At 64.2% G+C, this 110,250-nt stretch carries 122 protein-coding genes, 1 tRNA gene and 1 pseudogene (2 of these 124 running past the window's edge); 64 read left to right on the top strand and 60 right to left on the bottom strand.

Features of this window, described 5'->3' with window-relative positions; translation table 11 throughout:
* From ASE85_RS16575 to ASE85_RS16555, 5 genes are all read right to left on the bottom strand, one after another.
* Positions 1–2,013, bottom strand: the 5' portion of a protein-coding gene (locus ASE85_RS16575; RefSeq protein WP_056690818.1) for a beta-glucosidase. It extends 180 nt beyond the left edge of the window; only the first 2,013 of its 2,193 coding nucleotides appear in the window; it begins with the start codon at positions 2,011–2,013; its stop codon lies beyond the left edge, outside the window.
* A 1-nt stretch (position 2,014) separates the two neighbouring features.
* Entirely contained in the window at positions 2,015–2,962 is a 948-nt protein-coding gene (locus tag ASE85_RS16570) for a sugar phosphate isomerase/epimerase family protein (protein WP_056690816.1), read from the bottom strand.
* Positions 2,962–3,897, bottom strand: coding sequence for an alpha/beta hydrolase (locus tag ASE85_RS16565; RefSeq protein WP_056690814.1), 936 nt, complete (start codon positions 3,895–3,897; stop codon positions 2,962–2,964). Before ASE85_RS16565 ends, ASE85_RS16570 begins: the two co-directional genes overlap by 1 nt.
* A 123-nt stretch (positions 3,898–4,020) precedes the next feature.
* Complete coding sequence (locus ASE85_RS16560; RefSeq protein WP_056690808.1) at positions 4,021–5,169, bottom strand: alpha/beta hydrolase; 1,149 nt, start codon at positions 5,167–5,169, stop codon at positions 4,021–4,023.
* Between the two features lie 80 nt (positions 5,170–5,249).
* Entirely contained in the window at positions 5,250–7,475 is a 2,226-nt protein-coding gene (locus ASE85_RS16555; protein WP_056690806.1) for a TonB-dependent receptor, read from the bottom strand.
* A 205-nt stretch (positions 7,476–7,680) separates the two neighbouring features.
* Between ASE85_RS16555 and ASE85_RS16550 the strand changes: the two genes are divergently transcribed.
* Positions 7,681–8,307 carry a TetR/AcrR family transcriptional regulator gene (locus tag ASE85_RS16550; RefSeq protein ID WP_056690805.1) on the top strand — a complete coding sequence of 209 codons (627 nt, stop codon included), beginning with the start codon at positions 7,681–7,683 and terminating at the stop codon, positions 8,305–8,307.
* A gap of 5 nt (positions 8,308–8,312) precedes the next feature.
* Here the strand turns inward: ASE85_RS16550 and ASE85_RS16545 are convergent, their stop codons facing one another.
* A complete protein-coding gene (locus tag ASE85_RS16545) occupies positions 8,313–9,530 on the bottom strand; it encodes an MFS transporter (RefSeq protein ID WP_056690804.1) in 1,218 nt (405 codons plus the stop codon).
* 506 nt (positions 9,531–10,036) lie between these two features.
* Between ASE85_RS16545 and ASE85_RS16540 the strand changes: the two genes are divergently transcribed.
* Positions 10,037–11,149 (top strand): hypothetical protein, encoded by a 1,113-nt coding sequence (locus ASE85_RS16540; protein WP_156358391.1) that lies wholly within the window; start codon positions 10,037–10,039, stop codon positions 11,147–11,149.
* 877 nt (positions 11,150–12,026) lie between these two features.
* On the opposite strand, the gene ASE85_RS16530 is transcribed toward ASE85_RS16540, so the two are convergent.
* From ASE85_RS16530 to ASE85_RS16520, 3 genes are all read right to left on the bottom strand, one after another.
* Complete coding sequence (locus ASE85_RS16530; RefSeq protein WP_056690791.1) at positions 12,027–12,614, bottom strand: tyrosine phosphatase family protein; 588 nt, start codon at positions 12,612–12,614, stop codon at positions 12,027–12,029.
* 76 nt (positions 12,615–12,690) lie between these two features.
* The gene (locus ASE85_RS16525) at positions 12,691–13,920 is read right to left on the bottom strand and encodes a tyrosine-type recombinase/integrase (protein ID WP_056691287.1); all 1,230 of its coding nucleotides are present in this window, start codon (positions 13,918–13,920) and stop codon (positions 12,691–12,693) included.
* Between the two features lie 176 nt (positions 13,921–14,096).
* Positions 14,097–14,183, bottom strand: a tRNA-Leu gene (locus tag ASE85_RS16520).
* Between the two features lie 182 nt (positions 14,184–14,365).
* Here ASE85_RS16520 and ASE85_RS16515 point away from each other — a divergent pair.
* The 3 genes from ASE85_RS16515 (at position 14,366) to ASE85_RS16505 (ending at position 16,353) form a co-directional block, all read left to right on the top strand.
* Positions 14,366–15,130: an alpha/beta fold hydrolase gene (locus ASE85_RS16515; RefSeq protein WP_056690787.1), complete on the top strand. Its 765-nt coding sequence runs from the start codon at positions 14,366–14,368 to the stop codon at positions 15,128–15,130.
* Positions 15,130–16,008, top strand: a complete 879-nt coding sequence (locus ASE85_RS16510) for a tetratricopeptide repeat protein (RefSeq protein ID WP_056690784.1) — start codon at positions 15,130–15,132, stop codon at positions 16,006–16,008. Before ASE85_RS16515 ends, ASE85_RS16510 begins: the two co-directional genes overlap by 1 nt.
* Positions 16,009–16,110: 102 nt before the next feature.
* A complete protein-coding gene (locus tag ASE85_RS16505; protein ID WP_056690779.1) occupies positions 16,111–16,353 on the top strand; it encodes a hypothetical protein in 243 nt (80 codons plus the stop codon).
* Positions 16,354–16,362: 9 nt separating this feature from the next.
* Here ASE85_RS16505 and ASE85_RS16500 read toward each other — a convergent pair whose 3' ends face one another.
* Positions 16,363–17,070 (bottom strand): SIMPL domain-containing protein, encoded by a 708-nt coding sequence (locus tag ASE85_RS16500; RefSeq protein ID WP_056690777.1) that lies wholly within the window; start codon positions 17,068–17,070, stop codon positions 16,363–16,365.
* Positions 17,071–17,174: 104 nt separating this feature from the next.
* Between ASE85_RS16500 and ASE85_RS16495 the strand changes: the two genes are divergently transcribed.
* The 4 genes from ASE85_RS16495 (at position 17,175) to ASE85_RS16480 (ending at position 19,289) form a co-directional block, all read left to right on the top strand.
* Entirely contained in the window at positions 17,175–17,609 is a 435-nt protein-coding gene (locus ASE85_RS16495) for a VOC family protein (protein WP_056690776.1), read from the top strand.
* A 5-nt stretch (positions 17,610–17,614) separates the two neighbouring features.
* Complete coding sequence (gloB, locus tag ASE85_RS16490; protein ID WP_056690775.1) at positions 17,615–18,349, top strand: hydroxyacylglutathione hydrolase; 735 nt, start codon at positions 17,615–17,617, stop codon at positions 18,347–18,349.
* Between the two features lie 27 nt (positions 18,350–18,376).
* Positions 18,377–18,790, top strand: a complete 414-nt coding sequence (locus tag ASE85_RS16485) for a hypothetical protein (RefSeq protein WP_156358390.1) — start codon at positions 18,377–18,379, stop codon at positions 18,788–18,790.
* Positions 18,791–18,869: 79 nt separating this feature from the next.
* Complete coding sequence (locus ASE85_RS16480; RefSeq protein ID WP_056690772.1) at positions 18,870–19,289, top strand: hypothetical protein; 420 nt, start codon at positions 18,870–18,872, stop codon at positions 19,287–19,289.
* Between the two features lie 6 nt (positions 19,290–19,295).
* On the opposite strand, the gene ASE85_RS16475 is transcribed toward ASE85_RS16480, so the two are convergent.
* The 5 genes from ASE85_RS16475 to rpmF all read right to left on the bottom strand — a co-directional run bounded on the left by ASE85_RS16475 (position 19,296) and on the right by rpmF (position 22,458).
* Positions 19,296–19,664: a MerR family transcriptional regulator gene (locus ASE85_RS16475; protein ID WP_056690769.1), complete on the bottom strand. Its 369-nt coding sequence runs from the start codon at positions 19,662–19,664 to the stop codon at positions 19,296–19,298.
* A gap of 151 nt (positions 19,665–19,815) precedes the next feature.
* A complete protein-coding gene (gene ihfA / locus ASE85_RS16470) occupies positions 19,816–20,112 on the bottom strand; it encodes an integration host factor subunit alpha (protein ID WP_056691284.1) in 297 nt (98 codons plus the stop codon).
* Between the two features lie 95 nt (positions 20,113–20,207).
* Positions 20,208–21,188: a beta-ketoacyl-ACP synthase III gene (locus ASE85_RS16465; RefSeq protein WP_056690766.1), complete on the bottom strand. Its 981-nt coding sequence runs from the start codon at positions 21,186–21,188 to the stop codon at positions 20,208–20,210.
* Positions 21,185–22,210 carry a phosphate acyltransferase PlsX gene (gene plsX, locus ASE85_RS16460; RefSeq protein WP_056690763.1) on the bottom strand — a complete coding sequence of 342 codons (1,026 nt, stop codon included), beginning with the start codon at positions 22,208–22,210 and terminating at the stop codon, positions 21,185–21,187. The genes ASE85_RS16465 and plsX overlap by 4 nt, the downstream gene beginning before the upstream one ends.
* Before the next feature lie 68 nt (positions 22,211–22,278).
* Positions 22,279–22,458, bottom strand: coding sequence for a 50S ribosomal protein L32 (gene rpmF, locus ASE85_RS16455; protein ID WP_056690759.1), 180 nt, complete (start codon positions 22,456–22,458; stop codon positions 22,279–22,281).
* 219 nt (positions 22,459–22,677) lie between these two features.
* On the opposite strand from rpmF, the gene ASE85_RS16450 reads away from it, so the two are divergent.
* Complete coding sequence (locus tag ASE85_RS16450) at positions 22,678–23,109, top strand: MAPEG family protein (RefSeq protein WP_056690756.1); 432 nt, start codon at positions 22,678–22,680, stop codon at positions 23,107–23,109.
* Between the two features lie 198 nt (positions 23,110–23,307).
* Here ASE85_RS16450 and ASE85_RS16445 read toward each other — a convergent pair whose 3' ends face one another.
* From ASE85_RS16445 to ASE85_RS16425, 5 genes are all read right to left on the bottom strand, one after another.
* Positions 23,308–23,967 (bottom strand): MBL fold metallo-hydrolase, encoded by a 660-nt coding sequence (locus tag ASE85_RS16445; protein ID WP_056691281.1) that lies wholly within the window; start codon positions 23,965–23,967, stop codon positions 23,308–23,310.
* A 151-nt stretch (positions 23,968–24,118) separates the two neighbouring features.
* Positions 24,119–24,544 (bottom strand): RrF2 family transcriptional regulator, encoded by a 426-nt coding sequence (locus tag ASE85_RS16440; protein WP_056690753.1) that lies wholly within the window; start codon positions 24,542–24,544, stop codon positions 24,119–24,121.
* Positions 24,545–24,636: 92 nt separating this feature from the next.
* The gene (locus ASE85_RS16435) at positions 24,637–25,680 is read right to left on the bottom strand and encodes a glycerophosphodiester phosphodiesterase (protein WP_056690750.1); all 1,044 of its coding nucleotides are present in this window, start codon (positions 25,678–25,680) and stop codon (positions 24,637–24,639) included.
* A complete protein-coding gene (locus ASE85_RS16430; RefSeq protein WP_056690747.1) occupies positions 25,677–26,033 on the bottom strand; it encodes an ArsC family reductase in 357 nt (118 codons plus the stop codon). Before ASE85_RS16430 ends, ASE85_RS16435 begins: the two co-directional genes overlap by 4 nt.
* 15 nt (positions 26,034–26,048) lie before the next feature.
* Positions 26,049–26,429, bottom strand: coding sequence for a RidA family protein (locus ASE85_RS16425; RefSeq protein ID WP_056690745.1), 381 nt, complete (start codon positions 26,427–26,429; stop codon positions 26,049–26,051).
* Between the two features lie 127 nt (positions 26,430–26,556).
* On the opposite strand from ASE85_RS16425, the gene ASE85_RS16420 reads away from it, so the two are divergent.
* Complete coding sequence (locus ASE85_RS16420) at positions 26,557–26,856, top strand: hypothetical protein (protein ID WP_056690743.1); 300 nt, start codon at positions 26,557–26,559, stop codon at positions 26,854–26,856.
* Here ASE85_RS16420 and ASE85_RS16415 read toward each other — a convergent pair.
* Positions 26,853–27,223, bottom strand: a pseudogene (locus ASE85_RS16415) (globin domain-containing protein). The gene ASE85_RS16420 and the pseudogene ASE85_RS16415 sit on opposite strands and share 4 nt — an antisense overlap.
* Between ASE85_RS16415 and ASE85_RS23405 the strand changes: the two are divergent.
* Together ASE85_RS23405 and ASE85_RS23155 are read left to right on the top strand one after the other, a co-directional pair.
* Positions 27,104–27,397, top strand: a complete 294-nt coding sequence (locus tag ASE85_RS23405; RefSeq protein WP_162237469.1) for a hypothetical protein — start codon at positions 27,104–27,106, stop codon at positions 27,395–27,397. The pseudogene ASE85_RS16415 and the gene ASE85_RS23405 sit on opposite strands and share 120 nt — an antisense overlap.
* A gap of 35 nt (positions 27,398–27,432) precedes the next feature.
* Complete coding sequence (locus ASE85_RS23155) at positions 27,433–28,041, top strand: thermonuclease family protein (RefSeq protein WP_082462865.1); 609 nt, start codon at positions 27,433–27,435, stop codon at positions 28,039–28,041.
* Here ASE85_RS23155 and ASE85_RS16405 read toward each other — a convergent pair whose 3' ends face one another.
* From ASE85_RS16405 to ASE85_RS16380, 6 genes are all read right to left on the bottom strand, one after another.
* On the bottom strand, positions 28,042–28,668 hold the full coding sequence (locus tag ASE85_RS16405) for a glycine zipper 2TM domain-containing protein (protein ID WP_056690738.1): 627 nt from the start codon (positions 28,666–28,668) through the stop codon (positions 28,042–28,044).
* Positions 28,669–29,131: 463 nt separating this feature from the next.
* Positions 29,132–29,350: a hypothetical protein gene (locus ASE85_RS16400; protein ID WP_235523583.1), complete on the bottom strand. Its 219-nt coding sequence runs from the start codon at positions 29,348–29,350 to the stop codon at positions 29,132–29,134.
* 139 nt (positions 29,351–29,489) lie between these two features.
* Complete coding sequence (locus tag ASE85_RS16395) at positions 29,490–29,723, bottom strand: DUF2442 domain-containing protein (protein ID WP_056690733.1); 234 nt, start codon at positions 29,721–29,723, stop codon at positions 29,490–29,492.
* A 107-nt stretch (positions 29,724–29,830) separates the two neighbouring features.
* Positions 29,831–30,055: a DUF4160 domain-containing protein gene (locus tag ASE85_RS16390; protein WP_268795139.1), complete on the bottom strand. Its 225-nt coding sequence runs from the start codon at positions 30,053–30,055 to the stop codon at positions 29,831–29,833.
* Positions 30,056–30,351: 296 nt separating this feature from the next.
* Entirely contained in the window at positions 30,352–31,401 is a 1,050-nt protein-coding gene (locus ASE85_RS16385) for a ribonucleotide-diphosphate reductase subunit beta (RefSeq protein ID WP_056690725.1), read from the bottom strand.
* A 12-nt stretch (positions 31,402–31,413) separates the two neighbouring features.
* Positions 31,414–31,689: a hypothetical protein gene (locus tag ASE85_RS16380; protein WP_056690723.1), complete on the bottom strand. Its 276-nt coding sequence runs from the start codon at positions 31,687–31,689 to the stop codon at positions 31,414–31,416.
* 59 nt (positions 31,690–31,748) lie between these two features.
* On the opposite strand from ASE85_RS16380, the gene ASE85_RS16375 reads away from it, so the two are divergent.
* Positions 31,749–32,006 (top strand): DUF2171 domain-containing protein, encoded by a 258-nt coding sequence (locus tag ASE85_RS16375; protein ID WP_056690721.1) that lies wholly within the window; start codon positions 31,749–31,751, stop codon positions 32,004–32,006.
* Between the two features lie 46 nt (positions 32,007–32,052).
* On the opposite strand, the gene ASE85_RS16370 is transcribed toward ASE85_RS16375, so the two are convergent.
* The gene (locus ASE85_RS16370) at positions 32,053–33,954 is read right to left on the bottom strand and encodes a ribonucleoside-diphosphate reductase subunit alpha (protein ID WP_056690718.1); all 1,902 of its coding nucleotides are present in this window, start codon (positions 33,952–33,954) and stop codon (positions 32,053–32,055) included.
* A gap of 511 nt (positions 33,955–34,465) precedes the next feature.
* On the opposite strand from ASE85_RS16370, the gene ASE85_RS16365 reads away from it, so the two are divergent.
* Both ASE85_RS16365 and ASE85_RS16360 read left to right on the top strand, forming a co-directional pair.
* On the top strand, positions 34,466–35,986 hold the full coding sequence (locus ASE85_RS16365) for a fumarate hydratase (protein WP_056690716.1): 1,521 nt from the start codon (positions 34,466–34,468) through the stop codon (positions 35,984–35,986).
* A 260-nt stretch (positions 35,987–36,246) separates the two neighbouring features.
* Positions 36,247–36,492 carry a hypothetical protein gene (locus ASE85_RS16360; RefSeq protein ID WP_056691278.1) on the top strand — a complete coding sequence of 82 codons (246 nt, stop codon included), beginning with the start codon at positions 36,247–36,249 and terminating at the stop codon, positions 36,490–36,492.
* Positions 36,493–36,576: 84 nt separating this feature from the next.
* On the opposite strand, the gene ASE85_RS16355 is transcribed toward ASE85_RS16360, so the two are convergent.
* Positions 36,577–37,056, bottom strand: a complete 480-nt coding sequence (locus tag ASE85_RS16355; RefSeq protein WP_056690713.1) for a GAF domain-containing protein — start codon at positions 37,054–37,056, stop codon at positions 36,577–36,579.
* Between the two features lie 94 nt (positions 37,057–37,150).
* On the opposite strand from ASE85_RS16355, the gene ASE85_RS16350 reads away from it, so the two are divergent.
* Complete coding sequence (locus tag ASE85_RS16350) at positions 37,151–38,224, top strand: DUF3667 domain-containing protein (RefSeq protein WP_056691276.1); 1,074 nt, start codon at positions 37,151–37,153, stop codon at positions 38,222–38,224.
* Positions 38,225–38,254: 30 nt separating this feature from the next.
* Positions 38,255–39,172: a DMT family transporter gene (locus ASE85_RS16345; RefSeq protein ID WP_056690710.1), complete on the top strand. Its 918-nt coding sequence runs from the start codon at positions 38,255–38,257 to the stop codon at positions 39,170–39,172.
* A gap of 48 nt (positions 39,173–39,220) precedes the next feature.
* Here ASE85_RS16345 and ASE85_RS16340 read toward each other — a convergent pair whose 3' ends face one another.
* Positions 39,221–39,796 (bottom strand): hypothetical protein, encoded by a 576-nt coding sequence (locus ASE85_RS16340; RefSeq protein WP_056690708.1) that lies wholly within the window; start codon positions 39,794–39,796, stop codon positions 39,221–39,223.
* A 124-nt stretch (positions 39,797–39,920) separates the two neighbouring features.
* Here ASE85_RS16340 and ruvA point away from each other — a divergent pair, with 124 nt between their 5' ends.
* From ruvA to ASE85_RS16315, 5 genes are all read left to right on the top strand, one after another.
* On the top strand, positions 39,921–40,529 hold the full coding sequence (ruvA, locus tag ASE85_RS16335; RefSeq protein WP_056690705.1) for a Holliday junction branch migration protein RuvA: 609 nt from the start codon (positions 39,921–39,923) through the stop codon (positions 40,527–40,529).
* On the top strand, positions 40,526–40,798 hold the full coding sequence (locus ASE85_RS16330; protein WP_156358388.1) for a hypothetical protein: 273 nt from the start codon (positions 40,526–40,528) through the stop codon (positions 40,796–40,798). Before ruvA ends, ASE85_RS16330 begins: the two co-directional genes overlap by 4 nt.
* Positions 40,791–41,810: a Holliday junction branch migration DNA helicase RuvB gene (ruvB, locus tag ASE85_RS16325; protein WP_056690697.1), complete on the top strand. Its 1,020-nt coding sequence runs from the start codon at positions 40,791–40,793 to the stop codon at positions 41,808–41,810. The genes ASE85_RS16330 and ruvB overlap by 8 nt, the downstream gene beginning before the upstream one ends.
* Before the next feature lie 241 nt (positions 41,811–42,051).
* Positions 42,052–43,797: an AMP-dependent synthetase/ligase gene (locus ASE85_RS16320; RefSeq protein ID WP_056690695.1), complete on the top strand. Its 1,746-nt coding sequence runs from the start codon at positions 42,052–42,054 to the stop codon at positions 43,795–43,797.
* An 82-nt stretch (positions 43,798–43,879) separates the two neighbouring features.
* A complete protein-coding gene (locus tag ASE85_RS16315; RefSeq protein ID WP_056690692.1) occupies positions 43,880–44,647 on the top strand; it encodes a 3-keto-disaccharide hydrolase in 768 nt (255 codons plus the stop codon).
* A gap of 16 nt (positions 44,648–44,663) precedes the next feature.
* Here ASE85_RS16315 and ASE85_RS16310 read toward each other — a convergent pair whose 3' ends face one another.
* The 4 genes from ASE85_RS16310 to ASE85_RS23150 form a co-directional block, all read right to left on the bottom strand.
* Positions 44,664–44,984, bottom strand: coding sequence for a HigA family addiction module antitoxin (locus ASE85_RS16310; protein WP_056690689.1), 321 nt, complete (start codon positions 44,982–44,984; stop codon positions 44,664–44,666).
* Complete coding sequence (locus tag ASE85_RS16305; RefSeq protein ID WP_056691272.1) at positions 44,956–45,237, bottom strand: type II toxin-antitoxin system RelE/ParE family toxin; 282 nt, start codon at positions 45,235–45,237, stop codon at positions 44,956–44,958. The genes ASE85_RS16310 and ASE85_RS16305 overlap by 29 nt, the downstream gene beginning before the upstream one ends.
* A 109-nt stretch (positions 45,238–45,346) precedes the next feature.
* Positions 45,347–47,530, bottom strand: a complete 2,184-nt coding sequence (uvrB, locus tag ASE85_RS16300) for an excinuclease ABC subunit UvrB (RefSeq protein WP_056690684.1) — start codon at positions 47,528–47,530, stop codon at positions 45,347–45,349.
* A gap of 493 nt (positions 47,531–48,023) precedes the next feature.
* On the bottom strand, positions 48,024–48,338 hold the full coding sequence (locus tag ASE85_RS23150; protein WP_156358387.1) for a hypothetical protein: 315 nt from the start codon (positions 48,336–48,338) through the stop codon (positions 48,024–48,026).
* Between the two features lie 572 nt (positions 48,339–48,910).
* Here ASE85_RS23150 and ASE85_RS16290 point away from each other — a divergent pair.
* From ASE85_RS16290 to ASE85_RS24060, 4 genes are all read left to right on the top strand, one after another.
* Positions 48,911–49,471, top strand: a complete 561-nt coding sequence (locus tag ASE85_RS16290) for a DUF3617 domain-containing protein (protein WP_082462903.1) — start codon at positions 48,911–48,913, stop codon at positions 49,469–49,471.
* Complete coding sequence (locus ASE85_RS16285) at positions 49,471–50,379, top strand: hypothetical protein (RefSeq protein WP_235523600.1); 909 nt, start codon at positions 49,471–49,473, stop codon at positions 50,377–50,379. The genes ASE85_RS16290 and ASE85_RS16285 overlap by 1 nt, the downstream gene beginning before the upstream one ends.
* Before the next feature lie 267 nt (positions 50,380–50,646).
* Positions 50,647–51,165 (top strand): DUF3617 domain-containing protein, encoded by a 519-nt coding sequence (locus ASE85_RS16280; protein ID WP_056690676.1) that lies wholly within the window; start codon positions 50,647–50,649, stop codon positions 51,163–51,165.
* 352 nt (positions 51,166–51,517) lie between these two features.
* Positions 51,518–51,718, top strand: coding sequence for a hypothetical protein (locus ASE85_RS24060; protein ID WP_235523580.1), 201 nt, complete (start codon positions 51,518–51,520; stop codon positions 51,716–51,718).
* A 156-nt stretch (positions 51,719–51,874) separates the two neighbouring features.
* On the opposite strand, the gene ASE85_RS16270 is transcribed toward ASE85_RS24060, so the two are convergent.
* Positions 51,875–53,128 carry an MBL fold metallo-hydrolase gene (locus tag ASE85_RS16270; RefSeq protein ID WP_443018538.1) on the bottom strand — a complete coding sequence of 418 codons (1,254 nt, stop codon included), beginning with the start codon at positions 53,126–53,128 and terminating at the stop codon, positions 51,875–51,877.
* A 291-nt stretch (positions 53,129–53,419) separates the two neighbouring features.
* Between ASE85_RS16270 and ASE85_RS16265 the strand changes: the two genes are divergently transcribed.
* A complete protein-coding gene (locus ASE85_RS16265) occupies positions 53,420–54,418 on the top strand; it encodes an aromatic ring-hydroxylating dioxygenase subunit alpha (protein ID WP_056691265.1) in 999 nt (332 codons plus the stop codon).
* Positions 54,419–54,488: 70 nt separating this feature from the next.
* Here ASE85_RS16265 and ASE85_RS16260 read toward each other — a convergent pair whose 3' ends face one another.
* Positions 54,489–55,850 (bottom strand): methyl-accepting chemotaxis protein, encoded by a 1,362-nt coding sequence (locus ASE85_RS16260; RefSeq protein ID WP_056690669.1) that lies wholly within the window; start codon positions 55,848–55,850, stop codon positions 54,489–54,491.
* Positions 55,851–55,987: 137 nt separating this feature from the next.
* Between ASE85_RS16260 and ASE85_RS16255 the strand changes: the two genes are divergently transcribed.
* Positions 55,988–56,614, top strand: coding sequence for a DUF1345 domain-containing protein (locus ASE85_RS16255; RefSeq protein WP_056691260.1), 627 nt, complete (start codon positions 55,988–55,990; stop codon positions 56,612–56,614).
* Positions 56,615–56,622: 8 nt separating this feature from the next.
* Here ASE85_RS16255 and thiL read toward each other — a convergent pair whose 3' ends face one another.
* From thiL to mnmA, 6 genes are read right to left on the bottom strand one after another with little or no spacing between them, the layout of a single operon-like run.
* Complete coding sequence (gene thiL, locus ASE85_RS16250) at positions 56,623–57,537, bottom strand: thiamine-phosphate kinase (RefSeq protein WP_056690666.1); 915 nt, start codon at positions 57,535–57,537, stop codon at positions 56,623–56,625.
* A gap of 34 nt (positions 57,538–57,571) precedes the next feature.
* Entirely contained in the window at positions 57,572–58,018 is a 447-nt protein-coding gene (nusB, locus tag ASE85_RS16245; RefSeq protein ID WP_056690662.1) for a transcription antitermination factor NusB, read from the bottom strand.
* Positions 58,019–58,039: 21 nt separating this feature from the next.
* On the bottom strand, positions 58,040–59,329 hold the full coding sequence (hisD, locus tag ASE85_RS16240; protein WP_056690657.1) for a histidinol dehydrogenase: 1,290 nt from the start codon (positions 59,327–59,329) through the stop codon (positions 58,040–58,042).
* Positions 59,319–59,981: an ATP phosphoribosyltransferase gene (gene hisG, locus ASE85_RS16235; protein ID WP_056690654.1), complete on the bottom strand. Its 663-nt coding sequence runs from the start codon at positions 59,979–59,981 to the stop codon at positions 59,319–59,321. Before hisG ends, hisD begins: the two co-directional genes overlap by 11 nt.
* Before the next feature lie 55 nt (positions 59,982–60,036).
* On the bottom strand, positions 60,037–60,204 hold the full coding sequence (locus ASE85_RS23585; RefSeq protein WP_200928385.1) for a hypothetical protein: 168 nt from the start codon (positions 60,202–60,204) through the stop codon (positions 60,037–60,039).
* 34 nt (positions 60,205–60,238) lie between these two features.
* Positions 60,239–61,345 carry a tRNA 2-thiouridine(34) synthase MnmA gene (gene mnmA, locus ASE85_RS16230; RefSeq protein ID WP_056690649.1) on the bottom strand — a complete coding sequence of 369 codons (1,107 nt, stop codon included), beginning with the start codon at positions 61,343–61,345 and terminating at the stop codon, positions 60,239–60,241.
* 163 nt (positions 61,346–61,508) lie between these two features.
* Between mnmA and ASE85_RS16225 the strand changes: the two genes are divergently transcribed.
* The 3 genes from ASE85_RS16225 (at position 61,509) to ASE85_RS16215 (ending at position 62,677) form a co-directional block, all read left to right on the top strand.
* On the top strand, positions 61,509–61,805 hold the full coding sequence (locus tag ASE85_RS16225) for a hypothetical protein (RefSeq protein ID WP_056690647.1): 297 nt from the start codon (positions 61,509–61,511) through the stop codon (positions 61,803–61,805).
* Positions 61,806–61,915: 110 nt separating this feature from the next.
* Positions 61,916–62,215 (top strand): CtrA inhibitor SciP, encoded by a 300-nt coding sequence (gene sciP, locus ASE85_RS16220; RefSeq protein WP_056690643.1) that lies wholly within the window; start codon positions 61,916–61,918, stop codon positions 62,213–62,215.
* A gap of 207 nt (positions 62,216–62,422) precedes the next feature.
* Positions 62,423–62,677, top strand: coding sequence for a GlsB/YeaQ/YmgE family stress response membrane protein (locus ASE85_RS16215; RefSeq protein ID WP_056691257.1), 255 nt, complete (start codon positions 62,423–62,425; stop codon positions 62,675–62,677).
* A gap of 59 nt (positions 62,678–62,736) precedes the next feature.
* On the opposite strand, the gene ASE85_RS16210 is transcribed toward ASE85_RS16215, so the two are convergent.
* Entirely contained in the window at positions 62,737–62,985 is a 249-nt protein-coding gene (locus ASE85_RS16210; protein WP_056690641.1) for a GlsB/YeaQ/YmgE family stress response membrane protein, read from the bottom strand.
* 247 nt (positions 62,986–63,232) lie between these two features.
* On the opposite strand from ASE85_RS16210, the gene ASE85_RS16205 reads away from it, so the two are divergent.
* From ASE85_RS16205 to ASE85_RS16195, 3 genes are all read left to right on the top strand, one after another.
* Complete coding sequence (locus ASE85_RS16205; RefSeq protein WP_056690639.1) at positions 63,233–64,405, top strand: efflux RND transporter periplasmic adaptor subunit; 1,173 nt, start codon at positions 63,233–63,235, stop codon at positions 64,403–64,405.
* Positions 64,406–64,486: 81 nt separating this feature from the next.
* Entirely contained in the window at positions 64,487–67,657 is a 3,171-nt protein-coding gene (locus ASE85_RS16200) for an efflux RND transporter permease subunit (RefSeq protein WP_056690636.1), read from the top strand.
* A gap of 83 nt (positions 67,658–67,740) precedes the next feature.
* Positions 67,741–69,006 (top strand): DUF445 domain-containing protein, encoded by a 1,266-nt coding sequence (locus tag ASE85_RS16195; RefSeq protein WP_056690633.1) that lies wholly within the window; start codon positions 67,741–67,743, stop codon positions 69,004–69,006.
* A gap of 203 nt (positions 69,007–69,209) precedes the next feature.
* Here ASE85_RS16195 and ASE85_RS16190 read toward each other — a convergent pair whose 3' ends face one another.
* On the bottom strand, positions 69,210–69,794 hold the full coding sequence (locus ASE85_RS16190; protein WP_056690628.1) for an EF-hand domain-containing protein: 585 nt from the start codon (positions 69,792–69,794) through the stop codon (positions 69,210–69,212).
* Between the two features lie 202 nt (positions 69,795–69,996).
* Here ASE85_RS16190 and ASE85_RS16185 point away from each other — a divergent pair, with 202 nt between their 5' ends.
* The 6 genes from ASE85_RS16185 (at position 69,997) to ribH (ending at position 74,876) form a co-directional block, all read left to right on the top strand.
* Positions 69,997–70,719 (top strand): energy transducer TonB, encoded by a 723-nt coding sequence (locus tag ASE85_RS16185; protein ID WP_235523579.1) that lies wholly within the window; start codon positions 69,997–69,999, stop codon positions 70,717–70,719.
* An 87-nt stretch (positions 70,720–70,806) separates the two neighbouring features.
* A complete protein-coding gene (locus ASE85_RS16180; RefSeq protein ID WP_056691249.1) occupies positions 70,807–71,328 on the top strand; it encodes a hypothetical protein in 522 nt (173 codons plus the stop codon).
* Between the two features lie 13 nt (positions 71,329–71,341).
* On the top strand, positions 71,342–72,343 hold the full coding sequence (gene ribD / locus ASE85_RS16175) for a bifunctional diaminohydroxyphosphoribosylaminopyrimidine deaminase/5-amino-6-(5-phosphoribosylamino)uracil reductase RibD (RefSeq protein ID WP_268795138.1): 1,002 nt from the start codon (positions 71,342–71,344) through the stop codon (positions 72,341–72,343).
* A gap of 104 nt (positions 72,344–72,447) precedes the next feature.
* The gene (locus ASE85_RS16170) at positions 72,448–73,056 is read left to right on the top strand and encodes a riboflavin synthase (RefSeq protein WP_056690623.1); all 609 of its coding nucleotides are present in this window, start codon (positions 72,448–72,450) and stop codon (positions 73,054–73,056) included.
* Between the two features lie 101 nt (positions 73,057–73,157).
* The gene (ribB, locus tag ASE85_RS16165; RefSeq protein WP_056690620.1) at positions 73,158–74,441 is read left to right on the top strand and encodes a 3,4-dihydroxy-2-butanone-4-phosphate synthase; all 1,284 of its coding nucleotides are present in this window, start codon (positions 73,158–73,160) and stop codon (positions 74,439–74,441) included.
* Positions 74,442–74,453: 12 nt separating this feature from the next.
* On the top strand, positions 74,454–74,876 hold the full coding sequence (gene ribH / locus ASE85_RS16160) for a 6,7-dimethyl-8-ribityllumazine synthase (protein WP_056690617.1): 423 nt from the start codon (positions 74,454–74,456) through the stop codon (positions 74,874–74,876).
* Between the two features lie 116 nt (positions 74,877–74,992).
* On the opposite strand, the gene ASE85_RS16155 is transcribed toward ribH, so the two are convergent.
* Positions 74,993–76,087 carry an alkene reductase gene (locus ASE85_RS16155; RefSeq protein ID WP_056690614.1) on the bottom strand — a complete coding sequence of 365 codons (1,095 nt, stop codon included), beginning with the start codon at positions 76,085–76,087 and terminating at the stop codon, positions 74,993–74,995.
* Positions 76,088–76,160: 73 nt separating this feature from the next.
* On the opposite strand from ASE85_RS16155, the gene ASE85_RS16150 reads away from it, so the two are divergent.
* From ASE85_RS16150 to ASE85_RS24230, 6 genes are all read left to right on the top strand, one after another.
* Positions 76,161–77,042 (top strand): DMT family transporter, encoded by an 882-nt coding sequence (locus ASE85_RS16150; protein WP_056690611.1) that lies wholly within the window; start codon positions 76,161–76,163, stop codon positions 77,040–77,042.
* Positions 77,043–77,052: 10 nt separating this feature from the next.
* Positions 77,053–77,718, top strand: coding sequence for a COQ9 family protein (locus ASE85_RS16145; RefSeq protein ID WP_056690608.1), 666 nt, complete (start codon positions 77,053–77,055; stop codon positions 77,716–77,718).
* Between the two features lie 94 nt (positions 77,719–77,812).
* Complete coding sequence (locus tag ASE85_RS16140; RefSeq protein ID WP_056691246.1) at positions 77,813–78,082, top strand: FeoA family protein; 270 nt, start codon at positions 77,813–77,815, stop codon at positions 78,080–78,082.
* Complete coding sequence (gene feoB, locus ASE85_RS16135) at positions 78,079–79,932, top strand: ferrous iron transporter B (RefSeq protein ID WP_056690605.1); 1,854 nt, start codon at positions 78,079–78,081, stop codon at positions 79,930–79,932. Before ASE85_RS16140 ends, feoB begins: the two co-directional genes overlap by 4 nt.
* A gap of 80 nt (positions 79,933–80,012) precedes the next feature.
* Positions 80,013–80,636: a single-stranded DNA-binding protein gene (gene ssb, locus ASE85_RS16130; RefSeq protein WP_056690600.1), complete on the top strand. Its 624-nt coding sequence runs from the start codon at positions 80,013–80,015 to the stop codon at positions 80,634–80,636.
* 236 nt (positions 80,637–80,872) lie between these two features.
* A complete protein-coding gene (locus ASE85_RS24230) occupies positions 80,873–81,001 on the top strand; it encodes a hypothetical protein (protein ID WP_268795136.1) in 129 nt (42 codons plus the stop codon).
* Between the two features lie 13 nt (positions 81,002–81,014).
* Here ASE85_RS24230 and ASE85_RS16125 read toward each other — a convergent pair whose 3' ends face one another.
* The 3 genes from ASE85_RS16125 to ASE85_RS22600 all read right to left on the bottom strand — a co-directional run bounded on the left by ASE85_RS16125 (position 81,015) and on the right by ASE85_RS22600 (position 82,864).
* Positions 81,015–81,890: a UTP--glucose-1-phosphate uridylyltransferase gene (locus ASE85_RS16125; RefSeq protein ID WP_056691243.1), complete on the bottom strand. Its 876-nt coding sequence runs from the start codon at positions 81,888–81,890 to the stop codon at positions 81,015–81,017.
* A 177-nt stretch (positions 81,891–82,067) separates the two neighbouring features.
* Entirely contained in the window at positions 82,068–82,544 is a 477-nt protein-coding gene (locus ASE85_RS16120; protein WP_056690596.1) for a hypothetical protein, read from the bottom strand.
* Positions 82,545–82,690: 146 nt separating this feature from the next.
* Positions 82,691–82,864: a DUF1674 domain-containing protein gene (locus tag ASE85_RS22600; protein WP_082462864.1), complete on the bottom strand. Its 174-nt coding sequence runs from the start codon at positions 82,862–82,864 to the stop codon at positions 82,691–82,693.
* Positions 82,865–82,954: 90 nt separating this feature from the next.
* Here ASE85_RS22600 and htpX point away from each other — a divergent pair, with 90 nt between their 5' ends.
* The 6 genes from htpX to ASE85_RS16090 all read left to right on the top strand — a co-directional run bounded on the left by htpX (position 82,955) and on the right by ASE85_RS16090 (position 88,622).
* Positions 82,955–83,911: a zinc metalloprotease HtpX gene (gene htpX / locus ASE85_RS16115; protein ID WP_056690593.1), complete on the top strand. Its 957-nt coding sequence runs from the start codon at positions 82,955–82,957 to the stop codon at positions 83,909–83,911.
* A complete protein-coding gene (locus tag ASE85_RS16110) occupies positions 83,911–84,216 on the top strand; it encodes a hypothetical protein (protein ID WP_056690590.1) in 306 nt (101 codons plus the stop codon). Before htpX ends, ASE85_RS16110 begins: the two co-directional genes overlap by 1 nt.
* Positions 84,217–84,241: 25 nt before the next feature.
* Positions 84,242–85,552, top strand: coding sequence for an RsmB/NOP family class I SAM-dependent RNA methyltransferase (locus ASE85_RS16105; protein WP_056690585.1), 1,311 nt, complete (start codon positions 84,242–84,244; stop codon positions 85,550–85,552).
* Positions 85,553–85,602: 50 nt separating this feature from the next.
* Positions 85,603–86,094 (top strand): hypothetical protein, encoded by a 492-nt coding sequence (locus ASE85_RS16100; protein ID WP_056690582.1) that lies wholly within the window; start codon positions 85,603–85,605, stop codon positions 86,092–86,094.
* 102 nt (positions 86,095–86,196) lie between these two features.
* Positions 86,197–86,859, top strand: a complete 663-nt coding sequence (rpe, locus tag ASE85_RS16095; RefSeq protein ID WP_056690579.1) for a ribulose-phosphate 3-epimerase — start codon at positions 86,197–86,199, stop codon at positions 86,857–86,859.
* Positions 86,856–88,622: a heparinase II/III family protein gene (locus ASE85_RS16090; protein ID WP_056690576.1), complete on the top strand. Its 1,767-nt coding sequence runs from the start codon at positions 86,856–86,858 to the stop codon at positions 88,620–88,622. Before rpe ends, ASE85_RS16090 begins: the two co-directional genes overlap by 4 nt.
* 8 nt (positions 88,623–88,630) lie before the next feature.
* On the opposite strand, the gene ASE85_RS16085 is transcribed toward ASE85_RS16090, so the two are convergent.
* Positions 88,631–89,005 (bottom strand): hypothetical protein, encoded by a 375-nt coding sequence (locus tag ASE85_RS16085; protein ID WP_056690571.1) that lies wholly within the window; start codon positions 89,003–89,005, stop codon positions 88,631–88,633.
* Positions 89,006–89,140: 135 nt separating this feature from the next.
* On the opposite strand from ASE85_RS16085, the gene purH reads away from it, so the two are divergent.
* Entirely contained in the window at positions 89,141–90,730 is a 1,590-nt protein-coding gene (gene purH, locus ASE85_RS16080) for a bifunctional phosphoribosylaminoimidazolecarboxamide formyltransferase/IMP cyclohydrolase (RefSeq protein ID WP_056690567.1), read from the top strand.
* A 10-nt stretch (positions 90,731–90,740) separates the two neighbouring features.
* Here purH and ASE85_RS16075 read toward each other — a convergent pair whose 3' ends face one another.
* Complete coding sequence (locus ASE85_RS16075) at positions 90,741–91,613, bottom strand: hypothetical protein (RefSeq protein WP_156358385.1); 873 nt, start codon at positions 91,611–91,613, stop codon at positions 90,741–90,743.
* Positions 91,614–91,718: 105 nt separating this feature from the next.
* On the opposite strand from ASE85_RS16075, the gene ASE85_RS16070 reads away from it, so the two are divergent.
* From ASE85_RS16070 to ASE85_RS16055, 4 genes are all read left to right on the top strand, one after another.
* A complete protein-coding gene (locus ASE85_RS16070; RefSeq protein WP_056690561.1) occupies positions 91,719–92,051 on the top strand; it encodes a UrcA family protein in 333 nt (110 codons plus the stop codon).
* Positions 92,052–92,220: 169 nt separating this feature from the next.
* Positions 92,221–93,744 carry an NAD(P)/FAD-dependent oxidoreductase gene (locus ASE85_RS16065; RefSeq protein WP_056690558.1) on the top strand — a complete coding sequence of 508 codons (1,524 nt, stop codon included), beginning with the start codon at positions 92,221–92,223 and terminating at the stop codon, positions 93,742–93,744.
* A 5-nt stretch (positions 93,745–93,749) separates the two neighbouring features.
* Positions 93,750–94,148: a GtrA family protein gene (locus tag ASE85_RS16060; RefSeq protein ID WP_056690555.1), complete on the top strand. Its 399-nt coding sequence runs from the start codon at positions 93,750–93,752 to the stop codon at positions 94,146–94,148.
* Positions 94,126–95,883 carry a hypothetical protein gene (locus tag ASE85_RS16055; protein ID WP_056690552.1) on the top strand — a complete coding sequence of 586 codons (1,758 nt, stop codon included), beginning with the start codon at positions 94,126–94,128 and terminating at the stop codon, positions 95,881–95,883. The genes ASE85_RS16060 and ASE85_RS16055 overlap by 23 nt, the downstream gene beginning before the upstream one ends.
* Here ASE85_RS16055 and msrB read toward each other — a convergent pair.
* The 3 genes from msrB to ASE85_RS16040 are packed head-to-tail and all read right to left on the bottom strand — an operon-like array spanning position 95,870 to position 98,529.
* A complete protein-coding gene (gene msrB, locus ASE85_RS16050) occupies positions 95,870–96,346 on the bottom strand; it encodes a peptide-methionine (R)-S-oxide reductase MsrB (RefSeq protein WP_056690547.1) in 477 nt (158 codons plus the stop codon). The two genes, ASE85_RS16055 and msrB, sit on opposite strands and share 14 nt — an antisense overlap.
* An 18-nt stretch (positions 96,347–96,364) precedes the next feature.
* Entirely contained in the window at positions 96,365–97,555 is a 1,191-nt protein-coding gene (locus ASE85_RS16045) for an ABC transporter permease (RefSeq protein WP_056690544.1), read from the bottom strand.
* Positions 97,552–98,529, bottom strand: a complete 978-nt coding sequence (locus tag ASE85_RS16040) for an ABC transporter ATP-binding protein (protein ID WP_056691239.1) — start codon at positions 98,527–98,529, stop codon at positions 97,552–97,554. The genes ASE85_RS16045 and ASE85_RS16040 overlap by 4 nt, the downstream gene beginning before the upstream one ends.
* Positions 98,530–98,551: 22 nt before the next feature.
* On the opposite strand from ASE85_RS16040, the gene queG reads away from it, so the two are divergent.
* Complete coding sequence (queG, locus tag ASE85_RS16035) at positions 98,552–99,598, top strand: tRNA epoxyqueuosine(34) reductase QueG (protein ID WP_056690541.1); 1,047 nt, start codon at positions 98,552–98,554, stop codon at positions 99,596–99,598.
* Between the two features lie 208 nt (positions 99,599–99,806).
* On the opposite strand, the gene ASE85_RS16030 is transcribed toward queG, so the two are convergent.
* Both ASE85_RS16030 and ASE85_RS16025 read right to left on the bottom strand, forming a co-directional pair.
* Positions 99,807–100,181: a hypothetical protein gene (locus ASE85_RS16030; RefSeq protein ID WP_056690538.1), complete on the bottom strand. Its 375-nt coding sequence runs from the start codon at positions 100,179–100,181 to the stop codon at positions 99,807–99,809.
* A complete protein-coding gene (locus tag ASE85_RS16025; RefSeq protein WP_056690535.1) occupies positions 100,178–100,849 on the bottom strand; it encodes an EI24 domain-containing protein in 672 nt (223 codons plus the stop codon). Before ASE85_RS16025 ends, ASE85_RS16030 begins: the two co-directional genes overlap by 4 nt.
* A gap of 127 nt (positions 100,850–100,976) precedes the next feature.
* Between ASE85_RS16025 and ASE85_RS16020 the strand changes: the two genes are divergently transcribed.
* Positions 100,977–101,978: an adenosine kinase gene (locus ASE85_RS16020; RefSeq protein WP_056690532.1), complete on the top strand. Its 1,002-nt coding sequence runs from the start codon at positions 100,977–100,979 to the stop codon at positions 101,976–101,978.
* Positions 101,979–102,070: 92 nt separating this feature from the next.
* Here ASE85_RS16020 and ASE85_RS16015 read toward each other — a convergent pair whose 3' ends face one another.
* From ASE85_RS16015 to tsaD, 3 genes are read right to left on the bottom strand one after another with little or no spacing between them, the layout of a single operon-like run.
* Entirely contained in the window at positions 102,071–103,591 is a 1,521-nt protein-coding gene (locus ASE85_RS16015) for a lipopolysaccharide biosynthesis protein (RefSeq protein ID WP_056690529.1), read from the bottom strand.
* Between the two features lie 54 nt (positions 103,592–103,645).
* Positions 103,646–104,617, bottom strand: coding sequence for an NAD(P)H-dependent glycerol-3-phosphate dehydrogenase (locus ASE85_RS16010; protein WP_056690526.1), 972 nt, complete (start codon positions 104,615–104,617; stop codon positions 103,646–103,648).
* 13 nt (positions 104,618–104,630) lie between these two features.
* Positions 104,631–105,665, bottom strand: coding sequence for a tRNA (adenosine(37)-N6)-threonylcarbamoyltransferase complex transferase subunit TsaD (gene tsaD, locus ASE85_RS16005; protein WP_056691237.1), 1,035 nt, complete (start codon positions 105,663–105,665; stop codon positions 104,631–104,633).
* A 44-nt stretch (positions 105,666–105,709) separates the two neighbouring features.
* On the opposite strand from tsaD, the gene hemC reads away from it, so the two are divergent.
* From hemC to ASE85_RS15985, 4 genes are all read left to right on the top strand, one after another.
* Positions 105,710–106,651: a hydroxymethylbilane synthase gene (hemC, locus tag ASE85_RS16000; RefSeq protein ID WP_056690522.1), complete on the top strand. Its 942-nt coding sequence runs from the start codon at positions 105,710–105,712 to the stop codon at positions 106,649–106,651.
* Complete coding sequence (locus ASE85_RS15995) at positions 106,648–107,319, top strand: uroporphyrinogen-III synthase (protein ID WP_056690519.1); 672 nt, start codon at positions 106,648–106,650, stop codon at positions 107,317–107,319. Before hemC ends, ASE85_RS15995 begins: the two co-directional genes overlap by 4 nt.
* 7 nt (positions 107,320–107,326) lie before the next feature.
* On the top strand, positions 107,327–108,229 hold the full coding sequence (locus ASE85_RS15990) for a hypothetical protein (protein WP_235523577.1): 903 nt from the start codon (positions 107,327–107,329) through the stop codon (positions 108,227–108,229).
* Positions 108,230–108,356: 127 nt separating this feature from the next.
* Entirely contained in the window at positions 108,357–109,106 is a 750-nt protein-coding gene (locus ASE85_RS15985; RefSeq protein WP_056690516.1) for an alpha/beta fold hydrolase, read from the top strand.
* A 439-nt stretch (positions 109,107–109,545) separates the two neighbouring features.
* On the opposite strand, the gene ASE85_RS15980 is transcribed toward ASE85_RS15985, so the two are convergent.
* Positions 109,546–110,076, bottom strand: coding sequence for a YcxB family protein (locus ASE85_RS15980; RefSeq protein WP_056690513.1), 531 nt, complete (start codon positions 110,074–110,076; stop codon positions 109,546–109,548).
* Positions 110,077–110,089: 13 nt separating this feature from the next.
* On the bottom strand, positions 110,090–110,250 hold the 3' portion of the coding sequence (gltX, locus tag ASE85_RS15975) for a glutamate--tRNA ligase (protein ID WP_056690511.1). It continues 1,168 nt past the right edge of the window; the window shows 161 of its 1,329 coding nt (coding positions 1,169–1,329); the start codon falls outside the window, past its right edge; the stop codon is at positions 110,090–110,092.

The following is a 110,250-nucleotide window of genomic DNA, read 5'->3' as shown; positions in this document are numbered from 1 at the left end:
CTTGAGCGAAACGCGCGTGAAACCGACCAGCCGCTGTCCGGGATCGTTCGGTCCGGCCACGGCATAGAGCGCCACGACCTCGTCGCCCGCCACCGCGCCGCTGTTGCGAACGGTCACCTGAGCGGAGGGAAGATTTCCGCCCCGCAAGCTGATCTTTTCGTAGGCGAAGCTGGTATAGCTCAGGCCATAGCCGAAGGGGAACAGCGGCTTGATATTCTTACGGGCGTACCAGCGATAGCCAATGTCGGCGCCTTCGATGTCGTAATCGACGGTGACCTTCTTGGCCTCATTCCCGGTCCCCTCGAAGCTTTTGTCCAGCTCGTCCCACCCTGGGATCGCAGGGCGGGGCAGCTGTTCCACCGATGCCGGGAAGCTGATCGGCAGCTTGCCCGAAGGATTGACCTCCCCGAACAGGACACGGGCAATCGCCTCCCCGCCCTGCGCGCCGGGATACCAAGCTTCGATCACGGCCGCGGTCTTGTCCAGCCAGGGCATCAGAACAGGTCCGCCGGTTTCCAGCACGACGACGGTATTGGGGTTGGCGGCGGCGACCGCCGCGATCAGCGCATCCTGATTGTCGGGCAGCGACAGATCGGGCACGTCATACCCCTCCATCATCCACTGGCTGGCGAAAAGGATGACGACATCCGCCTTTGCCGCCGTGCGCGCCGCTTCGGCAATATAATGGCCGTCATCGTACAGGATCTTGGCGCCAGCGGCCCGCTTCCTGATCGCGGCGAGCGGCGGCGAGCGATGGAGATTGATCGAATGCAGGAATGCGAACGGCCCTTCTCCCCCCATCGGGATCGTCGCGGCCGGGCCATCGACGCCATGCACCTGTGACGAACCGCCACCGGACATCACGCCCATGTCCGCATAGCCGCCGATAACGGCGATCGTTTTGGCTTTCGCCGCCAGTGGCAGGGCGTTGCGCTCGTTCCGCAGCAACACGATACCCCGTTCCGCCACGCGCTGCGCCAGTGCATTGTTGGCCGCCTGATCGATCTTCACCGCCGGGGCGGGCTGATCCAGACCCACAGCATAGATCGAACGGAGGATGCGGCGATTGGCGTCGCTGATCCGCGCCTGAAGTGCAGGATCGGCAGACGCCGCATCAATCAGCGGCTTTCCGAACCAGACCTGCTTGTCGGTCTGGGAACCCGATTGCTGATCCAGTCCGGCAGCCATGGCCGACACGCCGGGCACGGCGCCCCAGTCGGACATGACGAAACCGGGGTAGCGCCAGTCGCGCTTCAGCACATCCGACAGCAGATATTCGCTGTCGCACGCATGGCGGCCACGGACCTTGTTATAGGCGCACATGACGGAGCCGGGCTTGCCCTTCTCTATCGCCAGTTCGAACGCCAGCAGGTCGCTCTCACGCGCTGCTGCCTCACCGATCTTGACATCGATCACCTGACGGCCGGTTTCCTGCGCATTCAGGGCGAAATGCTTGACCGTGGCGATGACGCGTTGCGACTGGACGCCTTCGACCGCAGCTGCGCCCAATATGCCCGAAAGCAGCGGATCTTCGGCGAAATATTCGAAAGTGCGGCCATTGCGCGGATCACGCATCAGATTGATGCCGCCCGCCAGAAGAATGTTGAAACCCTTGGCACGCGCCTCGGCGGCGATCATGGCGCTCGCGTCGCGAACCAGCGCGGGGTCGAAGCCCGCACCCATGGCGGTTGCCGAAGGAAGGGCGGTCGCTCCATCTTTGCGCATCCCGCTGACCCAGGCGACGCCCAGGCTCGCGTCGCTCTCCTTGAGGGAAGGAACGCCCAGACGCGACACCCCTTCAACATAGCCCGCGCCAATCACTGCGTCTGGCGGAATGATGGTTCCGGGAATCACCGGCAGCGCCATAATCCCATGCAACAGATTTTCGCGCTCCGCAGCCGTCATCGCTGCTTCGGTATTGCGCGCCCGCGCATCGGCGGACTCCTCCTTGCCCCAGGAAGCGGAAGGAGAAAGGGCAATCGCTGTCGCCAGCAACAAAGCGGTCTTGTTCATATCAGGATATTCCCAGCTTTTGCAGATATTCAAGGTCGATGCGTGCGGCGTCGGCCACATCATGGATCGGTTGTTCGCGTTCGACGAAAGCGGCCCGCACCCCAACATTGCCTGCCGCCGTCAGGATCGCTCGCCAGTCGCCCACGCCCTGACCCAGGCTGATTCGCCCGGCGTCCGATCCAGGCGATGCTGCGACGTCTTTTAAATGGAGCATGACGATGCGGTTGCCATAGCGCCCCAGCATTTCGACAGGATCGACGCCCGCCGCCAGCGCCCATCCGCAATCCAGCTCCAGGCTGACGCCGGCGGACGATGTTCCCTCCAGCAAAATGTCCATGCCCCGCTTCCCGGCAGGTCCAGCGAACTCGGCAGCATGGTTGTGATAGGCGAGCCGCAGCCCTGCGCGCCGGATTGGTCGAGCGATGGCGTTCAGGAAATCGCGATGCGCGACCCAATCCGACATCGTCAATTGCGCCATCACCTCTTCCATTTTGGACAGAGGGACATTCTTAAGCTTGTCGGGCGAGACATAGGGCGCCGAGCAGGTGATGAATTCAACGCCAAGCGCGCGGGCGTTAGCGATGACCCGGTCCAGATCGCCGGACAGGCTGGGACTGCCGGGAATGAAGGGAGCGGGCGGAACATGCATGCTGCGGGCGCGCAAACCGCTTCGCACCAGCGCCCGGCGGATTTCCTCCACACTGCCGATGCCCGCAAGAAGCTCCACTTCGCGGTAGCCGGTCGATGCGATCGTCTGGAATGTCGCCGCCAGATCCCGTCTGGCGGCGTCCAGGAACATGAATAGCTGGATTCCGATCGCAGGCTTTGGTGTGGACAGACGGGCCAAAGCCGTATCGCAAAAGGCGATCGCCATCGCGCCTGCGATCACGCCACGCCTGCTGACCTTACAGCCGCAGGCGGACGCAAGTCTTTCCAGCTCGGCAGGCATTACTGCTTTGCCTTGAGCAGTCCACGCATCGTCATCCAGTCCAGAAACGAGTCGCGCCATTGCGCGCTGGTCGTTCCCGCCTTGCCCATGCCAAAGCCGTGCCCGCCGCGTTCGTAGAAATGCAGCTCCACTGGCTTCCCTGCTTCCTGCCAGGATCGCACCACGGCGAAACCGGATCGTCCGAACAGCCCATCGTCGCTGGCGATGGCCGCGAACATCGGCGGAGCATCGGCCGGAACGGCCTGCGGCTCCATGGGGCCATAGATATAGCCCAGGAAATCGGGCCGAGTGGCCGGATCATTGGCAAGTGTGACCTGCATGGCCGTCATGGCTCCGGCGGAAAAGCCGACGAAACCGACCCTTTTCGGATCGATATGCCATTCAGCCGCCCGTGAACGCACCAGTTCCATCGCTGCCTTGCCATCAGCAACCGCAAGGGGCTGCGTGATATTCGGCGCCCCTGCCCCCGCCCGCGCGGCGGCCCCTCCGAACCTTTCGCCCAGCGCATTCATGAAACCCGCCGTATCCCGCGGCGTAGGATCGAGCCGATATTTCAGAACGAATGCGGCAACGCCATGCGCGGCAAACCAGCGCGCGATGGGCCAGCCCTCATTCTGCATCGAACTCATGAGGTAAGCGCCGCCCGGAGCCACGATGACCGCAGCCCCGGTCGCCTTACCCTTGGGCGGCAGGAAGGGCGTGAGGGTCGGCACGGTGACGTTGCGAACCGCCACTTCGCCCATCATGTCCTGCCACTGTTCGGGCTGCGCCGCTGGATCCGAACCGGGAGCGACGCCATTGTACAGCGGGATTGCGCCAGGCTGCGCGGGCGCCGGAATATCCTTTATGCTGAAGCCGGGAGGAGGGCCTGCCTGCGTATGGGCAGCGGAGGGAAGGATGAGCAGCAAAAGCGCCGCTGCGGCAACAGTTTTCATGCGATCCGCCTTTTTAAGGATGTTGGTGGCGTTGCCTCTCCGATCGCATCGGGTCGGCTGCTCCAACTTTTGCATTTATCGAACTCTGCGCCCCGACAAAGATCGGGTCCGCTTCCTGATGCCCTATTGGAAGAGAAGGGGCGCCAGTTGCGCCAGATAACGCCGCCAGGTTTCCCAATTGTGCGTGCCTTGGGTGACTTCGACATCGGGCTTGAGCTTGTGCCTGCGCATCAGGTCAACCATCGCCTTGGCATTGTCGGGGACAAGCGGATCATCCTTGCCCCATCTCACCCATAGCAGTTTCAGCCTCTCGCCATTCCGGTCGATTTCCCCGCCATAACGTTGCTCGAACGCGGCGCGCATCGGCGGAAACCAGCCTGAGGAGAAGATCGCCACTTGGCTGAAGAGATCGATGCGGCTGAGACCTAGATTGGCGGATTGAACACCGCCCATCGAAAGTCCGGCGATTGCCCGATCCTCGCGTCGTTTCGAGACGCGATAATTTGCTTCGATCGTAGGAATGATCGCCTCGACCATGTCCAGAACAAACGGATCTTTCGCAGGATCGCCGGTCATGCCGGGCAGATTCACGGCGGGCAGACCGTCGGAACCGGGAACATGGCCGGCCGGCATGACGACGATCATCGGCTTTGCCCGACCCGTGGCGATCAGATTGTCGAGAATGAACCCGGCCCGTCCCGCGCTGCTCCAGCTTTCGTCAGAATCGCCACCGCCGTGAAACAGGTAAAGGACCGGAAGCGATTTCAGATCACCCATGGCGTAGCCGGGGGGCGTGTAGACATGCATGCGTCTGGGCGTGGGGAATACAGGCGACCGATACCAGCGCGCGGCTATACTGCCGTGGGGAACGTCCCGAACGTCTTCCACCGCGACGCCATCGATATGAAGCAGGCTGGCGACGGAAGTCTGCGAGCCGCTCACCGAAGGGTTTCTCGGGTCTGCAACCCGCGCGCCATCCACGGCGAAGGTGTAGCGATAGGTGCCGGGTGCTACGGACGGCAGGGTGGCCTTCCAGACACCGTCCGCTCCCCGCTCCAGCGGCTGACGCTTGCCGAAAGGTAGCATTTCGCCATCCAGCATGACCGTAGTCGCCGATGGCGCGTAAATCGAAAATGTCACTTGCCCATTTTCGACGACAGGCGACTCCAGCCGGTCATTGGGTGTGGGCTGAAGATGGGCGGGCAGATCGGCATTGCCCGGTACCTGACCTGCCGCCTGGGTCGTGAGACCCAGAGCGACCAGACCAACCATCAAAACAGAATGGCGAAAGAGCATGATCTATCCTCGTGATATAGCGCTGGGCAAGGCACAGATGCGCATCGACCGGACCGTCAGAATTTCGCATCCAGCTGAAGACCGACCTGTCGGAAAGACTGCGGCCCGTAGATGGCCTGCTGCTCTCCGTCACCCGTCAGATACAGCGACGGCTCATGCACGTTGAAGAGGTTGCGGGCGAAGATGCCGACAGAGAAGCGGTCGTCGGCAGTGCGCACACCGATGCGTCCGCCCGCTATCCAGTGCGGCCTGAACGTCGCGTCCACATTGGAGTTCGCCTCATAACGCAGGCGGGATTTCCAGACCGCGTCGGCGCCCAGAAATGCATCCAACCTTGAACTGAGCGGCGCTTCATATTCACCGGAAAGCGTGAATTTATATTTGGGCGCATAAGCCAGCTGGGAGCCGCCGATATTGCTGCCGTCGGTCCCGACATAATTTTTCGGATAGCTGGCATCGGCATAGATGAAGCCCGTGTTGAGCGTGAGTCCCTTTGAGACATTTCCGAAGAAATTGATTTCTGCGCCCTTGGTGACCACCCCGTCGATGTTGGTGCTGGAACAGGACAGCCCCTGCGTATCAGGATCACTGACGCACTGCTGGGCCTGGAAGTTTCTGACCTTCTGATAGAAGGCGTTCAGGTCCATGACCCATCCGCCGAACAATGTGCTCTTGAAGCCCACTTCATAGCTCAGCGGAATTTCCGGCTGAAGAATGAACGGCTGGGCGGGAAGCGCAGGGATCGAAATCTGTCCGCCTTTGAAACCCCTGACCGCCGTGGCATAGGCCATCGTGTTGCGCGCCAGATCATATTGGAGACCGAAGCGATAGGATATTTTGTCGCTCAGCAGCCGTTCCTGGCGAGTCGTTCCCACTGCCTTGTCGTAATTGTCCAGAGTGAGCTTGTTACTGGAATAGCGCCCCCCTGCGATCAGGCGCAAGGCATCGGTGGCGTGCAGCGTGAACTGACCAAATACGGCCATTGATTCGTCGGTGACGTAGTTGATCGCACCCAACGAGCGCACGATGGGAATCTCGACGCCCGGGACAGGCGTGACCGTGATGTTGAAATAGCCCTGATCCTGCACCGACCGTTGATGCGACAGGAAGGCGCCGACCGTATATTCAAGCGTCTGACCACCCGGCGAACTGACACGGAATTCCTGCGTGAACAGCTTGATCCGCGCATCGTCAGGACCTGCCAAGATCTGGAGGTCGAGCGGATCGACCCGGAAGATATTATTTCCGTTATAGCGATCGTGGCCCTGACGATAGCCGGTGATAGACGTCAGCGTGAACGGACCAGCGTCATATTCCAGTTGCAGCGAGCCCCCATAATTTTCCGACCGGCTATGGAGGTCCTGGGCCGTGCAATAATCCTGGTTACCCTCGCCGACGGTAATACCGCAGCTTGCCAGACGGGCGACCCGGTCATCGGTGGTCTTGGTGAACGTGAAGAAGTCGCTGCGCCCCTCGGTCGTGCCGCGGAAATAATCGGCGATCAGATTGATCGTAAAATCGCTGCTCGGCTCCCACAGGAAGCGTCCGCGCACGCCATAGCGATTGATGTCGTCAAGCTTGCCGGTAACAAGGTTGCGGTTCGTTCCCTGCCGGAAATTTCCTACGCCGGAAATGCGAACGGCTGCATCCGAGCTGACCGGGACATTCAGCATGCCCTGAACGACCTGCTGGCCGAATTTCGACCCTGCGGTCCCGGCATCCGACAATTCGGTACGGAGGCGCGCCTCCATCTTGGACGGATCAGGCGCATTCGTCGTGATGTTGATCACGCCTGCGGAGGTCGTCAGCCCGAACAGCGTACCCTGCGGACCTTTGAGCACCTCGATCCGGGCGACATCGAACAGGTCGGAGATGTTAGCGTTGCCCTGACTCACCTGATCGACCACGACGCCAACAGAAGCCGTCGCGCCGGGCGAGAATGTCTGGGTACCGATCCCGCGGATCGAGCCGCCACCACCAGTGTTCTGACCCGGCGCGGACTGAATTTCGAGAGACGGCGCAATGCGGTTAAGGTCGTTGACGGAGTTTATTTGCTGTCGCTCGAGCTGCGCCTGATTTGCGACCGTGATCGAAATTGGAACATCGATGACACGTTCTTGCCGACGTTGGGCCGTAACCACGATGTCGCTGCGTGCGCCGAGCTCGTCAGAGGCCTGAGACGCGCCCTTTCCATTCGCCGCCCCTTGCGCGGAGGCATAGCCCGGTGCCGCGAGAGCAAAGATGCTGGTGGCAAACAGACTGGTGCGGAAAATCGACGCCATAATTCTCTCCCTCTGTATATCCCGGCTATCCAGCCGGTTCAAAAACCAAATCTACAACTTGCTACCCGGCCTACAAAAATTGATACAGCCGTACAAATAATTATTTTTTCGAGTTCCATAGCGTGAGACTATGGCGGCGGTCGCGCTCGCTTAATGGGCTTATACGGACGTGACGTTGCTGTGTTTGCGGGCTAAGTGGGACCGGATGGTGCGTAGCAAGACCGAGAATCGAACCAGATTGCGGCTTCTGGAGGCGGCCGAACCGCTGTTTGCTTCGCTGGGCTATGATGGCGTCTCGCTGAGGACAGTCGCGGCGAATGCCGGTGCTCAACTGGGGGCGATCCCCTATCATTATGGCACGAAACTGGCGCTCTACCGTGCGATCTGGGAACATTGGATGCCTGCCATCTCTGCAGATGTGCTACTTCGCGACCTAGCGGTGCACCCTGCGATGTCGCTAGAAGAGCAGATCAGGAGGCTGGTGACAGCCTTTCTCAATGGCCCGCGAATTTTGCTGAAAAGCGAGCGGGGAAGCTATTTTGCTGCCATCCTCGTCCGGGAGGCCAATGACCCGGGCCGATCCGACCGCACACTACTGGAAGAGTTTATTTTCCCCAATGGCAACCTCATCCGCAACGAGTTGGTGCGGGCCATGCCGGGACTATCCGCCGATCGCTTCGACGCTGGCTTCAAGATGACGATTGGAGCCATCCAGATCGCGTTTGAGAATGATAAACCAAGGTCCGACGATCACGTCGAAGCCCTGTTCGCGGCGTTGACGGAGTTCATCGTCAGCGGATGGCTTGGCCTCTTACGCAAAAAGGCAGCATAAAGGCATCAGCGATGCCCCCGCGCGAACTGCATGACTATGCCTCCCAATAGGCAGAGAAGCGCCGAAACGCTCCACAGGGTCTTGAAAAACACATCAGATCCCATGATCGTCATGACAAGCAGCGGGCCTGCAAGAGCCGGAAGTGTGTTGGTGAGATTGAAAAGCGCCAGATCACGCGCCCGATGGGATGGCGAGGGAAGAATCTGCGCCGTAAACGCGCAATGCAATGCATTGAATGTCGAAAATCCCAGGATGAAGAGGCCGTAGCCCAGCGACGCAAGCTCCCATCGGGGCTGAAATGCCATGAGCATCAGGCCCGCAGCCATGATGACGCTGGAAGCGCCGATCATAGGCTTCCGGCGCCCCGTCCGGTCAGAGATCCAGCTAGCCAGCAACGTCACGGCCACTGCGGCAACGCTTGCCCAGGCCATCACAGCGGCGATGCTCGACATCCGGTCGCCGACATGATCCGCTCCCAGTTGCAGCCTGTCTGAAAGGAAAAAGTAGAAATAGGTGGTCACAGCAACGGCCGCGAGTTGCACCGACAATCTGGCCGCCCATGCCAGACCCAAAACCCGCCAGGAACCGGGCCAGCCACGAATCTCCTTATCTAGACCGTCTCCAACGCCGGGCCTCTGCCCCCTGAAGAATAGAAACGGGATGATGAGCGTTGCGGCGATGCACCAGAAAATGATCGGCTGGTGCATATGGTGAACGCTTCGGCTGACCATCGCACCAATGATGCTCGCGGACGGTGCTCCCGCGCAAAAAATTCCCGACACAATCCCCTTGCGGCGGTCCGGTACATCATCCGCCAGCACCGCCATCAGCGATGCGAGCATCATGTTGAGCGCAGCCTGGAATAGCAGCACCGCGATGAATAACGGGGCGAATGAGTCCGATGAGGCGATACCGAGCGTAGCAAAGAGCAGCAAAATCAGGCCGAATCCGATCAAAAAACGGCGTGACCCAGTCATCCAATACATACGATCGCTCAGGATGCCGAACAAAATTCCGGCCCCACTCGCCACGATCGCGCCGGCGAATGTCATTTGGGTCAGCAAGACCTCTCTTTGCTCAAATACCATGGCTTCGACCATCGCGGGCAGAACGAGGCTGAACATGGGAATATAGGCAACGCAGCTACCGATGAACGCCAGCCCATAGAGAAAGATAAAGAGTAAGCGATTGCCGGTATCGCGCTCATTCTTCAAAAGCAGCAATCTTGCGATCCTCGGTCGTCAGCCAGCACTATGGCATGCAATAGGCTTGCGCCAGCTAAGGAGCCATAGAAAAGATGCCACCCACTGATCCGCGAGGATGCAAGGGCGCGCTGACTGCCATGGCTTGGCGAACTGCCCAATTACCTTCGGCAAGCGCTTCGTGGCCTCCGTCTCTTCAGTCTGGAAATCGATAGTTGTAAGACCAGTAAATTGCGGGTTCTGGACGAATTGCCATTCAAGCCACTCTCAGTAACGGCAAGTTTGTCTCACGACCTTCCAGATGCTGCCGACCATGTGTTGCCGTTCACCGAGCGCGGTGCGACCGTTTGGATCGGACAGAAGCTGCCGGACGGCAAGCTCCCATAGTTCTGCATAGAGCACGCGGTAGGACAATCCTGTAAGCCGACGTTTCGATGTTAACCCGAGCTCTTTTCCGATCGTCGCGCATTGGTACTCTGCTGCCATTCCAGGTATTACCGTAGCAGATGCTCGGTGGAGAATGGATCGTGTCGTTTCGCTTTGATCGCGCCGCAGAGGAACAGTTCCTCAATAAGCCTGTCATTCTCGAGGTGGCTCGACAGTGCGTCGAATTTGCGAAGAAGGGCTATTCGGATCGCCACTACAAAAATCGTGAGATCAAGTGCCAGGTGAGTTGGGTACCGACCGAGGCATTCCGTGCTGGCGCGTACGTCATCGATGACGGGACACACCAAGTGAGGCTGAGCTACGGCAGCGCTATCGACATCTATCGTGACGCGTTCGTGCTGCCGGAGACGTGTCGACGTGTACTGATACAGCCCGAGTTCGACCCAATCTTCAATCTGCTCTCCTACGGCAATGATCGACAGGATGTACTTCCCGCCGGACTCACGCCCGAGGATGCTAAGATCACGATCATCCGCCTTATGACGACCTGGCTTTTCCTCCACGAGCAAGCGCATCTCCTTCAACGGCATGGCGAGATCGCAAAAGCGGAGGGCATAACTGAGTTGCTTAGCCACGACACTGGCATTGAGGATGCACCAGCCGACGACCACGAATTAAAGGACCGAAGCGCGTCCGTGCGTCACGCATTTGAGTTCGCTGCAGATTATGAGGCGATCACGCACCTCCTTATGGCCGAGAGCATCGGCGGGATAAGCGAGGCGACGCTTTGGTGTCTTGCTACCGGGCTTATGTGCATGTTTCGCCGGTTCTATGGCTCATCTTCTGCGACAATCGGTGAGACGCCTCGCGGATCGCATCCCCATCCGGGCGCCCGGATGCGCATGACAATGAATCGCATCGAGCAAATTTTCGCGCTTCCCGATTTCGCCCCTACCGCCAAATGGGCGGGCGGGACCAAGCAGGCGCGCGCCGTAATGGATCATGCGGTCTATACGGCCGATGTCTTCTGGCACCTGCGGTATCTGGGTCTTGACGCTAGAACGCCATTTCTCGACGTGGTTGTCTCTAACCTCGCTGTTCCGCCATCTTACCAGCGGGACATTTTCGATGCCTGGCGATCCGTCCGGGCTGATATCGTGTCAGGGCATCTCGGGGTTGGCGAGGGGGTGGTCATGTTTCTGCGCGCTCCCAGCGTTGTGGGGGTTCGCGCCGAACCTTTTGCCTCGGTGTGAAACTACGCATTTTGCGAGTTTTCGTCACCGTTTGCGAACGCTGCCGCAGACCCCGGGAGCGTCTGATTTTAGTAGCGAACCGTCTCGGTGGGCAATTCGAACGGAAGGTCCGCTATCAATCTGCGCGTCGCTGAAACCGGTCTGGAAGGAATCCACCACTTCTCCCGATTCCTGGCGCCCTGATACGCGCTTCCAGCCTTATAGCGGCCCGGCTGCTTGGGGACGAGATCGCTGCCCGGCGGGTCGTTCCCCGCTTGACGCTTGAAAGGCTGCTTACACCGAAACCCGTCGATCGGTTACTTTCAAACTGCCACGAAACAGTGCGCCCGATTACCGTCACTGGCATACATTACCATTAATCCTGAATGCGGCGGTTCGCACGAGTGGGATGGCGCGCTGCGTCGATGGCCGCAATGTCGGCCTGATGGCGACTTCACGCCCAAGCATCAAGGCGTAGAACGTCTGTGCCCTGACATAGTCAGACTTCGATGTCGTCACGACCTCTTCAGTAAGGAGCTCCGCCAGATGGGCTTCAGGCACTTCGTGCACGAGGCGGTGCGTCACGACGTTAGTCGCGATTAGCATCGAATACGTGCGGTATAATCAATCGTATGCTGGACAGCGACCAGATTCCGGCGTGAGCATCGAGATCGTTGTGTGTTTCACGTCACATCACCTTCTTCGTTCGCGGCAGCACGTTCGGGGTCTGGAAGGCAACTGTCATTGTGCCCAAAAGACGCGCCTCGGCTTCGCCCGGAAATGACCGTTGCTCGCCAAACCCGCCGTGCAGGATAGATAGTTTGATCGGCAGATTTGTCCCAGAGCCGATCCTTGCCTCTACCCTTTTTGTGGCCCAACCGAGACAGACGCCTTAGCTTCAACTGCGAGCATATAGTTCCGGCCGGGAGCATACGAATTTCATCCTCGCATTGCGCGCCTCCTTGAGCCCCGGAGCCGTGGTCTCCCAGCGGGCCACCGCATCGATCAGATTTCCCGACCGGCCCAGCAGCTGGTCCGCTAGCTTCACGACAACCAGGTTGGGGGTGACCTCAGGCCTGACCGCCAGCAATTGGACGAGCGCGATAGCCTCCTCGCCGGTACCGAGCCGGTCCGCCAGGATGCTCAGCGCGATACCGGCGGAGCGCCCTACGCCGTGGAAGCAGTGCACGAGCAGGGAGCGACCCGTAAATTGACGGGCGAAATCGATCGCCTCACGAACTTGCTCTGCCGTGGCTACCCGAATGCCAAGGCTGTCGGTATCGACGTCCTCAAATTGCAGGACCAAGTGCGACTGCCCTGGGTCTCGGGCAAATCGAAGGCGCATGTTAGGGCGGCAGTTAGGGTCCTCGATCGTGATCACCCCGTCGAACCTGCGCTTGTGCCGTTTGGCTTGCGCAAGGCTTCCTACGGCCACACCGCCGTTCACAGGCTGGGCAAGCGGAGTTGGCTTGACGTACTTGGACATGATGAATTCCTTGGGATAAATTCGGGCTTTCGGAGCACGCTGGCGATCCGAGGACCGCCAGTGTGTCGAACCAAATTCAGACCGCGCGCCGGGCCGACGGGAAACTGGGGCGGAGGATCTTGCCGCCATCCCGCAGTTCGTCGAGATAATCCGACCAACTTTGCATCATCTGCACGCGCTCATCCCAATACTCGCCTCGGGCGTAAGCCCGTCGCACCTGGTTGGTGTCGACATGCGCGAGTTGCCGCTCGATCGCGTCTGGGTTCCATTCGCCCCTCTCGTTGAGAAGAGTGGCAGCCATCGCCCGGAATCCGTGCGCCGTCATCTGGTCGCTCGTGTAGCCGAGATTGCGCAAGCCCTGATTGACGGCGTTTTCCGACATCGGCTTCCGCGGTTTACCCAGGCACGGGAACAGATATTTCCACCAGTGCGTGTGCTCGTGAAGTTCCTGGAGCATGTCGATCACCTGCCGTGACAGCGGCACCCGGTGCGGCCTTCGCATTTTCATGCGTTCCGCCGGAATAAACCAGATCGCCTCCTCGAAGTCGATATCGGCCCACTCCGCCTGCCTTAGCTCGCCAGGGCGGAGCAGAACGTGCGGGGACAACCGCAGCGCCATCACCGTCACCTTGTGACCGCTGTATCCGTCGATGGCCCGTAGCAGCGCACCGACCTCCGACGGCTTGGTGATGGCGGCGAAATGCTTCACCTTTGGCGAGGCGATTGCACCACGCAGGTCCGCGGCGACGTCCTTGTCGCACCGCACCGTCGCGACGCCATAGCGGAAGACGCGGCTAAGGACGCTTCGCATCCGCCGGGCGCTTTCAAAGGCGCCGGTCGATTCCACCTTGCGCAGGACCGCAAGCGCCTCGTGCGGGGTAATCTGCGCAATCGGGATACTGCCGATGACCGGGTAGGCCTTGGCGAGCAGCCAGCGGATTTTGTCTACGGTCACTGGGGCGAGGCCGTCTCGCTCGCATTTGACGAGCCATTCTTCCGCCACCGCCTCGAAAGTGTTCGCTGCGGCATACTTGGCGGCGATCCTCGCGCGCTTTTTCTCAAGCGCCGGATCGATCCCTTCAGCAATCTTCTTCTTGGCTTCGTCGCGTCGGACACGTGCATCGGCAAGGCTTATTGTCGGCCACCCACCGAGATGAAGCTTCTTCTGTCTGTCCAGAAAGCGGTAGTTGAAGCGCCATAGCTTCGACCCGTTGGGCTGAATGACGAGATAGAGACTTTGAGAATCGCTCAGAGTCCAAGCCTTCTCTCTCGGCTTGGCGGCATTGATCTGGATGTATGTCAGCATGGTCGTTTTCCCAGCAAGGCCGGGTCGATCCGAGGGCAACAATAAGAGCAACATTTGTTGCCGCTGCTGTTGCCCTTAGCCGGATTTCGCCGGACGGTGTCTGGCGATTCTCTGTCGGAAAATGCTGTGAAACCAGCCGCTTACTGGACGCCTCTGGACGAATCCAGAGGCGACAGTGGTGCCCAGAAGAGGACTCGAACCTCCACGACCTTGCGATCGCCAGCACCTGAAGCTGGTGCGTCTACCAATTCCGCCATCTGGGCACGGGGTAGGAGTGCGCCTCTAACGGCGGCCTCCAGAGCTGTCAACGCATTGACCGGATTATTTTTATCGGCGCTGAAAAAAGTTCATGCTGGCCCCGTGGCGAGGTGCGCCGTGCCGGTCATCGGCTGTTCCCGACGTCGATGGCAGGCTAAGGCAGGTTACTCTCTGCCGGAATATAAGGATGAAGATCGTGACCGACGCCCCCGCTTTCCCGCCCGCGCTGTTCGCCCGGCCCGACGGGTTGCGCCTTGCCTATCGGCATCAGGCCGGGACCGGGCCGACCATCCTGTTCCTGCCGGGCTATATGTCCGACATGGAAGGTGGAAAGGCCTTGGCGCTGGATCGGTGGGCCGCCAGGCGTGGGAAGGCGATGGTAAGGATGGACTATGCCGGTTGTGGCGCCAGCGAAGGGCGGTTCGCGGACGGCACGCTGGCCAGTTGGCGCGACGATGTGCTGCTGCTGCTCGACCAGGTGATCGAAGGGCCGGTCGTCCTGGTCGGATCGTCGATGGGCGGCTGGCTGGCCTTGCTGGTGGCGCTGGCGCGGCCGGACCGGGTCAGGGGGCTGGTCGGCATCGCTGCTGCGCCCGATTTCACCGAATGGGGCTTTACCGATGCCGACAAGGCGCTGCTGAAGACGGAGGGGCGGATCGAGGAGCCGACGCCCTATGGCGATCAGCCCTACGTCACGACGCTGGGCTTCTGGAACTCTGGACAGGCGTTGCGGTTGCTGGAGGGGGAAATCGGCATCGATTGCCCGGTGCGGCTGCTGCATGGCCAGCAGGACCGGGACGTGCCCTGGTATGTCGCGGTCAAGGTTGCGGACCGGTTGCGTTCATCCGATGTGCAGACACTGCTGATTAAGGATGGCGACCATCGCCTTTCCCGCGACGGCGACATCGCGCTGTTGATCCGCACCGTCGCCACCCTCCTGGATAGTCTCTGATGCCCTTCCTGCTCCTGCCGATCCTGCTCCAGGCCTATGATCCCGAGATCGAGGCGGTGATGAATCGCAGCCGCAAGGAAAAGCAGGAGCAGCGCGCCGCAGCCGCCGCTGTGGCGACTGCGACTGACCCGGCGGCCGCGCTGGCGCGGGAAGACGGCAAGGTGCCCATTCCCGCGAAATTCGCCGCACCCTTCCAGGCCTGTCTGGACCAGGCGATCGAATCACCCGATGCCGGCGTCGCCTTTGCCCAGAAATGGCGCATCGAAGGGGGCAGCTTCTATGCCCGGCATTGTATGGGCTTTGCCTATGCGCGGGCGGAGCGCTGGACGCCGGCGATCGTCGCGTTCGAACAGGCGGCCGAGGAAGCCGAGCGCAGCGGCGAGATGGTCGAAGCGGCGCGGCTATGGGCGCAGGCCGGCAATGCCGCGATGGCGAACGGCGACCTGCCCAAGGCGCGGGGCGATTTCGACGCGGCGCTGGCGCGCGGATTGCCCGACGGGCTGGAAAAAGGTGAGGTCCATCTGGACAGGGCGCGGGCGCTGGTGGCGCTGAACGATATGGAGGCGGCGCGCGATTCGCTGGACATCGCATTGACGCAGGCGCCGAAAGACCCGCTAGGCTGGCTGCTGTCGGCGACGCTGGCGCGGCGCACCGGCGACCTGCGGCTGGCACAGGCGCATATCGCGCGGGCCGTGCAACTATCGCCCGACGATGCCTCGGTCGCGCTGGAGGAAGGCAATATCGCGGTGCTGACCGACCATGAGGATATTGCAAGGGCCGCGTGGGGCCGGGCGATGAAACTGGCGCCGGACGCGCCGGCGGGCAAGGCGGCGGCGGACAATCTGTCGCGGCTTCCTGCTGCCAAATCTGCCGGTTGAGGCAGCCCGTTTGAGATAGCCAGCAAGACTTTGTCACGGAACTGCCGCCTCGCCCGACCCGTTCGCCTGTCCATAGCGATATTGGATGAAGGAGACAGCGAGATGGACAGTCATTGGAAGAAGGTTTTGGGCATCGGCCTGCTGGTCGTCGCGGCGACGGCGACCACCGCCTGTTCGCGCGGGGCGACGCGCGGCGGGCTGATCGGTGGTGCCGGCGGCGCCATCGTGGGCAGTGCCACGGGCCTGGGCACCACCGAAGGCGCGGTGATCGGCGGGGCCGCCGGCGCGATCATCGGCGACAAGAGCGCATGTTCGCGCCGCGATCGCCGCCGGGGCCGTTGCTAAGAAGCGCGCCTATTTAAGGTAGAAGTCGACGGTGGTGACGACGCGAACCTTCTTGTAGGGCGTGTCGCTCGATCCGTCGCCGCCTTCGCCATCGCGCGCGTCGATCGAGAAATAGCCCTGGGTCGCGCTCTTGATGCCGCCCACGCCGGCACCAGAATCCTTGGCGAACTGTTCGGCGGCGGCACGCGCGTCGCGGGTAGCGGCGGCGACCATGTCCGGCTTCACATCATTCAGTTTGGTGAAGCTATATTTCATCCCCGACCCTTCCTGAAGCGTCACGCCGCGACGGACGAGGTCGAACTGCTGCGCGACCGCACGCTGGGCGCGGGCGATGTCGGTGGTGCGCAGCAGCATCCGCTGGGTAATGGTGATGTTGTTCACCCCATTGTTGAGATATTGGTTCACCCCCGCACCGGTCGGGGTGAGGTCGCCCGCCTTGAAGCCCAGGCTGCTGAAATAGGCCTGTAGCGCCTTGGTGTTGCTGTCGATTTCAGCGCGTACCGTGGGCAGGTCGAAACCGGTGGCCGAATAGCTGATCGACCAGGTGGCGAGATCCGCCATCACATCCTTTTCGGCCAGGCCGCGCACCGTGACCGACCGGTCTGCCGCCTTGGCCCGCTTGAGCCCGTCGCCCAGCAGATAGCCGCCCGTCATCACGCCCAGCGCCAGCAGCGCCGCGCTGCCCAGCAAAATCTTGTCCCGCATTTCCAAAACCATTGTCTGCTTTCCTCTTCCGTCCTGTGAAGCGCGACCTTATCTTGAGAGCCTATCTATAATGACCGAGATGAACGGTTGCTTTCCAGCGACGAACGGAGACTATCTTGCCCAAATTCCTGCATAGCATGATCCGCGTGACCGACGTCGACAAGACGATCGCCTTTTTCGACCTGCTGGGCCTGAAAGAGGTCAAGCGCTTCGACAGCGAACAGGGGCGGTTCACGCTGGTCTATCTTGCCGCACCGGGCGATGAGGATGCGCAGGTCGAATTGACCTACAACTGGCCGCCGGCAGATGGCGGCGCGGGTGAAACCTATGATGGCGGGCGCAATTTCGGCCATATCGCCTATCAGGTCGAGAATATCTACGCGACGTGCCAGACGTTGATGGACGCGGGCGTCACCATCAACCGGCCCCCGCGCGACGGGCATATGGCATTCGTGCGGACGCCCGACGATATTTCGATCGAGCTGTTGCAGGACGGGCGGCTGGAACCGGCCGAGCCATGGGTGTCCATGCCCAACGTCGGAGCCTGGTAGACGCCATGCTGGAGGTCGTTCGCATCCCCGTTCTCAACGATAATTATGTCTGGCTGCTGCATGACGCGGCCAGCGGGGAGACGGTGGCGATCGACCCCGCCGTGGCGGACCCGGTGCTGGAGGCCGCCGCTGCGCGAGGCTGGACCATCGGCCAGATCTGGAACACCCACTGGCATGGCGATCATGTCGGCGGCAATGCGTCGATCAAGGCGGCGGCAGAGGCATGGGGGGGCTGCGTGATCACCGGCCCGGCGGCAGAGGCGGAGAAGATCGGCACGCTGGACCGGACGGTGGATGAAGGCGATCAGGTCCGCATCGGCGACCATGTCGCGACGGTGATGGCGGTGCCGGCGCATACGGCGGGCCATGTCGCCTATGATCTGGGCGACGATCATATCCTCTTCGTCGGCGACACATTGTTCGCCATGGGGTGCGGCCGGCTGTTCGAAGGGACGGCGGCGCAGATGTTCACCAACATGGCGCGCTTTTCTGCCCTGCCCGACGACACGATCGTCTATTGCGCGCATGAATATACGCTCTCCAACGGCCGTTTCGCGCTGGGCGTGGAGCCAGACAACGACGCGCTGTCGCAGCGGGTCGCGGCAGTGGAAGCCGCACGGGCGCGGGGCGAGGCGACGGTGCCGACCAGCATCGGGCTGGAACGGGCAACCAACATCTTCATGCGCGCGCGCAGCGTGGCGGAACTGGCGGCACGGCGCGCGGCCAAGGACGCAGCCTGACCTGTCGATCATCCGAGGGGGAATATCATGCGCCATTCCATTATGTTGTTGCCGCTTCTGCTGCTGGCCGGGCAGGCGAGCGCGCAGGGGCCTGCCCTGAAGCCGAAGCAGGAAGCAGCGCTGGACAAAGAGTTGGCCGGCCGGGTCATGACCGGAACGACGCCTTGCATCCGCCAGTCACCGCTGTTGAAGCTGACCGTTATCAGCGACGACATATTGGTCTATCGCGTCGGCGGAAAACGGTTCGTCAACCGCACGATCGGCAGTTGCAATGGCCTGATGAAGGGCGGAAAGCCGATCATCGGCATCGACAAGCCCCGCATCTGCACCGGCGACATGATAGTGGTGGAGGATCTGGCCAGCGGCATTCGCACCGGCACCTGCCAGATCGGCGATTTTACGATCTATGACCGAGCGGAAAAGACCAGGGCGGAAGATTAGGGACGTTTGCTCCGCTGCGACCCCTACGGTTTTTGCGCTATGATACCGTCTTTGGGGCATGACGATGGAGAGAGTCGCGATGATGGCGTGGATCGGACGCGCAGGGATAATGGCTGCGGCGGCGCTGCTGCTGGCGGGCTGTACGGGCAGTTATGAACCCAAGCCGCTGACCGAAAAGCAGGCGGCGAGCCTGGACAAGGCGTTGGCCGGCAAGGTGCCGGGCGAGAAGGTCAGTTGCATCAATCGCGAGCCGCAGACCAACCTGACGGTCATCAGCAACAATGTGCTGCTCTACAGGGTCAGCCGCAAGCTGATATACAAGAATGAACTGATCGGCAGTTGCAGCGGCCTGTCCGCGGGTGACATCATGATCGTGCGCAGCTTTGGATCGCAACTGTGCCGGGGCGACTTCACCACCACCGCCGACCGGATGACCGGCATGATGTCGGGCGCCTGCGCGCTGGGCGACTTCATCCCCTATCGCGCGCCGGCCAAGTAAAGGGTTTCAGTCGCCGATCGCTTTGGCGAGGTCTGTCCGAATCGCCAGCAGGCGGGCCAGCAGGTCGGCCTGCTGCGGCGGTACGGGAGGCACTACAGGGGCCGGCGCGGAGGATGGGGCGACCGGCGCGGCGCCATTGCCGTCCACCAGGGCCTTTTGCGCGCCCTTGACGGTGAAGCCTTCGACATTGAGCAATTGGTGGATACGGCGCGCCAGCGCGACGTCGGCCGGTCGGTAGTAGCGACGGTTGCCCGATCGTTGCAGTGGGCGCAACTGGGGAAAGCGGGTTTCCCAATAGCGCAAGATATGTTGGGGAAGACCAAGCTCGCCGGCCAGCTCGCTGATAGTCAGAAATGCACCCTCTGCCTTTTCCATGACAGGGATGTTGCACCCATAATCGCGCCAAGGTCAACCATGGTAAAGCGATGGTAATATTGGAAAAGCGACCGGTTGCCGATCAGGGCCGGCAAAAGACCGCATCCCGTGCCAGTTCCTCCCGGTTATTGGCGAACGGAGCGCTTTTCTCTCAGGCGGAGGCGACCCTGTCGCGCATCGTCTGGCTGGCGCGGAAAGTCAGTACCCGGCGCGGCTCGATCGGCACTTCCACGCCGGTCTTGGGATTACGGCCCATCCGTTCCGTCTTGTCGCGCAGGACGAAGGTGCCGAAACTGGAAATCTTCACATTTTCCCCACGCTCCAGCGCGGAGGACATATGTTCGAGGATGGATTCGACCAGCGCAGCCGCCTCGGCCCGCGACAGGCCCACATGGCGATTGACGCTCTCTGCCAGATCCGCGCGTGTCAGCGTTCCGTTGCCGGTCATCGACCATCCCCTCATTCAAGCCAGTGACCTTCCCCCCGGACGGTCAACAGGAAATGTGATTGATTCGCGGCGCTTTGGCAAGCGGTAGCTATGGTTTACACCCTAAGGACGCAGGCGCCCCAAGTGAAGCCGCCGCCCATCGCTTCCAGCACGATCAGGTGGCCCGGCTTGATCCGGCCATCCCGCACCGCGCAGTCGAGCGCAAGCGGCACGGAGGCGGCGGATGTGTTGGCGTGGCGATCCACCGTCATCACCACACGCTCCGGCGCCATCTTCAGTTTGCGCGCGGTCGCGTCGAGGATGCGGGCATTGGCCTGATGCGGGACCAGCCAGTCGATATCGTCGGGGGTAAGGCCCGCCAGTTCCATCGCTTCCTTCAGCACGGAGGCGAGGTTCACCACCGCATGGCGGAACACTTCCTGCCCCTTCATGCGCAACTTGCCCACGGTCTGGGTCGTGGACGGCCCGCCGTCGACATAGAGTAGCTGGTTGTGGCGGCCATCGGCATGCAGCTTGGCCGAGAGGATGCCGCGCGCGGTTTTGGGATCGGCGTCGGCGCTTTCCTCCGCGCCCAGCACGACGGCGCCGGCGCCGTCGCCGAACAGGACGCAGGTGGTGCGGTCTTCCCAGTCGAGAATGCGGCTGAAGGTTTCCGAGCCGATCACCAGCGCACGGTTGGCTGCGCCGGAACGGATCATGCTGTCCGCCACGGTCATGGCATAAAGGAAGCCGGAGCAAACGGCGGCGACGTCGAAAGCAACGCAATCGTTGATGCCCAGCGCCGCCTGCACCTTGGTCGCGGCGGCGGGGAAGGTCTGATCGGGCGTGGCCGTCGCCAGGATGATGAGGTCGATATCCTGCGCGGTGACGCCGGCTGCCTCGATCGCCCTGGCGGCGGCGTCAGTGGCGAGCGAAGCGGTGGTTTCGCCATCGCCCGCGATATGGCGGTTTCGGATGCCGGTGCGCTCGACGATCCATTCGTCGCTGGTGTCGACGGTTTCAGCCAGTTCGGCGTTGCTGACAGTGCGAACGGGCAGGGCCGAACCCGTGCCGAGCAATATGGACCGGCGGATCACTTGACGGGCTGCTCCAGCTTGGATGCGGCGGCCGACAGCGACTGGATGCCGGCCATGTCGGCGGCGATGCGGCGGGTGATATCTTCCTCCAGCAATCGGGCGGCGACATGGACGGCGTTGGCCACGCCCTTGTCATTCGCGCTGCCATGGCTTTTCACCACCACGCCGTTGAGGCCGAGGAAGACCGCGCCATTGTGATTGTTGGGGTCGAGATGATGCTTGAGCAGGTGCATCGCCGGCTTCGAGATCAGGAAACCGATCTTCGAGCGGATCGAACTGGTGAAGGCCTTGCGCAGCACGTCCGTGACGAAACGGGCCGTGCCCTCCGCCGTCTTGAGCGCGACATTGCCGGAAAAGCCGTCGCAGACGATCACGTCGGCATCGCCACGGGCGATCTTGTCGCCTTCGGTGAATCCGTCGAACTGGAGCGGCAGGCTGGTCGCGCTGCGCAGCACGGCGGCGGCGTCCCGAATCTCGTCCGTACCCTTGAGGTCTTCGGTGCCGATGTTGAGCAGGCGCACGCGCGGCCGTTCAAGATCGAAGGCGATGCGCGAATAGGCGGCGCCCATCACCGCGAACTGGACGAGGTTGCGGGCGTCGCATTCGGTGTTGGCGCCCAGGTCCAGCATCACGACGTCATTGTCGCCCAGCGTCGGCAGCAAAGCCGCCAGCGCAGGACGATCGACGCCCGGCATGGTGCGCAGGGCCACCTTCGCCATCGCCATCAGCGCGCCGGTATTGCCGGCGGACACGGCAGCACCGGCCTCCCCCGCTTTCACGGCGGCGATGGCCATTGCCATGGAACTGCTCTTCTTGCGAATCGCGACACTCGGCTTGTCCGAGCCATCGACGACTGTGTCGGCATGGACCACGTCCGACGCCGCCCGCAAATTCGGGTGCTGGTCGAGCGCCGCCTTGATCCGCACCTCGTCGCCGAACAGGGTGAAACGCAAACCGTCATGGCGGCGGCGGGCCAGTGCGGCCCCCGCCATCATCACGCGCACGCCTTCATCCCCGCCCATCGCGTCGATTGCGATTCGCGGTTGGCCTGACACTTTAGAACACCCCTTTGCGGAGTAGAGAGACGGGCTTACGCCCCGACGGCGACGATTTCGCGGCCGTTATAATGCCCGCAGGCGTCGCACAGATTGTGGGGACGCTTCAGTTCGCCGCAATTCGAGCATTCGTTGAATGCTTCGACGCGCAGCGAATCATGGCTGCGACGCATGCCGCGCTTGGAGGGAGAAGTCTTGCGCTTGGGGACAGCCATGTCGGCACCTTATTCCATAAAATTAATCAGGTTGTACGACCGGCCAGATCCGAACAGAACAGCTGACGCCAACGGCGCCGCAGACCCATGCGGCCCGGGTGATCGCGAAGCCCTGCGCCTATAGCGGTTTTTGTTCGGGGTGCAAGGCTTTCCTTCCCTGGCCTTGCCCCTTCATCCCCACAGATTAAGGTATAAGCTGCGAAATAGAGGGGATAGTCCATGTTGTTGCCGATCACGCTGACCTTTGCCGCCGCCTGCGCGCTGCTGAACATGTGGCTGGCGATTCGCTGCGCCCGATTCCGCGTGAAGGACAAGATATTGCATGGTGACGCCGGCAACGGCCTGCTGGCGAAGCGGATGCGGGCGCATGCGAACTTCGTGGAATATACGCCGATCATATTGATTCTCTTCGCGCTGGTGGAGATGGCGGCGGGCGCGTCGCTATGGCTGTGGATCGGCGCTCTGGTCTATGTGGTGGCGCGGGTGGCCCATGCGTTCGGCATGGATGCGGACAAGCCCACGCTGCTGCGCGCGGGCGGCGCGCTGCTGACATGGGGCGTGATGCTGGTGATGGCGGGGGTTGCGCTCAGCATCGCCTATGGCGCGACGCGAGAGATGCCGGCGCCGCCGGCGATGGCAGCGCGGGGGTAACAGCAAGATGCGATGAGGTAAGCGTTCCCCGGGGCAGGCCGGGGTCCAGATCGGATCGTGGAACTGGACCCCGGCCTGCGCCGGGGAACGCAAAGCCATGAAGCACGTCATTGCTTGTTCTTATAAAGCGGCGATCATGCAAACCGTCCGTAATGCCCGTGGAAGCGGAGACATCGGGTTCAATAGGCGACGGGCGAACTACCCCGCTAGCACCGAATCGGCCACATAGGGGTTGGTGCGCCGTTCATGGGCGAAATTGCTCATCTGGCCATGGCCGGGGACGAAGGCGGTTTCGCCGCCCAACGGCCAGAGCTTACCGGTGATCGCGTCGATCAGATCCTGATGATTGCCGCGCGGGAAATCGGTGCGGCCGATCGACCCCTGGAACAGCACGTCGCCCACGATCGCCAGCTTGCTGGGCGCGTGGTGGAAGACGACATGGCCGGGCGTGTGGCCGGGGCAATGATAGACGTCGAACGTCAAATTGCCGACCGTCACCTGATCGCCATCGTTCAGCCAGCGGTCCGGCTCGAAACTTTCACCCGGCAGCCCCCAGCGTTCACCATCCTGCGGCAATCGGTCGATCCAGAAGCGGTCGTCCTCATGCGGCCCCTCGATCGGGACATTAAGGTCGCGGGCCAGCACGCCGGCCTGACCGCAATGGTCGATATGGCCATGGGTGACGAGAATCTTCTCAATCGTCACGCCATGCTGGGCCACCGCCTGCTTGAGCACCGGCAGGTCGCCGCCCGGATCGACAAAGGCGCCGCGCATCGTTTCCGTACACCAGAAGAGCGTACAATTCTGCTGGAGCGGGGTGACGGGGATCAGGGTGGCTTTGAGCGGCGGCGTGGTCATGATGCTGATGTGGCGAAGGCGCGTGCGGGGCGCAAGGCCATCTCCATAAGGAACCATGCCAAATGCTGTTCCCCGGCGCAGGCCGGGGTCCAGTCCCACGGCCTGAACTGGACCCCGGCCTGCGCCGGGGAACAGAACATCCATCCACTCGCTAGGCTTCGTCCATCGCCGCGAAGGGCTCGGCCAGGCTGATGCTGTCCAGCACTTTGGCCGTCTCATCGCGGACGCGCAGCATCACGCGGTGCAGGCGACATTCCGATTCGGGCAGGCAGTTGGTGCAGCTTTCATGCGCGAAGCGGCTGGCGCAGGGCGTGAGCGCCAGCGAGCCGCGGGTCAGCCGGACGATATCGCCATAGCTGACGTCCACCGGCGCCAGCGCCAGCCAATAGCCCCCGTCCCGGCCCCGCTGGGTCGCGACCAGCCCTTCGCGTGACAGTTCCGACAGGATGACCGTCAGGAATTTGGACGGAATATTCTGCCGCGTGGCGATTTCGTTGAGGGGGACCGGACCCTGGCGGTAGCGATCGGCAAGATGTTGAAGCGCACGGATGGCGTAACGGGTCTTCTGGGACAACATGAGCCTGTTATTCGCGCGCCAGCGGGCTTTGGCAAGTCAAGCAAGGTGCGAGAGAATGAAGTTTTCCCCGGATTGGCTTGCGCTGGCTTTGCTCAGGGGTTGGCGGGCGTGAGGGCTGCTTTGGCCTGTCCTGGAAAGTCACTGAAGATGCCGTCGACGCCGGTGTTGGCGATGGCGCGGACATAGCCGGCAAAGTCGCCCCGGCCCTGCGCATCGTCGGGCCGCTGATATTGGGCAGGCAGGAAGGTATTTTCCATGCGCAACGTCCACACATGGACCTGCAAACCGGCATCATGCGCGCGACCGACCAAGGCGGTCGGCCCTTCCGGCGCTATGACCATCGCGGCGGAAGGGCCGACACCATCGGCATAGGCGGCGATGTCGGTCAGGCCCTGCACAGTCAGCATGTCCGCATAGGTCGTGCCGGGGAGATCGGCCGGACCGCCTTCCGCATCGACCAGTTGGATCAGGCGCAGGCGGGTCGACGCGCGCAGGGCCTTCAGATTGCCGACCTCGAACGACTGGATGAAGACCGGGTCGGCCTCCGTCTGATAGCCGTAACGGCTCAGCAGATCGAGCAGCGCCGCCTGATGCGGCAGGCCGATGCCGGCGAAATAGCTGGGATGCTTGGTTTCGGGATAAAGGCCGATGCGGCGACCGGTTTCCGCTTCCTTGGCGCGGACCAGCTTCAATATCTCCTCAAAGGTCGGGATGAGGTAGAGATCATTGAAACGCTTGTTGGCCGGGCGCAGGTCGGGCAGGCGTTCGCGGGCGCGCAGGGTGCGCAGTTCGGCGAGGGTGAAATCCTCCGTGAACCAGCCCACCATGTCGATGCCGTCGATCCGCTTCGTCGTCTTGCGGTCGGCAAATTCGGTATGGTCGGCGACGTCGGTGGTGCCGCCAATCTCATTTTCATGCCGGGCAACGAGGACGCCATCCTTCGTCAGCACCAGGTCCGGCTCGACATAGTCGGCGCCCTGATCGATCGCCCGCTCATAGCTTGCGAGCGTATGTTCGGGCCGTTCGCCGCTGGCGCCGCGATGGGCGATCAGTAGCGGTTCGGCCGAAGCCGTAGAGAGGGGGATGAGGCTCATCAAAAGGATCAACCCGATGCGCGCCAGCCCCCGCCCGATCACGCCTTCACGCCTTGCAGCGCATTTTCATAGGTCGTAGCCTTGAACCCGATGATGGTCTCGCGACCAGTGTCGAGGATCGGGCGCTTGATCATCGAGGGATTGGTGATCATCAGCAGGATCGCCTTTTCCGCGTCGATATGCGCCTTGTCGCCTGCATCCAGCGCCTTGAAAGTGGTGCCGGAGCGGTTGAGGATGGTTTCCCAGCCATGTTCCATCACCCATTCCTCCAGCTTCGCCTTGTCGACGCCGGCGACCTTATAGTCATGGAAATTATAGCTGACCCGCTCATTGTCCAGCCAGTTGCGGGCCTTCTTGATCGTGTCGCAATTCTTGATGCCATACATGGTAATCATGATGCTGTGTTCCTGTTACCCTTTGAAGGCGGTGACTTCGATTTCGATCTTCATTTCGGGCTTCACGAGGCCGGCGATGACGCAGCTTGCCGCCGGGCGGATGTCGCCGAAGACGGGACCGGCAATGTCGCCCATCACGTCCCAATAGGCCGCGTCGGTGATATAATAAGTCACGCGCACCACGTCGGCGAAGGAAAAGCCGGCATCGTCCAGCGCCTTGCCGATGACCTTGAGCGCATTGCGGCCCTGTTCGACCACATCTTCGGGCATGGTCCTGGTTTCAGGATCGGTGCCGGTGGTGCCGGCGACGAAGCACCAGGCGCCCTGAACGACGGCGCGCGAATAGCCGACCTGCGCCTCGAAGGGCGAGCCGGAGGAAATGAGCTGGCGGGACATGAGGATTCCTGTTGCAGTGCGAAAGGATCGCAGCGGCCTTTGCGCGCTTGACTGCGGGCTGTCCAGTATTTTCCGGAACGGCGGGTCCGGCCGACCGTTGGGGACGCATAACCCAAGGAGACATGCGATGGACCGCCCTACCCCCGATCGGGATCATGAAGAGAATAGCGAGCAGGCCGAGGCCGGCACGCAGGCGCAGGATGTCGCGGATGATGCGCGCGCGCGATCGACCGACCTGTCGGAGGATAGCGAGCGTGGGGGTAAGACCAATCCGGCGCAGATCATCCCGGACGATACCGAGGATCTGGTCGAGAAGATGGACGCGATGAACCGATCAGGCCGGATCGACATGGATGCCTATGCCGGTGAGCCGCAGATGGACGATGAGGAAGATGACGCCTACCGCCCGACCGAGGATGAGGATTAAGCGGCAGTGCTGCTGCCCGGATTCAGCCCGAAATTGATCATGCCATGGGCCATATGGCCGAGCGCCTATGCCATGGCGTCGCCGAGCGCGGGGTCGATGTCGTCGGCACCGACTGTAGTGCAGGCCATCGCGGCCGCCCATTGATCGGCCATCGCCGGCGTGATCGGAAAGGCGCGGTGCAGCGACATGATGCACGGACAGCACGCGAACCCATCGCGCGGGCCATCGAGCCGAAACGGGTGAGGCCATGACGCACCGGGCCAAGGGCCGCCGCGTGGATCGCACGCAGTTCGGCATAGACCGGGTCGATTTCCAGCAGGTCAAAGAAGCGATCGGCCAGCGCCCTGACCGGCCGGCCGCCGCCGATTCGGACATAGGGATGGACATAGGGATGGACATAGGAATTGGGCGGCGCGGCGGCGTCCGTGGATCGGCTCCGTTTCGGATGGTCCGATGCAGCATGGTAGTACGCCGGGGTGCGGCATTGATGGGCGCCAGATCACGCTTGCGCCGGATCGGTGAAAAGGTGGAGCGGCTTTAACGGACCGTTTGCCCCTTGATCGCTAGAGCCGGGGGATGGCGAGATTTGGGACAGGACGGCAGCGGCCGTCGAACAAGGACATGGTGCAGAAGGCCTGGATCGCGGAGGCGCAGCGGGCCGGCGCCGCGCGATTGCGCCCTGCCCCCCGGCGCCGTGGTGGATTGAGCGGGCCGGCGCTGGTCTATATATTATGCCTGGGGCTGTTGCTGGGCTGGTATGGGCCGGGCTGGATGGCCCGGCTCGATCGGCCGGCAATGATCCCCCGCAGCGAGCCCGCCCCGGTCGCGACTGACAACCTGTCCGCCGATTTCGCATCTTGCCACAGCGGCGGCGGGACCAATTGCGTGGTCGATGGCGACACATTCTGGTTTCAGGGCGAGAAATATCGGATTTCCGACATCGATACGCCCGAAACCCACGGGCCGCGCTGCGCGGCCGAGGGTGCGTTGGGTGCGCAGGCGACGCAGCGCTTGCAGGCGCTGATGAATGATGGCCCCTTCTCGCTGGAGGTCGGGGGCCGCGCGACCGATCGCTATGGCCGCGCGCTCAGGGTGGTGATGCGCGGAGGCCAGTCGATCGGCGAACAACTGGTTGCCGAAGGACTGGCCCGACGCTGGGACGGCAGCCGCCATCCCTGGTGCTAGTTAGCGGCAACTGACCCCGCCACGGTCGATTTCGCGACCCAGCAGAGCGCCGGCGCCGCCGCCGATCAGCGTGCCCAGCAGATTGGATTGCCCCTGCGCGATCTGGTTGCCAAGCAGGCCGCCCAGCGCCGCGCCGACGATCAGGCCGGTCGTGCCGTCCGAACGGCGGCAATAATAACGATTGTCATTGCCGCGATAGATGCGGGTGCGGCGATCGACGCGGATCGGGGCATAGCCGGTGCGATAATAACGATTGGCCTGATAACCGCGCCCATAGCGCGGGTCGGGTCGGTTCCAGTCATAGCTGTAGACCGGGCGGCCGGGGCGGCGATAGTCGTTGCGGCGATTGTCCGCGCGACGATCCTGACGCCAGTCGCGCCGATCATCCCGCCGGTCTGCGCGGCGATCCTGGCGAATGTCACGACGCACTTCGCGGCGGTCCTGGCGGATGTCGCGCCGGACTTCACGGCGGTCCTGACGCACTTCGCGGCGATCCTCCCGCCGATCCTGGCGATGCTCGCGATGGTCACGGCCCGGTTGGGCGAAGGCGGGCGTGGCGGCGATGCCTGTCAGCGTCATCGCGCCGAGCGACAAGGCGGCAATCGCCTGCTTGAATGAGAATGACATGGGATGAGACTCCTTCCCTGGATGATCGTGGCGGTAGAACCCGCGATCCTGCAAGATGTTGCATGAACGGAACAAAAGCGCGCCGTTCAGGGAGGGGACAGGCTGTGACGGCGGCGGTGCAATCAGGAGGTGCGGCGCTTAACTTCGCACATTTCCCGCTGGTTTCGACATTTCATGTCCTATTGCGGATATATTGTTTCGCGGCAGCAAAAGCATGGCCGTGTGAGGACCGACGATAGCATGGGGTTGCGCGATAGGACAGGAGGGCAGGACGGCACGCGATCTTGGGTGCTGTTTTTCCGTCCGAGGGCGACGGAAAGACACGCGCGGCTGCTTCGTCCTGTCCCGAGTCGCACTCTCGCAGGCACCTGCCGTAATCCAGTGGGCCGGCATGGACGAGGCAAATTGGCGGATCGAAGGGCAAAAGCGGCGCGAACCCGGGGCCCCATGGAGCATGATCGGATCAGAAGGCGTTGGCGATCGCCTGACGCTGTTCGTTGGTCAGGCCGTCGGCCGCAATGGCATTGTCGCCCTGCGCCTGATCGTCCTTGTCGGGGCCGGAGCCGACGAACTGGATTGCGGTCAGGATCACCAGCACGGCCCAAAGCAACGCAAACCAGCGACTGGTGAATAGCGAGCGAAGGCGGACACCGAAGAACATGGGATGGGAAGATAGGGTCACTCGGTTAAGGAAGCCTCACCCTGGCCCGAATGCGTAGCGCCGACGACGGGTGATGGAGAGCGCGTCAGCCAGCGGGCCTATCATAGTGCGATTTCCGCCATCTTGGCGAGAGTTTGGGCCGTTATGGACTCAACTAAGATCAGGCGGCTGCCTTGCGCGACCGGGTCTGGTCACCGCGACCGGCCAACAGGCCGGCGACGGAAATATCCTCGTCTATCTCGTCCCAATGGAGGCCACTGGGGCTGAGGAAAAAATCGGCGCGCTGATCCGATGTGGCGTGCAAGAGCCGTGGAAACCAGACAAGGGGAATGCCCAGCGTCCGGCCATCTTCCAGATCCACCCACATCTGCGCCTCATCGAAGCGGACATTCATCGGTCTAGAGCGTGCTGCGTTAAATCCGATGCAGGTCGCGCGCTCCAGTTTTTTGTTTTCGCGTCGTTTTAAGCGAAAAACCGGTTCCCACTTTTCCGCACGATGCTCTAGGCGAAGAAGTCATTCCAAGCGTCCTCGATCTCGTTACGCCGCGCTTCCACGATATCCCGGAACCGCCTTATCCTGCGCGCATCGAAGCCGCGATTATAGGCCAGTTCGACCTCAGTATATAGCCAGAACTTGGTGTCGGCGTCGGGTTGCGCAACATGGATATGCACTGGTTCGCACGGGCTGCCTTCGTTGGCAAAGACGTGGAACCTGCAACCATCGATACGAAAGATGACGGGGATGGTGCAACACTATCTACGACGTGTGGCAGCCAGGAGAACAAGTAGCACAGCCATTGGACTGCGCTTAAATGGTTTTCGCCTTTACCACAGCAGGAGCGCAAGGAGCATGATCCGCTAAATAAGTTTTGTTAGCGGGCAAATAGCGACAAGACGACTCATGCACTTCATGGTCGCCATTCTATTGGGCATTATCGTTCACATAATAGCTCTCCATATGCCCCTCCTCACAACGAAGAAGAACATATGGAGATTTTTTTATTAAGAACAAATAGAGAACATCACTCCGCCGCGATGCCTGCTGCCTTGAACATGTCGGGATCGGCGTCCACGTTCGCGGCTTCCCCGCCCTTGATCTTCTGGCGGCGGTCGAAGGCGTCCCAGACGTCGTTCCACTGACCGCGGGTCGCGCCCTTGGAATATTCGGTCGCGCGGGTTTCGAAGAAATTGGCGTGTTCGACGCCGTTCAGCAGCGGCGCGAGCCAGGGGAGCGGATGCTCGTCGATCATGTAGATCGGCTTCAGGCCCAACTGGCCCAGACGCCAGTCGGCGATGTAGCGGACATATTTCTTGATGTCCTTGGGCGTCATGCCCGGCACCGGTCCCATTTCGAAGACGAGATCGACAAAGGCGTCCTCGATACGGACGGTCTTCTGGCACATGTCCATGATGTCGTCCTTGACCGCCGGGGTCAGGCAGTTGCGTTCCGCGCAGAAGGCGTGGAACAGCTTGATGATGCCCTCGCAATGCAGCGTTTCGTCGCGGATCGACCAGGTGACGATCTGGCCCATGCCCTTCATCTTGTTGAAGCGCGGGAAGTTCATCAGCATCGCGAACGACGCAAAGAGCTGCAAGCCTTCGGTAAAGCCGCCGAACATGGCGAGCGTGCGGGCGATATCCTCGTCGCTGTCGACGCCGAACTGTTGCAGATAGTCGTGTTTGTCCTTCATCTCCTTATACTGCATGAAGGCGCTATATTCGCTTTCGGGCATGCCGATCGTGTCGAGCAGATGCGAGTAGGCGGCGATGTGAACGGTTTCCATGTTGCTGAACGCGGTCAGCATCATCTTGACCTCGGTCGGCTTGAACACGCGACCGTATTTTTCGTGGTAGCAATCCTGCACTTCCACGTCAGCCTGGGTAAAGAAGCGGAAGATTTGAGTCAGCAGGTTGCGCTCATGATCGGACAGCTTCTGCGCCCAGTCGCGGCAATCCTCGCCCAAAGGCACTTCTTCGGGCAGCCAGTGGAGCTGCTGCTGGCGCTTCCAATATTCATAGGCCCAGGGATATTCGAAGGGCTTATAGACCTTGGAGGCTTGAAGAAGAGGCATGGGAGTTCGTCCTTAATGTAATTTGATTGTTTCGATGCCCTCAACAGGGCCGAGAAATCCGAAAGTCAGAGCGCAGGCAAAAACGAAAAATAGCGGTGCGAAAATCATCTGAATTTTGCCGATCAGGTTGAGCCGACCTATCGGCAACCCTGAACCCTCTATCGGCATTCCAAACAGCTTACGGCCGACGAAGGGGTTTGCGGTCATGCGAGCAAAACGCAGACCGTTTACGAACACCCCCAAGGCAATGACCGCGACAATCGCCAAAAAGATGCCCCCGTTGGTCATGCGACCATCTCCGCCGCGGTGCGTTCAACGCTCGCTACCCCCCGCACAGGAGAAATATCATGGTCGACCTGACCAGCATTAAAGAACATGCCGAAGTGATCGGCGCCGATGGCGTGCATGTCGGCACCGTCGACCATATGGACGGTGCCGAGGGAAATTGGCGTATCAAGCTGACCAAGAAGGACAGCGGGGAAGGCAGCCATAAGGGGCATCATCATTATATCAGCCAGGGCCTGATCGCGGCGGTCGAGGATGACGGCACGGTGCGCCTGAGCGCCAATGCCGATGTTGCAGTCACGTTCGAAGAAGAAGAGTGAGCGCGCGGGCGCGGCGGCATAGACCGTCGCGCCCGGCTCCAATGCCTCACTGGCAGGCAAGACACTCGTCATAGTCGGTAGTCTCGCCGATCTCGAACTTGGGGGCGTCGATCGTGTTGTCGGCCTCCACCCCGCCGGCGAAGCCCGCGCGCTGCACGCTTTTCGAGCGCAGATAGTAGAGCGACTTGATACCCAGTTCCCACGCGCGGAAGTGGAGCATGAGCAGATCCCATTTTTCCACGTCGGCCGGGATGAACAGGTTCAGCGACTGCGCCTGGTCGATATAGGGCGTGCGGTCGGCGGCCAGTTCGAGCAGCCAGCGCTGGTCGATTTCGAAGCTGGTCTTGAACGTGTCCTTTTCTTCCGGGGTCAGGAAGTCGAGATGCTGGACCGAGCCGCCCTTTTCCAGAATCGAATTCCATACCGCGCTGCTGTCCTTCGCCTTGGCGACGAGCAGCTTTTCCAGATAGGGATTCTTGATCGAGAAGCTGCCCGACAGCGTCTTGTGCGTGTAGATGTTCGCCGGGATCGGTTCGATGCAGGCCGACGTGCCGCCGCAGATGATGCTGATCGACGCGGTCGGCGCAATCGCCATCTTGCACGAAAAACGCTCCATCACGCCCTGGTCGGCGGCGTCGGGGCACGGGCCGCGTTCCTGCGCCAGCATCATCGACGCTTCGTTCACCTTGGCGTTGATATGCTTGAAGATGCGCAGGTTCCACGACTTGGCCATCGCGCCTTCGAACGGGATGTTGCGCGCCTGCAAGAAGCTGTGGAAGCCCATGACGCCCAGGCCCACCGAGCGTTCGCGCATCGCGCTATATTTGGCGCGCGCCATTTCGGGCGGGGCGCGGTCGATATAGTCCTGCAACACATTGTCGAGGAAGCGCATGATGTCTTCGGCGAAGGTCGGATGATCCTTCCACTCGTCCCAGGTTTCCAGGTTCATCGACGACAGGCAGCAGACCGCGGTGCGATCATTGCCCAGATGGTCGCGACCGGTCGGCAGCGTGATTTCCGAGCAGAGGTTGGAGGTCGATACCTTCAGCCCCAACTCGCGATGATGTTTGGGCATCATGCGGTTCACCGTGTCGTTGAACACGATATAGGGTTCGCCGGTCGCCAGGCGCACTTCGACCAGCTTCTGGAACAGGGCGCGCGCGTTGACCGTGCCACGGATCGACTGATCCTTGGGGCTGCGCAGATGGAAGTCGCTGCCGTCGCGCACCGCTTCCATGAATTCGTCGGTCAGCAGGACGCCGTGGTGGAGGTTCAACGCCTTGCGGTTGAAATCGCCGGACGTCTTGCGAATCTCCAGAAACTCCTCGATCTCCGGGTGCGAGACGTCGAGATAGCAGGCGGCCGAGCCACGGCGCAGGCTGCCTTGGCTGATCGCGAGAGTCAGCGAATCCATCACCCGGACGAAGGGGATGATGCCGCTGGTCTTGCCGTTAAGGCCCACCGGCTCGCCGATGCCGCGCACATTGCCCCAATAGGTGCCGATGCCGCCGCCGCGCGAGGCGAGCCAGACATTCTCGTTCCAGGTGTTGACGATGCCTTCCAGGCTGTCGTCAACACTGTTGAGATAGCAGGAAATAGGCAGGCCGCGGCCGGTGCCGCCGTTGGACAGGACCGGGGTCGCCGGCATGAACCAGAGGCGCGAAATATAGTCATAGACGCGCTGGGCGTGGGCGGCATCGTCCGAATAGGCCGCCGCGACGCGGGCGAAGAGATCCTGATAGGATTCGCCGGGCAACAGATAGCGGTCGTTCAGCGTATCCTTGCCGAATTCGGTCAGCAGCGCATCGCGCGACGAATCGGTCACCACCGGGAAACGGCGCGCCAGAACGGTCGAGGAGGTCACAGGCTCAGCCTTGGGGGCTTCGACCTTGGCCAGCACGGCTTCCACCGTCACCGCCGCCTTCGTCTCGTCCAACAGATCGTCCATTACAGTCGCCACATCGCCACCTTGTCCACTATCTCTAAAATCCATGCGAGCCCCCGAATATACATATTCAGCAACGCCAGCTTCCCTTTCCCAACCCGCCCAAAAGAAGGTCCGTCATCAGAAAATTCCGCATAAATCGGCGCGTAATTGGCTTGCTGCATCGCGGCAATTGCACAACCCGTTGGGGCTCCTCACTGCGTCGCGATACCAGATAGTGGGTTGTATGCCGGTTCCCGTCAATAGTTATAAGTCAGGTGAGGCCGCTAAAAAAAAGGGGGCGCAGAGCGGCTCGGCGGGTTTCCGTGGTCAAGTGCATTTTTATGGAAATGCGACGAAAATAGACTTGCCACGCAAAACCGTAACAATGGGATTTGGGCTGGCCCAAAATTGGGTCGCAGCAAGGCGTTGCGAATGCGTGTCACTGGACTTGGCGCCGATTCCCTACTAGCCGCTGCCTCTTGCAGGACACCGCCGTGCAGAGGCGGGCCGCCAGAGATAGGGACCAGGGTAGATGACGCTCATCAAAACCGCCGACCTCATCGAGAGCGTCGCCGACGCGCTCCAATATATCAGCTATTATCATCCGATGGATTACATCCGGGCTTTGGGCACCGCCTATGAGGCGGAAGCCAATCCGGCGGCCAAGGACGCCATCGCCCAGATCCTGACCAACAGCCGCATGTGCGCTGAAGGCCATCGCCCGATCTGCCAAGACACCGGCATCGTCAATGTGTTCGTGAAGTGGGGCATGGACTGCCGGCTGGACGATAACAGCCGCTCCATGCAGGAGGTAATCGACGAGGGCGTGCGCAAGGCGTATCTGAACCCCGAAAATCGCCTGCGCGCGTCGATCCTGAAAGATCCTGCCTTCAGTCGCCAGAATACCAAGGACAACACGCCCTGCGTGCTGAACGTGGCAATGGTGCCGGGTAACAAGGTGATCATCGACGTCGCGGCCAAGGGCGGCGGGTCGGAGAACAAGACCAAGTTCAAGATGATGAACCCCAGCGATTCGATCGTCGACTGGGTGCTGGAGATGGTGCCGCAGATGGGCGCGGGCTGGTGCCCGCCCGGCATGCTGGGCATCGGCATCGGCGGTACGGCGGAAAAGGCCGTGGCGCTGGCCAAGGAAAGCCTGATGGAACCCATCGACATGGGTGAACTCAAGCTGCGCGGTCCGCAGAACAAGATCGAAGAGATGCGGATCGAGATTTTCGACAAGGTCAATGCGCTGGGTATCGGCGCGCAGGGTCTGGGCGGGCTTTCCACCATATTGGACGTCAAGATCTACGACTATCCCTGCCATGCGGCGGGCAAGCCGGTGGCGATGATCCCCAATTGCGCCGCGACCCGTCATGCGCATTTCACGCTGGACGGGTCTGGGCCGGCCTATCTGGAGACGCCCAAGCTGTCCGACTGGCCGCAGGTCGACTGGAAGCCGAGCAAGGAAGCGATCAAGGTCGATCTCGACACTCTGACGCCCGAAGTCGTGCAGAGCTGGAAGCATGGCGACCGGCTTCTGCTGAGCGGGAAGATGCTGACCGGCCGCGACGCCGCGCACAAGCGGATCAAGGACATGTTGGCCAAGGGCGAGTCCCTGCCGGTCGATTTCAAGGGCCGCGTCATTTATTATGTCGGCCCGGTCGATCCGGTGCGTGACGAGGTGGTCGGCCCGGCCGGTCCCACCACCGCGACCCGCATGGACAGCTTCATGGACATGATGCTGGAACAGGGTCTGGCCGCCTGCGTCGGCAAGGCCGAGCGCGGTCCGGCCGCGACCCAGAGCATCAAGACGCACAAGAGCGCCTATCTGATGGCGGTCGGCGGCGCGGCCTATCTGGTGTCGCGTGCGATCAAGGCATCCAAGGTCGTGGGCTTTGCGGATCTGGGCATGGAAGCGATCTACGAATTCACGGTGGAGGACATGCCCGTCACCGTCGCCGTCGACAGCGAAGGCCAGAATGTCCACCGCCTCGCCCCGCTGGTGTGGCAGGAGAAGATCAAGCGCGAGAAGCTGCTCGAAGGCGCGTGAGGTTCCCATCCTCCCCATCGCAGGATGGGGAGGACGACCAGCGCAGCCGGTGAATCTCGATGTCGTGTCGCGGCATATCGTCGAACGTTGCGCATTTTCCGCTCCACCATTGCTGCGCAACGTCAAGGCCAGTCACGCCTCCTGTTCGATCAAGCCCCGCTTATCGCGGAGAATTGGAAAGTGACTGATCGTGATCAAGGGCAGGAACCCTTGTCACTTTCGCCGCATTCTCCACGGCGCCCCAATCGCCGGAGATGCCCATGTCCTTCACTCAACTCGACCCGCCCCTGCCCGTCCATGTCGAGGGCAAGGGGAAAGGCTATGCCTTTGCCGTCATCGACTATGGACAGGAACATAATCTGATCTGGGTGACGGGACTGAGCGAGTCCGGCGAAATCTGGTGCGCGCCCAATCCGCTGGTGCGGCTGGAGAGCAACTGGACGATGGGCCGCAAGACTGCGGCAACGGCAGCGGACAGGACGATGCGGCTGGCGGGCAACACATAGGAGGCGGTGACGACTGGGCCCTGGTCCATGCCGTCACGGCGAACGCGTCGAAGCAATGGCCCAGCAGACTGATAACATTTCGCCTTAAGCCGTAGGAGGCGAACGCACTTCCAGCAAGGTGGCGATCTGCGCCGCATAGGCGCGCAGCGTTGCGATCACCTGCGGCGTCGCGATCCTGCGGCGTGCCGGGTCGATCGCACAGAGCGTGCCATAGAAATCGCCGTTCGACAGGAAGATCGGAAAGGAGGCGTAGCTTTTGAACCCGTAGAGGATCGGTATCGGATGGGTGCGCCAGTCGGGTTCGGCAGAGGCGTCGTCGAAGACCACCGCGTGGCCATGTTCGCGTATCTCGTTGCAGATGGTCGTTGCGACCGCCAGTTCACCGCCCGGCGTCAGGCCGAATTCGATCTTGTCCAGCACCTGGCAGGCGATCCAGCGATCCTCCGTCACGCGCGCGACCGCCGCGAATCCCATGTCGGTCAGGCTACAGATATCGGCCAGAAACGCGCGAATGGCATCCTGATCGCCATCCTCGACCGCCCGTCTGACAAGATCATCCTGCATGATTTATTCATGACGGCGACGGCGCGCCTTGTCCAGACGGACCATGTTCAAGGTGACTGGCAAGCATCATACACCGCTGATATCCTCTTTCCCCATGACAGGGGAAATCGAAGCAGCAGGTGACATGATCACCGGGGGCATGTTGGCGCGGGCGGTCGAGCCGGGGCACGGCGAGTCGGGGCATGGAAAAGCACAAGGGGAAGGCCATGGCGCCTGCCTCAATTGCGGCGCGACCGTCGATGGCCATTATTGCGCGAACTGCGGGCAGGCGGCGCATGTGCACCGCAGCTTTGCGGCGATCGGGCATGACCTGGCCCATGGCGTGCTGCATTTCGAGGGGAAGGTCTGGACCACCCTGCCCGAACTGGCGCTGCGGCCGGGCAAGCTGACGCGGCGCTATATCCATGGCGAGCGGGCGAAATTCGTGTCGCCCTTCGCCCTGTTCCTGTTCAGCGCCCTCCTGATGTACGCGGTCTTTTCGCTCACCGGCCACAGCGGCACGACCGACGCGGTCAAGGGCGTGAAGATGGACAAGGGCGCACAGGCCGAACTGCGCAAGGAGCAGGAACAGGCCGACGCCCATATCCGCGCGATCAAGGCGAAGCTGAAGGCGCCGGGCGTTTCGGCCGCGCGCAGGGAAGCGCTGACCGAGACTCTGGCCGAGGCGCAGGCGGATCGCCAAGGGCTGACGCTGGCGGGCGACCTGACAGATTCGCTGGTGGGCGAAGGGGTGAATGGCGGCATCGCCAGGACGGTGGGCAAGGCGGTGAGCGCCGCCGCGGAGAATCCCGAATTCGCCTATTATAAGCTCAAGGCCAATGCCTATAAATTCTCGTGGTCGCTGATCCTGATATCGTTGCCTTTCCTGTGGCTGCTGTTTCCGTTCAGCCGTCGGTTCAGGATGTACGACCATGCGATGTACGTCACTTATTCGATCGCCTTCATGTCGCTGCTCTTTTCGCTGTCGATGATCCTGACCGCCGTGCATGTGACGAGCGGACTGGTGACACTGGGGCTGTTGCTGTTCGCCGCCTGGCACATGTATCGCCAGTTGAAGGATGCCTACAGCCTGTCGCGCACAGGCGCGCTGCTGCGGCTGCCGCTGCTCTATGGTTTTGCGTGCGTGTCGCTTTCGCTCTTCTTCACGCTGATCGTGTCGCTGGGGTGACGCGGGCGGCCCGCCCTGTATAGGGGCGGCATGATTACCTCCCCCCTCTGGCTGCCCGCGACGCTGATCGCGGGTGCGGTGCAGGCGTGGCGCACCGCGATACAGCGCCGGGTCAGCCACAGCCTGTCGATCAATGCCGCGGGCCTCGTCCGCTATCTCTACGGCATCCCCTTCACGCTGCTGTTACTGGGCGGATACCGGCTGCTTGTTCCCGCTCCGCTGCCGACCATCGGGCCGCTCTTCCTGCTCTTCTGCGGTGCGGGCGGGCTGGCGCAGATCATCGCCACCAATTTGCTGATCATGGCGTTCAGGCATCGGAATTTCGTGGTCGGTACGGCCTATTCCAAGACCGAGGCGGTGCAGGGTGCGATCCTGTCGTTCCTGCTGCTGGGCGAACGGCTGCATCCGCTGGCCTGGGCCGGAATCGGGTGCGGCGTGATGGGGGTGATGCTGCTGTCGACCGGCGGCAAGCGGATGGGGCCGGGCGATTTCCTGCGTGCGCTGGGGCAGCCGGCGGCGCTGACGGGTATCGCATCGGGATTCCTCTTTGCGCTGACCGCGATCGGCATTCGCCGCGCGACCCAGAGCGTGGGCGGCGACGATCGCATCCTGGCCGCGCTGCTGGTGCTGGTGGTGACGGTGCTGGTCCAGACGCTGATGCAGGGCGCGTGGCTGGTGTGGCGCGAGCCGGGCGAGATGCGCCGGGTGCTGGCCAGTTGGCGCGTGTCGGGGCAGGTCGGCCTGCTGTCCGCAATGGGCAGCGCCTGCTGGTTCACAGGGTTTGCCACGGCGCCGGTCGCGCTGGTGCGGATCGTCGGCCAGATCGAGGTCGCCTTCACCATGGCGTTCGGCCATTTCTACCTGAAGGAACGGATGCGCGGCAGCGAGATCGCCGGCCTGATGCTGGTGGTGGGCGGCGTGGCGCTGGCCCTGACGGGGTCGCTATAGGGGCGCAGTCCCGACACATGCGCCCCGATGCTCTTGTCTTTGGGGCGGTTACAGAACGCCCGCGATCAGCCCCAGCCTCTGCGCCTCGTTCGCCTCCAGATACCAGTTCTCCGGCGCTTTCTGGAGCAATTCCTCCATCGTCACCTGCGATCCCAGAATCAGGTTGGCGAACCCCTCATTCTGGATCGCGATCGAAGATTCGATCTCGTTCAGCGTCGCCTTCAGCGTTGCGATGCAGGTAGACAGCGGCCCGGCCAACTGGATATTCTTGGTGATGACCCGTTCGTGGATCATCAGCCGCGTACCGCGCGTCAGATAGCGATTCTCCGCCGCGAAGAAGCTCATGAAGGTCGCCCCGGCCGAATAGACCGCCGTGCGCCCCATGAACACCAGCCGCCGATCGGGATAGAGGTCGGAATGGAAACGGATATCCTCGCCCATCAAACGGGCAATTTCCGGGTCGCCGCCCAGCGTGGAGAGTTCCACGATGACAAGGCCGGACTGCGGCGCGGTGGACAGGCAGTTCTTGAAATGCAGATACATGCCATGGTCGACGATGCCCGACAGCATGATCGAGGGAAATTCGAAATCCTTGGGCGACAGCAAGGGGGCAGTCATCAGCATGGGCAATCCTTTTTTCGGTAAGTTGGCCTGCACTACGCGCCAGCGGCGAAAAGGTGCCGCGCTTTGTGCTGGCGCGCGTCGCAGCAGGCTGTAAAGAACAGATCATGACCAAAGGGCGGAAGCTATGATCGCGAAACTCAAGGGGCTGCTGGATAGCACGGGCATCGACCATGCCATCATCGATGTGGGCGGGGTCGGCTATCTGGTCGGCGCGTCCTCGCGCACGCTCGCGGCATTGGGGCCGGTGGGCGAAGCGGTGACGATCCACACCGAAATGCTGGTCGCGGCCGACTCGATCCGCCTGGTCGGCTTCGCCCGCGCCGAGGAACGCGACTGGTATCGGCTGCTCACCCATGTCCAAGGCGTGGGATCGCGCGTCGCGCTGGCGATCCTCTCCGCGCTCGAACCATTGGAACTGCACCGCGCTGTGGCGATGGGGGACAAGGCGATGATCGCGCGGGCTAACGGCGTCGGCCCGAAACTCGCCCAGCGCATCGTCAATGAATTGAAGGACAAGATCGGCACCGCGCCGGCTGGCGGCCTGACCGGCGTAGGCGGCGTGGTGGCGCTGCCGACCGGCAGCTTCGCCGCCGACGCCCTGTCCGCGCTCCAAAATCTGGGCTTCAAACCGCATGAGGCCAGCGTCGCCGTGGCCGCCGCCGAAGAGGATCTGGGCGACGGCGCGAGTCTGGACGCGCTGGTCCGGCTGGCGTTGCGGAAGGCGGCGAAGTGACTTTGGCGCCGCCAGACATAGAGCATCGTCGCGACCTGATTTACGATGATGACGGCAAGGAGGTTGCGCAAATCTACAACCATCTCATCTACAGTTTTGGGAAGCCGACGCAGTTGGTGGCTCGTGCCTATCTGGATACGCCTGATAGCGTAGCGATCATGCAATCCGGCGTTATTCCGGACGATCTCATGGATTATTTGAAAGACCGTTTCTGGGTGATCGAGCAACTCGGCCGCGACGGTTACAAGGTCATCTGGCAATATGACTGACGACCGCCTTATCACCCCCGCGCGGCGTCCGGAGGATGTGGATGCAGCGTTGCGCCCCAAGTCGCTCGACGAGTTTGTGGGCCAGCAGGCCGCGCGCGAGAATTTGCGCATCTTCATTCAGGCCGCCAAGTCGCGGGGCGATGCGCTCGACCATGTGCTGTTCTTCGGACCGCCGGGGCTGGGCAAGACCACGTTGGCGCAGATCGTAGCCAAGGAAATGGGCGTGGGTTTCCGCGCCACATCCGGCCCGGTGATCGCCAAGTCGGGTGACCTTGCTGCGCTGCTCACCAATCTGGATGAGGGCGACGTCCTGTTCGTGGACGAAATCCATCGCCTGAACCCGGCGGTGGAGGAAGTCCTCTATCCTGCGATGGAGGATCGCGCGCTCGACCTGATGATCGGCGAAGGGCCATCCGCCCGTTCGGTGCGGATCGACCTGCCGCGCTTTACGCTGGTCGGTGCGACGACGCGACAGGGGCTGCTGACCACGCCGCTGCGCGATCGATTCGGCATTCCGGTACGGCTGCAATTCTATACGGTGGACGAACTGGAACTGGTGGTGCGCCGCGCGGCGCGGCTGCTCGACCTGGCCATTACCCCCGACGGCGCGATCGAGATCGCGCGCCGCTCGCGCGGGACGCCGCGCATCGCCGGGCGGCTGTTGCGCCGGGTGCGCGACTTCGCCCATGTCGCAGGCGCCCCCAGCGTCGATCGCAAGGTCGCCGATGCCGCGCTCATGCGGCTGGAAGTCGATCATCTCGGCCTCGACCTGATGGACCGGCGTTATTTGATGATGATCGCCGACATCTATCGCGGCGGGCCGGTCGGCGTGGAGACGCTGGCAGCGGGCCTGTCCGAAGCACGGGACACGATCGAGGAAGTGGTCGAACCCTATCTGATCCAGCTTGGCCTGATCGCCCGCACGGCGCGGGGCCGCTGCCTCAACGGGCCGGGCTGGAAACATCTGGGCCTCAATCCGCCAGCAGGCGGGCAGGACGGACTTTTCGATTAGAGCGGCTGATCCGGTTGCATGAGATCGGCTGCTCTAAGTTTTTGGTTTGCCGCGTTTTCCCAAGTCAGCTGGTGATTCCACCTGCCTGGAAAGCGCTCTAAACGCAATCAAAGGAAAAACATGGCCGTTACGGCAAGGCGTCATTATAGCCTTGTCTAACGCACAGGCGCGCATCAGACGCGTCGGAAACCGCAGGAGTCGAGCCTTGAGGGCCATCGAGAAATTCCCCAATCTGGTAACGATGTTCTTCACGCGCGCGCAGGAGAAGGGCGACGCCCCCTTCCTGTGGCGCAAGAGCGGCGGACAATGGCACAGCCAAAGCTGGACCGAGGTCGCGCATCAGGTCGCATCACTCGCCGCCGCGCTGAAGGCGCAGGGGTTGAAGCACGGCGATCCGGTCATGCTGGTCAGCGAAAACCGGCCCGAATTCTGTATCGCAGACCTTGCCATCATGGCCGCGGGCTGCATCAGCGTGCCGACCTACACCACCAACACCACGCGCGATCACCAGCATATATTGACCGACAGCGGCGCCCGCGCCGTCATCGTGTCGACCGCCAAGCTGGCGCAGGCGCTGATGCCCGCCGTCGTCCGATCGCAAGCGGCCTTCATCATCGGCATGGAGCCGCTGCGCGGCGCGCAAGGCACCTGCGACTGCCATTTGTGGAGCGAATTGCTTGCCGCCCATCCGGCGGATGTGGATGCGATCGCCGCCGCGCAGACCGCGACGACCCGCAACGATCAGGCCTGCATCATCTATACCAGCGGCACCGGCGGAAGCCCACGCGGCGTGATGCAGCATCATGGTGCGATCCTCTCCAACGTGGAAGGCGCGGGCAAGGTGGTGGCGGAGGATTTCGGCTGGGACGACGAGGTCTTCCTGTCCTTCCTGCCGCTGTCGCATGCTTATGAGCACAGCGGCGGCCAGTTCCTGCCGATGCTGCTGGGCGGACAGATCCATTATGCGGAAGGGTTGGAAAAGCTCGCCAGCAATATCGAGGAAACCCGGCCGACGATCATGGTCGTCGTCCCCCGCCTGTTCGAAGTGCTGCGCGCCCGCATCATCAAGTCGATCGAGAAGCAGGGAAAATTCCCCAATTATCTGCTGGCGCAGGCGATCCGCATTGCAGCGAAGGAGGCCGCGGGCAAGGGCAGCATGCTGGACGCGCCGATGAAGTTGCTGCTCTCGCGCACCCTCATCCCCAAGGTCCGCGCACGTTTCGGCGGGCGGATGAAGGCGCTGGTGTCGGGCGGTGCGCCGCTCAACCCCGATGTCGGTCTCTTCTTCCACGCGATGGGGCTGACTCTGTTGCAGGGCTATGGCCAGACCGAGGCCGGGCCGGTGGTCAGTTGCAACCGCCCCGCCGCCGGGATCGCCATGGATACGGTCGGTCCGCCGCTCGACGGCGTGGAGGTGCGGATCGCCGAAGATGGTGAAATTCTCGTGCGCGGCGAACTGGTCATGCACGGTTACTGGCGCAACCCGGCCGAAACCGAAAAGGCGCTGAAGGACGGCTGGCTCCATACCGGTGACATCGGCGAGATCGACGCGAAGGGGCGCATTCGCATCACCGACCGCAAGAAGGATCTGATCGTCAACGACAAGGGCGACAATGTCTCGCCACAGAAGGTCGAAGGGATGCTGACGCTCCAGAGCGAGATCGGCCAGGCGATGGTGCATGGCGACCGCCGGCCCTATCTCGTCGGGCTGCTGGTGCCCGACGCCGAATGGACGCGCGAATGGGCGACCGCGCAGGGCGTGGCGCTGGACAGCCTGGCCGCCAATCCCGCCTATCAGGCGGCGCTGCGCGCGGCGGTGGACCGGGTGAATGATGATCTGTCGGTGCTGGAGCGGGTCCGCCGCTTCATTCTGGCCGACGAGCCTTTCGCCATCGAGAATGAAGAAATGACCCCGTCGATGAAGATCCGTCGCCATGTGATCCGCAAACGCTATGCGGAACGGCTGGACGCGCTGTATAAGACGTAAGAGCGTCATGCGGAGGCTGGACGAACCGATTGCAATGCCGCAATACCCTATTGCCGATAATGCGAGGGGAGGCAGGCGACCGATGAGACTATTTGCGATCGCTGCCATGGCGCTGCTGATGGGCGCGGCGCCGGCGCCCGAACCCCAATGGCAACGCATCTTCGACGGCAAGACGCTTGACGGCTGGACGCCGAAGATCACCGGTCGCGCGCTGGGCGAAGACCAGCTCCACATGTTCATCGTGCAGGATGGCGCGATCCGCGTGTCCCATGCCAACTATCCGCGTTTCGACGGCGAATTCGGCCATCTCTTCTGGAAGACCCCGCTCGGCGCCTATCGCATCCGCTTCGAATATCGCCTGTTCGGGGAATCCCTGCCCGGCATCAAGGTGTGGCAGGCGACCAATAGCGGCCTGATGTTCCATGCCCAGCCGCCCGAAACCATTCGTCGCGACCAGGATTTCCCCGTCAGTCTGGAAATGCAGCTGCTGGGCACGCCGCGTCCGACGGAAGAGCCGAGCGGCAATGTCTGCACGCCCGGCACCACCGTTATTTTCGAAGGAAAGCGCGATCCGCGCCACTGCATATTGGCCAGCGGAGCGCCTTTGCCCGCCGGTCGCTGGACCAAGGCGGAACTGGAAGTGCTGCCATCGGGCGAGGTTACCCATTATATCGATGGCAAGGCGGTGCTGCATTACGCCGGTATCGAACTCGACCCGGACTTTGACGACGCCAAACCCCAGATCGCGGCGGCTGGCGGGGCGTTGCAGCTAAGGCAGGGCTATATCGCCCTGCAAAGCGAGGGCCATCCGATCGAATTTCGGAATATCGAATTGCAGCGACTGGATTGAGCAGGAGCGATGCGGGTCAGGCGGCGCGCGGGACGATGCGATCCAGTTCCCCGTTCAGCGCGCGCTTGGCTTCCAGCAGTTCGTACTGATCCTGCAAACGCAGGAAAAAGCCTTCCGACATGCCGAAGTAACGGCCAAGCCGCAGGTCGAGTTCGCCATCCATCGGACTATCACCATTGATAACAGACGCGACGCGATCCGGCAGGACGCCAATATCTTTGGCGATGGCGTCTACCGTCAGTTCCAGCGGCTCCATAAATTCGGACAACAGCATCTCACCGGCATGGGCGTTATGCAGCCAGTCGGGATCAGTGATAGTCTGCGATTTCGACGTCATGGGCACCATCGTCCTTCCAGACAAAGCATATACGCCATTGCATATTGATGGAAATTGAATGTTGTCCGGCCCGGTCGTCTTTCAGCGCATGCAGCCGGTTGCTGGGTGGATTGTGCAAATCTTCCAGACTTTCCGCAGCGTCGAGCATACGCAACCGCGCATAAGCCCTGTGCGCGATATCCGGTGGCAGCTTGCGGCTGCGCTCGCCGTCCCAGACTTTTTTGGTTTCGGAATCGGCAAGGGAGCGGATCATGACGGCATATTCCCACAAATCGATAATCTAATCTTTCGCAATGTGCGGCAGATTTGAATCGACCTTTACCGTCGTGATCAGATGGCCTCCTCTTGTGGAATTTCCGCTCTTACCGACCAAATTTCTTCTGCACCTTCCCATATCGCAATTTCCGTGTTCCCGGCTTCCCCTCGGTCGCCCGCCCGCGTGGTGCCGCGACCTGCTGCTCGTGGGGCAGGCCCAGTTCGTCCGCTTCCAGCTTGCGGATTTCGTCGCGGATGCGGCCGGCTTCCTCGAATTCCAGATCAGCGGCCGCGGCGCGCATCTTCTTTTCCAGATCCTCGATATAGGCACGCAGATTGTGGCCGACGAGGTGGGGGCGATCCTCCAGCCCCGTCTCGACCGTCACCTGATCCTTGCTCGACACATGGGCGATGATGTCGCCGATGCTGCGCTTGATCGTGGTCGGCGTGATGCCATGCTCCAGATTATAGGCTTCCTGCTTCTCGCGCCGCCGCGCGGTTTCGTTGAGCGCCCGCTCCATGCTGCCGGTGGTCCGGTCGGCATAGAGGATCACGCGCCCTTCCACATTGCGCGCCGCGCGGCCGATCGTCTGGATCAGCGAGGTTTCGGACCGCAGGAAGCCCTCCTTGTCCGCGTCCAATATCGCCACCAGCCCGCATTCGGGAATGTCGAGCCCCTCGCGCAGCAGGTTGATGCCGATCAGGACATCATAGACGCCCAGCCGCAGATCGCGGATCAACTCGATACGCTCCAGCGTCTCGACGTCGCTGTGCATGTAGCGGACCTTGATTCCGGCTTCGTGCATGAACTCGGTCAGATCCTCCGCCATCCGCTTGGTCAGCGTGGTGACGAGCGTGCGGTATCCCTGCGCCGCCACCTTGCGGCATTCGTTGATCAGGTCGTCCACCTGGTCCTCGACCGGCTTGATCTCGACCGGCGGGTCGATCAGGCCGGTGGGGCGGATCACCTGTTCGCTGAACACGCCGCCGGTCTGCTCCATCTCCCACGGACCGGGCGTCGCCGAGACGCTGACCGTCTGCGGCCGCATCGCGTCCCATTCGTTGAAACGCAAGGGGCGGTTGTCGATGCAGGACGGCAGGCGGAATCCATATTCGGCCAGCGTGATCTTGCGCCGGTGGTCGCCGCGCGCCATCGCGCCGATCTGCGGCACGGTCTGGTGGCTTTCGTCCACGAACAGCATCGCGTTTTCGGGCAGATATTCGAACAGGGTCGGCGGTGGCTCGCCGGGCAGGCGACCGGTCAGGAAACGGCTGTAATTCTCGATCCCTGCGCATGATCCCGTCGCCGCGATCATCTCCAGATCGAAATTGGTGCGCTGCTCCAGCCGCTGCGCCTCCAGCAGCTTGCCTTCCTCCACCAGTTCCTTCAGCCGCTCCGTCATCTCGAAGCGGATGGCTTCCATCGCCTGCTTGAGCGTCGGGCCAGGGGTGACATGGTGGCTGTTGGGAAAGACCTTCACATAGTCGAGGCTTGCGACCTTCTTTCCGGTCAGCGGGTCGAACTCGACGATATCCTCGATCTCGTTGCCGAAGAAGCTGACGCGCCAGGCGGTGTCCTCATAATGGGACGGGAAAATTTCCAGATTGTCGCCCTTCACGCGGAAATTGCCGCGCGCGAACCCCGCATCGTTACGCTTATACTGGAGCGCGACCAGCTTGCGGATGATCTCCCGCTGGTCCTCTATCCCGCCTTTCTTCATGCTGAAGGTCATGGCCGAATAGGTTTCGACCGAGCCGATGCCATAAAGGCAGGACACCGACGCCACGATGATGACGTCGTCCCGTTCCAGCAGCGAACGGGTGGCCGAGTGGCGCATCCGGTCGATGCTCTCGTTTACGCTGGACTCCTTTTCGATATAGGTGTCGGAGCGCGCGACATAGGCTTCGGGTTGATAATAGTCGTAATAGCTGACGAAATATTCGACCGCATTGTCGGGGAAGAAGCTCTTGAACTCGCCGTAGAGCTGCGCCGCGAGAATCTTGTTCGGCGCCAGGATCAGCGCGGGCCGCTGCAACGCCTCGATCACCTTGGCCATGGTGAAGGTCTTGCCGGAGCCGGTGACGCCCAGCAGCACCTGATCCCGCTCGCCGGCCAGCGCCTGTTCGACCAGTTCGGGGATCGCGGTGCGCTGGTCGCCCGAGGGTTCATAGTCGCTGACCAATGTGAACGGCCGGCCCCCTTCGCTCTTTTCGGGGCGCGCGGGGCGATGCGGCACGAAGCCTGCGCCGGTTTCCGGTTCATCGAGCGTGGTGCGGATCTGAATCGACATAGGGACGAATATGGGGGCTTTGGGCGCTGGTGCAATCGCGATCAGGGTTTCAGCTCGAACGCGCCTTTGGGCATGGGCGGATAGACGACCGGCTTGTCGCCGAAGCGGGCGCGCAGGGCGCCGCCACGGCGCTTGCCGCCCTCGTCATATGTTTCGACGTCGACCTCGTCGGAATAATGATAGTTGATCTCGAACTTTCCATCCTTGATCTCATATTCGAAGATCGACCAGCGCTTGATCCCGCCTTCCTCCGACTCGGCATACCAAGCTTCCCAAAGAAGATCGTTTAGAGCTTCGGTGTCATCGACATTTTTTACCGTCGACTTCCCATCTGATATCGAGTTGGTAAGGGCGTTTCGATGTTCCGTGGTAAAACGACTCGATCACCACGAGCACCTTATGCCCGGCGTGCAATTCTCTGGCCCATCCATCTTCCATGAGCCGACAGGCCCCGCGATTGAAACGCGCATCCTGTGCGAAATAGCGCGCTGCGTTAAATCCGATGCAGGTCGCGCGCTCTAGTTTTTTGTTTTCGCATCGTTTTAAGCGAAAAACCGGTTCCCACTTTTCCGCACGATGCTCTAGCCAAGCGGTCAGGCTTGCCTGCCGCCGCCTGATTGCGACGTGAGCGCACGACCTTTTCAGCCAAAGACAATGCGCCAAAGGTCGTCCGATTGCGCGCAACGACATCGATATGGAAATCATAGCCATTCTTCGTCTCACGCTTCCAGTTTGCATCGAGAATCTGGCTTTCCAGCGACGGCGCTTTGCTGGGGTCCGGCGGCAGGTTTCCGCCATGCCCCTCCATATAATGGGCCAGGCAGGCTTGGTGCGGCAGTTTGATCCGTTGTCCAACCCGCAAGGGCTGATCGAGGCCCTGCTGGTCGAGCCAAGGCCAGATCGCGCGCGGTCAGCCCCTGTCGTCGCGCGGCGATGCGGGAAAGCGGATCGCCCGGCTGCGCGATATGGATCACATGATTATTCGGATGATCCGCCCGATTGCGACTGCGATCCGGTGCGGCATCATCGTCTCGCGTCTTTCCAGACCCAGTCGTCGCCAGGCCAGCGGAACGGCCACCGGCTCCAAAATAACGCCCCTGCCCTGCATAGGTGAACCGCCCATTCTCCTCATCATGCCAAGGGTTGAACTTCACCTCGATCCGAGATGGCGCGAAACGACGTCCGGTACGCAGATAGAGGTTGAACGCGACCCTTTCCCCCGACATCGTCCGCTGCGTACAAACGCTCCCAAAGCTCGGCATTCGCTGTCTGGCAGAAGGATTGGAACAAATAACGAACATGTTTCATTTTGTCCCGCGTCATTGAACCGTCCGGCAGCGTTGATATGTTCGTTTCAGGACAGGAACAGGGAGAATGACGATGCACCGGACGGTCTTGATGCTTGCGGCTCTGGCGGGCCTTGCCGCCTGTGGAGAAAAGCCCGGTGACAAGACCGGGGACATCGCGGCCACCGATGCGATGAGCCGGCAGGCGGTGAAGGCGGAAGTCGACAAGGTGCAATTGAAGCCCGGCCAGTGGGAAGGACGCTTCACCGTCAAGGATATCGACCTGTCCGATATGCCCGGCGCGCCCGCCAATATGAAGGACCAGATGAAGAGCATGATGAGCCAGACCTCGCTCAAATATTGCGTCACGCCCGAGCAGGCCGCCAATCCCAGCGGCGAGATGTTTGCGGGGCAGGAAAACAAGGATTGCACCTATGGCGGGTTCGAGGCGACGGGCGGCGCGGTGAAGGGCCAGATATCCTGCAAGTCGCAGGGCAGTACGATGAACGCCACCATGTCCGGCACCTATGCGCCGGAAAGCTATGCGATGGACATGGACATGAAGATGGCGGGCGGCCCGCACAACATGACCATGGCGATGACCGCCCGGTCGGAAGGCAAGTGGATCGGCGACGCCTGTACGGAGGGCCGGTGATGCTGCGCCGGGCGGCGGGGCTGGTGCTGGCGCTGCTGCTGGCGCCCGTCCCCGTCCTGGCGCAGGAGGGCGAGACGATCGTGGTCGAAGGCCAGCGCCTGACCCGCGAGGAAGTGCGCGCCAAGGCCAATGATTTCGTCCGCAAGCTGGGCGTGGTGCAGGGCGACCGCAGCGTCGCCCGCTGGGTGGAAGGCGTCTGCCCCAAGGTGAAGGGCCTGTCGCCCGACCATGCCCGGATCGTCGTCAGCCGCCTGCGCGCGACGATCAAGGCGATCGGCGCGCCGCTGGCCAAGGAGAATTGCGACACCAATTTCCTGGTCGCCTTCGTCAGCGACGGCAAGGAGATCGTGTCGATCATCGACAACAAGACCCCCAATCGCATGGCGCAGGTGGAAGGGCCGGAACGGCGGGCGCTGCTGGACAGCGAGGCCCCGATCCGCTGGTGGTATATGATCGGCACCGGATCGGGCGATGGCGCGATGACCAGCACGACGCCTTCGCCCGTGACCGGCGGCAACAGCGAGGCCGGCGCCTCCATGCTGCCCGATGGCGTGCCGCAGGGCGGCTCCTTCGCGTCCAGCCTGATCCGTACCCAGGCGATCCGCATGCTGTCCGCCGCGACCGTCATCATCGACGTGAACCGGGCGGAGGGCGTCTCGCTCAATGCCGCCGCCAATTATGCCGCCTTCGTCGGCCTGAGCGAAGTACGCGGCCGGTCGCTGCCGGCGGTCCCGTCCATCCTCAACCTGTTCGCGCCACAGGACAAGGCGATCGACCTGACCGATTGGGACCGGCGTTTCCTGACCGAACTCTATGCCCTGCCGCTCAACCGGTTCGGCCGGTCGCAGCGTGGCCATCTGGTCAGGGCGCTGGTCGATGAGGATGGGGTGAATCATATTGCCGACTGACGCGCCGGATCGCTGCTGGCTGTGCGAGCGGCCGCTCGGACGGCGGCTGGAGTAGCACCATCCGCTGCCCAGGAGCCGGGGCGGACGGGGGGGGCCTGCCGCTGCCGTTGCGCGCCCGACCCGCCATCGCCCGCTTCCTGGCGTGGATCGCGGACGAGCCGGCCGACTTCCACGCACCCACCGGAGGGCCACGATAATTTCCCTTGCGCTCCGTGCCCAAGCGGTAGAGCCTTTGTCCGGTTCCTAGATAAGAACAGGGGAGAGGATATGCGAAAGACCTGGCATGCGGCCATGCCGCTGGCCCTTATATGCGGCAGTACCCTGGGCCTGGCCGGCTGTGGCAGCGACCCCGCCCCGGCACCCGAAGCGGAAGAGGCGCCCATCCTGATGCAGGCGGGGCAATGGACGCTGACCCGCAAGACCACCGGCTACAACACCCCCAGCGTGACGCCGGCCGAATATCAGGAAGCGTTGAAGCAGATCGGCGAGGACAGGCTGTGCATCGCCATCGACAAGGATGGCCTGCCGGACGCCGATGCGATCGCGGGCAAGGAAGGCACCGAGTGCAGCTATAAGGACAAGATGGCGCGCAAGGGGCGGTTGATCGCGACATTGAGCTGCAAGGCCGGTGCCGGCACGTCGGAGATCGCGGTGGAGGGCAATTATACCGCCGATTCCCTGACGCTGGGCACCACCATGACGAAGACGGAAGGCGGCAAGCCCGTCCTGCGCACCACTCATGACCTGACCGGCACGCGCACCGGCGATTGCACCAAGGCGGGCTGATCCGTCATCGGGGCCTAGGCTATCGGGCTTGCATGAGCGTCGCCGGCTAGCCTGTCCCTGCGGGGCTATCGGGATACGGGCAATGCGGCGGCGCTGCTGGATATGGCGGCGGGACCGGCCATGGCCAGCGCGGGCTGCGCGCCGGCAGTGGCGATCCCCCCATCCGCCTATGTTCGGTTTCTGGCGCGACCGGAGGAGGCCACCCGCCCGATCAGCGCCCGTAGCCCGTATCCCCGATTGCAATGTCGAGCAATGGACGCATGACGGCCACAGCGTCTCCGGCTTTGCCCGCTGCACCCCGCGCATATGGGGCACGACGGCGGTAAAGCCGACCGTGCGGGCGGAAGGGGCGATGGGCGAAACCGATGTCCGCCTCGATATCCAGACCATCGCGCATATTCCCGAACCGTCGGGCATTCCCCATAGCGCCGTCATCAAGCGGCGGCGCGCGACCGAGCGGCTGGGCGATTGCAGTCAGACGCCAGCTAGAGCCCGCTGCGTTAAATCCGACGTAGGTCGCGCGCGCTGGTTTTTTGTTTTCGCACCGTTTTAAGCGAAAAACCCGGTTCCCACTTTTCCGCAAGATGCTCTAGCCTGACCGGGCGCGAAGGCGGCTGCGTCATGTGTGGGCTTTCCTGTGCACCGCCTCTGTATAGCCTGTGGTCAGTCGCTGTATGACCCTGTGCATGGCCTGTGGATAAGTCCGGGACTATTCGAGCGCGCGGATCGCCCGTTCGTCGCAGCGTTTCGCGCCGATCGGTACCGGGCTGACCGTCGGCACCGGCAGACTCTGGCCGATGCGCAGCGGGGCGAAGCGCTTCCGGTCGATCCCGGCGCAGCGCAGATAGAGTTCCAGCATGCGGGGCGGCGTATCCCATTGTTCGTAGGAGAGGCGGAACGTGCCCCAATGGATCGGGATCGCGGTCGAAGCACCCAACCGCTCGAACACCTCCACCGCCTGTGCCGGGCCGATATGCGCGTCCGACGCCATTTGCCCCTTCCAGAAGCGGAAGGCGCCGATCGGGATAAGCGCCAGCCGGATCGGGCCATAGCGCTTCGCCTCATAAGGCCAGCCCAGATCGCCCGCGCCGGTATCGCCGGCAAAGAAGATATTGCCCGCCCGCGTCTCGATCAGGAAGCTCGACCATAGCGCCCGGTTGCGGTCGGTGCCCCAACGGCTGCCCCAATGATGGTTGCGGGTCACATGGACGCGATAGTCGGGGCAATGTTCGTAATTGCCGCACTGGATCACAGCCTGCGGGGCGAGGCCGTTGAGCGCCGCGCCACTGACCGACTGGCCCCAGTCCAGCGCCGTCGCCGGGATGCCCTGCGCCTTGAGGATCGCGTCATTGCCCAGGCTGGTGACGATCCTGGGCCGATCCCGCTCCCACAGCTTTTTCAGCGTGGGCAGGTCCATATGGTCATAATGATTGTGGCTGAGGACGATCAGGTCGATTTTCGGCAGGTCGTCGAAGCGGATGCCGGGTTCCGCCACCCGTTTCGGCCCCAGCGGCGGCAGCGGGCTGGCATAGTCGGACCAGATCGGATCGGTCAGGATGTTGAGGCCCGCCGCCTGCACCAGCACGGTCGCATGGCCGACCCAGGTGGCGACCATGCCGCGCGGCGCGGCGAAGGGTGCGGGCCGAGCGGGCTTGACCGCAATGGCGATCGGCCATGCGGGACGGTCGTCATTTCCCACCAGCCAGCGCGCGATGAAGCCCTGCCGGCTGGTGCCCGGCGGCGCCGGGGTTTCGATCGCGCCATCGGGGTTGAGGAAATGGGCGCCGTCATAATGGCGGCTGACCGGCCCTTCATAATAGATTCGGTCGAGGAAAGGCGGGATGATCGTGATCGCCAGGCACAAAGCGATGACGGCGAACAGCAGCGTAACCGCCACGCCTTTGACTATGCGAACGCACCGGTTGATGTGGACGCCCCGGTTGATGTGGACAGGGCGACCCATGACTATTCCCGTTTCTGGTCCCGTTTCTGGCATGTCCCGGACATAGCGCAAGCCGACGACGGGGCAAGGGCGCGTCTGCTTCCGGCATGATTGACTGGAATTGCAATTCTATTTATTGTGCTGCCACGCCTGGTAGTGCGGCCGTCATGGTCGCGCTTGGGAAGGCGACGCGGGGATACATCCGCGTCGACAGCTGCAGGCCGCTTGTCCTTCGGGACGGTCCTTTCGGGGATGGAGCGGCGCAGCCTCTGGACGTGCCCTTCATCGCCCGCCGATGATGGAGAGATGCCGATGTCCGATTATGTACGCAACCTTTGGTATATGGCCGCCTGGGATCATGAAGTGCCCGATGGCGGCATGCTGTCGCGCACCCTGCTCGACGGCAAATGGCTGATCGCGCGGCTGCCCGATGGCGACTATGCCATGCTGGCGGATCGCTGCCCGCATCGGTTCGTGCCACTCAGCAAGGGGCGGCTGGACGGCGATGTCATCCATTGCCCCTATCACGGGCTGGGCTTCGACCGCAGCGGCGCCTGCGTCCACAATCCCTTTCCCGCGCCGCCGCCGACCCATGTCCGGGTGGCGACGATGCCGATCGTTCATCGCCATCGCGGCCTGTGGTTCTGGCCCGGCGACCCGGACAAGGCCGATCCGGCGCTGATCCCCGACTTCGCCTTCGTCGATCGGGAGGGGATGAGCCGCAGTCGCATGACGATTCACGGCCATTATGAATTGCTGACCGACAATCTGATGGACCTGACCCATGCCGAGTTCCTGCATGTCACCAGCTTTGGCGTGAACGGCTCGATCTTTTCAGGCACCCAGTCGGTCACGAAGGATGGCAGCGGCGCGATCTGGAACAATTGGGATATGGAGGCGGTGACGCCACCCGATTGGGCGCTGCCGTTGCTGGGGGACAGCGCACCGATCGACCAGTGGCTGCACATGCGCTGGCATGCGCCAGCCTGCATGGCGCTGACCGTAGGGTTGGCCCGCACCGGGACCGACCGGCGCGCGATGGTGGTGCCGCAGATGGTCAACCCGCACATCATCACGCCCGAAACGCCGGGCAGCTCGCATTATTTCTATGACCATGAGGCGACGGAGGAGGCTGCGGCGCTCGCGCGTCAGGTCTTTGTCGAGGAGGATGAGCCGATGATCGAGGCGGCGCAGGATGCGCTGGCCGGCCAGGATTTCTGGGACGCGCGCCCCGCCATCCTGGAAACCGACGCCGGCGCGATCCGTGCCCGCCGCAGACTGATGCAGTTGCGCCGGGCGGAGGCGGCCTGAACCTCGTCCCTTTCGCTTCGAGCCGGCGTCTCGACAGGCTCGAAGCGAACGGATGTGGAATTTGGGCAGCTCAGCCCTGGTCCTGATAGGCCATCTGGAGGATGCCCCAATGGCGGCCCTTCACATGAATGGAGGCAATCACCTGTTTCAGCAGGATGACGTCGCCATCGGCGGTCAGGCGGCGATAGGCTTTGATGCGGAAGGGTTTGACCGTATGACATTCGGACCGCGTATCTTCGCCCTCGAAAATCGACCCCTGCCGGGAATATTCCAGATTCCAGTTGATGTCGCCGTGCCGTTGCGGTTGCGCGCGTTCGGGCATGGCGACGGCTCCAAAGGCGTTGCGGTCGGTGAAGGTCATGCCGAAAAGGCCGGGGAAGCTGCGCGCCTTTTCCTGCGCGGCGCGGGCTGCCGGCAGCATCACGGCCTGCACCGGATGGGTGAACAGCGGCGGGTTGGTGCCGACCACCGGCACATAATGATCGCTGAAAATCGCTGCTTCGCTGACATCGCCTGCGTCGATCGCCCGCTCGATCGCGCGGGTGACCTGCTCCGCGCTGTCCAGACCGAAATGGATATAGGGCGAATCGGGAATATCCACGCCGCTCTCGGCCAGATATTGCAGCAGATCATTGGTGTCGTTGCTGGCGGTGGAGACGCGCCCCGACAGGCGTTGCAGCCCATCGGCATTGTCGGTCGATGTGCTGGCCAGCGCTGCAAGCCCGCCGCGAATCTCCCCGGCCGATCCGACCATCGACGCGATCCGCCCGGCCATCGTCTCGCTGTTGCTCGACAGGCCCTGCATCAACGTGCCCAGCCGGTCGACCAGCATCTCGATATTCTTGGTGTCGTTAAGCGCGGTACGCGCAGTCTGAGCGCCATGGGTGATGCTGGTCAGCATGCCGCCCGCCTCGCCGGTCAGGGCTGCGATCGACTGTTCGATCGTATGGGTTGCAGCGGCGGTTTCCTGCGCCAGCTTCTTCACTTCGGACGCGACCACGGCAAAGCCGCGGCCGGCGTCGCCAGCGCGCGCCGCCTCGATCGTGGCGTTGAGCGCGAGCAGATTGGTCTGGCTGGCGATGCCGCTGATGACGCTGGTGACATGGGCCACGGTCTTGAGCGCTTCGCCGAAACCGTCCAGCCGCGCATGGATGCGGCTGACCTGTTCGATCAGGTCGACGAAATTATGATTGGCGGTGGATAGCTGACGACCCGAATCGTCGATGATCGCGCGGGCGGCGACCGCCTGCTCTCGCGCCACCTGTCCTGCCATCGATACGCTGTCGCCATCGCGCGACAATTGCGACGCGGCGCCGCTGATCGCCTCGATCGTGCGCGCCTGATGCGTCACCCGGTCGGCCAGTTCGCTGATGTCTGCCTGAAGGTCGAGCGTGCGGATGCCCAGGTCGCCAGATAATTTGGCGACCTTCATTACCGCTCTGGCGACGTTATCGGAGTGTGCTTCTTTTCCCACATGCCCAGCGCTACCCGCTCATGGTGAAAGAATCGTTAGCGATCCGAACGCGAAGCCGCTTGTAAAGCGTGACCTTTGCGCCTTTGATGCCGGTCATGCGCGCCCTTTCCCTCTTTCCCTGGCGCTATGGCATGTTCCTGGCGCTGCTGGCGGTTATCGTGCCGCTGGCGCTGATCCTGCCCTGGCATGAGGCGGTAATGGCGGGATTCGACATTGCCGCCCTCGCCTTCATGGCGTCGGTCGCGCCGCTGATCGACGCCACGTCCGCGACGATGCGGCGCAATGCGCAGGCGAATGACGCGAATCGGGAATTGATGCTGCTGCTGACCGGGATCGTCAGTCTGGTGATATTGGTCGCGGTAGGCGTGGCGGTAAGCCAGCATGGCGGGCCGAACGGCTGGATGATCGCGCTGCTGCTGGCGACGTTGCTGATCGCCTGGCTTTTTTCCAACCTCGTCTATGCGATGCACTACGCCCATATCTTCTACCTGCCCGGCGACAAGATGCGGGATCGCGGCGGGCTGGATTTCCCGGATACGGACGAGCCGGGCTATTGGGATTTCCTCTATTTCGCCTTCACGCTGGGCATGACCTTCCAGACGTCGGACGTGTCGGTGACGGCGAGCGCGATACGGCGGACGGTGCTGTTCCAGTGCCTCGCCGCATTCCTGTTCAACCTGGGCATCCTGGCGTTCACCATCAACGTGCTGGGCGGCGGCTAAGGAAAGGATTAGCCATGCTCCCAGCCCAAGCTGTCGGGTAGCGGGATGACGGCGCCGTCGATCCTGAGAATCAGGCCAGATCCTTCGCCGACATGGCCGACAGGGATGGCGCGCACCGGCGGCGGTGCGCCCTTCGGCAGAGCGAACAGCAGTTCATAATCGTCGCCCGCCCGCGCGGCGGCCAGTTGCACGGCAACGCTGGCGCCGCGCACCTTTTCCAGCGCGAGCGACAGGGGGATATGGTCAATGGTGATGGCGACGCCGCTGGCCTGCGCCATGCGCGATGCGTCGATCAGCAGGCCGTCGGACAGGTCCATCATCGCGCTGGCGACGGGGGCGAGCAGCCCGCCTTCGGCAAGGCGCGGGCGGGGGCGGCGATAGGCTTCGACCAGCGGACCGGACGCGGATGGATCGGCCATGGCCAGCGTGAGGCCGATGCCAGCGTCACCGACCGGACCGGTGACATACAGGCGGTCGCCCGGCCGCGCACCGCTGCGGGTAGGCACCGCTCCGGTCGCTTCGCCGATGGCGGTCAGGCTGTAGCTGCGGGCGGAGCCGGCGGGCATCTTCACCGTGTCGCCGCCCAGCAGCGGCATGGCGTGGCGGTCCAGCGCCTCGCCAAGGCCGGCGATGAAGGCCTCGTCCCAGCCATCGTCGCCCGACAGCGCATAGTTGAGCAGGCAACCGACCGGCCGCGCGCCCTTGGCCGCCAGGTCGGACAGGTTCACCGCCGCCAGTTTCCAGCCGATGTCCTGTGGCGGATCGGTGGGGAGATAATGGACCCCCTCAACCATCGTGTCGCTGGTGAGGATGAGGCGGCTGCTGCCGATCGGCAGCACCGCGACATCGTCCACCAGTCCCTGCGCGGCAGGATCATGCGCCAACAGGCGCAGCAGGGTTAGGAAGCGGGATTCGGCGGACATGAACCCACTCTACACGGCTGCGCGGCGCAACGCTTTACTTCCGCACATCCTTCGACACGCCGTCGAGCAGGCCGTTGACGAAGCCGGATTCGCGCTTGTCGTAGAAGGCGTGAGCGACATCGACATATTCGCTGATGACCGTGCCGGTGCCGACATCGAGGCGGGCGAGCAATTCATAGGTGCCGGCGCGCAATATCTGGCGCATCGGCTTGTCGAGCCGCTCAAGGCTCCAGCCGCTCGACAGGCGGGCGGTGATGAGGCCGTCAATCTCGTCGCGGCGGCGATCCACGCCCTGGACGATATCGTCGAAGAACGGCTCCTCCGCCTGCGCATAGGTGACATCCTCGATCGTGGCGCCGAGGCGGTGCTGGTGGAATTCATGCAGCAGGATGTGGACGGGCGTACCCTCCATTTCGAGCTGATACAGCGCCTGGACCGCGGCGAGGCGCGCGGCGGAGCGGGATTTGGAGCGGTCGTTCATAGCTATGTCCCTATGGGATGATCATTTAAGGCGCAACGCCACCGAAGCGGCGTGCGCGGGCAGCCCTTCGGCCTGCGCCAGCGCGACGGCGGCGGGGCCGATCGCGCCGATGGCTGCGGACGTGAGGCTGAGGAAGCTGGTGCGCTTCATGAAGTCGAGTACCGACAGGCCAGACGAGAAGCGGGCGCGGCGGCCGGTGGGCAGGACGTGATTCGGCCCGGCGACATAATCGCCGACGGCTTCGGGCGTCATGCGGCCGAGGAAGACGGACCCGGCATGGCGGACCTGCGCAAAGAGCGATTCGGGATCGTCCACGGCAAGTTCCAGATGTTCGGCCGCGAGCCGATCGACCAGCGGCATGGCCTCGTCGAAATCGCGGACCAGGACGATCGCGCCATTAGCGTCCCAACTGGCGCGAGCGACGGCGCTGGTGGACAGCGTCGGAATCTGGCGCTCGACGGCGGCGGCGACCGCATCGGCGAAGGCCGCGTCGTCGGTGAAGAGGATCGACTGGCTGGTCGGGTCATGTTCCGACTGGCTGAGCAGATCGGCGGCGGTCCATTCCGGGTCGTTCCGGCCATCGGCGACGACGACGATTTCGGACGGGCCGGCGACCATGTCGATGCCGACCACGCCGTAAAGCTGGCGCTTGGCTTCGGCGACCCACGCATTGCCGGGACCGGTGATGACGTCCACCGGCTTGATGCGATCGGTGCCATAGGCGAGCGCGGCGACGGCCTGTGCGCCGCCGACGCGCCAGATTTCCTCGATTCCCGCAATCTGCGCGGCGGCGAGGACGAGCGGGTTGATCTCGCCACCCGGCGTCGGCGTCACCATGGCGATGCGCTGTACGCCCGCGACCTTGGCCGGGATGACGTTCATCAGCAGCGAGCTGGGATAGGCGGCACGCCCGCCCGGCACATAGAGGCCGGCGGCATCGACCGCATTCCAGCGCGCGCCAAGACGCACGCCGGCGCTGTCGATGCCATCGCTGTCCTGCGGCTTCTGCTTTTCATGATAGGCGGTGATGCGCGCCGCGGCGAGTTCGAGCGCGTCGCGCAGTTCGGTGGAAATGCCGTCGAGCGCCGCACGGGTTTCCGCAGGGGTAACGGCCCAGCCGCTGACGTCCAGGTCGTGGCGGTCGAAGCGCTGGGTATAATCGGCCAGCGCGGCGTCGCCCCCGGCGCGAACCGCTTTCAGGATCGCGGTCACATCGCGCGAGACATCCTCGTCCGCCTCGCGGCGGGCATCGACCAGCGCTGTGAAGGCGGCCGCGAAATCGACGTCGGTGGTGTCGAGCCTAAGCGGCATCCTGCACCCCCACGGCGGCGCGGAACGCCTCCACCAGCGGCGAGAGTTCCGCCGAGCGCATCTTGTAGGCGGCGCGGTTGACGATCAGACGCGCGGAAATCTGCATGATGATATCGGTTTCGATCAGGCCATTGGCCTTCAGCGTCGCGCCCGACGACACGAGATCCACGATCCGGCGCGACAGGCCGAGCGAAGGGGCCAGTTCCATCGCGCCGTTCAATTTCACGCATTCGGCCTGAAGCCCGCGCTTTTCATAATAGCGGCGGGTGAGGTGCGGATATTTGGTCGCGACGCGGACATGGCTCATCGCGGCCTGATCTTCGTCGGCCGCATCGACCGGTTCGGCGACCGACAGGCGGCAATGGCCGATATCGAGGTCGACCGGCGCGTAGAGTTCGGAATAGCTGAACTCCTCGACCACGTCGGAGCCGACGATGCCGATCTGCGCCGCGCCATGGGCGACGAAGGTGGCCACGTCGAAGGCGCGCACGCGGATGATCGACACGTCGGGCCGGTTGGTGGCGAAACGCAGCGCCCGGCTCTTCTTGTCGTGAAATTCCGCCTCCGGCTCGATACCGGCTTTGGCGAGCAGGGGCAGCGCTTCATCGAGGATGCGCCCCTTGGGGATGGCGAAGGTGAGCGGGCGAGTCATGACCGGCGCGCCTTACGCGCGGGGGCGCGAAAGGGCAAGGTTCCTGGCTCTATCGCTAGGGTAGCGTGATGGACAACTCCAACGGTGCAGCAGCATCGACAAACAACCTAGTGCCATCATCAAATTCGATCACGACTTCCTGCTCTCGGAAGCGCGAGACGTGTTTCACAACTCGACCCAATAGCATCGACGTCGCACGTTCCGCCTCTTCTTCCAACGCCATCCAAATATCCTGACCCGTTTTTTGCGAGGATAAGCTACGCCGCTTCCGCCATCGCAGCTTCCGTTTGCGCGATCCAGCCGCCGCCCAGCACGCGCTCGCCGGCGTAGAGGACCGCCGCCTGCCCCGGCGCGACGCCATATTCGGGCGCGTCGAACAGCAGACGATCGCCGTCCAGCCTTGCCGGGACCGGCTTGGCCATCGACCGCACCTTGGCGGTCAGCGGCCCGGTAAAGTCGCCGCCCAGCCAGTTGATATCGCTCAAGACCGCGCCCGACACCGCCAGCGCCGCCCGTGGCCCCACGATCACGCGCCTGGCCGCCGCGTCCAGCCGCACGACATAGAGCGGGTCGGGCTGGCCGCCGATGTCCAGCCCCTTGCGCTGGCCGACCGTGAAATGGATCATCCCCTTGTGGCGACCCAGCACGCGGCCGTCGATATGGACGATGTCCCCGCCTTCGTCCGCATCGGGGCGCAGCTTGCGCACGATCTTGGCGTAATCGCCGTCCGGCACGAAACAGATGTCCTGGCTGTCGGGCTTCAAAGCCACCGACAGGCCGAGTTCGGCCGCAATCTCGCGCACCTGCGGCTTGGGCAAGCCGCCTAAAGGGAAGCGCAGATAGTCGAGTTGCGCCTGAGTCGTGGCGAAGAGGAAATAGCTCTGGTCGCGGGCCGGGTCGGCGGCGCGGTGGAGTTCTGCGCCCGCAGCGCCCTCGACCCGCTGGACATAATGGCCGGTGGCGAGGCAGTCCGCGCCCAGATCGCGCGCGATCTGGAACAGGTCGGTGAACTTCACCCCCATATTGCACTTCACGCACGGAATGGGCGTGCGGCCGGCCATATATTCGTCGGCGAAGTCGACGATCACCGAATCGCGGAAGGCGGTTTCATAATCAAAGACATAGTGGGCGATGCCGATGCGGTCTGCGACCGCGCGCGCGTCGCGGATATCCTGCCCCGCGCAGCAACTGCCGGTGCGTCCAACCGCCGCGCCGTGATCGTAAAGCTGGAGCGTGACGCCGATCACTTCGGCGCCGGTTTTCGCGGCCAGCGCCGCGACGACGCTGCTGTCCACGCCACCCGACATGGCGACGACGATACGCCGCGCGCTGAGCGGCTCGGCAAGCTGAAACTGGGGCTGCATGGGCGCGCCTATAGTGCAAGGGGCGCGGCGGCGCAAAAGTTAACAAAGTGTGACGCCCATTTGGCCCCAATCGGGTCGGATCGACGCGAAACGGCGACCGGACGAGTCACGAAAGCCAACCCAAGTTTACGGACCTTTATCCATTGCCCCGTAAAAGAGGGTCATGGATCTGAGTTTCCTTCGGGGCGGCGGGCTGAAGCCCGGCGTTCCCAGACCCCTCAGCCGGCCGCGCGTACCGGCCTGGCCATTTCTGCGGGCTGCCACGGCGGCTGCGCAGGCGGCCAGTCCCACCGCGCAAGCGGTGGCGGGTGTCCTGCGGGGGCAGGGCGGAAGCGATGACTGGGTCCAGGAACTGGCGGGAGTTTTCGCGCCACGTTCCGGCGGCAAGATCGAAGCCGTGCGTCTCGCGGGAAGCTTCAACCCGTTGATCGCGAGCCGTTTAGCCAGGGGGCATGAATGATGAAGGCTGTGTTTACCGTGGGGCTTTAGCCGTTCTTCAGGGCTGACGCACATAATCGGGGGAACTAAGGCCTAATTCGGTAACGCCAGTGCCGCACTTTGAGGGTAAGAATGATCGAGAACCAGAAAATCAAGCCCGCCCAGGTCGTAGGGCCACTCGGAGAGCCTCTGACGCTGGACAGCCTGCCGCCTGCGGACACGACCCGCTGGGTGGTGCGGCGCAAGGCGGAAGTGGTCGCGGCGGTGAATGGCGGCCTGCTGAGCGTGGACGAAGCGTGCGCACGCTATAATCTGACGCTGGAGGAATTCGCCGGCTGGCAGCGTGCGGTCGACCGGTCGGGCATGCACGGCCTGCGCGTCACCCGCATCCAATATTATAAGTCGCTCTATGAGCGGCAGCAGAAATATTGATCGTCACCCTGACGATCTGAACGCGGATATGAAGGGGCCGTCGGATATCGATCCGGCGGCCCCTTTTCGTTGCGGGAGCGCACGAACGACGCAAAGCCAAGATGGTTTCCATCCCGGAATCATTTTTGGTGCATGGAACGCCCGGTGACTTGCTCCGTTATTGCTGCACCCAACGCGCTGTGGGCGTGGTAAAGGAGATATGCCATGATTGGACTTATTATCTGGTTGGTGGTTGGCGGCATTGTCGGCTGGCTTGCCAGCATGGTCATGCGCACCGACGCACAGCAGGGCGTCCTGCTCAATATCGTCGTCGGTATCGTCGGCGCTTTCATCGGTGGCCTGATTTTCAGCGGTGGCAACGTCAACCCTGCCCTGTCGATCACGAGCTTCCTCGTGTCGCTGGTCGGCGCGATCATCCTGCTGGCGATCGTCAATCTGGTCCGTCGCGGATCGGTGCGCTAAACCCGCACGACATCGTATAAAGCAAAAGGGCTGCGCCATCGCGCAGCCCTTTTTTTGTTTCAGCGTCGTCCCGCGAACCAGCGGTAGATGGCCAGCACGGCCACCGCCCCCAATATCGCGGCGACGAACCCGGCCTTCTGGCCCGGTGCGTAAAGGCCCCCGAGTCGCCCGACGAAGCCGGCAAGCAAGGCCCCGGCTATCCCCAGCAAGATCGTGACCACGCATCCGCCCGGATCGCGGCCGGGCATGATCAGTCGCGCGATCGCACCTGCAAGCAGGCCGACCACGATCCATCCCAGCAAGTCCATGCTGCGTTCCCTTTTTATATATAAGCATCGACCCGCCAGCCATTGCGCCACAGTCCGCCATTTTTGGCAAGTCCATGTGGCCGCAGGGACAGGAACGGCACGATATGCCGCCATGCCCGCTCCGTCAGCCGCACATTATCATTTTGCCGTCCCACTTCGAACCATGATATTGGGGCTTGAGGGTGGTGCTATATTCATATAACACAGTTACCAACAGGGCGGAAGCGCCGGAGAGACGAGAAGCGGGATGAATTACGAAACCCAGTTGGTGGGCGATTCCATGACGATCATCGACGATGAGGATGCGCGCCGGCGGCGCAAGCGCATGCTGCTGATCGGCGGCGGCGCGATCGTCCTGCTGGTGACGGCAGCGGCCCTGATCGCGATGCGCGGGGAAAAGGCAGGCGATGCCGCCGCGCCGACCGCGCAGGTGCCCGTCGTCACGGTCGTCAGCCCCGGCCAGTCCACTGTTGCCCGCACCGTCAGCGCGACCGGATCACTCGCCGCGCGGGTCGACATGCCGGTCGGCGTGGTCGGCGAAGGCGGCATGGTGACGCGCGTGCTGGTGCAGCCGGGCGACTGGGTGCGCGCGGGACAGGTGCTGGCCACCGTCGAACGCTCCGTCCAGGCCGAACAGGTCCGCTCGCTCGCCGCGCAGGTGGAGGTGCAGCGCGCCAATGCCAAGCTGGCGCAGGCACAGCTCGATCGCGCCAAGGCGCTGGTCGGGCGCGGCTTCATCAGCGCCGCCGACATCGACCAGCGCACCGCGACCCGCGATCAGGCCGAAGCGCAGGTCCGCGTCGCGGCGGCGCAACTGGCCGAGCAGCAGGCGCGTACCGGCCGGCTCGACATTCGCGCGCCCGCGTCCGGGCTGGTGCTGACCCGCACGGTCGAACCCGGCCAGATCGTCCAGGCCGGCGGCGGCACGCTGTTCCGCATGGCCAAGGATGGCGAGATGGAAATGCAGGCGCAGGTGGCCGAAGGCGATCTGGCGACCTTGCGCGCGGGCAACAGCGCGACGGTCACGCCGATCGGCAGCAGCCAGTCCGTTGCCGGCCGGGTGTGGCAGGTGTCGCCGGTGGTCGATCCGCAGACGCGGCAGGGCATCGCCCGCATCAATCTTGGCCGCAATCCGGCGATCCGCCCCGGCGGCTTCGCCTCGGCGCTGTTGACCAGCGGTTCCGGTACCGCCCCGCTATTGCCGGAATCGGCGGTGCAGAGCGATCCCAAGGGCAGCTTCGTCTATATCGTCAATGCCAAGGGCCAGGTGGAACGGCGCTCCGTGACCGTCGGCCAGGTGTCCGACAATGGCGTGGCCGTGACGAGCGGCATAACCGGCAGCGAACAGATCGTCACTTCCGCCGGCGCCTTCCTGACGCCGGGGCAGAAGGTGAAGCCGGAACTGGCCAAGGGCCGCTGAAAGACCGGCGCGGGCGGACGTCCGCATCGGAGGCATCGGGAGGAACGGGCGCCTGACCGCGCCCGGTGAAGGAAGCGCGTCATGAATTTTCGCAATATATCGGCATGGGCGATCCGCAATCCGGTGACGCCACTGGTGCTGTTCGCCGCCTTGATGATGGCGGGCATCGTCAGTTTCATGCGGATGGACGTCAACAATAATCCCGACGTCAGCTTCCCGATGGTCAGCGTCACCGTGTCGCAGCCGGGCGCCGCCCCGACCGAACTGGAAACCCAGGTCACCCAGCGGGTCGAAGCCGCCGTGCGCGGAATCAGCGGCGTGGACGACATCACTTCCTTCGCGTCCGAAGGCCAGTCGCTGACCAATGTCCAGTTCCAGATCGGCACGCCGGTCGATCGCGCGGTCGCAGACGTGAAGAATGCCGTCGACCAGATTCGCAGCGACCTGCCCGACGGCATCCTGGAACCGCAGGTCCAGCGCATCGACGTGGACGGCGGCCCGATCGCCTATTTCAGCGCCGAAGCGACCGACATGACGCTGGAGGAACTGTCCTGGTATGTGGACAACACCGTCGCCAAGCGGCTGCTGTCGATCAGCGGTATGGCGGCGGTCCGGCGCGGTGGTGGCGTCAGCCGCGAAATTCGCGTCATCGTCGATCCCGCGAAGCTACAGGCCTATGGCGTCACGGCGGCGCAGGTGAATGCGCAGTTGCAGCAGGTCAATCTGAACGCCGCGGGCGGGCGCACCGAAATTGCGGGCGCCGAACAGTCGATCCGCGTGCTGGGCAATGCCACCAGCGCCCGTACCCTGGGCGATACCCAGATCGCCATTTCCGGCGGCCGCACCGCCAAGCTGTCCGACCTCGCCACCGTCCGCGACATGTATGCCGAACAGCGCAGCCTGGCGCTGATGAACGGTCGCCAGGTCACCAGCTTCAGCCTGGAAAAGGCCAAGGGATCGTCCGACGTCACCGTCTATGACGATGCGATGAAGGTGCTGGACCAGTTGCGGAAGGAAAATCCCAAGGTCCAGTATAAGCAGCTCTATTCGAGCGTCGACTATACGAAGGAACAATATCACAGCGCCATGGCGGCGATGATCGAGGGCGCCGTGCTGGCGGTCGTCATCGTCTTCCTGTTCCTGCGCGACTGGCGCGCGACGATGATTTCCGCACTGGCGATCCCGCTGTCGGCGATTCCCGCCTTCTGGTTCATGGATATGATGGGCTTCACGCTGAACAGCATTTCGCTGCTGGCGCTGAGTCTGGTCGCGGGCGTGCTGGTCGACGACGCGATCGTGGAGATCGAGAACATCGTGCGCCACATGCGCATGGGCAAAAGCGCCTATCAGGCGTCGATCGACGCCGCAGACGAGATCGGCCTGGCGGTGCTGGCGACCACCATGGCGATCGTCGCGGTATTCCTGCCGGTCGCGCTGATGCCCGGCCTGTCGGGCCAGTTCTTCATCCAGTTCGGCATGACCGTCGTCGTATCGGTGCTGATGAGCCTGGCCGTCGCGCGCCTGATCACGCCGATGATCGCCGCCTATTTCCTGAAGGCGCATGGCGAGGAAAGCCATGGCGAAGGCTGGCTGATGGACCGCTATATGAGCGTGCTGCGCTGGTCGCTGAACGACGAGAAGGCGAAGGAGCGGCGCGCGCGCGGTGGTTTCCGTAACCGGTTGGCCGGATTCTTCACCGATCATCGCGTCTGGACGCTGGGCATGGGCTTTGCCGCCTTCGGCGCGACCATCTTCGCCTTTGCGACCTTGCCGATGACGTTCCAGCCGACCACCAACACAGATTTCAGCCAAGTGAAGATCGAGACGGTGCCCGGCAGCACGCTGGCCCAGACCACCGCCATCACCCGCAAGGTCGCCGACCTGCTGAGCGCCGACAAGGATGTGGTCGAGGCCGCCTTCGCCGATATCGAGCCGACCGGCGCGGACATCTTCCTGACGCTCAAGAAGGATCGGCCGATCAGTTCGGTCGACTGGGAGCGCAAGGTGGCACCGCAGTTCCAGACCGTCGCCGATGCGCGTGTCAATTTCCAGTCGCAGTCGGGCGGCGGCTTCGGCCGCGACATCATCATGATGTTCGGCTCGGACGATCCCGCCTTGCTGGAACAGACCGCCAACCGGCTGGTGCATGAAATGGCCGGCATTCCCGAACTGCGTGCGCCCCGCGTGCAGGGGGACATGCAGCGCCCCGAAATTCTCATCAAGCCGCGCCCGGACCTGGCCGCCAGCCTGGGCGTGACCACGATGGCCTTGAGCCAGTCGATCCGCATCGCGACGATCGGCGATATCGACCAGAATGTCGCCAAATTCTCCCTGTCCGACCGCCAGATCCCGATCCGTGTCGCGCTGGCCGAGGACAGCCGCAAGGATATCGCCACGATCGAGAATATGCCGGTGCCGACCGTGGCGGGCGGCTCCGTGCCGCTCAAGGTCGTGGCCGACATCAGCTTTGGTGCCGGACCGACCCAGATTCGTCGCTACAACCAGATTCGCCGTGTCGTCGTGGGTGCGGACCTGGCGCCGGGCATCGTCACCAGCCAGGCCATGGCCAAGATCGACGCCCTGCCGCTGATGAAGGACATCGTCGCCGGCAAGATCCAGGGTGTGCAGAAGCTCAACGCGGGCGACGCGAAGTGGCAGGCGGAGATGATCCAGAATTTCATCATCGCCGTCTTTTCCGGCATCCTGCTGGTGCTGGCGGTGCTGACCCTGCTCTACAAGCGGCTGATGCCGCCCTTCGTCAACCTGGGCTCGCTGCTGCTGGCGCCGCTCGGCGGCGCGCTGGCGCTGCACATCGCGGGGCAGCCCATTTCCATGCCGGTGTTCATCGGCCTGCTGATGCTGCTGGGCATCGTCGCCAAGAATTCGATCCTCGTCATCGACTTCGCACTGGAGGAGATGGAAAAGGGCGTGCCCAAGAAGGAAGCGATCGTCGACGCCGGGCACAAGCGCGCCCAGCCGATCGTGATGACCACGGTGGCCATGGTCGCCGGCATGGTGCCGACCGCGCTCGCTTTGTCAGGCGACGGCGCCTGGCGCGCGCCGATGGGCATCACCGTGATCGGTGGCCTGATGCTGTCGACGGTGCTGACGCTGGTGATCGTGCCGGCGGTGTTCAGCCTGGCGACCGGGCTGGAAAGCTGGATCGGCCCACGGCTGGGCCGTGGCCTGCTCACCTACAAGGCAGGCGACGACGGCAAGCCGGTACGGGGCGCCGTCCATCCGGCCGAATGACGATGCGCGTTCGGGCCGGGAAGCCGGAAGGGCCAAAAGAAAGCCTTGCCTGAACGAAACGGCAGCGTAACCGTTAAGGGGTCATGACTCTGCTTCGCCTGCCCCGGCCAAAAGATCTTTTGACGCCCCATCCCGCCCGGCGGATGCGGCTGGTGGCGACAGGCATGCTGGTGGCGATGGCCGCCCTGTTCATCGCCGCGCGGGCCACCGTGCATCTCCACCCAGCCATCGCGTTCGTCCAGGCCTTTGCCGAGGCGGCGATGGTCGGCGGGCTGGCCGACTGGTTCGCGGTGACGGCGCTGTTCCGCCATCCGCTCGGCCTGCCCATCCCCCATACCGCCATCATCCCGCGCAACAAGGACCGGATCGGCGACACGCTGGCGCTGTTCCTGCGCGACAATTTCCTGATCCCCGCCGTGGTCGCGCGGCGGATGCGCCATATCGACGTCGCGGCGGCGGCCGGCCGATTTCTCGCCAGCCCGTCCGAAGGCGACGGCCGACTGCGCGAGGGCGCTTCGCGCCTGATCGCCGACGTGCTGGAGGCGCTGGACCAGGAGCGGCTGGGCGGCATGGTGAAGGGGGCGATAGGCCAGCGGCTGCGTGGCATCAATATCGGCCCGCTGGTGGGTCAGGCGATCGAGGCGGCGATGCGCGACGGCCGTCACGGGCCGGTGATGGACGGCATCATCCACTGGGCGGACCGCACGCTGGAGGCCAACGACCATCTTATCCGCCAGATGGTGCAGGAACGGGCGGGCAAGGTGCTGCGCTGGACCGGCCTCGACGAAAATCTGGCCAATGCGATCATCGACGGGCTGCGCAAGATGCTGGCCGACATGGCCGCCGATCCGGGTCACAGCCTGCGCCTGAAGGCCGAGGAAGGCATGGCCAAGCTGGCGTTCGACCTTCAGTTCGATCTGGAGATGCAGGCCAAGGTCGCCAGGATCCGGGACGAGATCGTGGATAATCCAGCGATGCAACGCTGGATCGAGGGGATGTGGGAACAGGCGCGCGGCGGGCTGCTGCGCGCGGTGCGCGATCCCGGCAAGGCGATGGCGGGGCGCCTGGGCGAAGCGCTGCGGGCGCTGGGCGGCACCTTGCAGGAGGAAGCGCGACTGCGGCTGGTCATCAACCGCTTCGTGCGTCGCGCGGCGGTGGGTGCGACGGCCAGCTATGGCGACGCGATCGTGCGGCTGGTCAGCGACACGGTGCGCGGATGGGATGCCGGCACGGTGACGTCGCGACTGGAAAATGCCGTCGGCCGCGACCTGCAATATATCCGTATCAACGGCACGTTGGTCGGCGGGCTGGTTGGTCTGGCGATCCACATGATCGACACGCTTTTTTAGGAAGAGCGGCGCCAGCCCTCTCCCGCACCCGGCCACCCATAGATGCTGCCTTCAGGTGGCCGAATGGGGAGAGGGCTGGCGCCGTCCTAAATGCGCTTTGGCGCATCTCCAAAAAGGTGTCGGGGCGCGTCGGGCCAAACGACGCGCCCCGACGGAACCAGCCGCGCAGAGGAGAGAAGGCAGCCGGTTCCTGTCTCGAAAGCCTATTCCTCCGGCTCGTCCGGCGGTCCGTGGCGGGGCGGAGGCGGAAGTTCGTCAGCGGTCAGCACGCCGTCGCCATTGCGGTCCTGATCGGCGAACAGGGCCAGCGCGGGGGCGAGAAATTCGGCGCGGTCGATCTGACCGTCATCATTGCCATCCTCCGGGTAGGGCATGGCGCGGCCCGGCGGTGGAGGCGGCGCGCCATCGGACCGGGCGCTGCCCTTTGGCCGACCGCCCGGCGGTGGACCACCGGCGCCGCCCGGACCGCCCGGCCCTCCGCGCCCCTTGCCGGGACCGTGTTGTGCCGACTCCGTCCGGGTGCGCGCCTGCGGTTCATGGCCGAGCATGCGCTGCATCGCCTGCACCGGCACCAGTCCGTCATTGTCCTGATCCATCAGGCCGAAGCGGCGGTCCATATAGGCGACCATTTCGTCACGGGTGATGCGCCCGTCGCCATCGGCATCGGCCGCCCAGGGACCGCCTTCGGGCGCAGCCGGCGGGGCGGACGGCATTTGGGCCAATAGCGGCGTCGAGGCGATAAGTGCGACAGCGAGTTGGACAGCAGAAAGACAGTGGCGAAAACGCATGGAGGCTCCTGGAAGCGGGATAGCCCTTGTCCTGGCACTGCCGCTTTGCCGCCATATGTCCCGATGCAGCCGCTATGTTGCAGGCGTTGAAAAATCATGTTGCAACATATCATTAAATGATGTTGTATCATTTCATCGACGGTAACAGCCTGATCGGTAGAATCGGGCACCGGCGAGAGGATGCGACACATAGAGGAGCCAGATGATGCGACTCATGAATATGCCGGCAATGGGGCATGCGCCGGGCAAGGCTGAAACGCCAGCGACAGGGGAAAACGGACAATCGCGTTATGGCGCGGGACGCAAGTCCCCGCTGGGGATGGGCGGCACCGTCGCGGTCCATGCGCTGGTGATCGGCGCTTTTCTGCTGATCCCCAAGGAGATCATCGACGTCATCACGCCATCGACGCCGATCACGACCCGCAATATTCCCGTCGAACCCCCGCCCCCGCTCGATCCGGTCGAGGATGTGAAGACCGACGCGAAGCTGCCAAGCCAGCCGCAGCCGGACCGGCCCACGGCGCCCGATCCCTTCGTGCCCTTGCCCACAGGCGATACCGGCCTGATCGGCAGCGACCACATCGGCGACATCGGGCCAGTCCCGCCGCCCTATATCCCGCCGCCCCTGCCCAACCCGGTCCTGACCGAAGCGTCGATCGACCCGCGCGCGAAGGGCGCGTTCCAACCCGACTATCCCGGCACGATGATTCGCCAGGGCGTGGAAGGCGCGGTCACGGTGCGCGTCACCATCAGCCCGGATGGCCGCGTCACCGCCATCGAGAAGGTCAGCGCCAGCGACGAAAGCTTCTGGCTGGCGACGGAGCGCCATGCACTGCGGAAATGGCGGTTCCGCCCAGCCACCCGCGACGGCGTGGCGATTACATCGACCAAGACGCTGACGGTCCGGTTCACGCTGACCAACTGACCGGATTTCACCGTCCGCCCTTGCCTTCGGCGTCGCTCCTTTGTTCCCCTCCCATCATTGGGAGGGGGTGGAAAAATGGAGGCCAGCATGGACCATTTTGCATCTGCGCCCGCCCTGTCCTATAAGGGCGGCATGGCGATCTTTCCCCGTCCCGTTTCTCCCAAAAGTGCGCTTGGCGACTTCTGGGGCTATTTCAAGCAGCAGCGGCAGCATAAATGGCCGCTGCTGGGCCTGTCCGTCGCGCTGACCTGGGTGATCGTGTGGACCTTCGTGATCGACGCGAACACCAACACGATGCCGACGCGCAACAAGATCATCTATGTCCAGAGCTGGGATGCGAGCCGGTCCGATGCGGCGATCATCCTGCAACAGAAGATAGACTTTGCGAAGCGCGAGGCGGCGCTGGTCAAGCAGCAGACCAAGATGCAGGGCTATGCCGACGCCTTCGGCATCGAATGGCGCGAAGAGGAAGCCCGCAACACCGCCAAGCGCAAGGAAGCCGTGAAGGCGATCGACGCAATGCTGGACGACCGGCTGGCCAAGGCGGAAGCCACGGACAAGACCGGGCCGCATGCCAGCGCGAAACCGGCGCCTGCCGCCCAGCCCTGACCCCCTGTTGATGATGCCGTCATCGCCTGCTGACGACCGGCGCTATATGGCCGCCGCCATCGCCCTGTCGGGGCGCGGGCGGGGCCTTTCCACCCCCAATCCCAATGTCGGTTGCCTGATCGTCCGCGATGATCAGGGTGAAGGGGGCCTGATCGTCGGGCGCGGCTGGACCCAGAAGGGCGGCCGCCCCCATGCCGAAGCACAGGCGCTGGAACAGGCGATGGACCGGGCGGCGGGCGCGACCGCCTATGTCACGCTGGAACCCTGTTTCCATCTGTCGCCGCGCGGGCCGCGCTGCGCCGACCTGATCGCGCGGGCCGGGGTTGCGCGCGTGGTGATCGCCCTGCGCGATCCCGATCCGCGCACCGACGGACAAGGGGCAAGCTGGCTGCGCGAGCGTGGCGTTACCGTCGACATGGGCCTGATGGCGGCGGAGGCCGCGCGCGCCATGGGCGGATTCGTCCTGCGCCAGACGCTGGGCCGGCCGCATGTGACGCTGAAGCTCGGCCTCTCGCTCGACGGGCGAATCGCGCTGCCCGACGGGTCGAGCCGCTGGATCACAGGGCCGGATGCGCGCGCCCATGCCCATATGGAGCGGGCGCGGCATGATGCCATATTGGTGGGCGGCGGCACGCTGCGTGCCGATGCGCCCCGGCTGGACGTGCGGCTGGCGGGGCTGGAGGCGCGATCGCCGCGCCGTGTCCTGCTAAGCCGGGGTGATGCGCCTGCCGGCTGGGAGCGGATCACCGCGCCGGGGGAGATCGCCACGCTGGATCGGGTCGATCATCTGCTGGTGGAGGGTGGCGCGGCGACGGCGGCCGCCTTCCTGCGCGCCGGGCTGGTGGACCGGCTGCTGCTTTATCGCGCGCCGATCATCGTGGGCGACGGGCTGGCCGGGATCGGCGACATCGGCCTCAATGACCTTGGCCAGGCGCATGGCCGCTGGCGCATGACCGACACCCGCACATTGGGTGTCGATCGGCTGGAGGTTTACGAGGTGATCCGGAGCGCCTAAGATTTGTCATGTTCCCCTGCGCAGGCCGGGGTCCAGTTCCATGACAGGGACTGGACCCCGGCCTGCGCAGGGGAACATTCTGTATAGTGAATGGATCAGAGCGCATGTTCACCGGCATCATCACCGACATCGGCACCATCCGCAGTCATGAACAGCGCGGCGACCTGCGCCTCGTCATCGGCTGTGCCTATGCGATGGACAGCGTAGCGATCGGCGCGTCGATCGCCTGTTCGGGCGCTTGCCTGACGGTGGTGGAAAAGGGCGAAGACTGGTTCGCGGTAGACCTGTCGGCCGAAACCGTGGTGCGCACCGCGCCGGGCCTTTGGGCGCAGGGCGGCCGGCTGAATCTGGAACGCGCGCTCAAGGTCGGCGACGAGCTGGGCGGTCATATCGTGACCGGCCATGTCGATGGTATCGGCACATTGATATCCGCCACGCAGGAAGGCGATTCGACCCGGCTGGTCATCAGCGCGCCCGCCGAACTGGCCGCCGCGCTCGCCGCAAAGGGGTCCATCACGGTCGATGGCATTTCGCTGACGGTGAACAGCGTCGAGGATCAGGCCGATGGCAGTGTGCATTTCGGCCTGAACATCATCCCGCACACGGCCGCCGCGACCACGCTGGATCGGCTGGACGACGGCCGCGCCTTCAATCTGGAAATCGACGTGCTGGCCCGTTATCTCGACCGGATGCAGAGCCTGCGCAATCGGTGAACGGGCATCGGATAGAACAGCTTACTGTGATTTCTCACTTGAAATAATCACATTGCAATGTGATATTGACGCCGATCCCATGAAGGGAAGGAGTCTTTTTCATGTCGTCCACGCTTCTCGATTCCGTCCGCAGCCTCGTCACCGATGGCGGCATGTCCCGGTCCGGTCTGGCGCGCGCCGCCGGGTTGCACGCCAACAGCTTGCGCAAGCTCGGCGAAAGCGACTGGAACCCGACCGCCGACACGCTGGGCAAGCTGGAAGCCTATCTGCTCAAGCGTGAAGGCGGCACCGCGCTCGCCAGTCCCGAAGAGATCATCAACGAAGCCCGCAACGGCCGCATGTTCATTCTGGTCGATGACGAGGATCGCGAGAATGAAGGCGATCTGGTCATCCCCGCGCAGATGGCGACCCCCGACGCGATCAACTTCATGGCGACGCACGGTCGCGGCCTCATCTGTCTGGCCCTGACCAAGGGGCGGGTCGATCAGTTGGGCCTGGACCTGATGAGCCGCAACAATGGCACGCGGCACGAAACCGCCTTCACCGTGTCGATCGAGGCGCGCGAGGGCGTCGATACCGGCATCAGCGCCGCCGACCGCGCCCGTACCGTGTCCGTCGCGATCGACGCTTCCAAGACCCGCGCCGATATCGTGACGCCGGGCCATGTCTTTCCGCTGATCGCCCGCGACGGTGGCGTGCTGGTGCGCACCGGTCATACCGAAGCGGCGGTCGACGTCGCCCGTCTGGCCGGCCTCAACCCGTCCGGCGTCATCTGCGAAGTGATGAAGGATGACGGCACGATGGCGCGGCTGGACGACCTGATCGTCTTTGCCCAGAAGCACAAGATGAAGATCGGCACGATCCGCGACCTGATCGCCTATCGCCGCCGGCATGACCATATGGTCGAGCGCCGCGCCGAAACCAGCTTCCACAGCCAGTGGGGCGGCGACTGGAAGGCGATCAGCTTCTACAATCGCGCGACCGAAAGCGAACAACTGGTCTTGCAGAAAGGCCATGTCTCGCCCGATCAGCCGACCCTCGTGCGCATGCACCAACTGTCGCTGCTGGACGATGTCTATGGTGCGGACGGATCGCGCGCCGGCTTGCTGGCAAAGTCGATGGAGATCATCGGCCAGGAAGGATCGGGCGTGATCGTGATCCTGACCGGCAATGAGGAAGGCGATTTCGTCAGCCGCTGCGTGCAGGCCCATGCCGGTGCAGCCCCGGCCGGCATGGACGAACTGCGCAACTATGGCGTGGGCGCGCAGTTGCTCGCCGAACTGGGCGTGCATGACATGGTCCTGCTCAGCAACAGCCAGCACAGCCTGATCGCGCTTGACGGCTATGACCTGTCCGTGGTTGGGCAACGCCCGATCGAGCTGTAAGGAACCACTATCATGGCCAAATTCCTGATCGTCGAAGCCCGCTTCTACGACCATCTCAACGACCTGCTGATCGAAGGCGCGAAGGCGGCGCTGGACGACGCCGGTCACAAATATGAGGTGGTGACGGTGCCGGGTGCGCTGGAAATCCCCGGCGCGATCGCGCTGGCGGCGGAAAGCGGCCGTTTCGACGGCTTCGTCGCGATCGGCGTGGTCATCCGCGGCGAAACCTATCATTTCGAAGTGGTGTCGAACGAAAGCGCGCGCGGCCTGATGGCGCTGAGCATGGACGCCATCGCCATCGGCAACGGCATCCTGACCGTCGAGAATGAAGAGCAGGCGCTGGTCCGCGCCCGCCCCGACCAGAAGGACAAGGGCGGCGAAGCGGCCAAGGCCGCGATCGCCATGCTGGCCCTGCGGGACCGGTTCGGGGCCTGATCCGCGCGAGCCGTGAATGAAAAAAGGGGCGGCTCCGGGTGGAGCCGCCCCTTTTTTGTTGGGTTGGAGTTTCCTGCCATGAGCCCCTCCCTAAAAGGGAGGGGGGAAATGGCGCTCTATGCCGCCGCCTTTTCCTGCTCCAGCGTCGGATAGTCGGTATAGCCCTCGGCGCCCGGACCGTACCAGGTCGTCATCGCCTGTGGCGGGTTGAGCGGCGCGCCTTCCTGCAAGCGCTCCACCAGATCGGGATTGGCCATCAGCGGGCGACCGAAGCTGATCGCGTCGGCCAGGCCGCTGGCGAGGTCCGCCTGTGCGCGTTGCGCATCATAATCGCTGTTCAGCACCAGCGGCCCCTTGAAATGCTGGCGGATGAGCGGCGACTGGCGCGGCACGTCGGTCGCACCGAACGTGCCGTCCGGACCCGGCTCGCGCAGTTCGAGGAAGGCGATGCCGATATCATTGAGCACATCGGCGGCCGCCGCGAACAGGGTCGCGGGATCGCTGTCATCCACGCCCTGCGAATCGCCATTGGGCGACAGGCGCACCGACACGCGATCGGCGCCGATGGCATCGACCACCGCCTGCGTCACCTCACGCAGCAGGCGGACGCGGTTTTCCACGCTGCCGCCATAGATATCGTCGCGGAAATTGCTGTTGTCGCGCAGAAATTCATCGATCAGATAGCCATTGGCGGCATGGATCTGCACCCCGTCGAAGCCGGCGGCGATCGCGTTATGCGCGGCGCGGACATAGGTGTCGATGATGCCGGGGATTTCCTCCAGCGCCAGCGGACGCGCGGTTTCATAGGGCTGCTTGCCCTCATAGGTGTGCGCGTCGCCCGGCGCGGCGGTGGCGCTGGCCGACACGGGCTGCTCGCCGGTCACGGCGCTATGCACGGCGCGGCCCATATGCCAGAGCTGGACGATGATCTTGCCGCCCTTGTCGTGCACAGCCTGAGTCACCGGCTGCCACGCGGCGACCTGTTCGTCCGACCAGATGCCCGGCGCATAGGGCCAGCCCAGCCCCTGTTGCGAAATACCGGTCGCCTCGCTTATGATAAGGCCGGCCGACGCGCGTTGCGCATAATAATCGGCCATGATCGGCGTCGGCACATGGGCGCGGGTGGCCCGGCCACGGGTCAGCGGGGCCATCAGAATGCGGTTGGCGGCGCTGACGGCGCCCAGCTGGATCGGATCGAACAGGCTCGTCATCGATAAGGCTCTCTTGTAATAAAGTTGCAATTTGCAACGGGACTTGCTGTGGAAAGCCAGCTAGGGAGCCGCCATGGCCAGTTCAACCCCCGCCGCGCCGATAAACATGCCGCGCCTCGCCTTTCCGGCGCTGTTGCTGGCGAACCTGATCCTGCCGCTGGGGCCAGTGCTGGTGCGCCTGTCGGATGTGGGGCCGGTGGCGGCGGCCTTCTGGCGGCTGGCGATCGCCTTGCCCTTCCTGCTGCTGCTGGCGCGACCGGGCCTGATCCGCAGGCCGCCGACGCGCGGAGAATGGGGCGCATTGATGCTGGCGGGCGTGCTGTTCGCGGCGGATCTGGCCGCATGGCATCTGGGCATCCTTTATACCAAGGTCGCCAATGCCACCGTGTTCGGCAATCTGAGCGGCCTGTTCCTGCCGGCCTGGGCGCTGCTGGTGCTGCGCCAGAAGCCAAAGCGGATGCAGGCCGTAGCGCTGACGCTGGCGGCCATCGGCGCGCTGATCATGATGGGCGGCAGTTACGACCTGTCGATCGGCAATCTGAAGGGCGACCTGCTCTGCCTGCTCGCCGGGATCCTCTACACCGCCTATCTGCTGGTGGTGCAGAAGGTGCGCGGACGGCTGGAAAGCTGGTCGATCCTCGCCATGTCCAGCACGGTCAGCGCGCCGGCGCTGTTATTGTGCGCGCTGGCGCTGGGCGAACGGGTGATGCCGGGCGACTGGACGCCGCTGATCGTGCTGGCGCTGTCGAGCCAGGTGATCGGACAAGGGCTGCTGACCTATGCGATCGGCTGGTTTTCGCCCTTGGTCATCGGCGTCAGCCTGCTGTTGCAACCGGCAATAGCCGCATTGCTGGGCTGGCTGTTGTTCGGCGAATGGCTCGGCCCCGTCGATCTGATCGGCATGAGCGCGGTGGCGGCAGCGCTGGTGCTTGTGCGCCTGCCGTCGCGGGCCTAGATAAGGCGCCATGAGCGAAGCACAGGACGATCTCACTCTCGACGAAATCCGCGCGCTGCTGGCGCCGCGGCTGCCGCGCCACGCCGCATTCGACGGCTGGCGCTCCCAAGCGGTGGCGATGGCGGCGCAGGAGAAGGGGATCGACCCGGATATCGCTGCGCTCGCCTTTGCCGACGGGCCGGTCGACATGATCGACGCCTGGTTCGCCAGCATCGACGCCGGCATGATCGCGGCCTTGCCGGCGGACGAACTGGCGACCCTGTCGATCCGCAAAAAGATCATCGCGCTGATCGAGGCGCGGCTTGCCCTGCTGGCGCCGGACCGGGAGGCGCTGCGCCGCGCGGTCGCGATATTGGCGCTGCCGACCAATGCGGTGCGCGCGGGTAAGCTGGGCTGGCGCGCGGCCGACGTCATGTGGCGCGCGGCTGGCGATACCGCCACCGACTTCAGCCATTATAGCAAGCGTACGACGCTGACCGCCGTCTATGCCGCCACCCTGCTGGTGTTCGTGGACGATGAGAGCGAAGGCCATGCCGACAGCCGCGCCTTCCTGGCCCGGCGGATCGAGAATGTGATGCAGTTCGAAAAGGCCAAGGCGAAGCTGAAGGGCGTGGGCGGCGGCGAGCATCTCAGCCTCTCGCGCTTCATCGGCCGGCTGCGCTATCCCGCGATCTGACCAGACCCGCAATCCGGGAGAAACGTATTTTGTCTGGCGTTCGGCAGTCGTTATCGATAATCAGTCGCAGAAATAGCCTGTGAGTATCCGTTCCGTGCGCCTGACCGATCTGCCGCTGAGGCAACCCGCCTATGTCGACATGATCGACTGGTCCGCCCTCACCCCGTCCGAGGGCCAGCGCCTGCGCGAATATGGCCTGTGCGAAGGCGCCAGTGTCGAGGCGCTGCATCATGGCGGTTTTCTGGGCAAGGGACCGATCGCCTGCAAGGTGGGGCGCATGACCATCGCCATGCGGCGCAATCATGCCGCCGCCGTCACGGTGCGGACCGGTCCCGATACCGGGGCGCAGGACGAACCGGCATGAGTATGCTGCCGCTGGTCGCGCTGGTCGGCAATCCCAACGCCGGCAAGAGCGCGCTGTTCAACGCCCTGACCGGCGCGCGGCAGAAGCTGGGCAATTATCCGGGCGTCACGGTGGAGCGCAAGGCGGGGCGGCTGGCCCTGTCGGACGGTCGCCCGGTCGAACTGGTCGACCTGCCCGGCACCTACAGCCTGGACCCCACCAGTCCCGACGAGCAGGTGACGCGCGACGTCGTCCTGGGCAAGCAGGAAGGCGAGAAGCGCCCCGACGCGCTGGTCATCGTGGTCGACGCCTCCAACCTCGACAACCATCTGCGCTTCACGCTGGAACTGATCGCACTGGGCTTGCCCACGGTGGTCGCGCTCAACATGGTCGACCTCGCCACCCGCGACGGGCTGGAACTGGATGCCAATATCCTGTCGCGTGAGCTGGGCGTGCCGGTGATCTCGACGGTCGCCGTGCGCAAGCGGGGCCTGGATCATCTGCGCCAGGAACTGGACGGCCTGATGAACGGCGCCCCCGCGCCCTACACCGCCCGGCCGGCGGGCGATTTCGATACGACCCGCAATGAGGCGCGGCGGATCGCCCGCGCGGCGATCGTGCGCGAAACCCCTTCGCGGCGGCTGACTGCGGCGGTGGACCGGATGTTGCTGCATCCCGTCATCGGCTTCGTCATCCTGCTCGCCCTGCTGTTCGTCATGTTCCAGGCCGTGTTTAGCTGGGCGAGTGCGCCCGCCGATATGCTGGAAGGCTGGGTGACGGCGCTGGGCGAAGCGGTGACCAACACGCTCCCCCCCGGCATCGTCCACGACTTCCTGTTACAGGGCGTGGTCGGCGGCGTTGGCGCGGTGATCGTGTTCCTGCCACAGATCCTGATCCTCTTCTTCTTCATCCTGATGCTGGAAGCGACCGGCTATATGGCGCGCGCAGCCTTCATCATGGATTCGCTGATGGCACGGGTCGGCCTGTCGGGCCGGGCCTTCATTCCCCTGCTCTCCTCCTTCGCCTGCGCGGTGCCCGGCATCATGGCGACGCGCACCATATCCGATCCCAAGGACCGGCTGACCACGATCCTGATCGCCCCGCTGATGACCTGTTCGGCGCGGTTACCGGTCTATGGCCTGATCATCAGCGCCTTCATTCCTGCTCGCACCGTCGGCTGGGGCGTGGGCTTGCAAGGGCTGGTGATGTTCCTGCTCTATGTCTTCGGCATCGTCGGCGCGCTGGTCGCGGCCTGGGCGCTGCGGCTGACGGTGACGAAGGGGGAAAGCAGCGGCTTCCTGATGGAAATGCCGAAATATCAGTGGCCCCGGCCGCAGGATCTGCTCATCGGCCTGTGGCAGCGCGCGGTCATCTTCCTGAAGCGGGCCGGCACCATCATCCTGTTCACCAACATCGTCCTGTGGGTGCTGATGAGCTTCCCCAAGGCGCCCGACGGCGTGCGCCAGAGCGAATATTCGATCGCCGGCCGGATCGCGGGCGGCATCCATCTGCTGGTCGAACCGATCGGTTTCAACCGCGACATCAGCCTGGCCCTGCTGCCGACCATGGCCGCGCGCGAAGTGGCCGTGTCCGCCATCGCCACCGTCTATGCGATCGACGCGGCCGATGATGTGGAGGCGCTGGACAAGGGGCTGGGCGAGCGGTTGCAGGGGCGCTGGTCGCTGGCGACGGCGCTCGCCTTCCTCGCCTGGTTCGTCTTCGCGCCGCAGTGCATTTCCACCATCGCAGTGACCCGGCGAGAAACCGCCGGCTGGAAATGGACCGGATTCATGATCGGCTATCTGTTCGTGCTGGCCTATGCTGCGGCGGGTATCACTTACTGGACCGCGGTCGCGCTGGGGCTGGGATAAGCCGAAGCGATGGCGCTTCGAGCCGGCTGGATTTGCCGGCGCGCGCCGCTATAAGGGCCAGCTAATCTTTCGGAGGAATCATGGCAGGCTCGGTCAACAAGGTCATTCTGATCGGCAATCTCGGTGCCGACCCGGAGGTCAAGAGCTTCCAGAATGGCGGCAAGATATGCAATCTGCGTATCGCCACGTCCGAAAGCTGGAAGGACCGCATGACCGGGGAGCGCAAGGAGCGCACCGAATGGCACAGCGTCGTCATCAATGGCGAAGGGCTGGTCGGCGTGGCCGAGCGCTTCCTGCGCAAAGGCTCGAAAATCTATGTCGAGGGCCAGCTTCGCACCCGCAAGTGGCAGGACCAGTCGGGCAACGACCGCTACTCGACCGAAGTCTCGCTGTCGGGTCCGGGCGCGGTGCTGACCATGCTGGACGGTGCGCCGGGCGGCGGTGGCGGCCAGGGCGGCGGTTATGGCGGCGGCGGTGGCGGCCGCGCGCAGCAGGGCGTGAGCGACTGGAACGGCGGTGGTCAGGGTTCCGGCGGCTTTGGCGGCGGCGACTATGATGATTTCGGCGGTGGTTCGGGCGGCGGCGGCAACCAGGGCGGCGGCTTTGGCGGTGGTCGATCGCAGGGCGGCAATAGCGGCAGCGGTGCCAGCCGCGCCGGCAGCCCCAATTTCGACAATGATCTGGATGACGAAGTGCCGTTCTGATCCTGTCGCGCAACGATGACGCAAAAAGGGCGGCTTCCTTCCGGAAAGCCGCCCTTTTTTGATCGATCCGACCGGTCAGTCTGAACGGAAGGATGCGTGAGATTAGAGCGCGCTGCGTTAAATCCGACGCAGGTCGCGCGCTCTGGTTTTTTGTTTTCGCATCATTTTAAGCGAAAAACCGGTGCCCACTTTTTCGCACGATGCTCTAAGCGCGATCGGCGACCCATATCGGCAGCATGAGCAGACTCGAAAAAGCCGTCGCCGTGCCCGTCCGGCAGATCGTTCACCCCGCCGAACTGGCGATCGGCAGCATCATCGCCCTGTCGGGCCTTGCGCTGCTGATCGCCCGGCTGTTCGGCTTCTGACCGCGCCCGCGGTTCAGCGCGCCAGTTCGTCCGTCGCGAAGGCGCGGATATGCTCGCCCAGATCGGGGCGCTCCAGCGCCAGCGCCAGATTCGCCTCGATATAGCCGGCCTTGGACCCGCAGTCGAAGCGGCGGCCATCGAAGGTGACGCCATGGAAGGGCTGCTTGCCGATCAGCGAAGCCATCGCGTCGGTCAACTGGATTTCCCCGCCTGCGCCCTTTTCCTGCGTTTCCAGGATCTTCATCACTTCGGGCTGGAGAATGTAGCGGCCGGGCAGGATCAGGTTGGACGGTGCGGTGCCGAACTTGGGCTTTTCGACCAGCCCCTTCACTTCCGTCAACACGCCGTCGCGCGTGCCGGGGTCAATCACGCCATAGCTGGGCGTCTGCTCCATCGGGATTTCGAGGGCACAGACCAGATTGCCGCCGACCTGATTATAGGCGTCGACCATCTGCTTCATGCAGCCCCGCCCCGGAGCGCCCTTCATGAACTCGTCCGGCAACAGGATGGCGAAGGGTTCGTCGCCGATGATGTCGCGTGCGACCCAGATGGCATGGCCCAGGCCCAACGGCTCCTGCTGGCGCAGGAAGACGGCATTGCCGGGGTCCAGCCGCGTCCCTTCCAGCGCTGACAGATCCTTGCCGCGCTCCTTCTGCGTCACTTCGCATTCGAAGGCGATGTCGAAATAATCCTCGATCGCGCCTTTGCCGCGCCCGGTGACGAAGATCATCTGCTCGATCCCCGCTTCGCGCGCTTCGTCGACCGCATATTGAATCAGCGGACGATCCACCACCGGCAGCAATTCCTTGGGCACCGCCTTGGTCGCGGGCAGGAAGCGCGTGCCAAGGCCCGCGACAGGAAAAACGGCTTTACGAATCGGTTTGGTCAAGTTGGGATTCCCCTTTGCGCGCACGCGGCTCGGCCTTGGATTGCCGTCCGTACGAAAAAGGTCAAGCGCCGCGCAAACATTAAACTATTATGAAATCACGCAGGACGCATGATGAAAAACGCCTGAATAATGAAGGTCAGCGGCATGGCGGACAGCGCCATCGCCCAACCATCCTGTTCAGACAGCGAGCAGACGGCTGGCAACGCTTTCCAGCGCCGTGATTTCACCGTCCAGTTGTTCGAACGCGATATGCTGGATATTGTTGCGTCCGTCGCGACAGGTGAAGCCGCCGTCTTCGGGCCGGTGAAAGCCCTGGATGATGAGGGCGCGGAAGCGGTCGATCCGCTGGATGTCGCGCTCGATAGCGGAAATTTCCATCAGGGCGCTGGCATTGCGCCGGTCGCGCATCGCCACCATGGTCCGCAGTTCGGTCATCAGCTTGGCCATGCTGGGCCGGGTACGCGCGCCCACGACACGAACGTCGCCCATCCCCTCCCGCAGCAGCCCGATCTTCGCCTCCAGACTCTGTTCCAGCATGGTCCAGGCGCACACGAGCCGCCCGACTCCGCACAGCAGCGCCGCATCCTCCGGCGCATAACCCGAAACAGCCTTCGCACTCACGTCAGAAACCAATTGCACACCCACGCCCCACATCTCCTCTAGGCCCTAAGCCTTCAGGCTTTGCGGCAGGAAAGGCCAGAGCGCGGGGTGTTGGCTCCCCGCAGGTGCGGCACGGGCCATCGGCAGCCGTGCATTATCGACGGTGAGCGGAAATACCAGATGGCGTCAGAAACTCAGGGTCAGAAGTCGATCGCAATGCCCTTGCGCTCCCAGTCGCCATAGCGGACCGGGCTGAGTTCCTCCTGATGGCGCGAGGGCGCATCAAGCGGATCGGCCTGCGGCAGGGGCGGGTTCGTGGAGAGATGCGCGGGCGGCTTCACATGCGCCGGGCGCTTGCCGTTGAAGGTTCCCATAACGTGTGGCCTTTCAATTGCGAACGGGGCCGATCCGCCCCATATTCATGGCTGAGGCCGCTATCTGGGCCGCAAAGGAGCGAAGTGCAAGTGAGTGGAATGAAGACGACCATGCTGCTGGCGGCGCTGACGGCGTTGTTCATGGCGCTGGGCTATACGCTGGGCGGCAGCGGCGGCGCGGTCATCGCGCTGCTGGCGGCGGCGGGCATGAACCTCTTCACTTTCTGGAACGCGGACAAGATCGTGCTGCGCATGCACGACGCGCGGGAAGTCGATGCGCAGAGCGCGCCCGATTTCTACAATCTGGTCCGCGACCTGGCGCAGCGGGCCGGGCTGCCGATGCCGCGCGTCTATATCATCGACCAGGACGCGCCCAACGCCTTCGCCACCGGCCGCAATCCCGACAATGCCGCCGTCGCCGCCACCTCCGGCCTGCTGGCGATGCTGAGCCGGGACGAGGTCGCCGGCGTGATGGCGCATGAACTGGGTCATGTGCGCAACCGCGACACACTGATCATGACGATGGTGGCGACCATTGCCGGCGCCATTTCGATGCTGGCCAATTTCGGCCTCTTCTTTCGCGGCGGCGACCGGGAAGGCGGGCATGGCAATATGATCGCCAGCCTGCTGGCGGTGATCGTCGCCCCCTTTGCCGCGATGATCGTGCAGATGGCGATCAGCCGGACCCGCGAATATGGCGCCGACCGAGCCGGAGCGGAGATCAGTGGCAATCCGCAGGCGCTCGCTTCGGCGCTCGCCAAGATTGCGGGACAAGCCGAGCGCATTCCCAATCCGGTGGCCGAACGTAACCCGGCGGCGGCGCAACTCTATATCGTGCCGACCCATGTGAGTGAGCTGTTTTCCACTCACCCCGCGACCGAGAAGCGCATCGCCGCGTTGCAGGATATCGCGGCGGACATGGGTGCGCCAGCGCTGCGTTCCACGCCGACATCCACCGCACCGCGCGCCTCCGCGCTCGCTCCGGTCGCGCCACCGCCCAAGTCGGATCGGCCCCGCCGCAGCGCCCTCGACCCGAACGGGCGCTGATGGTTGACGAGATTGTCGGAGAAGCGGCCAGCTTCCTGTTTCGGCAGGTGGGTGGCTTTGCCGTCGAACTGACCGTCGATCATATCTTCTCCCGCCATACGGCCCGCTTCTTCCACGGTGTGGGCCGGCGGGTGATCGCGATCCTGACCCTGGGCCGCACCCGCATTCCCACCTCGCTTCGGACCGTGCCGAAGGGCGTATCCGCCCGTCCCCGCCGGTCGGACTGGCTGGCGCTGTGGGTCGGCATCCTCTTCTGGGTGGCGCTGTTCTTCGGGATCGGCCTTGGCGTCTCCCATTTTCTTTGACGACGAAAGCGCGTAGGGGCCGCTGATGCCCCGTTCCCCTGATCGCAGCCGCCCCAAGCCCCCCCGCCCCGACGATGTTCCCGGCCTGCCTGCCCGCCGCGCTGCGCTCAAGCTGCTGGACGCGGTATTGCGCCGGGGCGATCCGCTGGAACTGGCGCTGCATGGCGCGGCGCAGGGATTGCCGCCGGCCGACCGGGCGCTGGTGCATGCCATCGCCGCCGAAGTGCTGCGCCATCTGCCTGATCTCGACGCGCTGATCGACGGCGCGACCAAGCAGCTACTGCCGGCCGATGCCAAGGCGCGCATGGTGCTGCGCATCGCGCTCGCGCAGACGCTGGCGCTCGACACCCCGCCCCATGCCGCGATCGCCACCGCCCTACCGCTGGTGGATGGCGGCCCGCGCAAGCTGGTCCATGGCGTGTTCGGCACGGTGACACGCGGCGAGCCCAGCCTGCCCGTGCCCCCGACTTTGCCGGCCGAGGTCGCGGACCGCTGGACCGGCCAGTGGGGCGAAGCGATGCCGCAGGCCGCCGCTCATGCCTATGGCGTGCGGCCGCCGGTCGATGTCAGCCTGCGCGACGCTGGCGAGACAGCGACATGGACAGCCGAACTGGGCGGCGCATCTTTTGCGCCCGGCCATGTGCGCCTGCCCGAAAGTGCCGTCATCCCCAGCTTGCCCGGCTTTGCCGAGGGCGCCTGGTGGGTGCAGGATATCGCCGCGTCCTGCGCCGCGCGGTTGCTGGGACCGGGCGAGGATCGCGTCGTGCTGGACCTGTGCGCCGCGCCGGGTGGCAAGACGATGCAGTTGGCGGCGGCCGGATGGCGCGTCACCGCGATCGACCAGTCGAAAAAGCGGCTGGAGCGACTGACTGAAAATCTGGCGCGCACCGGCCTGGCCGCCGGGGTGACGGCGGCCGACCTGCGCCAGTGGCAGCCCGATGCCCAGGTCGATGCGATCCTGCTCGACGCGCCCTGTACCGCGACCGGCATCTATCGCCGCCATCCCGACGTGCTGCACCGTATCGGCCCGCGCCAGATCGCGGAAATGGCGGAGTTGCAAAGCGAACTGCTCGCCCGCGCCGCCGGCTGGCTGAAGCCCGGCGGGCGGATGATCTATGCCACCTGCTCGCTGGAGCGCGCCGAGGGCGAAGAGCAAATCGAACGCTTTCTGGCCGCGCATCCCGACTTCGTGCTGCTGCCCATCGACCCCGCCGAACTGCCAGAAGGGATCGCGCCAGCAGCGCAGGGCTGGCTACGCACCCTGCCCGACACGCTGGGGGCACAGGGCGGCGCCGACGGATTTTTCATCGCGCGGCTTGCCAGACGGACGAACTAAGCCTTAACCAAGTTTAGCCTATGGAAAGGCTCTTGTTTTTAAGGTGCGTCATGCGTCCGATCGAGCCTTTACCCCTTCATCATAGCTGGCCGCTCTACGACCTGCGCGCCCATCTTGCCCCAGTCCTGCTCGATTCCAGCATCGCCCGGAACGACGCGGCGCTGGCCGAACGGGGCCTTGGCCTGTGGCATTGCGATCTGAACGACAACAGTCTGCGCTGGACGGCGGGTGTCTATGATATTTTCGGGCTGGAGCGCGACAGTAGCGTCTCACGCCCGCTATCCGCCTCCCTCTACGCGCCGGACTCGCGCGAGGCGATGGAGCGGCTGCGTGCCTATGCCATCCGGCACAAGCGCGGCTTCACGCTGGACGTCGATATCCATCAGGCCGACGGCATGGGACAATGCGCGATGCGTCTGATCGCCGCGCCGGTGCTGAACGAGGCGGACGATGTCATCGGCCTGCATGGCGTCAAGCAGTTGCTGCCCAGGGGCGCGGTCGCCTCCCAACGGCTTGATCCCACGATTTTCGTCATGCTTTGAAAGCGGTTGGAGGCAGGCCGGCGCGGCTTCCAGACGTCAATCGCGAATCGCCTGAAAATGTCCGTTGCCCTGCGCCCCGGCGGTGACTAAGGCGAACGGTTAATGACCCGTCCTATTCTCATCTCGCCCTCCATCCTGTCCGCCGACTTCGCCCGCCTGGGTGAGGAGGTCCGCGCCATCGACGCCGCTGGCTGCGACTGGGTGCATATCGACGTGATGGACGGCCATTTCGTGCCCAATATCACCATCGGCCCGGCCGTGGTGAAGGCGCTGCGCCCGCACACGCAAAAGACGTTCGACGTCCATCTGATGATTTCGCCGGTGGACCTGTATCTGGACGCCTTTGCGCAGGCCGGCGCGGACATCATCACCGTCCATCCCGAAGCCGGGCCGCATATCCACCGCTCCGTCCAGCATATCAAGTCGCTGGGCGTGAAAGCGGGTGTCGTACTGAACCCCGGCACGCCCGCCAAGATGCTCGACTATCTGATGGACGATGTCGACCTGATCCTGGTGATGAGCGTCAATCCCGGTTTCGGCGGGCAGAGCTTCATCGAGAATCAGTTGCGCAAGATCGAGGCGATCCGCAAGATGATCGACAAGAGTGGGCGCGACATTCATTTGCAGGTCGACGGCGGCATCGACTTCACCACCGCGCCCAAGGCGATCGCGGCGGGGGCAGACGTGCTGGTCGCCGGCACCGCCACCTTCCGCGGCGGCGAACAAGCCTATGCCGACAATATCCGGAAGCTGCGGGGCGGGTGAAGGAACCCCGGCGTATCTCCCCCCGCTTCGCGCCCGACACCGCCCCGGCGGCGGCCGACGACAGCATAGAGCAGGGCAAGCGGCTCATCCGCGTCGCGGATGACAAGGGGCTGTCGCTGGCCCAGAAGATCGCCAATCAATTCTATCTGTTCAGTTGGAAGACGCCGATCCACGGCCGCAAGCTGAAGGGCAAATATCCGCTCAAGCTGCTGGCCGTGCCGGACGACGTCATCCCCGGCGACGGGCGGGCGGGCGCGGCGATGCGCGCGGGCTATTTCCTGTTCCGGGGGCAGAAGCTGCCGGTCGAGAAGCTGGACTTTGCCCGGCTGACGGTCGGCCCGGCCTTTGCCGATTATCTGCACAGCTTCCGCTGGCTGCGCGACCTGTCCAGCGCGGCGTCGCGCGAGCAGGGCGCGCCGATCGCCGAAAGCGCGATGCGCAAATGGCTGGCGACTCATCATGAAACGCCCAGCGAACCGGCCTGGCGCGCGGACAATGCCGGATGGCGCCTGCTGTTCTGGACCGCCCATGCGCCGCTGATCCTGTCATCCAGCGACCTTGTCTATCGCTCGCTCGTCTTGAACTGCATCGCCCGCACCGCCCGCCATCTGGATCGCAGCGCCGACAAGACGCCGATGGGCCTGCCCCGCCTCGTCGCCTGGTGCGGCATCGTCGCGGCGTCGCTGCTGATCCCCGGCGGTGCCCCGCGCAAGCTGTTCGGCGAAGCGGGCCTGAAGCGCGCGATCGACAGCGGTTTCCATCCCGATGGCGGCATCGTGTCGCGATCCCCGCTGGCGCAACTGGAGGCGGTGATGCTGCTGTCCATGGTGCAGGCCGTCTATGATGTGCGGCGCGAACCGGCGCCCGCCTGCCTTGGCGAAGCGCTGGCGCACGCGGTCCCCGCCCTGCTGGGCCTGACCCATGGCGATGGCGGCCTGGGAAGCTGGCAGGGCGCGGGCGCGATCGCGCCGGATGCCGTGGCCGCCGCTGTCGCCGCCAGCCGGGTGCGCGCCCGGCCGCTGCGGCAGGCGCGCGACTGGGGCTATCAGCGGATCGCCGCCGGCGCGACCGTGGTGCAGATCGACGCCGCCCCGCCGCCCGTCGCGCGGCTGGCCGAAGCCGGCTGCGCATCGACCGGCGCGATCGAGATCAGCGACGGGCCGCTGCGCCTGATCGTCAATTGCGGCGGCGCGGCATTGGAAGGCGCGTGGATTCCCCGCGATCTGGCGCAGGGTCTGCGCACCACGGCGGCGCACAGCACGCTGGTCCTGAACGACAGCAATTCCACCGCCCTGCTGCCCGACGGCACGCTGGGCAAGGGCGTGACCGAAGTGGAACTGAACCGGCAGGAACTGGACACTGGCAGTCGGCTCGACATCAGCCATGACGGCTATGTCCGGCGCATGGGCTATGTCCACCGACGGCTGCTGCTGATGAGCGGCGACGGCAAGGAAATTCGCGGCGAGGATATGCTGACCCCGGCCGAACGCCGGCGCAGGCCATCGAAGCAGCCGGTGCAGTTGCGCTTCCATCTGGCGCCCGGCGTAGAGCCGACGCTGACCGCCGACAATATGGGCGCGCTGCTGCGCATCGATCTTGGCCCGCTCTGGCAGTTTCGCGCGGGCGCGGGGGCGCTGAGCGTCGAGGACAGCCTGTGGGTCGATGGCGACGGCCGCCCGCATCCCACGCGGCAACTGGTCGTGACCGGCGAGGCGCTGCCGGGCGGATCGAGTATCGGCTGGATCTTCAAGCGGATGAACTGAAGGCCCCGTCAGGGCCAGGCATCAGCCAATGCCTGAATGGACAGCCAGCCCATCACTGGCAACGCCGTGAAAAGGGTCGCCTTGACGACGTAAAGACGTGCGCGATCCATGTCGCTGCGGTCCCATGCCTGCCATGCTACATAAGCCAGACCCAACACCATCGCGACATAGAGCAGGATCAGGATCACGGCCACATCCTTGTCGTTCAGCGGAAGACCTGCGCCACGCAATGTTCCTGCTATCATGAAACTGGGGCCGGCGACGAAGAAAGCGATGCCAAAGCCGAAGAAGAGGCCGATAATGGCGCCGATCCCCGGCGATGCACTGAGCGACAGGGCAGCGACGATCGCCAGGATCGACAATTTGAAACGCATCTCGCTCATGGCGCTACAGCTTAGGTCGCCCAAGTTAAGGAGCCGTTCGCCACCACGGACTCAAGGGCTGTATTTTTCCGCCTCACAGGACTAAGGGACCGCGCAAAGCCGTCCCGCCCTTTGCCTGTAGAAAGCTCCAGCCCCATGACCGACGTTTCCATCAAGCGCGCCCTGCTGTCCGTGTCCGACAAGGCGGGCCTCATCGAACTGGGGCAGGCGCTGGGCAAACATGGCGTGGAACTGGTGTCGACCGGCGGCACCGCCAAGGCGCTGCGTGAGGCTGGCCTCGACGTGAAGGATATTTCCGACCTTACCGGCTTCCCCGAAATGATGGACGGCCGGGTCAAGACGCTGCACCCCAAGGTGCATGGCGGCCTGCTCGCGGTGCGGGGCAACCCGGCGCATGTGGCGTCGATGGACGAGCATGCCATCGGTGCGATCGACCTGGTGGTGGTCAACCTCTACCCCTTCGCCGCGACAGTGGCCAAGGGCGCGGATCGCGACGAGATCATCGAGAATATCGACATCGGCGGCCCGTCGATGGTCCGCTCCGCCGCGAAGAATCATGAGAGCGTCGCGATCGTCACCGATCCGGCCGACTATGCCCGCCTGATCGAAGAGATGGCGGAAAAGGACGGCGCGACCAGCTATGATTTCCGCCGGATGCTGGCGGCCAAGGCCTATGCCGCCACCGCCGCCTATGATTCGATGATCGCAAGCTGGTTCGCCTTCGCCGATCAGGGCGTGATGTTCCCCGAAACGCTGGCTGTCTCCAGCAAGCTGGGTTCGACGCTGCGCTATGGCGAGAATCCGCACCAGTCGGCCGCGCTTTACCTGCCCGTCGGTCCCTCCGCCAAGGGGATCGCGCAGGCGGAACAGATCCAGGGCAAGGAACTGAGCTACAATAATTATAACGACGCCGACGCCGCGCTGGAGCTGGTCAGCGAATTCCGCGACGGCCCGCCGACCGTGGTGATCGTCAAGCACGCCAACCCCTGCGGCGTGGCGACCGGCGAGACGCTGATCGAAGCCTATGAAGCGGCGCTCGCCTGCGACAGCGTGTCGGCCTTCGGCGGCATCATCGCGGTCAACCGCCCGCTCGACGGCCCCACCGCCGAAGCGATCAGCACCATCTTCACCGAAGTCGTCGCCGCGCCGGGTGCGGACGAAGAGGCGAAGGCCATCTTCGCCAAGAAGAAGAATCTGCGCCTGCTGCTGACCGGCGACCTGCCCGATCCCGCGCGGACCGGCCTCCAGATCAAGAGCATCGCCGGCGGCCTGCTGGTGCAGAGCCGCGACAATGGCCAGGTGACGCAGGACGCGCTGAAGGTCGTCACCAAGCGCGCGCCGACCGAGCAGGAACTGAAAGACTGCCTGTTCGCCTGGACCGTGGCCAAGCATGTGAAGTCCAACGCCATCGTCTATGCCAGGGACGGCAGCACGGCGGGCGTCGGCGCGGGTCAGATGAACCGCCTCGAATCCGCGCGCATCGCCGCGTGGAAGGCGAAGGACGCCGCCGAGAAGGCCGGCTGGGCCACGCCGCGCACGATCGGCTCGGCGGTCGCCTCCGACGCCTTCTTCCCCTTCGCCGACGGCCTGCTGGCGGCGGTGGAGGCCGGTGCGACGGCGGTGATCCAGCCGGGCGGCTCGATCCGCGACGATGAGGTGATCGCGGCAGCGGACGAAGCGGGTCTGGCGATGGTGTTCACCGGCATGCGCCACTTCCGGCATTAAGGTCCAGGTATCAGCGCGGCCTTGCTCTGAGTGAGGCCGCGCAAGCGTCGTTCCTCACGCCCATACCGTCGGGATCGACACCCGCAAGGCCGCCGAAACAGGGATGGTCGGGGGTGGAAAAGCTGTGCCAGTCATAAGATCGCGGGAAGAAACCGAGCGGCCCGTAGGACAGCACCATGCGATGAGCATCGCGCAGCAACTGGGAGGATGGCGAAGTGCCGGGAGATTCCGCCGCATTATCCTCTGTTGAACCTAGGCTGCCCTGGCGAACCTGCTCCACCCCCACCCATGTCCCGTCGATCGTGTCCCCCGAATGGCCTTTCGAGACTCGCAATCGCTCTGAAAATGCCTGCATCACATCGCGGTAATCTTCTTCGGGCACGGAGAACGTGCGCTCTTCGACCGGCGTTGGCGCACCGGAATTTTCTGACGCGCTGCGCCAAACATGCACGGCGATGATCTGACAACGCCGCTTGATCTCTTCGTCGCTGAAGTCGCGGTTCCGCCACATCATCAGACAGCCCGCCGGCTGCGGGGTGAAGTCGAGCACATAGTCATACAGGCCAAAGGACGGTGCGACCTGCAATCGCATGGCCCCGTCCTGCGTTAGCGCCGGCAGTTTTAGCTTGGCTCTTTCAACGACATAGCTGTCCTTTAACGGCCCATCGACATATTGCCCCGACCGCTTCGGCCCGCCCAGCATCTCCACCAGCCAGTCCGGCATGGCGCTATAGGAGCAGCCGCCCATCAACGGCAGCAACAGCAGGGCGGGCAAAAGACGGGTCAGGCGCATGGCCCTGCATCCCGCGTACCACTGGCCAACGTCAACCACCAATACCCTTCGCACCTGCAAAAATCGCGGAAAACCGCCATTTTCTATCAAGTGGCCTCTTTTCAACCCTGCCGGGCAGGCCTATCTATACGGGCGACCCTACTTCCACGGCAGACGTGGGGCGAACGATAAAAATATGTTCGACAGGAGAATAGGATGACCAAGAAGACGCTGGTGGCGCTGGCCGCCACGATGGCCCTTGCGCTGCCCGGCGTGGCGAGCGCCGGCAGCAACGACATGGATGTGGTGGTGGACGGTCATGCCGGCACCGAAACGCGCAGCATTGCCGTGTCGGTGGCCGACCTCAACCTGACCAGCACCGGCGGCATGCGCCGCGCCGATTCCCGCCTTGTCCGCGCCTCCAAGCAGGTGTGCGGCTGGGTGAACGGATCGGTCATCCCGGTCACCGACGATTATCGTGCCTGCTATGGCAGCGCGATCGACGGCGCGCGCAGCGATCTCAACGGACTGGCCCAGCGTCAGAGCTGAACCAGCCATAGCCTTCCCCCACGAAGGGAAACTGCGGGGCCGTTCCACAACAGTGGGACGGCCCTTTGCCGTTATGGCGGCGCATCATGCTTACCACCTGTTAACCACTCCTTAGAGGATTTCCTTCAGTTCCGGAGACACGACATATCTCTCGGGGAAACAGCCTGCCATGCCGCGTACCGATCACAGCGTCGACGTTGCCATCATCGGCGCCGGCCCGGCGGGCCTGACTGCCGCCTATCTGCTGACAAAGCAGGGACTTAACGTAACGGTGATCGAAAAAGACCCGGTCTATGTCGGTGGCATCAGCCGGACGGTGGAACTGGACGGATTCCGATTCGACATCGGCGGACACCGATTCTTCTCCAAATCGCAGCAGGTCGTGGACCTGTGGAACGAGATATTGCCCGACGACTTCATCCAGCGTCCGCGGATGAGCCGCATCTATTATGAGGGCAAATTCTACAGCTATCCATTGCGCGCGTTCGAGGCGCTGTGGAACCTCGGCATCTGGCGCTCGACCCTGTGCATGGCGAGTTTCGCCAAAGCCAAGCTGCTGCCCAACCGCAACGTGCGCTCCTTTCAGGACTGGACCGTCAACGCCTTCGGCCACAAGCTTTTCTCGATCTTCTTCAAGACCTATACCGAGAAGGTCTGGGGCATGCCCTGCGACGAAATGTCGGCCGACTGGGCGGCGCAGCGGATCAAGGGCCTCTCGCTCTGGGGCGCGGTGGTCGACGGGCTGAAACGTTCGCTCGGCCTCAACAAGCGGCCCAATGACGGAATGGCGACCAAGACGCTGCTGGAAAGCTTCCGCTATCCCCGCCTTGGCCCCGGCATGATGTGGGAAGCCGCGCGCGACAAGGTGGTCGAGGGCGGCAATCGGGTGTTGATGGCGCACAGCTTCAAGCGGCTGGAGGAGGATCAGGCGTCGGGCCGCTGGCGGCTGATCGCCGACGGGCCGGACGGGGATGTCGTCATCGACGCCGCCCATGTCATCTCCTCCGCGCCAATGCGCGAACTGGCGGGCCGCATCCACCCGCTGCCCGACACGCTGCCGCAGGCGATGGACCTCAAATATCGCGACTTCCTGACCGTGGCGCTGATGGTGAAGGGGGAGGATATCTTCCCCGACAACTGGATCTATATCCATGACAGCAAGGTGCAGGTCGGCCGCATCCAGAATTTCCGCAGCTGGTCGCCCGAAATGGTGCCCGATCCTTCGCTCGCTTGCGTGGGCCTGGAATATTTCTGCTTCGAGGGCGATGGCCTATGGTCCGCTGACGACGCCGATCTGATCGCGCTCGCGACCCGCGAAATGGCGCAACTGGGCCTGTGCAACCCGCACGATGTCGTGGGCGGCGCGGTGGTGCGGCAGGAAAAGGCCTATCCGGTCTATGACGACGATTATGCCGCCAATGTTCTGGCGATGCGTAGCGAACTGGAAGCGCGTTACCCGACGCTGCACATGGTAGGGCGCAACGGCATGCACCGTTACAATAATCAGGACCATGCGATGATGACGGCCATGCTGACCGTGCGCAACATCGTCGCGGGCGCGCGCATCCATGACGTGTGGAGCGTCAACGAGGACGCTGAATATCATGAGGCCGGCGATGAAGGACAAGACGCCGACACGCAGGCTGCCCTGTCCAGCGTCCGCGCCGTGCCGTCACGGTTGAAGGCCGCCTGACGCCCATGGCGGCGCGGATCGGCGCGCTGCTGGCCCGGCTGATGTTCGCCCGCTATCTGCTGGCGAGCATCGTTGCGCTGGCATGCGACTTCGCCACCTTCCTGATGCTGGACCATGGCGGCGCTGCGCCGATGTTCGCCGCGCTGGGCGGCTATCTGGTCGGGCTGATCGTCCATTGGGTCATGTCCGTCCACTTCGTGTTCGATCTGGAGGGCGGACCGACCCATGTGCAGCGCATCGGATTCGTCGTCAGCGCCGCGATCGGCATGGGCATCACCATGGCGCTGGTCGGCGCGCTCAGCGCCGTCGGCATCGCGCCCGCCATCGCCAAGCTCTTGTCGGTGCCGGTCAGTTTCCTGTCCGTCTATGCGATCCGCAAATATGGCCTATTCGGCAAGGCCTGACGCACCGCGCGCCGCCTTATGGGCGCTGCTGCTGTGGCTGGCGTGCAGCATGGCGATGCTGTGGCTGTTCCGGGGCGACCTCCCCACGCTCGGCTTTCGCGATCCCGACGATGCGATGCGGCTGGCGCAGGTGCGCGACTGGATCGGCGGGCAAGCCTTTTGGGACGTCAGCCAGCATCGGGTGAACCCGCCGGTCGGCGGCCCGATGCACTGGTCGCGGATCGTCGATATGGCCGTAGCGGCGCTGATCCTGCTGCTCACCCCGATGATCGGTGCGACGGGCGCGGAGATGGTCGCCTGCGCCACTGTGCCGCTGTTGCTGCTGGGCGGGCTGACCGCCGCTTTGTTCGTTGCCGCGCGTCGCGTGGCTGGCGGCGGCATCGCCCTGCTGGCCGTCGCACTGTTGCTGACCGCGCCCAGCATATTGGTGCAGTTCACGCCGCTGCGGATCGACCATCATGGCTGGCAGATCATGCTGGCGCCGCTGGCGCTGTGCGGCGCGATCGACATGCGGCCCCTACGCGGCGGGATCGTTACGGGCCTTGCCCTCGCCCTCTGGCTCCAGATTTCGAGTGAGGCGCTGCCCTATGCCGCGCTGTTCGCCGCCGCCTTCGCCCTGCGCCACTGGCAAGCACGGGATCAGGCGCCGCGCTTCATCGGCTTTGCGCTGACACTGGGCGGTGGCGCGTTGCTGCTGCTCGCCTTGTTCCGCGGACCGCAGGCGCTGCTGGCGCGCCAGTGCGATGCCTTGTCCTTCGTCTATCTCTGGCCGCTGGTCGCGCTCGCCCTGACGGTCGCGCTCGCGGTGCAGTTGGTCGGTACCACGACCGCTCGGTCCCGCTTGCTGATCGCTGCGATCGGCGGCGGAGCGGCGATCTCGACCTTCCTCGTCACCGGCGGGCCGTGCCTGTCGGGCGATCCCTTCGCCGCGCTCGGCCCGGTCGCCTATCGGCTGTGGTATCTGCAAGTCATGGAAGGCCGGCCGATCTGGGAACAGGGTCTGTCGATGCAGGGCGTCATCCTGCTTCCGCCGCTGCTGGGCCTTGGCGCCAGCCTGATGGCGGCGCGGCAGGCCCATGGCGAGGCGCGGATGCGCTGGCTGACGATCCTGCTGCTGCTGGCCGGCGCGACGGCGGTGTCGCTGCTGGTGATGCGGGCCTTGTCGGTGGCGCATGTCTTCGCCCTGCCCGGTATCGCCTGGCTGTTGCTGCGCCTGTTCCGGGAGGCGCAGGCGTCGCATTTGGCGCTGGTGCGGGTGCTGGGGTCGGTCGCGCTGGTGCTGTTGACGCCCGTCGGCCTGTGCGCCGCATGGGTGGCCATCGCCGCCAAGCCCGAACCGGCCAAGGCGGCCAGCGCCAATTGCCGCGCCGCGTCCGTGCTGGCGCCGCTCAAGGCGCTGCCGGCCAGCACCTTGTTCGCACCGCTCGACCTTGGCCCCGACATTCTGGTCCAGACGCGCCACAGCGTCATCGGCACCGCCCATCATCGCAACGCCGCCGGCATCACCGCCGTGATCGAAGGCTTTGTCGATACGCCCGATCAGGCCCGCATCGTCATTGGCCAGACCAGCGCCCGCTATGTCGTGACCTGCGACGGCCTGACCGAATATCGCCTGTACGGGCAGGAAAATGGCCAGGGGCTGGCGGCGCAACTGGCGCGGGGCAAGGCGCCCGGCTGGCTGGAACCCGTCCCCGTCAAGGCGCCGTTGCGCGTCTGGCGGATCAGGCCGGAATGAAGCGCAGCGCCACGCCGTTCATGCAATAGCGCTTGCCGGTCGGGCGCGGCCCGTCATCGAAGACATGGCCCAGATGCCCGCCACAACGGGCGCAGTGCACCTCCGTCCGGATTTCGCCCAGGCCAAGGTCACGGCGGGTGCCGACCCCGCCGGGTAGGGCCGCCCAGAAGCTGGGCCAGCCGGTGCCGCTGTCGAACTTGGTCTTTGAACTGAACAATTTCTGATCGCAGCCGGCGCAGGCGAACAGACCGGCGCGATGTTCATCATTGAGCGGGCTGCTGCCGGGATATTCCGTGGCTTGCTGGCGCAGAACCTTATAGGCCCATGGGGTCAGCCGCTTCTTCCATGCCGCATCGCTCAGCGCAAAAGGATAGGCCGCCTGCGCCGGTGCGGGCGCCCATTGCCAAAAGGCCAGAGCCACCGCGCCGGTCGTGACGCCACCCAGAAAATGCCGTCTGTTCATGCGCGCAATCTATCCGGTTCAGCCTGTCGCGGGCCTGAACAGCCGCTTCCACCAACTGCCGCCCGATTGCATCACATGGCGGCGGAACAACAGCACGCCGACCCGGATGATGAGCGCCACGAAACTGGCCTGCCAGACGAGCGCGAGCAGATGGGGCCAGACCGCGCCGTCCTGCGCCGCGCGCGCGATCATCGCGAAGGGCGAACTGAACGGGAAGATGCAGGCCGCGATCTCCGCCGGCGATCCCATATGGTCGACCGCATAGCTGGCGAAGAAGAAGATCAGCATCTGCGCCATGGTGATCGGCATGTTGAGCGTCTGCACTTCGCGCACCGTCGCCGCCTGCGCGCCGATCCCCAGGAACAGCGAGCCGAGCAGCGTATAGGCCATGGCGAAATACAGCACCGCCAGCATCAGGAAAAGCGGCCAGCCCACAGCCGGCGCAGGCAGCACCCCACCCCCGCCATACAGCGCCAGGAAGACGGCGAAGGCCGTGCCGCCCCAGAAGGCGATGCCGACGAAACTCATCGCCAGCATGGCCATCAGCTTGCCGAGGAAAATCGCGTCGATCGGCACGGCGGCGGCCAGTATCTCGATGATCTTGTTGGTCTTTTCCTCGACCAGATTGGACAGGATCATGCCCGCCAGCAGGATGGTGAGGAAGAACATCACCACCTGTGCCACCCGGCCGATCAACAGCCGCGCCTGCGCCTGCGCGCCCAGGCTGGTCGTCACTTCCTGCCGGTCCACCGTCACGAAGGTCAGCGTCCGTTCGGCCAGCGCGGCGGTGGACAGCAGGCTGATATCGCCCTGTAATTTGTCCAGATCCTCCGCCTTGCCGGTCAGCACCGGCTTCAGCAGCGTGCCCGACAGGATCGCCACCACCGCCGAATCCGGCCGGGCTAGCTGGATGCGTGGCGCGGGGGCGGACGGCACGGCGCGCAGGCGCGGCAACGTCTGGTCGCCCATCCGCTGCGCCAGCCGGTCATGCGCGCGTTTCAGCGCAGATGTGTCCGCCGCCGACATGGCGACCCCCACGATCGGGCGCAGGTCGGTGCTGCTGATCTTGTCGCCCAGTCCGCCAAAGGCGAAGCCGATCAGGATCGGCAGCAATGGCCCCAGCAGGAAGAGGATGAAGGTGCGGGAGAAGACGACGGCGGTGAAATCCCGCCGGGCGATGACGAAGGCGGCGCGCCACAACTGCATCATGGCTGCGCCTCCTGCGTAACGTCACCCTGCATCTGCCGCGCCGCCGCTTCACCCGCGATCGCGACGAAGGCGTCGTGCAGGCCCGGCCGTTCGATCGACAGGCTCTCTATCCCCGCCTGCCCGTCGATCAGCGCGCGCAGCAACGGTTCGATTCCTTCGTCGGGCAGGGCGAAATGCCATGTCCCCTCCTGCGCCATCGTATCGGCCGGCAGGGCATGGCGCCACGCCCCGTCGCTGGCCCTCGTGCGCAGCCGCACCTGCGACCGCAGCCGGTCGCGCGCGTCGCCGGGCGTCCCCTCGAACCGGATGCGCCCGCCCGCGACGATGGCGATCCGTTCGCACAGCCGTTCGGCATGGGCGATGACATGGGTGGAAAAGAGGATGGTGACGCCGTCGCGCGCCTGGCTGCGGATCAGCGCCTCCAGTTTCTCCTGATTGATCGCGTCGAGACCGGAAAAAGGCTCGTCCAGCACGATCAGCCGGGGGCCATGGACGATAGTGCCGAACAATTGCACTGTCTGCGCCATGCCCTTGGACAAGTGCCGGATCGGCTTGTCGATCGCCGCGCCCATGCCGTGCGCGTCCAGCATCGCCTTCGCCCGCTTGCGCCCTTCCGCCAGCGGCAGGCCGCGCAGCGCGCCCATGAAGGCGATCGCCTCATAGGCCTTCATCGAGGGATAAAGGCCGCGTTCCTCCGGCAGATAGCCGACCTGCGGCGCCATGCGCAGCGGCTGATCCTCGCCCAGCAGGGTGCGATGCCCCTCATCCGGGTCGATGATGCCGAGCAGGGTGCGCAGCAACGTCGTCTTGCCCGCGCCATTGGGGCCGAGCACGCCATAGATGCTGCCCGCCGGCACCGCGATGTCGATGCCGTCCACCGCGCGGAAACTGCCGAATGTCTTGACAAGCCCGTGCCCCTCGACGGCATAGGCCGGGATGGAGGCGGGGGATGAGGCCGTTATGTCGCCGATCATCCTGCCCTGATAGTCTGGACCCATGCCTGTGCCTATTAAAACCTTGGAACAGCGACTGAAAGCCGAAGCGCTGCGGCTGGGCTTCGCCGCCTGCCGCATCGCGCCCGCCGACGTCGCGCCGAAAACGGGGGAAAGACTGCGCCAATGGCTGGACGCGGGCCATCATGGCGACATGCTGTGGATGGAGGATCGCGCCGAGCAGCGCGGGTCGCCCAGGGGCCTGTGGCCCGACGTGCGCAGCGTCATCATGCTGGGCATGAGCTATGCGCCGGGGCGCGACCCGCTGGCGCTGGCGGACGTGCCCGACCGGGCGCGTTTTTCGGTCTATGCGCAGGGCAAGGATTATCATGATATCGTCAAGAAGGCACTGAAGGCGCTCGCCCGCTGGCTGGTGGAGCAGCAGGCGGGTAGCCTGAAGGTGTTCGTGGATACAGCGCCGGTGATGGAAAAGCCGCTGGCGCAGGGCGCGGGTCTGGGCTGGCAGGGCAAGCACAGCAACCTCGTCAGCCGCGACCATGGCAGCTGGCTGTTCCTGGGCGCCATCTACACCGAAATCCCGCTGGAACCCGACAGCGGCGAACGCGACCATTGCGGCAGTTGCAGCGCCTGCCTGAACGCCTGCCCGACCGACGCCTTTCCGTCACCCTATGTGGTCGATGCGCGCCGCTGCATCTCCTACCTTACCATCGAACATAAGGGGCCGATCCCGGAGGATTTACGCGCAGGCATCGGCAACCGCGTCTATGGCTGCGACGATTGCCTGTCGGTCTGCCCCTGGAACAAGTTCGCCGACCATGCTGCCGCAAACAAGGCGTTTGTCGGACGGGCGGAGCTGGCCGCACCGGCGATCGGCGACCTGCTCGACCTGGACGACGCGACCTTCCGCGAGATTTTTTCCGGTTCGCCGATCAAGCGCATCGGCCGCAACCGGATGGTGCGCAACGCCGCGATCGCTGCGGGCAATAGCGGCGACGCACGATTGCTGGGGCGGCTGGAAGCGCTGGTGGGGGATGAAGACCCGGTCGTGGCGGAAGCGGCGACATGGGCGATCGGAAAGCTGGCGGGGTAGCGCGGAAGATACACGGCAAAATCCTTTCAAAATAGGATTTCCTCTGATCTATCCTGAACGATGGACCGGCCATTCCTCCTCGCCCGCAACGGCAATGCCCCTGATTCCGCGCGAGGTGCCTGGCGGAAGCCTTGGGGAAGCCTCGCGAGCGCGTTGCGAGCGCTTAGGGGCGAAAAAGCCCGACAACGGTGTGAACTTCGGTCGGTACCTATTTCGCCTGCAAAGCCGTGGCGCAGGCGGCCGGATCGACGTCGGTGCCGGTCGGGCTGCGCGCATCGACATGGGTGACGACCGGTTCCTTGCCGCGCGCGGGCGCGTAGAGATAGGCGTCGAGGATGCAGCGGCCATTGGCGAACTGCAACTTGCGCACCGTCGTTTCGCGAATGTCGAGCCGGGGCTGGCCGAACATCTGGGTCAGCCGCCGGGCGTCGCTGCCCATCAATGGTCCCTGTTTCATGAAGGCGCTGGCCGGCGGTCCGGGCGGCGGTGCGATCGGTCGGCCCGGCGGCACGACGCTGCCGGCGCCGCAGGCGGCCAGCGGCAGGGCCAGCAGGGACGTCAGGCCCGAACGGAGGGTCTTCATGATGTCTTCTTTCGTCCCAGCAGCATGTGGACCGCCATAGCCGCGCTGAAGATCGGCGCAAGCAGGTTGACCAGCGGCACCAGGAACAGAAGCGCCGAAACGAGGCCCATGAGCCACCGGCTGCTGCGCGACAGCGGCGGGAGGATCGGATGACGCGGTTCCACCATGTCGGCCATGTCGCGGCCGAGCAGATAGGCGTTGAGCGCCAGGAACAGCCCGATCGTGCCCACCCCCGTCACCAGCAGCAGCACATAAGCAGGGAGCGCGAGCAGATTCCAGCCGATCGTCCGGGCGACCGATCGACAGGCGAAGCGCAGGCTGCGCGCCCAGCCGACGGGCCGGGCGGTGACATGGGGATAATCGTCCCGCTCGACCGCCTCGATAATATCGTCGGCGAACAGGCCCATCACCGCCATCGCAGTGGCGCGGAACAGCAGCCAGCCGGACGCGACCATCAGCAGGGCCGTCGCCGTCGCTTCGCCCCAATTGCCCCAGCTGCCATCGCCGCCCCAGCCGAAATGCAGCCGCAGCGCATGGAAGCCGAACCAGAAAGCGCTCGCCAGCCCGGCGAAGAGCAGCAGCGTCAGGATGATCGTCTTCACCAGCAGGCGCAGCGCCGCACCGTGAAAGATGGAGGGAAAGGCGCGCAGGACAGCGGTCAGGACCATCACCCAGCTATCCTACCGCCCGGCCGCAAGGTCAATCGGCACCGTCGCATGCGGAGCGTTGCATGCCACCGGCCGGACCGGTAAAGGCCGTGAAATTTTATTTCTCCCATCAGACTAAGGATAGTGCGTGACCGCTTCTGCCCCCACTTTGGATGTCGTCGCGATCGGCAACGCCATCGTCGACGTGATCGCCCGCAGCGACGACGCCTTTCTGGCGCAGCATGCGCTGACCAAGGGCGGCATGCAGCTGATCGACGCCGCCATGGCGGAGACGCTCTATGCCGACATGCCACAGGCCAAGGAAATCAGCGGCGGATCGGCCGCCAACACGCTGGCGGGGCTGGCGGCGCTGGGCAAGAAGTGCGGCTTCATCGGTCAGGTCAATGACGACCAGCTCGGCGCCGTCTTCGCGCATGACGTCCATGCGCTGGGCATCCGGTTCGACACGCCGGCGGTGCAGGGCGACATGCCGACCGCGCGCTGTTTGATCCTGGTCACGCCGGATGCGCAGCGGACCATGAACACGTTCCTTGGCGCATCGCAATTCCTGCCCGAAGCGGCGGTGGATTTCGACCTGATCCGCTCGGCCAAGATTCTCTATCTGGAAGGCTATCTGTGGGACCCGGCGCAGCCACGCGCCGCGATGCGGGCCGCGATCGAGGCTGCCCGTGAAGCCGGCCGCAAGGTCGCCTTCACCCTGTCCGACAATTTCGTGATCGACCGCCATCGCGCCGACTTCATCGACCTGATCGAACAGGGGATGATCGACATCCTCTTCTCGAACGAGGGCGAGATTCAGTCGCTGGCGCAGGTCGATGATTTCGATGCCGCGCTGGCCCGTTTCGCCGACAAGGTGCCGGTGCTGGTGTCGACGCGCGGCGAAAAGGGCGCGGTCGCCATCGTGGACGGCGTACGCCATGAAGCGCCGGCCTCCCCGGTCGCGCAGATCATCGACACGACCGGTGCCGGCGACCTGTTCGCCGCCGGCTTCCTGGCCGCCCATATCGACGGGCGCAGCGTCGAGGATGCGCTGGCGCTGGGCGCGGCAGCCGCCGCCGAAGTCATTGCCCACTGGGGCGCGCGGCCGGAAGAAGATCTGGGCGTGATCCGCGACAAGCTGTTCGCCTGATCCGACCGAAAAGGCCCGTCTCTCCGGCGAGAGGCGGGCCTTTTCCTATTTCGCTGTCCTACAGGCCGCCGAATCGGCGATGAAGCCCTATGTCAGACCGGCTTCTGCTTGCGGAACAAGGCCCGGTCGTCGGAGCCGAAGCCCCAGCGCCAGATGACGAGGCCATAAGCGCCCAATATCGCCCAGACGCCGACCGCCAGTTCGACCCATTCGAAGCGGGGCGGCAGGGCGATGAAGCCGGCGCCGACGATGCAGCCGACGCCCGCCGCGCTCAACAGCGGCCAGCGCCAGGCATTGACCGGCGCGTCGAGCAGGCGGGACAGCAGCCGTGCCTTGACGAAGGCCCCCACCCCCAGCGCCAGGCAGAGCGCCAGCGCGGGCGCGGCGGCGATCCACATATCGTCCAGATTGAGGTCGCGGCCGAGCAGGATGAGCGCGAAGCTGAAAGCGGCCTGCAAGCCGATCATGACCAGCGAAATCATCAGGTTGCGGTGGCGGGCGATATAGACCAGCGCCGATTCGCTGACGACCGCCGTCGCCGCGACCACTTCGGCCAGCAACAGGAAAGCGAGCGCGCCGGTGCCGCCGACGAAATGCGGGCCAACCAAGCCCATGACCGCCTCACCGGGGATACCGAGCGCCAGCGCGATGCCGGCCTGTGCAGCGATGATCCAGAAACCGACCTGGCTGACCTGCTTGGCGATGGCGGTCAGGTTGTTTTCGGCAAGGTTGCGGGTGATGACCGGGCCGAGGATCGGATCGAAACTCGTCTTGAGCTTCTGCGGCAGCGACGCCACCTGCTGCGCGACATAATATATGCCGATCACCGCCGGGCTGACGAACAGGCCCAATATCGCCATGTCGAGCCGGCGCGACCCCCATTCGACGCCATCCGCCGCCGCGAGCGGCAGGTTGCGGCGGGCAAGACGCCAGAGCCTGCCCGGATCGGGACGCCAGCCGGTGGGCAAGCCATAATGGCGGATCATGGGGATGATCGACGCGACGAAGGCGGCAATCATCGACACGGCATAGGAAAGGATCAAGCCGTCACGCTTGGAATAGAAGGCGAAGGCGAAGGCGCCGATGCTGATCGCCCAGGGTTCGATGATCGACCGCGCCCGGACGGTCGCCCCGACATCGAAGCGATAGGCGCAGGCGGCCAACGCCACGTCCGATCCCGCCACGCCGATCACCACCAGCGCGAGCAGCCGGTCCAGCCCGTTGATGTTGCTGTTGGGGAACATCGCTTGCGGGAAGGCGATCAGGATCGCAGAGCCAAGCAAGGCCGCGAGCAGGGTCACGACCATCGCGTCGGTCACGACATGATTATGCGGCCGCTCGGTCTGCGTCAGTGCGCCGGCCAGGCCGCGCTTCAGGCCCAGCGTCGCGATCTGGGCAACGAATTCGACCACCAGCACGGCATAGGCGAAGCGGCCCAGCGCCTCCGCACCATACCAGCGGCCGGCGATGAACAGGAATGGCAGGCGCGCGGCCAGCCGCAGCAGGAAACCGAAGATATTGGTCCGCCCGCCCTTGGCCAGAGCGGCGATATCATCCTGATCCTTGGATGGAGACGCCTCTGTCGCCAACGAACTATGAACCCCTTGTCTCATTCTCTGTTGCTGTATCTGTTCGTTGTAGGCGCAATGCGGCGGCAGTGCGACGGGTTATTCCGGGCGCAATGGCCGGGCAAGCAGCGCGTCGATGACCTGCGCCAGCGGTGCAGCCTGCGTCAGCAGGGCGCAGACCGCCTCCACCACCGGCATTTCCACGCCGGCGGCGCGGGCGGCATCACGCAGGACGGGGGCGGTGAAGGCCCCTTCGGCGACGGTGCGGCGGTTGGACAGGAGGTCGGCGGCGCTGCCCCCTTCGCCCAGCCCCTTGCCCAGCGAGAAATTGCGCGAATTGGTGGAAGAGCAGGTGAGGACGAGATCGCCAAGGCCCGACAGCCCGCCCAGCGTTTCCGCCCGCGCGCCGCGCGCCAGGCCAAAGCGGGTCATTTCGGCAAAGCCTCGGCTGATCAGCGCGGCGCGGGCGTTAAGGCCGAGACCAGCGCCTTCCGCGACGCCGCAGGCGATGGCGAGCACATTCTTGACCGCGCCACCGATTTCGGCGCCGATCACATCGTCCGACAGATAGGGGCGGAAGGCCGGCCGGGCGATCCGGGCAGCGAGGCGCTGGCCCAGTTCCCGGTTTTCACAGGCCAGGGTGATGGCGGTCGGCAACCCCTTCGCCACTTCATGGGCAAAGGTCGGGCCGGACAGGACGGCGATGGGCGAGGTCGGCTGCGCCTGTTGCGCGACCTCCGACATGAGCAGGCTGGTGCCGGCCTCTATACCCTTCGAACAGAGGAGGAGCGGGACGCCAGCCGGCGCCTGAGCCACGACGCTGCGCAGATGCTGGGCCGGGCTGACCACCAGCAGCAGCGCGCAATCCGAAAGGTCGGCCATGCTGGTCGTCGCCGCAATCGAGGGCGAGAGTGGGATATTGGCGAGATAGAGCGGATTTTCCTGGGTGCGATTGATCGCATCCACCACATCCGGCTCCAGCGCCCAAAGGGCGACCGGCTGGCCGTCGCTGGCCAGCAATTGCGCCAGTGCCGTGCCCCAGGCACCCGCACCGATGACTCCCGCCTTCATGCCTTCACGCCCTTCATGCTTTGACTCCGGCTCCACGCGCCTTTTCCGCCGCCGGGTCGAGCGGCCAGCGCGGCCGGGCGGGAACGGTCAGATCATCGACCAGGCCCACTGCATAGCGCTCTGCCCCGGCCCATGCGATCATCGCCGCATTGTCGGTGCAGAGCCACAGCGGCGGCGCGACGAAAGGCAGGTCATGCGCAGCAGCCAGCGATTCGAGCGCGGCGCGGATCGGCTGGTTGGCCGCAACGCCACCCGCAACGACCAGGGCGGTGATGCCCTCGCTTGCTGCCAATGCGCGCCGGGTGCGGTCGATCAGGCAGTCGATCACCGCCTGCTGGAAGGAGGCGGCGATATCTTCGGTGCCATATTGGCCGGACTGGACGGCGCGCATGACCGCGCTTTTGAGGCCCGCGAAGGAAAAATGCGGTTCGGCCGTGCCGACCAGCGGGCGCGGCAGCGGCACCGCTTTCGGATTGCCTTGTGCCGCTACCTTTTCCACCTGCGGACCACCGGGATAGCCGAGGCCGAGCAGCTTGGCGGTCTTATCGAAGGCTTCGCCCGCCGCATCGTCGATCGTGGTGGCCAGGCGCGCATAGTCGCCCGGCCCCTTCACATGGAGCAACTGACAATGGCCGCCCGAAACAAGCAGCAGCAGATAGGGAAATTGCAGTGTCGGATCGGCGAGGCGGGGCGAGAGCGCATGCCCTTCGAGATGGTTGACCGCGACCAGCGGCTTGCCCGCCGCATGAGCGAGCGCCTTGCCGGTGACGAGGCCGACCATGACACCGCCGATCAGGCCGGGGCCAGCGGTGGCGGCGATCACATCCACATCCGCCAGCGTCATGTCCGCATCGGCCAGCGCCGCCTCGATCAACGGCGCAAGCGCCTCGACATGAGCGCGGGCGGCGATTTCGGGGACGACGCCGCCATAGGGGCGATGCGCCTCCTCCTGCGTGGCAAGGCGATGCGCCAATATCCGGCCATCGGCCGTCACCAGCGCTGCCGCAGTTTCGTCGCAGCTTGATTCCAGGCCAAGGATGATGGTCATTGCCGCTTCCATCTAATGCCCACGGCCATTAGAGCAAGCCGCATATGCTTTTCACTGCCCAAAGAGATCATGGCCGACCGTTGCGCCTCGGCACCAGAGGATCGCCTCTGGCGCTGGCCCAGGCCCATATGACCGCCCGCGCCCTGTGCGCCGTCCACGGCTGGACGGAGGATGCCGTGCAGATCGTCACCGTGCTGACCAGCGGCGACCGAATACAGAACCGGGCGCTGGCCGACATCGGCGGCAAGGCGCTATGGACCAAGGAACTGGACCGGGCGCTGGTGGCTGGCGACATCGACTTTTCGGTCCACAGCATGAAGGATGTGGAGACGCTGCGCCCGGACGCCTTCTGCATCGCCGCCATGCTGCCGCGCGCCGATGTGCGCGACAAGCTGGTCGGGGTGGAGAGTTTCGACGCGCTGCCGGCCAATCCGCTGGTGGGGACGAGCTCTCCGCGCCGCGCCGCGCAGGTGAAGCGGTTGCGGCCCGATGCGACCATCACTTTGTTTCGCGGCAATGTCGCCACGCGGCTGGCCAAGCTGGATGCGGGCGAGGTGCATGCGACGCTGCTGGCGGCGGCCGGGCTGGACCGGCTGGGCCAAAGCGATGTCGGCGTGACGATACCGATCGACCTGATGTTGCCGGCGCCGTCGCAGGGCGCGGTGGGGATCGAAACGCTGGCCGCCAATGACGCCATGGTCGCGGCGCTGGCGGCGATCAACGATCGTGACACGTTCGACGCGGTGATGGCCGAACGCAGCGTGCTCAAGGGGTTGGGTGGCACCTGCCATTCGCCGATCGCGGCACTGGCGCGCGTGGAAGCGGACGGCCTGTATATGATCGCCGAGATCATCAGCCCCGACGGGCAGGAAACGGTGCGCGAGGAAGCGCGGCTGCCGCGCGAGGACGCCGTGACAGCGGAAGCGATCGGCCGAGCCCTGCTGGAGCGGGCCAGTCCGGCGCTGCGCGCGCTGTTCGACGGGTGAAGCGCGTCCTGATCCTGCGCCCCGAACCGGCGGCGGGCAGGACGGCGGCCAAGGCGGCGGCGCTGGGCATGGAGGCGCGGATACATCCGCTGTTCGCGCCGCAGCCGGTCGACTGGACGCCGCCGGTGCCGGAGGATTTCGACGCGCTGCTGCTGACCAGCGCCCATGGCGTGGCCTTCGCCGGGCCGGCTTTGCTCCATTATCGCGGCCTGCCCGCCTATGCCGTCGGGGCAGCCACGGCACAGGCATTGGCGGAGGCCGGTTTTCCCATGGTCGTTGCCGGCGACAGCGACGGCAGCGCGATCGCGGCGCGGATCATCAACGACGGACATGGCCGGGTGCTGCATCTGGCCGGCACGACGGTCGCGCCGATGAAGACGGGGGCGCTCGATATCAGGCGGATCGCCGTCTATGGCATGACCGGCCTGCCACCCGATCCGGCGCTGATTACAGACACGGTGTCGGGGTCGATCCTGCTGGTCCACTCGCCGCGCGCGGCTGTCCGGCTGGCGGAACAGATCGGGCGGGACCGACGCGAGCACCTGCATATCGTGGCGATCAGCGCGGCGACATTGGCCGCATGCGGCGATGGCTGGGCCAGTGGGCAGGCCCCTGCCCTGCCGCGCGATGACGATATGCTGGCCCTTGCCCTTCGATTGTGCGAATGACGGGGCAATGACAGACGAAAGGGTCCGCATGAACGACGAGGATGGGGTCGGCACGATCGGCACTGTGCCGCCGCCCGCGCGCCGTCGCAGCCTGTTGCCATTGCTGATCCTGACCCTGATGGCCTTTGCTTTGGGTGTCGTGCTGACCGTATGGGCCTGGCCGCAGATCCAGCGCCGCTGGGGCGATCCGCAGCCGCAATCGACCAAGACTGCCCCCGCGCAGGGGCTGATCGGGGCCGCCAATCCCGCCCCGACCGTCCGGCCGTTGACCGCCGATGCGGCGCAGATGCTGGACGGCCGGGTCATGCAACTGGAGGAACGGCTGAACCGCATCACCGTGGAGGCGCAGGCCGCGTCGGGCAATGCCGCGCGGGCGGAAGGGCTGCTCGTCGCCTTCGCCGCGCGCCGTGCACTCGATAGCGGAACGCCGCTCGGCTATGTCGAGGGGCAGTTGCGGCTGCGCTTCGGCCAGGCGCAACCGCGCGCCGTCGCCGCCATCATCAATGCCGCGCGCGAGCCGATCACGCTCGCTGACCTGCGCGGCGGGTTGATGGACGTGTCCGTCCAGTTGACCACGCCACCGGCCGGAGCGGGCTGGTGGGATGCGCTGGAGCATGAGGCGCGCGAACTGATCACCATCCGCAAGGCGTCCACCCCCTCCCCCCGGCCGCAGGTCGCGATGGACCGGGCGCTGCGCTATATCGACGGCGGCCGGGTGAGTGCGGCGCTGGCCGAGGTCGAGCGGATGCCGGGCCGGGCGGCGGCGGACCGCTGGATGCAATATACCCGCCGCTATCTGGAAGCGCGGCGCGCGCTGGACCTGATCGAGACGGCGGCGATCCTGGAACCTCGGGAATTGCGCGGGACCGAGGGTGCGGCGGTGAGCCAGACGTCCCCTCTCGCCCCTTAAAGCCCTGTCACAAACGACGAACCGTTGATCGCATGAGGCGAAACCCATAGACGCGTCCTGCGTTGTCACGATACTGTCATCGTTTCCCGTCGCGTGCCCGCGGTCGGATTCAGGGATCATCGTCATCGTGCCGCCTTACGCTCAAGCTGTCAGCAGTTTCTGGAAAGATCGCCTAGCGGCCGGTCCGCGCGCGTCGCAGCTTCCGCCCGTTCAGCAGTTGCTGGGCAATCTGAGCGTGCCCTTCGACCTGAAGCGGACGCGCGCGCAGGCCGCGATGCTGGCCGGACAGATGACGGGCGACGGGCGCAGCGTGCTGCTGATCCCCGGCCTGATGGCGTCGGAACAGCGGATGGGCTGGCTGCGCGACATATTGAACACGGCCGGTTACGACGCGCATGACTGGGGCATGGGCCGCAATTTCGGGCCGAAGCCCGACAGCCTGGACAAGATCGACCAGCGTGTGGACGCGATCCGTAAACGGACCGGCGCGCCGGTGACGCTGGTAGGCTGGAGCCTTGGTGGGCTGTATGCGCGTGAATATGCCAAGTTCGCTGCGCACAAAGTGGGTGGCGTGGTGACGATGGGCACGCCCTTTTCCGGCGATCCGCGCGCCAATCATGCCTGGCGTCTCTATCAACTGGTGTCCGGTTTTCCGGTCGATCGCCCGCCCTTCCCCTGCACCCGCGAGGCCAAGCCGCCGGTGCCGACCGTCGCCTTGTGGTCGCAGCGGGACGGCGTGATTTTACCCGAATGTTCGCGCGGTCGCAGCAGCGAGCGCGACAAGGCGATCGAGGTGGATTGCACCCATATGGGCTTTGCAGCCTCACCCGAAGGGATTGCGGCCGTGGGCAAGGCGCTGGAGGCGTTGCGGGCCTGACGGAATCGTCGGTTTCAGGGTCACGGATTCGACCGACAGGGTCATGGCGCCAAAGTTCACACCGTCGATGGGGTCGCATTTTGGCGGTTTCAGGCCGGAATCGCGACAGATGTGCGCCGCCGACGCGCCAGGGGTGCGCCTGTTGGATCATGGCGACGCGACGGTCTTGCACCGGGGACGCGCCGGATAGGTCACGGGTGCGTTCCTGTTGGAGGGGCGCATGCGGGCGGGCGCGACAGTGCAGGGCAGACTGGTCCATCCTTCAGGACAGATCAGGCCAAATCCTATTTTGGAAGGGAAATAGGAGGGGCTGCCACCCTGGCAACGATCCGGGGGATGGTAGCGCCCTCTTGCCCTCCGCATTCTCCGCGCGCGTCAAAATTGTTCGCGCGGAGGCGCAGAGAAGGCGGAGGAATTCGACAAGATCATCCTGCCGGTGTCAACGCCGTGGAAGGCCGCTGGCGATCAGCGTTTCGCGAAGATCCGTATCCTGCCCTGCCGTCAGAACATGACGCGGCACGAATTGGTAGAGCGTGTCGTTCAGATAGAGGAGATAGACCGATCCGGTTTCGCGCCAGCGATGATAATGCAACCAGGGTAAGCGCTGCTCGGCATGGGCGGAATGCCAGAAGGAGTCATTTGCAGACCAACCAAATGTCATCGGCTGGTGCTGCGACTTGCTTTGTTTGAAAAGCCGTCTGGCACGACGCGGCAGGAGCAAATAATTAAGTCCGAGGCAGGGCACCAAGGCCACAAGTCCAGACAAGGCCCCCACGATGCCGGACATGAGCGCTTCGAGAACAGGCGTACCAAGCAGCAGAAGCGCGCCTACGACCAAGGTGAGCGCGAAGGCGACCAGCATTGCGAGCCTGCCAAAAAATCGATGCGAGCGAACCTGCCTCAGATAGAAGGCCTTTGCTGCCGTGAGATAGTCAGCTTCGGTCGGTTGAAACGTGATTTCGCCTGCCATTCGCCCGCTTACTCTATTTCGCCAATCGCGCCAGCGCCTCATCCCGCCCGATCAGCGGCAGCAACAGCGCCATGTCGGGGCCGTGGTCCAGCCCTGTGAGCGCGCGGCGCAGGGGGAGGAAGAGGGGCTTGCCCTTGCGGCCCGTCTCTTCCTTCAGCGCATTGGTCAAGGTGC

Origin of the sequence: Sphingobium sp. Leaf26 (assembly GCF_001421665.1) — a bacterium.
Taxonomy (GTDB): Bacteria; Pseudomonadota; Alphaproteobacteria; order Sphingomonadales; family Sphingomonadaceae; genus Sphingobium.
Note: the sequence above shows the minus strand (reverse complement) of the source record. Positions and strands in the feature narration are given on the sequence as shown.

Coding starts and splice junctions, on each gene's coding strand:
- ribH (WP_056690617.1), top strand. CDS start 74,454: ATGGCCAAATTCCTGATCGTCGAAGCCCGCTTCTACGACCATCTCAAC.
- ASE85_RS16070 (WP_056690561.1), top strand. CDS start 91,719: ATGACCAAGAAGACGCTGGTGGCGCTGGCCGCCACGATGGCCCTTGCG.
- ssb (WP_056690600.1), top strand. CDS start 80,013: ATGGCAGGCTCGGTCAACAAGGTCATTCTGATCGGCAATCTCGGTGCC.
- nusB (WP_056690662.1), bottom strand. CDS start 58,018: ATGAACGACCGCTCCAAATCCCGCTCCGCCGCGCGCCTCGCCGCGGTC.
- ASE85_RS16560 (WP_056690808.1), bottom strand. CDS start 5,169: ATGGTTGGTCTGGTCGCTCTGGGTCTCACGACCCAGGCGGCAGGTCAG.
- ASE85_RS16550 (WP_056690805.1), top strand. CDS start 7,681: ATGGTGCGTAGCAAGACCGAGAATCGAACCAGATTGCGGCTTCTGGAG.
- ASE85_RS16155 (WP_056690614.1), bottom strand. CDS start 76,087: ATGACGAGCCTGTTCGATCCGATCCAGCTGGGCGCCGTCAGCGCCGCC.
- hisD (WP_056690657.1), bottom strand. CDS start 59,329: ATGCCGCTTAGGCTCGACACCACCGACGTCGATTTCGCGGCCGCCTTC.
- ASE85_RS16485 (WP_156358390.1), top strand. CDS start 18,377: ATGCGCCATTCCATTATGTTGTTGCCGCTTCTGCTGCTGGCCGGGCAG.
- ASE85_RS16385 (WP_056690725.1), bottom strand. CDS start 31,401: ATGCCTCTTCTTCAAGCCTCCAAGGTCTATAAGCCCTTCGAATATCCC.
- ASE85_RS16280 (WP_056690676.1), top strand. CDS start 50,647: ATGCGAAAGACCTGGCATGCGGCCATGCCGCTGGCCCTTATATGCGGC.
- ASE85_RS16010 (WP_056690526.1), bottom strand. CDS start 104,617: ATGAAGGCGGGAGTCATCGGTGCGGGTGCCTGGGGCACGGCACTGGCG.
- ASE85_RS16045 (WP_056690544.1), bottom strand. CDS start 97,555: ATGATGCAGTTGTGGCGCGCCGCCTTCGTCATCGCCCGGCGGGATTTC.
- feoB (WP_056690605.1), top strand. CDS start 78,079: ATGAGTATGCTGCCGCTGGTCGCGCTGGTCGGCAATCCCAACGCCGGC.
- ASE85_RS16450 (WP_056690756.1), top strand. CDS start 22,678: ATGTTGTTGCCGATCACGCTGACCTTTGCCGCCGCCTGCGCGCTGCTG.
- tsaD (WP_056691237.1), bottom strand. CDS start 105,665: ATGACCATCATCCTTGGCCTGGAATCAAGCTGCGACGAAACTGCGGCA.
- ASE85_RS16510 (WP_056690784.1), top strand. CDS start 15,130: ATGCCCTTCCTGCTCCTGCCGATCCTGCTCCAGGCCTATGATCCCGAG.
- ASE85_RS16500 (WP_056690777.1), bottom strand. CDS start 17,070: ATGGTTTTGGAAATGCGGGACAAGATTTTGCTGGGCAGCGCGGCGCTG.
- ASE85_RS16255 (WP_056691260.1), top strand. CDS start 55,988: ATGCGCGCCCTTTCCCTCTTTCCCTGGCGCTATGGCATGTTCCTGGCG.
- ASE85_RS16355 (WP_056690713.1), bottom strand. CDS start 37,056: ATGCAGGATGATCTTGTCAGACGGGCGGTCGAGGATGGCGATCAGGAT.
- ASE85_RS16345 (WP_056690710.1), top strand. CDS start 38,255: ATGATTACCTCCCCCCTCTGGCTGCCCGCGACGCTGATCGCGGGTGCG.
- ASE85_RS16270 (WP_443018538.1), bottom strand. CDS start 53,128: ATGGGTCGCCCTGTCCACATCAACCGGGGCGTCCACATCAACCGGTGC.
- ASE85_RS16515 (WP_056690787.1), top strand. CDS start 14,366: ATGAAGATCGTGACCGACGCCCCCGCTTTCCCGCCCGCGCTGTTCGCC.
- ASE85_RS16015 (WP_056690529.1), bottom strand. CDS start 103,591: ATGAGACAAGGGGTTCATAGTTCGTTGGCGACAGAGGCGTCTCCATCC.
- gloB (WP_056690775.1), top strand. CDS start 17,615: ATGCTGGAGGTCGTTCGCATCCCCGTTCTCAACGATAATTATGTCTGG.
- ASE85_RS16085 (WP_056690571.1), bottom strand. CDS start 89,005: ATGAGCGAGATGCGTTTCAAATTGTCGATCCTGGCGATCGTCGCTGCC.
- ASE85_RS16375 (WP_056690721.1), top strand. CDS start 31,749: ATGGTCGACCTGACCAGCATTAAAGAACATGCCGAAGTGATCGGCGCC.
- plsX (WP_056690763.1), bottom strand. CDS start 22,210: ATGGGCGGGGATGAAGGCGTGCGCGTGATGATGGCGGGGGCCGCACTG.
- rpe (WP_056690579.1), top strand. CDS start 86,197: ATGACCCGTCCTATTCTCATCTCGCCCTCCATCCTGTCCGCCGACTTC.
- ASE85_RS16430 (WP_056690747.1), bottom strand. CDS start 26,033: ATGATTACCATGTATGGCATCAAGAATTGCGACACGATCAAGAAGGCC.
- ASE85_RS23155 (WP_082462865.1), top strand. CDS start 27,433: ATGGCGAGATTTGGGACAGGACGGCAGCGGCCGTCGAACAAGGACATG.
- ruvB (WP_056690697.1), top strand. CDS start 40,791: ATGACTGACGACCGCCTTATCACCCCCGCGCGGCGTCCGGAGGATGTG.
- ASE85_RS16195 (WP_056690633.1), top strand. CDS start 67,741: ATGACTCTGCTTCGCCTGCCCCGGCCAAAAGATCTTTTGACGCCCCAT.
- ASE85_RS16440 (WP_056690753.1), bottom strand. CDS start 24,544: ATGTTGTCCCAGAAGACCCGTTACGCCATCCGTGCGCTTCAACATCTT.
- ribD (WP_268795138.1), top strand. CDS start 71,342: ATGCCGTCATCGCCTGCTGACGACCGGCGCTATATGGCCGCCGCCATC.
- hemC (WP_056690522.1), top strand. CDS start 105,710: ATGCTTTTCACTGCCCAAAGAGATCATGGCCGACCGTTGCGCCTCGGC.
- ASE85_RS16525 (WP_056691287.1), bottom strand. CDS start 13,920: ATGCTGACATACATCCAGATCAATGCCGCCAAGCCGAGAGAGAAGGCT.
- ASE85_RS16305 (WP_056691272.1), bottom strand. CDS start 45,237: ATGATCCGCTCCCTTGCCGATTCCGAAACCAAAAAAGTCTGGGACGGC.
- ASE85_RS24060 (WP_235523580.1), top strand. CDS start 51,518: ATGGGCGAAACCGATGTCCGCCTCGATATCCAGACCATCGCGCATATT.
- ASE85_RS16030 (WP_056690538.1), bottom strand. CDS start 100,181: ATGAAGACCCTCCGTTCGGGCCTGACGTCCCTGCTGGCCCTGCCGCTG.
- ASE85_RS16260 (WP_056690669.1), bottom strand. CDS start 55,850: ATGAAGGTCGCCAAATTATCTGGCGACCTGGGCATCCGCACGCTCGAC.
- ASE85_RS22600 (WP_082462864.1), bottom strand. CDS start 82,864: ATGGGAACCTTCAACGGCAAGCGCCCGGCGCATGTGAAGCCGCCCGCG.
- ASE85_RS16570 (WP_056690816.1), bottom strand. CDS start 2,962: ATGCCTGCCGAGCTGGAAAGACTTGCGTCCGCCTGCGGCTGTAAGGTC.
- ASE85_RS16185 (WP_235523579.1), top strand. CDS start 69,997: ATGATGCGACTCATGAATATGCCGGCAATGGGGCATGCGCCGGGCAAG.
- ihfA (WP_056691284.1), bottom strand. CDS start 20,112: ATGACCGGCAACGGAACGCTGACACGCGCGGATCTGGCAGAGAGCGTC.
- ASE85_RS16370 (WP_056690718.1), bottom strand. CDS start 33,954: ATGGACGATCTGTTGGACGAGACGAAGGCGGCGGTGACGGTGGAAGCC.
- ASE85_RS16100 (WP_056690582.1), top strand. CDS start 85,603: ATGCGTCCGATCGAGCCTTTACCCCTTCATCATAGCTGGCCGCTCTAC.
- thiL (WP_056690666.1), bottom strand. CDS start 57,537: ATGTCCGCCGAATCCCGCTTCCTAACCCTGCTGCGCCTGTTGGCGCAT.
- ASE85_RS16170 (WP_056690623.1), top strand. CDS start 72,448: ATGTTCACCGGCATCATCACCGACATCGGCACCATCCGCAGTCATGAA.
- ASE85_RS16040 (WP_056691239.1), bottom strand. CDS start 98,529: ATGATCGGCGACATAACGGCCTCATCCCCCGCCTCCATCCCGGCCTAT.
- ASE85_RS16445 (WP_056691281.1), bottom strand. CDS start 23,967: ATGACCACGCCGCCGCTCAAAGCCACCCTGATCCCCGTCACCCCGCTC.
- ASE85_RS16380 (WP_056690723.1), bottom strand. CDS start 31,689: ATGACCAACGGGGGCATCTTTTTGGCGATTGTCGCGGTCATTGCCTTG.
- ASE85_RS16200 (WP_056690636.1), top strand. CDS start 64,487: ATGAATTTTCGCAATATATCGGCATGGGCGATCCGCAATCCGGTGACG.
- rpmF (WP_056690759.1), bottom strand. CDS start 22,458: ATGGCTGTCCCCAAGCGCAAGACTTCTCCCTCCAAGCGCGGCATGCGT.
- ruvA (WP_056690705.1), top strand. CDS start 39,921: ATGATCGCGAAACTCAAGGGGCTGCTGGATAGCACGGGCATCGACCAT.
- ASE85_RS16420 (WP_056690743.1), top strand. CDS start 26,557: ATGGACCGCCCTACCCCCGATCGGGATCATGAAGAGAATAGCGAGCAG.
- queG (WP_056690541.1), top strand. CDS start 98,552: ATGCCTGTGCCTATTAAAACCTTGGAACAGCGACTGAAAGCCGAAGCG.
- ASE85_RS16310 (WP_056690689.1), bottom strand. CDS start 44,984: ATGACGTCGAAATCGCAGACTATCACTGATCCCGACTGGCTGCATAAC.
- ASE85_RS16565 (WP_056690814.1), bottom strand. CDS start 3,897: ATGAAAACTGTTGCCGCAGCGGCGCTTTTGCTGCTCATCCTTCCCTCC.
- purH (WP_056690567.1), top strand. CDS start 89,141: ATGACCGACGTTTCCATCAAGCGCGCCCTGCTGTCCGTGTCCGACAAG.
- ASE85_RS16110 (WP_056690590.1), top strand. CDS start 83,911: ATGGTTGACGAGATTGTCGGAGAAGCGGCCAGCTTCCTGTTTCGGCAG.
- ASE85_RS24230 (WP_268795136.1), top strand. CDS start 80,873: ATGAGCAGACTCGAAAAAGCCGTCGCCGTGCCCGTCCGGCAGATCGTT.
- ASE85_RS16395 (WP_056690733.1), bottom strand. CDS start 29,723: ATGAATGTCCGCTTCGATGAGGCGCAGATGTGGGTGGATCTGGAAGAT.
- sciP (WP_056690643.1), top strand. CDS start 61,916: ATGATCGAGAACCAGAAAATCAAGCCCGCCCAGGTCGTAGGGCCACTC.
- uvrB (WP_056690684.1), bottom strand. CDS start 47,530: ATGTCGATTCAGATCCGCACCACGCTCGATGAACCGGAAACCGGCGCA.
- ASE85_RS15990 (WP_235523577.1), top strand. CDS start 107,327: ATGACAGACGAAAGGGTCCGCATGAACGACGAGGATGGGGTCGGCACG.
- ASE85_RS15980 (WP_056690513.1), bottom strand. CDS start 110,076: ATGGCAGGCGAAATCACGTTTCAACCGACCGAAGCTGACTATCTCACG.
- ASE85_RS16120 (WP_056690596.1), bottom strand. CDS start 82,544: ATGTGGGGCGTGGGTGTGCAATTGGTTTCTGACGTGAGTGCGAAGGCT.
- mnmA (WP_056690649.1), bottom strand. CDS start 61,345: ATGCAGCCCCAGTTTCAGCTTGCCGAGCCGCTCAGCGCGCGGCGTATC.
- ASE85_RS16190 (WP_056690628.1), bottom strand. CDS start 69,794: ATGCGTTTTCGCCACTGTCTTTCTGCTGTCCAACTCGCTGTCGCACTT.
- ASE85_RS16025 (WP_056690535.1), bottom strand. CDS start 100,849: ATGGTCCTGACCGCTGTCCTGCGCGCCTTTCCCTCCATCTTTCACGGT.
- ASE85_RS16290 (WP_082462903.1), top strand. CDS start 48,911: ATGCACCGGACGGTCTTGATGCTTGCGGCTCTGGCGGGCCTTGCCGCC.
- ASE85_RS16350 (WP_056691276.1), top strand. CDS start 37,151: ATGACAGGGGAAATCGAAGCAGCAGGTGACATGATCACCGGGGGCATG.
- ASE85_RS16555 (WP_056690806.1), bottom strand. CDS start 7,475: ATGGCGTCGATTTTCCGCACCAGTCTGTTTGCCACCAGCATCTTTGCT.
- ASE85_RS16315 (WP_056690692.1), top strand. CDS start 43,880: ATGAGACTATTTGCGATCGCTGCCATGGCGCTGCTGATGGGCGCGGCG.
- ASE85_RS16205 (WP_056690639.1), top strand. CDS start 63,233: ATGAATTACGAAACCCAGTTGGTGGGCGATTCCATGACGATCATCGAC.
- ASE85_RS16505 (WP_056690779.1), top strand. CDS start 16,111: ATGGACAGTCATTGGAAGAAGGTTTTGGGCATCGGCCTGCTGGTCGTC.
- ASE85_RS16405 (WP_056690738.1), bottom strand. CDS start 28,668: ATGTCATTCTCATTCAAGCAGGCGATTGCCGCCTTGTCGCTCGGCGCG.
- ribB (WP_056690620.1), top strand. CDS start 73,158: ATGTCGTCCACGCTTCTCGATTCCGTCCGCAGCCTCGTCACCGATGGC.
- ASE85_RS16060 (WP_056690555.1), top strand. CDS start 93,750: ATGGCGGCGCGGATCGGCGCGCTGCTGGCCCGGCTGATGTTCGCCCGC.
- ASE85_RS16340 (WP_056690708.1), bottom strand. CDS start 39,796: ATGCTGATGACTGCCCCCTTGCTGTCGCCCAAGGATTTCGAATTTCCC.
- ASE85_RS16365 (WP_056690716.1), top strand. CDS start 34,466: ATGACGCTCATCAAAACCGCCGACCTCATCGAGAGCGTCGCCGACGCG.
- ASE85_RS16530 (WP_056690791.1), bottom strand. CDS start 12,614: ATGTCCAAGTACGTCAAGCCAACTCCGCTTGCCCAGCCTGTGAACGGC.
- ASE85_RS23405 (WP_162237469.1), top strand. CDS start 27,104: ATGACGCACCGGGCCAAGGGCCGCCGCGTGGATCGCACGCAGTTCGGC.
- ASE85_RS16475 (WP_056690769.1), bottom strand. CDS start 19,664: ATGGAAAAGGCAGAGGGTGCATTTCTGACTATCAGCGAGCTGGCCGGC.
- hisG (WP_056690654.1), bottom strand. CDS start 59,981: ATGACTCGCCCGCTCACCTTCGCCATCCCCAAGGGGCGCATCCTCGAT.
- ASE85_RS16065 (WP_056690558.1), top strand. CDS start 92,221: ATGCCGCGTACCGATCACAGCGTCGACGTTGCCATCATCGGCGCCGGC.
- ASE85_RS16480 (WP_056690772.1), top strand. CDS start 18,870: ATGATGGCGTGGATCGGACGCGCAGGGATAATGGCTGCGGCGGCGCTG.
- ASE85_RS16145 (WP_056690608.1), top strand. CDS start 77,053: ATGAGCGAAGCACAGGACGATCTCACTCTCGACGAAATCCGCGCGCTG.
- ASE85_RS16285 (WP_235523600.1), top strand. CDS start 49,471: ATGCTGCGCCGGGCGGCGGGGCTGGTGCTGGCGCTGCTGCTGGCGCCC.
- ASE85_RS16425 (WP_056690745.1), bottom strand. CDS start 26,429: ATGTCCCGCCAGCTCATTTCCTCCGGCTCGCCCTTCGAGGCGCAGGTC.
- ASE85_RS16150 (WP_056690611.1), top strand. CDS start 76,161: ATGGCCAGTTCAACCCCCGCCGCGCCGATAAACATGCCGCGCCTCGCC.
- ASE85_RS23585 (WP_200928385.1), bottom strand. CDS start 60,204: ATGGCGTTGGAAGAAGAGGCGGAACGTGCGACGTCGATGCTATTGGGT.
- ASE85_RS16210 (WP_056690641.1), bottom strand. CDS start 62,985: ATGGACTTGCTGGGATGGATCGTGGTCGGCCTGCTTGCAGGTGCGATC.
- ASE85_RS23150 (WP_156358387.1), bottom strand. CDS start 48,338: ATGGAGGGGCATGGCGGAAACCTGCCGCCGGACCCCAGCAAAGCGCCG.
- ASE85_RS16105 (WP_056690585.1), top strand. CDS start 84,242: ATGCCCCGTTCCCCTGATCGCAGCCGCCCCAAGCCCCCCCGCCCCGAC.
- ASE85_RS16055 (WP_056690552.1), top strand. CDS start 94,126: ATGGCCTATTCGGCAAGGCCTGACGCACCGCGCGCCGCCTTATGGGCG.
- ASE85_RS16265 (WP_056691265.1), top strand. CDS start 53,420: ATGTCCGATTATGTACGCAACCTTTGGTATATGGCCGCCTGGGATCAT.
- ASE85_RS16180 (WP_056691249.1), top strand. CDS start 70,807: ATGGACCATTTTGCATCTGCGCCCGCCCTGTCCTATAAGGGCGGCATG.
- ASE85_RS16225 (WP_056690647.1), top strand. CDS start 61,509: ATGGATCTGAGTTTCCTTCGGGGCGGCGGGCTGAAGCCCGGCGTTCCC.
- ASE85_RS16320 (WP_056690695.1), top strand. CDS start 42,052: ATGTTCTTCACGCGCGCGCAGGAGAAGGGCGACGCCCCCTTCCTGTGG.
- ASE85_RS16360 (WP_056691278.1), top strand. CDS start 36,247: ATGTCCTTCACTCAACTCGACCCGCCCCTGCCCGTCCATGTCGAGGGC.
- msrB (WP_056690547.1), bottom strand. CDS start 96,346: ATGAACAGACGGCATTTTCTGGGTGGCGTCACGACCGGCGCGGTGGCT.